Genomic DNA, 113108 nt, shown 5'->3' with positions numbered 1-113108 from the left:
CGACGTCCGCTACGCGGGCCTGCCGAAGGAACTCCGCCCCAAGACCGAGTGCCTCAAAGACGTCGTCGACCGCATGCTGCCCTACTGGTACGACTCGATCGTCCCGCAGCTCGCCGCGGGCAAGACCGTCCTGGTGGTCGCCCACGGCAACTCCCTGCGCGCCCTGGTCAAGCACCTCGACGGCATCAGCGACGCCGACATCGCCGGCCTGAACATCCCCACCGGCATCCCCCTGCGCTACGAACTCGACGCCGACTACAAGCCGGTCAGCTCGGGCTACCTCGACCCCGAGGCGGCGGCGGCAGCCATCGAAGCAGTAGCGAACCAGGGCAAGTAGCCCGGCCGAGTCCAGGTCTGGTCATGAAAGATCCCCGGCCCCCCGAGGGCCGGGGATCTTTGTTTTGTTACTCCTCGCCGTCGCGGGAGCCGGTGACCAGGTAGACCACGTCACGGGCGACGCGGACGGCGTGGTCGGCGTAACGCTCGTAGTAGCGGCCCGCCAGGGTGATGTCGATCGCGGCCTCGATGCCGTGGCTCCAGTTCGGCGACAGCAGGACGCGGAACAGGCGGCGGTGCAGGATGTCCATCGCGTCGTCGTCGGCTTCGAGCTCCTTGGAGAGTTCGACGTCGCGGGTGGCGATGCAGGTGCCGGTCTTGGTGATCAGGCGCTCGGCGATCTGGTCCATCTCGACGATGGTGTCGCGGAGCTCGGCCGGGATGGCCGACTCGGGGTGGCGCATCCGGGCGATCTTGGCGATGTGCTCGGCCAGGTCGCCCATGCGCTCAAGGTCGGCGGCCATGCGCAGCGCGGTGATGACCGTGCGGAGGTCGACCGCGACGGGCTGCTGGGTGGCCATCAGCTCGTAGATGGAGGTCTCGACCTCGGCGTACAGCCGGTTGACCTCCTCGTCCTGAGAGATCACACTCTCGGAGAGGTGAAGATCGGCGTCAAGCAGGGCCGTGGTGGCCCGGGACATGGCCGAGCGAACCAGGCGGGTCATCTCGACCAGCTTGATGGTGAGATTGTCCAGCTCGTCATGATAGGCGTCGCGCATGCCCGTCACGGTAATCGTCGCTTCGTGAACGATCTCCGACCAGAAAGTGAACTCTTTCGGAAAGGCCATGGTCAGTCGGCATACGGCCGTAAGGAACAGGGGCATTCCCACCTAGCATCGAAGCGTGAATGAGTTGCTGGCGAGTCTTGCCGCGATGGGTGGGTTCCTGGTGGGCACCCTCGTCATGCTGGCGATCCGGCGGCAGTCCGAACCCGCTTCGGTGCCCGATTCCCCGCCCGAGGAGACCCTGTCGCCGGGAGTGGCCTCGCTCCTGGCGGTGCTCCCGTCCTCGGCGGTCGTGCTCGACAGGGAAGACCGCGTCCTGCGGGCCAGTTCGGCCGCCCGCGCCTACGGCCTGGTCCGCGGCGACACCCTCATCTCGGCCGAACTGCTCGCGCTGGCCCGCAAGGTCCGCCGCGACGGGGAGATCCGCGAGGGCGAGATCGAGACCTCCGGCCGCAAGTTCGGCCAGGAGTCGACCTCCTTCGCGGTCCGCGTCGCCCCGCTGGGCTCGACCGGCCAGGTGCTGGTGCTGGCCGAAGACCAGACCGACCGGCTCCGCGTCGAGGCGGTCCGCCGCGACTTCGTCGCCAACGTCAGCCACGAGCTCAAGACCCCGGTGGGCGCGCTCAGCCTGCTCGCCGAGACGATCCAGGACGCCGCCGACGACCCCGAGGCGGTCACCCGCTTCGCCGGCCGCATGCAGCACGAGGCGGCCCGCCTCACCTACCTCATCCAGGACCTGATCACCCTGTCCCGCATCCAGGGCGCCGAGGAGATCCCGACCCCGGAGCCGGTCCCGGTCGACGAGGCGGTCCATGAGGCCATCGACCGTTGCAGCACCAAGGCGGCGTCGAAGGACATCACGCTGGTCGCCGGCGGCACCGGCGGCCTCAACATCTGGGGCGACGACGAACTGCTCGTCACCGCCCTGCGCAACCTGATCGACAACGCGGTCGCCTACAGCCCCGAGCACACCCGGGTCGTGGTCAGCGCCCGCCCGGCCGGCGACTCGGTCGAGATCAGCATCAGCGACCAGGGCATCGGCATCCCCGAGAGCGCCCAGGAACGCATCTTCGAGCGCTTCTTCCGGGTCGACGCGGCCCGCTCGCGCTCGACCGGCGGGACCGGCCTCGGCCTGGCCATCGTCAAACACGTCGCCGTCGCCCACGGCGGCGAGGTGTCGGTCTGGAGCAAGGAAGGCTCCGGCTCGACCTTCACTCTCCGCCTCCCCGCGTTCGGCGGGGTCGCGGTCGCCACACCCCGCACAACGTCAACTCCCCTGGAGGCGGCCACATGACCCGGGTACTCGTCGTGGAAGACGAGGAGTCGTTCTCCGACGCCCTTTCCTACATGCTGCGCAAAGAGGGCTTCGAGGTCGCGGTCGCGGCCACCGGCCCCGAGGCGCTGGAGACCTTCGACCGCAACGGCGCCGACCTCGTGCTGCTCGACCTGATGCTCCCGGGCCTGCCGGGCACCGAGGTCTGCCGTTCCCTCCGGCAGCGGTCCAAGGTCCCCGTCATCATGCTCACCGCCAAGGACAGCGAGATCGACAAGGTCGTCGGCCTGGAACTCGGCGCCGACGACTACGTCACCAAGCCCTTCAGCTCCCGCGAACTGGTCGCCCGCATCCGCGCCGTCCTGCGCCGCCAGGGCGACGTGGAGGAGGTCGAATCGGCCGTCCTGGCCGCCGGCCCGGTCCGCATGGACGTCGACCGCCACATCGTGGCCGTCCGCGGCCGCCAGGTGCAGCTCCCGCTGAAGGAGTTCGAACTCCTGGAGGTCCTGCTCCGCAACGCCGGCCGGGTCCTGACCCGCGGCCAGCTCATCGACCGCGTCTGGGGCGCCGACTACGTGGGCGACACCAAGACCCTCGACGTCCACGTGAAGCGCCTACGCGCCAAGGTCGAATCCGACCCGGCCAACCCGCGCTGCATCCTGACGGTCCGGGGGCTGGGCTACAAGTTCGACCCGGTGATCGAAGACTAGGACCCCCTCGGCTCCGCCGGCCCGTGCGAAGACGCGCGGGTCGGCCATGCGTCCGTATGAAGATCTTCCCTCCGTTACGGCTCCGCCCACCCGGACCCCGCCCGCCGCACCGGCGACGGCCGATCACCCGGCGCTCCTCGGCCGCCGTGCCCGGCGCCGCAACGCGCGGGTGCCTGTCGGAGTGGGTCGTGATGGGTCCGCGCGATGCCGACCGGCCGTGCGGAGACGGCCGGTCGGCGGGAGGCTCAGTGGCCCGACGACTCGCCGGTCGCGGTGGCCGTGGGGGACGGCTTGGGCGGGGCCGGGACGGCGCCGGGGACCGGGGGGAGGGTCGCGTATTCGCGGTTGCGGGTGATGACCGGGACGACCATGGTGATCTCGCCCGCGTTCTGGAACTTGAGCGTCAGCGGGATGCTCTCGCCGCCGCGCAGGGCCGCCTTCACACCCTGGATCTGGATCTGCGGGGTCGCGCCGGTGCCCGTGTGGACGAGGGTGCCCACGGGGAGCTGCACGCCGCCGCCCTGGGCCGCCGTGGCGGCGTTGGGGTCGGGGGTGACGGCGGTCAGGACGTCGGGCGCCGTGCCGTCGTTGGTGAGCGACAGGTAGAGCGGGACGGTGCCGCCGGCGGGGATCTGACCGCCCGGGTCGGGGCCGAGCATGTATGCCTGGCTGACCTTCATGCCGTTGACGCCGTACTGCCCGTCGCGGATGAGAACCTGGGACTCGGTCGGCGCGTAGGGCTTGTTGGTGTTCGCGTCGGTCCCGGCGCCACACGCGGCCAGCGCGGGGGCGGCGGCCAGAAACGCGGCGATGGCGATCACCCTGCGGCTGGTCGTGGTCACGGTCGAGAATCTCCTTGCTAACGCGCGCGATCGTATGCGGGGATCACCATATCGGCGTGGCAGGCCCGTCCGATAACCGCCCCGGGAACACTTCAGACGCAGGTCATCCCGCCTGTCGGACGGCCCGATTCACACAGTAGAGCTCTTGTCAAGTCCCAAAATGAGGCTTTGACCTGCAGTTATGGTGATTTCACTGTTCCGGGAGAGTGTTGGCGCGTGGTACCCTGGAGTACAGCGGAAGGGGTACTTGTCACATGACTTTCCAGGTCGGCGACACGGTCGTCTACCCCCATCACGGGGCTGCTCGGATCGAAGCCATCACCACTCGGACGATTAAGGGTGAGGAAAAGACCTACCTGGTACTGAAGGTCGACAAGGGCGACCTCACCGTCCAGGTGCCTGCGGAGAACGCGGAGCTCGTCGGCGTGCGCGATGTGGTCGGGCAGGAGGGCCTTGAAAGGGTCTTCGACGTCCTGCGCATGCCTCACACGGAAGAGCCCACCAACTGGTCGCGTCGTTACAAGGCGAACCTTGAGAAGCTCGCGTCCGGTGACGTCAACAAGGTGGCCGAAGTGGTTCGGGACCTCTGGCGCCGCGACCGCGAGCGTGGACTCTCCGCAGGTGAGAAGCGGATGCTTGCGAAGGCTCGGCAGATTCTGGTCAGCGAACTCGCCCTGGCTGAGAAGACCAACGAGGACAAAGCGGAAGCCCTGCTCGACGAGGTGCTGAACTCCTGAGCGCGAAACTTCCCAGGGTGGGCGTCGGTGTCGACGTCCACCCTTTCGCTTCTGGGCGTGAACTTCACCTGGCGGGGCTGTTCTGGCCCGGAGAGACCGGATTGGCCGGTCACTCCGACGGCGACGCGGCGGCTCACGCGTGCTGCGACGCGTTGTTGTCGGCCGCCGGGCTGGGAGACCTGGGAAAGGTCTTCGGCACGTCCGATCCCCGCTGGTCGGGGGCGTCCGGTGTGACGTTGCTGACGGAGACGGCCCGGCTGGTCCGTGCGGCCGGGTTCGAGATCGGCAACATCGCCGTGCAGATCATCGGGAACCGGCCCAAGTTGTCGCCTCGGCGTGGCGAGGCGGAGAAGGCGCTGGGCGCGGCGGTGGGGGCTGACGTGAGCGTCAGCGCGACCACGACCGACGGCCTGGGGCTGACGGGCCGCGGCGAGGGGATCGCGGCGATCGCGAACACGTTGATCGTCGGCTGTTAGGGTCCACGCGCCGGCGTCGTGGCGGGTCTCATCCGCCACATTCGGCTCGTAAAGCTTGCCTGGTCACAGGGGTGGATAACGCTTTGGTGCGGTCCAAAGTGCATGGCAACCGGTGTCCGGGATGCGGCGTCTCATATGCGGTTGGGGCGGCGATCCCGTAACCAGGCGCGGTGCGTGGATCGCCGTCCCTTTTTGGGTACTTCATCCCCTAGAGGTGCAGATGTCACCTCGTCGGGGGGAAAGTCATGATCGCTTCGATCCTTGGCGCCATCATCATCGGTGTCGTCATCGGCGCGCTGGCGCGTCTGATCCTGCCCGGGCGGCAGAACATCAGCATCGGGATGACCATCCTGGTCGGAATCGTCGCCGCGCTCATCGGGTCGCTCATCGCGGCGCTGTTCGGGTTCGCCAACACGCGCGGGTTCGACTGGTGGGAGCACATCCTCCAGCTCGTGCTGGCCGTGATCGGCGTCGGCTTCGTGGCAGGGCGGGGCATCACCACAGGTCGCGGGCGTGGGCACGGCGGGGCAACCGGCCGGCCGGGGCACAGCGGCATCTAAAAGATTCCGGCGCAAGGCATATTTTGTCGATGGAGGGTATTCGACCGCTTGAGCGTGAAGGTGTCACCCTCAAGGGGAGGTCGAATAATGACCATCGAGACCATTCTCGGCGCCATCGTGATCGGCGCCATCATCGGTGCGCTGGGCCGACTGGTTCTGCCTGGCCGTCAGCCGATCGGTTGGATCCTGACCATCGTCGTCGGTATCGTCGCCGCCCTCATCGGCACGGCGATCGCCCAGTCCCTGGGTGTCGCGACGACTGACGGGATCGACTGGATCGAACTGGTCATGCAGGTTGTCCTGGCCGTCATCGGAGTCGGCGCCGTCGCCGCGCTGCGAGGCCGAACCAGGGTGTGACCAGCCGCGAAGGTTGATGCCCGACGGCCACCGGCCGCCGGGCACCGGCCTTTTCGCAGGACGTCGCCGAACTCGACACCGAGACCCGCCTGAAGTGCCCGCCGCGGCTCCATCCCGGAGCCGCGGCGGGCTTTCTGCGTTCGGTCGTGCCGGGCTTCGACGCATGGGGCGACGGGCGGTCAGGAGTCGCTCGGTGGGGTGGGGGTGCTGCGGAGGTGGCCTGAGGGAGGGGCGGAAACCTCGTCCTCGTAGGGTTCGCGCCAGGCGGCGGCCTCCATCTCCTCCGGGTCGGCGGCCTCCGGGCCGTGTTCCGGGTCGGGGTCGGCCGGGAGGTTGCGCATCGGCTGGGTGTCCACGTCGGACTCGTCGCGGCGGCTCAGTTTCTCGGCGGCCTGGGCGGCGGCCTCGCCGTACTTCCTGTCGGTCTCGTCGTCGGGCTCGGGGAGGGGGTGGACGAGGACGTCGCCGGCGTTGGGGCGGATCAGGTCGCCCCAGCGGGCGGGGCGCGGGGGCGGGGTGGGGGTGAGCGGGGGCGCCAGCTCCGGGGGCGCGACCGTTTCGGTCACGGGGCTCACGGGGGTCGGCGGCGTGTAGTCGGAGGGCGCGGTCACGTGGGCGGTGCGGGTGAAGGGGACGACGTCGCCCTCGGGGTCGTCGTCGAGGTCGGCGTTCTTCGTCTGGGCGTACCGGACGATCAGAAGTAACAACCACAGGCCCACGACCAGCATGATCCAGGGCACCAGGGCCACCACCACGGCGGCGGGACGGACCGCGAGGACCACGCCGGACGCCATCGCGACGTCGGCCGCCGCCGCCGCGATCAGCAGCAGGATGAGGATCAGGGCGGCCTGCAGGCGGATGACCAGCCGTCCGGGGCGCACCACCGGCACGGCCAGCAGGGCCACCACCAGCAGGGCGTCGAAGCCGGCCGGGTAGAGGTAGGCGAACTCGGGGTCGGCCTGGCCCTGGAGCGCGAGGGCCCGCAGGTCGTCGAAGGAGAGCACGCAGGCGGCTCCGGCGAGCACCGCCACCGCGAGGCTCGCGACGATCACGGCCACGCGGCTCAGCAGGCGGGATCCGGAGGAAGACGGACGGGAGGCCGGGCCTGCCGTCGCGGGGGGAATCGCGTCCATGGCGTGTCGAGCCTAGCGACTCGGGTGCCCCCGGCCGTTTTATGACACGTACGAAATGGCATGATCGCTCCTATGGGAGAGCAGACCTTGCCTGACGGCGCACGTTCCTTGTTCGACGGGGCGAATTTCGCCACCGTCTCAAGCGTCAACCCCGACGGAAGCCCCCAGGCCTCGGTGGTGTGGGTGCGCACCGACGGGAACGAGATTGTCTTCTCGACGGTCAAAGGACGGCGAAAGCACCGCAACATGGAACGCGACCCGCGCGTCTCCATTCTGGTCGTCGACCCGGCCGATCCCTACGTGTACGCAGAGGTCCGGGGCCTGGTGACCCTGTTCGACGACCCCCACGGCGACCTGATCCAAGAGCTTTCGCACAAATACACCGGCAAACCGTTCGTGGAGGGCAGCCCCGACAACGAGCGCGTGATCGTGCGGATCGCCCCGGAGAAGGTGTATCTCCGAGGCTGACGCTCACGGTTTCTTAACTCGGCCTGTGCTGGCCGGGAAGGCGTTAGCCTTGCCTTTGTGAGCCTGAGACTCTATGACACCAGCACCCGAACGGTCCGTGAATTCGCCCCGGTTGAGCCCGGCCGGGTCACGATGTACCTGTGTGGTGCGACCGTCCAGGCTCCGCCCCACATCGGCCACATCCGGTCCGGCGTCAACTTCGACGTGCTGCGCCGCTGGCTGCTGCATTCGGGGTACGACGTCACGTTCTGCCGCAACGTGACCGACCTCGACGACAAGATCATCCGGGTCGCGGCCGGTGAGGGCGTGCCCTGGTTCGTGGTCGCCGAGCGGAACCAGCGGGCCTTCACGTGGGCCTACGACCAGTTGGGCTGCCTGCCCCCCACGGTCGAGCCCCGCGCGATGGGCCACGTGCCCGAGATGATCGAGCTGATGCACCGCCTGATCGACAAGGGTCACGCCTACGCCTCGGGCGGCGACGTCTACTTCGACGTGGTCTCCTATGCCGACAGGTACGGAAAACTGTCGAACCAGAAGCTCGAGAACATGCGGGCCGCCGGCGACACCGACACCGACTCCCTCAAGCGCGACCCGCGCGACTTCGCGTTGTGGAAGGGCGCCAAGGAGGGCGAGCCGACCTGGCCGACCCCGTGGGGCCGCGGCCGTCCGGGCTGGCACCTCGAGTGCTCGGCGATGGCGACCAAATACCTCGGCGGCACGTTCGACATCCACGGCGGCGGCGTCGACCTGATCTTCCCGCACCACGAGAACGAGATCGCCCAGTCGCAGGCGGCCGGAGACGGCTTCGCCCGGTTCTGGCTGCACAACGGCATGCTCCAGCTCGGCGGCACCAAGATGAGCAAGTCGCTGGGGAACTCGCTGCTGATCCCCGAGATGCTGACCAAGGTCCGGGCCGTCGAACTGCGCTACTACCTGGTCTCGGCCCACTACGGGTCGGCGATCGACTACTCCGAAGAGGCGCTGCAGGAGTCGGCCGCGGGCTACCGGCGGCTGGAGGGCTTCGTCTCCCGGGCCGCCGAGGTCATCCACGACGTCGACGCCACGGCGCCGCTGCCGCAGGCCTTCGTCGACGCGCTCAACGACGACCTGAACGTGTCGCAGGCGCTGGCCGTCGTCCACGAAGTGGTCCGTGAGGGGAACGTGGCCCTGTCGCAGGGCAACAAGGAGGCGGTGGCCAGGCTGCTCGCCGAGACGCAGACCATGCTGGGGGTGCTGGGGCTCGACCCCCGGTCCCCGCAGTGGCGGTCGTCCGGCGAGTCGGGGCTGCACGAGGTCGTCGACGCCCTGGTGGCCGTGGCCCTGGAGCAGCGTCAGGCCGCCCGGGCCCGGAAGGACTACGCGGCGGCCGACGCCATCCGCGAGTCCCTCGCGGCGGCCGGGGTCGTCGTCGAGGACACGCCGCAGGGGCCCCGCTGGGAGCTGGCCCGCTGATCTGGGCTGCTCGAATTCACGGATAGGCTTTTCAGTTATGGCAGCGGGACGTAAAAGGCAGGGCGCCACTCGGGGAACCGGGGGCAAGGTTCGGCGATCTCTTGAGGGCAAGGGGCCAACGCCGCCCGCTGAGGCTCGGCACTGGTTCAAGGACAAGGCCCGGGCCGAGCGCATCGCCCGCGAGGAGCGTGGAGGGGCCTCGCCTCGGAAGGCTCCTGTGCGGGCCCGGAAGTCCGAGGACGCCCCTGAGTACATCGGCGGGCGGAATCCCGTCGTCGAGGCTCTGCGGGCCGGGGTGCCCGCCTCTGCTCTCTACGTCGCGGCGCGGATCGAGAACGACGACCGGGTCCGGGAGTCGATCAAGATCGCGGCTGACAAGGGGATCGCGCTGCTGGAGGTCGACCGGGGAAAGCTTGACCGGTTGACCGAGGGCGGGGTGCACCAAGGGGTCGCGCTCCAGATTCCGGCCTACGAGTATGCGCATCCGATCGACCTGGTCCGGTTCGCTCAGGATGCCGCTGAGACGCCGTTGATCGTGGCTCTCGACGGGGTCACCGATCCTCGGAACCTGGGGGCCATCGCACGGTCGGCGGCCGCCTTCGGGGCTCACGGGTTGCTGGTGCCTGGGCGGCGGTCTGCCGGGGTCACCGCTGGGGCCTGGAAGACGTCCGCCGGCACGCTCGCCACGCTTCCGGTGGCTCGGGGGGCCAACCTCACGCAGGCGTTGCAGGGATACCGCGAGGAAGGGCTCTTCGTCGTCGGGCTTGACGGGGAGTCCCGCACGGACATCGGCGACATGACCCTTGCCGCCGAGCCACTGGTCGTTGTGGTGGGGTCTGAGGGGAAGGGGCTGTCCCGGTTGGTGCGGGAGGCCTGTGACCAGGTGGTTCGCATTCCGATGGGGGCTGCGGCGGAGTCGCTGAACGCGGGGGTCGCGGCCGGCATCGCTCTCTACGAGGTGAGTCGCCTGCGCAGAGGGTAGGTGTGTACTAGACTAGGCGAGGCTTGGTCCTAGCCGCCTTAGCTCAATCGGCAGAGCATCTGTCTTGTAAACAGAAGGTCTGGGGTTCGATTCCCCAAGGCGGCTCGAAAGCACCGGCCTCCGCGTTCACTCGCGGAGGCCTGTTTTATGCTGACTCCTCCTCCTTGAGAAAAATGTCGCATTTTTTGCGATAAGCGCATCCGAGTGTGCATTTAGGGGGATTCGATAATGGAGATTTGTCTTAGCAGAGCCAGCCCGGATGTTCATCCGTAGCTCGCTTGGGGGTACTTGTCGAAGCGCCTAATCTGGTCCTATTATGCCCACTCCGTCAGGCTTAGGAACATTTAGGCAGGGAGCCCCGCGGTGTCCCGGGTCCTGCTCTGCCTGCGATTCGAAGGGATCGCCTCGCGCATTCTGGTGGCCATCCGCGGGCTGAACCGAAGGGTGGTTAGCGCGGTGGATCCACGGTGGTCGATGCGGCGCTTTTGGGTGGGTCTCACTGGTACCACGGCCGTTGCGCGGACGATGAGCCTGACGTATCCGGTGCTCGCGTTCGACCACTCGGGTTCGGGCATGGCGGTCGGGTGGGCGAGCTTTATGCTGAGCCTGCCCGGTTTCCTGTTTTATCTTCCTTTTGGTGCGATGATCGACCGGCAGGACCCTTCTCAGCTTATGAGAAGGGTTGAGGTTGTTCGACTACTTACATTGCTTTTTGTGGGGTTCCTGCTCATAGCAGGTCAATTGACCCTTCCGATCATCCTGGCTGCGGCCTTCCTCGAAGGCACCATGTGGATCGCCTACTCCCTCGCCGAATCCGCGCTCATCCCCTCCCTGGTCCGGGGGCCTGCCAAGCTCACTCTCTTTCTGGCGTCGAGTGAGCGGAGCACGCAGATCGGCTCATTGATCGCCCGTCCTCTCGCAGGGTGCCTCTACGCGTGGCACAGTGCCGCCCCTTTCCTCATCGCGCCGGCTTTCGCGCTCGTATCGGCCTTGACCGTGCCACGGCCCCGGGTGGTCCGGCCCCGCAGGTCAGCGGAGCAGGAGTCGATGTGGGTCTCCATCGCCGAGGGATTGCGTGAACTCAACCGGCACCCGTTCCTGCTGGTCGCGGTCATTCTGACGACGACGACGAACTTCATGGTCAACGTTCTGATCGTTGTCTTCATCGCCGGGTACGTGCCGATTCTGGGGGTCACCGAGGTCGGGGTGTACCTGGCGTTCGGTGGTCTCGGGGGGACGCTCGGCACGATCGTCGCCCGTCGCATCCGGCCGGAGACCTGGGTGCTGCACACGCAGGTCGTGATGGTGGCGGTCGCGATGTTCGCCATCACCTGCTATCCCCATCCGGTCTCCTTCGCCCTGGGCCTGTTGTTGACCGGGTGGGGTACGGCCACCAATATCGCCATGCGGCGTTATGAGGGCGCCTTCGTCGTCCGTCAGAAACGGGCCCGGGTGGCCAGTGTGTCCCGGCTGCTGGGCCACACGGCGGTCACGGCGGCGGCGCCGCTGGGCGGTGTGCTGGTGACCGTTTACGGTGTCGAGGGCGCCGCGCACCTGCTCGCCTACGGGTTCGCCGTCATCGGCGGGCTCATCGTCATGTGGATCGTCTGGTTGAACAGCGAGATGACCGGCGATCACGGGATCCACGGTCTCCGCCATGCGCGGGGGCTGGGCGGACGCGGCCGTCTGCTCCGCGTGTTCGGTCAGAACGACCGTTCCGGGATGACTGCCCGGTTCCTCGATCCGCACCTCACCCAGGACCGCTGGCCCATGTACTGCCGAGACGGAGGTGACCGGCATGACTTCGTGTTCCGCTTCGCGGCGGCGGCCTATCGGGCCAAGGGCCCACGACTGGGCGACATCGGCCAGGAACGCACGTTTCGCACGGAACCGCTCGACGCCCCTCGACGCTTCCTGTGGCCTGCTGAGATAGGTGCGGATGTCCACGCGCTTCAAGGTGATTGGCGAGGCGCCGCACCGAGTGTCAAGCAGGCCGGAAGCGTGGCCGGCTAAGGGACGTCGGGTGGCGGAGCGCCCTCATCATCCCGTTCACGATGATCGTGTCCATGGTCTTCGGAGATCAGCCGGGCGGCGACATGGTCGAGGGCCGCGGGCATCAGCGGTGCCCTGGCCGCTCTCGCCGATGCGGCGAGGCGACCTGCCGGCGCGGCTCGTCCGGCCAGTTTCTCGATGAGGGCCGCATAGAGGAGAACGGGACCGTGTCCCGCCGTGGTCGCGCGCAGGGCGGTGATCTCCTCCATCGCTTCGGGCAGTTGGCCGTGCTGGGCCAGGGCATACGCGTAGGCGGCCCTGATCCATGGCTCTCTTATCGGTTGGATTCGGGCGAAGTCTCGCAGCGCCTCGGTGGGCTTGCCCGCGTGGAGGAGGATCTCCGCCCGGGCGCGCAGGGCGGGCCAGGAGTTGGCGTCGTCGTCGAGAACGGAGTCGAGCGTTTCGAGCGCGAAGTTGGCATGATCCGCGTCCCAATAGGTCCACGCGAGTTCGACCCGGATCCCCTGATCGTCGGGGACCCGATCGATGGCGGATTTCAGGTCGTGGATCGCGCGCCGTGTTTCGCCGAGGGCGCGGAGGGCTCTGCCGCTGGCCGCCAGCAAGCGGCCTACGCTCACCTTGCGGCCGTGGACGTCGAAGAGCGCGGCCGCCTCGCGGTAGTGGTCGATCGCTGTGTCGTATCGGGCGTCGGCGAAGGCGACGTTGCCGAGGAACGACTCGATCTCGGCCCTGAGCCGGGAGGAATCGGTCAGGGCGAGCGCGGCGTTGGCGTGACGGCGGGCACGTGGGAAATCGCCCTCACGCAGGGCGTGCTGGGCGGATTCGAGGAACTGCTCAGAAGACCGGTGGTCGGCGGGCACATCGTCGGCCTCTTCGCGGATGAGGCGGACGAGGCTCTCGTGTGACAGTTCGTACCACTGGGCCGCGTCGCCGGTGACGTCGGGCCGCGGGGTCAGGACGTGGTGGTCGACCAGGGCGGCGACCACCTCGTTCGGCATCCCGGCGGTCAGGGTCTCGCCCCGGTAGACCGGGGTCTTGGCGTTGCCCGCGACGAAGTTGGCGCGGAGCCAGGCGCGCAGGCGGGCGGTGTCGCCGTCGAGGTGGTCGAGGGCGACCTCGGCGATCGTCTGGTCGACGTATCGCTCCAGGGACCGGCGCACGTCGGCATACCGGACGATGTGGTGCGTGGTGATGCGGGTGACGTCCGGAGGCAGCGCCTTCCACAGGGCCGTGCACACGACCTGGAGCTGGACGGGATCGATCGCCTTCGACTCCGGCTGGGTGTCCCGGCTGCCGCTCAGGTCGTCGACCAACTGCTGCGCGGCGTCGTCGTCGAAGGAGTAGCCGGTGCCGGTCAACGGGCCCACGACGGCCTGGGTGGCGGCGGGGGGTTCGAGGGCGCCCAAGGCGAAGCGGCCCCGGGTCTGGACGTCCTGCAGGCGGTCGCTCCGCAGCACGGCGGCGACTTGGTCGTCTCTGATCGAGATCAGCACGCGCAGGTCCAGGTCCATGCGGAGGGCTTCGACGAGCTGGTCGACGAACCACTCGTGGTACGGCGCGCGGCGGTTGTTCCCCAGGAACAGTTCCTCGGCCTGGTCGATCGCCGCCAGACGGAGCACCGGGTCGCCATAAGGGTCCTGCCTCATCGGCCGGCGGCTGAAGAACCGCCTCAGGGTGAGTCCGGCCAGCAGCGACGGGCTCTCTCCCGGCGACCACGACGACAGCAGCGCATAGGTGTGCGGGTTGTGTTCGGGCAGCGCGGCGGAGGGCACCGCCGAGGTGTAGGAGACCCGCCCCACCGGCAGGATGTCGTTCTGCGACGGGTCGAGCAGGGGCATGACGCCCGCGTTGATCAAGGAGGTCTTGCCCGCGCCGGAGGGGCCGTACAGGACCGTGATCTGGTTCGATCGCCACAGGTCGCAGACCTCGTGGGCTTCGCGTTCCCGGCCGAAGAACTTGCCGCTGTCCTGGCGGAGGAAGGCGCGCGGGCCGACGTAGGGTTCGAGAGTCGGAACTGGCCCGGTCACGACATGGCTCCCATCCGATCACGCAATTCGGTGCAGAAGTCCTCGATGCCGCCCCAGTAGACCGTGATCTGCCATTCGCGGTAGTACCAGGACAGTTGACGCTCCAGGTCTTCGACCGTCCAGCCCGAGGCGTCACCGGGGGCGAGCTGAACGCTCACGTGGCGGCGCCTGCTGAGCGCGGGGATCGACCGGCCGAGTTCCGCGAACATGGCCCGGGTCGTCCAGTCCTGAAGGCTGTATCCGATGAAGAGCAACGGGCGGGTGGTCAGCGCCGCCAGGATCGACGGGGGGAACATGCGGTTGCCGCCGATCTTGCGTTCGATGGCGAGATTGCGCAGGAACATCATGTAGTCGTCCTCGGCCAGCACGAAGGTGGCCGGGTCGCGCATCGCGCCGTGGAGGTGGTAGACGAGCGGGGTCTGCGGGCTCGGGTTCCAGCCCTCCGCGTCCTTGAACAGCGGGTCGGGGGCGATGGCCTCGTTCCACGGGCAGACGGCCGCTCTGGCCGCCTTCCTGCGGGTCGCCAGCGCCTGGACGATGAAATCGTCGTAGTTGGTGGTGAGGTAGACCGGCAGGGGGAAATCGGCCAGCACCGCGTGGGGCTCGTTCTGGTCGCTGAAATCAGGGGTCCGGTCGTCTTTGGTCAGCTCATCGCGGACCAGGTATTTGACGTGGCTCAGATCGCCGTATTCGAAGCTGGCATATTGGGCGACACGCGGCAGTTCGCTCGTCTCCGGGCCGGGATAGTCACACTTGGCCGCGAGGGTCTTACTGAGCCGGCGGCCTGACGGGAGGACGCTCATCGAGGCGCCGGCGCCCACGAAAGGGGTGCAGTGGCCGGTCCTCAATTGGTAAATGAGCCGCTCCCAATCTTTTTTGCTCATTCCGCCCATGCACGGCTCCACCTCTTCGGCCCGATATCCGGTTCCGACTGTAGAGGCAGTCGCGCTGAGATGGCCGGTGTCGTTTTTTCGGTTTCTCCGGCAGGTGGCCGGGAGGGCGCGGATCATCATTGGCTCACGACCCTCCCGCCGTTTCGATCAGATGAAGTTCTGGAACCCCGAACTCGTCGTCGCGGGCTGTTCGACGAAGTGTTCCAGCAGCCCACGCAGGGTCGAGTAGGGAACTTCGCCGATCGAGTTCAGGAGCGGTTCGCCGGAACCGCGTTCAGCATCGATCATGAATCCTCGCCTTCAGCGTCAGCCGATAAGAGAATTATGGTTGGCCGCCTTTCACGGCCTGGGCGACATTGACGAGCGTTGCTGTTTAGATGAGTTTTGAACAGGGCGTGGCAAGAAGCAAGTCATCTCTTCATCGAAGCAGCGGAGGTCCGATGGGCACCGAATCCTCCTCGCTCGCCGCACATTCCCTGGGAGACAAACAGCCGGAGATCTTCGAGCGGGTTCCGCCCAGAAACGGCAGCTTCACCGGGCGGGAGAGCCTGCTGCACCAGCTGCGTGAGGGCACCCGGTCGGTGACCGCCGTCATCCCGTTGCCGCAGGCTCTGCAGGGTTACGGCGGCGTCGGCAAGACCCACCTGGCGATCGAGTACGCCCACCGCTATCGCTCTCACTATGACCTGGTCTGGTGGATTCCCGCGGACCAGTACTATCTGGTGCCCTCGGCGCTGGCCGCATTGGCGCCCCATCTCAAATTGACTCCTGCCTCTGTCGTGGGTGTGGAGGAGGCGGCCGAGTCCGTGCGGGAGGCGCTGGAGAACGGGGCGCCGTACAACAACTGGCTGTTGATTTTCGACAACGCGGAAGACGCCCGCATCGAGAGGTTCATTCCGCGCGGCCCCGGCCATGTGATCATCACGTCACGCAACCCGAATTGGGACGACCAATTCCGATCCCTCCAGGTGGACGTGTTCACCAGGGACGAGAGCATCGAGTTCCTGACGAAAAGGCTGGGCGCGCGGATCACCAAAGACGAGGCGTTCCGGCTGGCCGACAAATTGGGTGACCTGCCCCTGGCCCTGGAACAGGTCGGCGCGTTGCAGCGGCGCGGCACCATGACGGTCGACGACTACATCGAGCTGCTCGACAAACAGACGGCCCGGCTGCTGGGCGCGGAAAGAGCCAGAGACTATCCGCTGACGATGACCGCCGCCTGGCGAGTCTCGGTCTCGCTGCTGGAAGAACGGCTGGAGATCGCGCTCAACCTGCTGCGCTGTTGCGCTTTCTTCGGGCCCGATCCCATTCCGCTCGACGTTTTCCGGCGCGGGAACAAGGCCAACGCGCCGAGTCTCGAGAAACTGCTGGCCGACCCGATCATGTTCGACAAGTCCGTGAAAGAGCTCAGCCGATACGCTCTCATCCGGAGCGACCCCGACAACCGCACGATCCAGGTGCACCGGCTGATTCAGGCGCTGTTGCGCGACGACCTCGACGAGGCCCGCCAGGACCGGCAGCGCGAAGAGGTGCACCGCCTTCTCGCCGGCAGCGCGCCGCAACTTCCGGACGACAACTCCAAGTGGCCGGACTTCGCCGACCTGGTGCCCCATGTCCGCCCTTCACGGCTTCTCGAATCACGTGAGCCCAGCGTCCGCGAGTTCGCTCTGAACGTCGTGCGCTACCTCTACTCCTCGGGCAACTACCGGTCGGCGCTGGAGCTGGTCACCGCCTCCATCGACGAGTGGGGCAGAGCGCGGGAGAACCACCCCGACGTGCTCCGGGCCCGCCGCCACCAGGGGAACACGTTGCGCCGCATGGGCGAGTACGCCCAGGTGTACGACCTCGACCGCACCACCCTGGCGAATGTGATCAACGAATTCGGCCCGGAACACGAGGAGACGCTGATCGCGAGGAACGGTCTCGGCGGCAGCATGCGGGCCCGCGGTGACTTCCGGGAGGCACTCGAACTCGACGAGGAGTCGGTCAGACAGCATGAGCGGCTGCTCGGCGACGACCACGTCCTCACCCTGCGGGCCAAGAACAGCCTCGCCCTCGACTTCGGCCTCAACAGCCAGTACGAACGGGCCAGGCGGCTGCACACGGAGGTCTATCTGGCCCAGAGCGAGGCGGCCAACCCGGCCAGCTCGGAGATCGTGCTGCTCTCGCGCAACAGCATGGCCAGGGCCGTCCGGCTCACGAGCGGCTTCGAGGAGGCCTGCGACACCGGTGAGGACGCGCTGGCGTTCGGCGTCCTGAAGCTGGGCCGCGACCACTGGGCCACGCTGATCACCGCCAAGGACCTGTCGATCGCCCAGCGCCGGGCGGGCGCCCTCGACCAGGCCATCTCCATCGCCAGAGACACCCACGCCCGGCTGGCCCGGCTGTTCGGCCCCCGTCACCCCGACACGATCGCGGCGGCCGTGAACGTCTCCAACGCTCTGCGGGTCCGCGGCGATCTCGCTGAGGCGTACGAACTGGCGGAGGAGATGAACCGGGCCTACCCGTCGGTCTTCGGCGGCGACCATCCGTTCACGCTCGCCTGCCAGACCAACCTGGGCATTCTGCACCGCCTGCTCGGCGATCCCCGGAAGGCCCGCGACGTCAACGAGGCCGCCCGCGAGGGGCTGACCGCCCGGCTGGGCCCGGAACACCACTACGTGTTGTCGTGCATGGTGAACCTGGCCAGCGACCTGGCCGCCCTGGGTGAGTCCGAGCAGGCCAGAGCACTGGGTGAGGGCACACTCGAACACCTCACGGAGCGGTTCGGGCGCGACCACTTCCTGACCCTGTCGTGCGCGGCCAACCTGGTCCTGGACCGGATCGCGACAGAGGCTCCCGACGCGGACAAGCTGAGGATCGAAGTGGCGGACCTCTACCAGGAGCGGTTCGAGCAGGGCCAGCCCGACGCGGTGACCGCCGCATCGGGCGTCAGGATCGACTGCGACTTCGACCCGCTACCGATCTGAGATCCCGTTCCGCGCCTCCCACGCGGCCCGGTGGTCGGCCGCCGCCTTCTGGGCGGCGGCCAGGGCCTCCCCGTCGAGCGGCTCGGCCAGCACCGTTCCCAGCCGGGTGCGCATGCCGTCGACGAAGGTCATCCCCGCGTCGTTCAGGAGGTGCTCGTCCTCAAGAGTGTCGAGGACGCGCCGGACCCCCTCCCGCCAGCGGGCGAGCTCCACGCGGCCACGCAGGCCCTCATGCGGATGCTGGCGCTGCCAGAACTCGGTCACGCCCAGGTAGGCGTAGGCGCCCTGGAGCAGGCCGTGGGCGGGGCGGGGGTCGGGGCGCCACGGGGCGTAGTAGGTCTCGGTCTTCTCGTATCGGACCAGCGGGACCAGGTGCATGAGGGCGTCGAGTTTGGCGTGCTGGATCTCGTGGGCGAACGTCTCCGCGAGCCAGGACGGGGAGCCCGTCGGCGCGGACATGGCGATCGTGCCGAACGTCTCCCGCGCCGAGGCGCTGCTCACGCCCTCCGGCGGCGCCGTGATCGGAGTGAGGGCCCGCACGATCGTGACGATCTCGTCGGCGACGCCTGTGTGGTTCGCCCGCAGGACGTGCCAGGCCTCCGGGAGCAGGGATCGCCAGACGGGCAGCGCGCCAGGGGCGAGCCGGGGCGTCACCCGGCCGGGCTCCGGCCAGCGATGGGGGTCGAGGTCGTCCAGCACGACGGAGAAGCCGTCGCCGATCACGATCCGGTGCAGCACCTGCCAGCCGGGGGCGTCGGCCGTCAGGTCCAGCTCGGCACTCCAGTCTCCGGCCCGCAGGGAGTGTCCCTCGACCTCGATCTCTCCGCAGGTTCCGCCGGGGCTCAAGCGTCCGAGGCCGGGCAACATCAGCCCGCCGTCGTCGTCGAGCAGCGCTTTGACCCGGCAGGGCGTGCCCGATGCGACGGCTGCCGCCACGGCGATCGCACCAAGGCGGGCGGGGCGTTCGGGGCCGCGTACCCGAAGGGAACGGAAGGTCCGCCAGGCCCAGGCCCCGACGGCGGGGTGCTGGAGGACCGGGTTCACCGAGGCGGGGGCGGCGGCCTCCAGTTCGAGCAGCGCCGTGTAGGCCTCGCCGGCCAAATCGGCGTCGGGGTGGCCGGACACCCGGGATTCCTCGGCGACGCCCCGGAGCAGGCCCAGCCGGCGGCGGACCTGGAGACCGTTGAGCTCCTCGGCCGCTTCCGCGTTGGCGGGTTCCTCGGCCAGGGCGCGGAAGGCCTTGTCGGAGACCGTGTTCATACGCGTCCCTTCAATCGGGCGGTGTCACGGGCGTGCCGATCGCTGATGTACGAGATCAGCCGGTAGAGGTCGGGGCAGTACACCGAAGGGCTGCGGAACCCGGTGGCCGGGCGGTATCGGTGGGCGTACAGGCCGCCACCGCAGATCCGCATCAGGTCGCATCGGTGGCATTCGGGGCCGAGAGCCCGGTCACCCAGTTGCCTGGCCACGATGGCGGGGTGTCGCAGGGCGTCGTCGAAGGCGGCGGTCAGCACATGGAGGCCGGTGGCCGAGGCGCCCTCGAACGCCGATTTGAGGATGTCCGACTGTTCGATGGCGCCGTTGGTCTCGACCACGACCATCGACGACGGCGACAACCCGACCGATTCACTGCGCGACGGAGCTTTGAAAAGCAGCCGGTTGATCTCGTGGAAGAGCCTGATCTCGGTACGAAAGCTCGACGCCTCCCGCCACTCGTCGAAAACGCGGATGAGCCAATCGGCATAAGGCGTCGCGGCCGAATCGGGATCGCGCCAGGGCGGCGGCGCCGCCCAGTTGCCGTGCGGGAGCAGGAAATCGACGCCCGGCGGATCGAATTCCAGCAATGCGCGGTATGTCGAGACGGGGTCGTTGCGCAGGTCGATGGTGCACAGAAGCCCGGCGAACAAATGATGAAAGGGCCCTTCGAACAGGCGCAGCGCACGGCTGACGTGTTCATGACTGCCCCGGCCGTTCGCGAAGACGCGGGTCCGGTCATGGGCCACGGCGTCGCCGTCGAGGCTGACCCCGACGCGTATCTCCAGGTCGTTGAAGAGACGCAGGAAGGTCTCGTCGAGCCGGACGGCGTTGGTCTGCACGCTGACCCGCACGCGGGTGCCCACCTCGGCGCACGCCCCGCGAATCGTTCGCACGATGTGGCCGAGCGATTCCGGCCCGGCCAGAAGCGGTTCCCCTCCGTGCAGGATGACGTCGATATCGGCCAGCCGGTGGGCGCGGGCGTGTTCGGCTATACGGAGAGCGGTGCGCGCCACGATGGCCGGCGACATTTGGCGCGGCTGACTGCGCCAACCCTGGTCGGCCATTTCATACACGTAGCAACTCGGACACGCGAGATCGCATCGGCTGTGCACCTTCAAGATGAACTGCCGAAAAGCGGACGGCCGCCAGCCCGTGGCCAGCAATTCCGCGACGTCGAGGTTTGCCGGAAATACGTTTTCGGGCGGCGGAATCGTGGGTTCTTGGTTGTTCGACAACCGGCACACCCTTCTTTGCGCCAACCCCATTTCGCCCTATTTTCAACTGATAGTCAATATTCGCTTATCTGGGTGACGTACTGCGGTGCCAGTTCCGGGTGATCACATCCCTTGTGAAGGGTTGGCCGTAAAGAATCCCTCGTTGTCCCACGTCAAGACGGTCTTGCACAGGAAAGTTTCCTAATAAATACTCCGCATGACGACCCCATCCCCGGAGGTTCCCATGCTCCGCCGCGCCCTGACCCTCCTGGCCGCCGCCACCCTCACCGCGACGACCGTCCTCACCGCCCCAGCTCAAGCCGTCATCGTCAACCTCAACTTCGGCCCGCTCAGCATCGGCGAATACTGCACCGCGAAGATCCACCCCGAAGCCTGGCTGGGCCTCTACGAAGCCTCGGGCCTCAGGTGCTACACCCCCCAGGGCTCCGGCCTCATCTTCCGGGGCACCGGCGATCCCTACCTCGCCTGCAAACACCTCACGACCGACGTCATCGCGGGCGCGACCAGGATCGCCGGTGACGGCCTGAGCTGCCAGGCCGTCCGCTAGGCCACCGGCGTGATCTGGAACACCGCGGCCCGCCAGGCGCCGGAGGAGTCCAAGACCATCGTCGTGGTCGCGTAGACGACCATCGTCCCCCGCTCGGAGTCGATCTCCACCCGGGCGGTGTGGACCACGGAGGTGTCACTCAACCGGACCACCCGGTGCTCGGACTGATCGGTTCGTGTGTACGGGTTCTGGTTCTCCGCGAAGGTTCGCAGAATGGCGGCCCGGTCGGTCTCCACCCCCCACGGGGAGATGGCCACCGGGTCGTCCGTCAGGTAGGCGTCGTAGAAGGAGGCGTCCCCTTCGCGGTTGGCCTGCCACGCGCGTTCGCTGAGTTCGATGAAGTCCATGTCACATCCTCTGGCCCTGTGTCGTCCTTCTAAGCGTGGAACCGTATGTGGCAATCCGGCCAAGACTTGTCCGCTTGGCCTACGGCCTGCTGGGCGATCTGGCCGAGTCCGAGGACGTCGTCCAGGACGCCTGGCTGCGCCTGAACAGGGCCGAGGAGAAGCCCGAGGACGTCGAGGGCTGGCTCGTCGTCACCGTCTCCAGGCTGGCCCTCGACGTCCTGAAGTCGGCCAGGAAGAGGCGGGAGGAGTACGTCGGGCCCTGGCTCCCCGAGCCGGTCGTCGACGCCGATCCCGCCGATCGGGTGACGCTCGACGAGTCGCTCAGCCTGGCGATGTTCGTCGTGCTCGAAAGCCTCAGCCCGGCCGAGCGCACCGCCTTCGTCCTCCACGACGTCTTCGGCGTCCCCTTCGACGAGATCGGGCAGGCCGTGGGCCGCAGCCCGGCCGCCTGCCGTCAGCTCGCCGCCAGGGCCCGCAGGCACGTGCGGAAGAAGGCTCCGAGGTTCGACGTCAGCGCCGAGGACCACAGGCGGGTGGTGGACGCGTTCGCGGCGGCCTGCGCGGGGAGGGACATCGAGGGGCTGCTCGCGGTGCTCGATCCCGATGTGGTCCTGCGCACCGACGGGGGCGGGCTGGTCAAGGCGGCGCTGCGGCCGATCCTCGGGGCCGGGAAGGTCGCGCGGTTCCTGGTCGGGGTCCAGCAAGGCGGGTTCCGGCCGGTCATGGTCAACGGCTCGCCGGGGCTGGTCCGTGACGATCCGCCGGCGGTATACGGGCTGGCGGTCAGACAGGGACGAATCGTCGAGGTCGACATCGTCCGCAATCCAGAGAAACTGAGGAGTCTGCGATGAGGATCGACGTCGCCGCCGTGGCGCCCGAGGCGTACCAGGCGATGCTGGGGCTGGAGCGCTACCTGCGGTCGAGCGGGTTGCCCTCGCAGGTCGTCGAGCTGGTCAAGCTGCGGGCCAGCCAGATCAACGGGTGCTCCTACTGCGTGCACATGCACAGTTCCTACCTGAAGAAGGCCGGCGAGCCCGACGAACGCATCTGGGGTGTGGCGGCGTGGCGGGAGACGCCGTCGTTCACCCCGGCCGAGCGGGCGGCGCTCGCGCTGACCGAGGAGGCGACGCGGCTGGCCGACTCCACCGGCGTGAGCGACGAGGTCTGGGGGGAGGCGGCCAAGTACTTCGACGACGAGCAGCTCGCGGCGCTGGTGGTGGCCATCTCGACGATCAACGCCTGGAACCGGATCGCGGTCACGACCCACAAGGAACCAGAGGTCTGATCACCCACGTGGTGTGGCCCGGGACTAGACCTCGGGCCATATCGCCATGTCCTCCCCCCAGATGACGTGCGGCGCTCACATAATGTCCACCGATGAACGCGCAACGTCACCACCCTTTTGACGTCAGCGTCGTCGTTCCGGCCGCCGATTCCGTCCACCTGGACAGGTGGCTGACGCACGCGCTGGCTCTGCGGGCCTCCAAAGAGATCCTCGTGGCCGACTCGCGGCTCGCCCGGCTCTACGCGAGCCTTCACCGGAACGTCCGCCTCGTCGATCGCCCGGAGAACGCCCCCACCCGAGGCCGCTACACCTACTTCGCCGGCGACCACCCCACGCCGCCGATCGATCTCATGATCGAGACGGCCGACCGGACCGGCGCCGACCTGGTGGCGGTCGCGGCCGAGGTCAGTGACGACGCGCTGCTCGGCGACATCTACGACGACCTGTCGCTGGGCAAGCTGTTCCGGACCGCGTTCCGCGACCGCATCCCCTTCACCGACGCGGCCGACTTCGTCGTGCACGCCTACTGCCACGCCGGGCGGATCGCGACCGTGCGGGGGCCGCAGCAGAAGGGGCGGCACCACCCCGACCGGCTGGTGCGCAGGGTGCAGAGCCATCTGCCCAACGGGCTGCTGCGCGACCATCTGATCGCCCGGCACATCACCCGAGACGTCCTGCCCGATCTGGCCGAGCCCTTCCTGGAGGCCGACGACGAGGCCAGGGACGCGATCGTCAAAGCGGTCGCGCACCGGTGCGCCGCCTGGGTGACCCCGGGGGTGCGGGCCCAGCTCGACGCCGCCGACCAGGCGAGGCTGGCCTCCTTGCAGGATCACCGCAGGCTCGAAAGGCTCGCGCGCATCTCCGAGGCGACGCTGCACCGGGCGCTCACGAACGTCGCCTGGGAGGGCGACCGGCTGCGCATCGAGTTCACCGCGGCCCTCGAAGGGTTTCCCGAGGCCGAGATCGGGCTGATGCTGAAGGACGGCGACCCCCAGGACGTCTGGGACGTCTACGTCACCGCCGAGTGCGACGGGATCGTGCGGCAGGCCCGGCTCGAAGGCGACCGGGACATCGCGCTGCCGGCCCGGTTCACCGACGACCTGGTCGCGCTGCCCTACCTGACCCGGACGGGCACGCTCAGCCTGCGGAAAGAGCGTCGCCTGATGCACACCTCGTCTTAATGCGAACGACTCGCAACTGCTCTACTGTTGTGGAAAATTCGTACAAAAGTGGAGGAACGCCGTGCACGTCCCCGATGGCTTCTTCACCGCGCCGGTCGCCATGGGCGCCGGCGTCGTCTCGGCGGCGGCCATCGCCGTCTCCCTGAGGAAGGCCAAGACCGAACTCGACGACCGGACCGCGCCCATGGCGGGGCTGGTCGCGGCGTTCATCTTCGCCGTGCAGATGCTCAACTTCCCCGTCGCGGCGGGCACCTCGGGCCACCTGCTCGGCGGTGCGCTGGCGGCGATACTCGTCGGGCCCTACACGGCGGTGTTGTGCGTGTCGGTGGTGCTGGCCGTGCAGGGGTTCTTCTTCGCCGACGGCGGGCTGACCGCCCTGGGGCTGAACATCCTGCTGATCGCCATCGTGCCCGCCGCCGTCGGCTGGGGGATCTTCCGGCTGGTCACGCGCGTCGCCCGGAACCGGGCCTCGGTGATCGCCGGGTCGTTCGTGGCGGCGCTGATCTCGGTGCCGGTCGCCGCGCTGGTGTTCGCGGTGCTGTTCGTGATCGGTGGCACCGCGCCGATCGAGACCGGCGCCGTGTTCGCCGCCATGGGCGGCGTCCACGTGCTGGTGGGCATCGGTGAGGGGCTGATCACCGCGGTCACCGTCAGCAGCGTGCTGGCCGTGCGTCCCGATCTCGTGTACGGCGCCCGTTTCCTCACCAAGCCGCTGGTCCTGAAGACCGCCCAGGGCGAGCGGGTCGTCGAGCCGGCCCGGCCCGAGAGCGCGCCCCAGCCGGTCCGGCCCTTCCTCGTCGGCGGCGGGATCGTGGCCCTGCTGCTCGCGGGCGTCGTCAGCTTCTTCGCCTCCTCCTCGCCCGACGGCCTGGAGCGGGTCGCCGAGGACGAGGGCTTCATCGGCGCGGCCACCGACCACTCGTTCGGCGGGTTCTTCCTGGCCGACTACGGCGACGTCGGCGGCATCCCCGTCGGAGTCGCCGGGGTCGTCGGCGTGGTGATCACCCTGCTGGTCGGCGGGGCCATCCTCTGGTCCGTCCGGCAGAAGACCGCGGCGTGAAAGGCCTCTACCTGCCGGGCGACTCGCCGGTCCACCGGCTCGCGCCGCAGTGCAAACTGCTCGCCGTCGTGCTCTTCGCCGTGGTGGTGGTGGCGACGCCGCGGGAGCGGTTCCTGGCCTTCCTCCTGTACGCCCTGAGCCTCGCGGTCGTCGTCCTGCTCGCCCGGATCCCGCCGGGACACGTGCTCAGACGCCTGGCGGTGGAGCTTCCGTTCGTGCTGTTCGCGGTGGCCATCCCGTTCATCGGGGTGGGGGAGCGGGTCGACGTGCTGGGCGTGCCGCTCAGCGTCGCCGGGCTCTGGGCGAGCTGGAACATCCTGGCCAAGGCGACGCTGGGGGTGGCGGCCTCGATCCTGCTGGCCGCCACCACCGAGCCGCGTGCCCTGCTGCTGGGCGCGCAGCGGCTGAGGGTGCCCCAGTTGCTGATCCAGATCGCCACGTTCATGTTGCGCTACCTGGAGGTCATCCTCGACGAGATGCGCCGCATGCGGGTCGCCCGCGAGTCCCGGGGCTTCACCCCGCGCGACTTCCGGCAGGCCCCCGTGCTGGCCAAGTCGGCGGGGGCGATGTTCATCCGGTCGTACGAACGCGGCGAGCGGGTCCATCTGGCCATGCTGAGCAGGGGATACACGGGCGTCATGCCCGCCCTGGCCGACGGCCGGGCGCCGAAGGCGCAGTGGGCCATGGCCGCCGTGCTGCCCGTGGTGGCCTCGGCCGTACTGTTCGTGTCATGACCCTCGACGTCCGCGACCTGGCCTACGCCTACCCCGACGGCACCCAGGCCCTCTTCGGGGTCACCCTCTCGATCGCCAAGGGCGAGCGGGTGGCCCTGCTGGGGCCCAACGGCGCCGGCAAGACCACGCTGGTCATGCACCTGAACGGGATCCTGACCGCCGGGCACGGCGAGGTCAGCGTGGCCGGGCTGCCGGTCCGCAAGGAGAACCTCAAGGAGGTGCGCAGGCGGGTCGGCCTCGTCTTCCAGGACCCCGACGACCAGCTCTTCATGCCCACCGTGCGCGAGGACGTCGCCTTCGGCCCGGCCAACATGGGCCTGCGCGGCGCCGACCTCGACCACGCGGTCGTCACGGCCCTGGAGAAGGTCGGCATGGCCGACGTGATCGACCGGCCGCCCCACCACCTGTCGTTCGGCCAGCGCCGCCGGGTCGCGGTGGCGACCGTGCTGGCCATGGACCCCGAGATCCTGGTCCTGGACGAACCCTCGTCCAACCTCGACCCGGCCAGCCGCCGGGAGCTGGCCGAGATCCTGCGCGGGCTCGATGTCACCGTCCTCATGGTGACCCACGACCTGCCCTACGCCATGGAGCTCTGCGAGCGCTCGGTGATCCTGTCGGACGGGGTGATCGCGGCCGACGGGCCGACCCGCGAGATCCTGGCCGACGCCGGCCTGCTCGCCGGGCACCGCCTGGAACTGCCCTACGGCTTCGCCGTGCCTAGTCCTCCGGCACGTGGATGACGACCAGCCGGTCGGTCGACGACAACGTGGGGACCTTCGCGTAGGGGATGACCCTGCCGTCGCGGACGACCGCCACGACCATGCCCTCGGCCTGTTCACAGGTGCCGCCGACCTCGCCCGGCTTGACCGGGCGTTCGTAGAGGTCGAGGCCGGTGCCGTACATGAGGAAGTCGTCGATGATCGTGCTGACGGCGGGGCTCTGGGTGGCCACGCCGAGCATCCGCCCGGCCGCCTCCGACGAGGTGATCACGACGTCGGCGCCGCTGCCGCGCACGAGCGGGTCGTTCTCCGACTCCCTGACCGCCGCCACGATCGTGGCCTTCGGGTTGAGGCTGCGGGCGGTCAGCACGACCAGGGCGGTCGTGTCGTCGCGCTGGGTCGAGATGATCACCTCTTTGGCGGTCTCGATCTTGGCCCTTCTGAGCACGCTGCTGCGGGTGCCGTCGCCGACGACGCCGACGAAGCCGTCCTCGTTGGCCTCGTGGACCACGCCGCCGTTGGGGTCGATCACCACGATCGACTCGCGGGTGCGGTCGTTGTCGAGGAGGGTGCGCACGGCGGCCCGGCCCTTGGTGCCGTAGCCGACCACGACGGTGTGCCCGGTCAACTTGGACCTCCAGCGGTTGGTGAGGAAATCTTCCCTGGTCCGCCGGGTGAGCACTTCGAGCGTGGTCCCCACGAGGATGACCAGGAACACGATGCGGAGGGGCGTGATCAGCACGATGTTGATCAGCCGTGCCAGATCGGAGGTCGGGGTGATGTCGCCGTAGCCGGTCGTGGAGACGGTGACCGTGGCGTAGTAGAGCGCGTCGAGCAGCGACACCTTGCCGTCGTAGCTGTCCCTGTATCCGTCGAGGTCGGACGCGACCAGCAGAAACACGGCGCCGAGGGCGGCGAGGGCGTACCAGAGCCGGCGCAGGACGGCCCTCAGCGGGCTGACCTGTTCCTGGGGGAGCCGAATTCCGGCATCTGTCACAAGGCGATCTTACGGTTCAAGCACCTCACTCACGGTGATGCACCAGTAAAGTGGGCCTCGCGGAGGAGGTTCGACAATGAAACTGCGGCTTGCCCGGAGATCACTCTCCGGTGCCGTGGTGGTGGCCGTCGAGGGCGAACTCGACCTGTTCACCGCCCCCTTCCTGCGCGACGAGGTGCGTGACGCGATCAAACAGGACGGCGCCGTGCTGGTGCTCGACCTGACGTCGCTCTCGTTCATGGACTCCAGCGGCCTCAGCGTGCTCATCGAGGCGTGGCGGCTGGCCACCAGCGAGGGCGGCGGCGTGACGCTCGCCGCGCCGCAGGCGCCGGTGGCGCGAATCCTGCGGACGACCGGGCTTGACCGGCGGATCAAGGTCTATCCCGACGTCGACACCGCGATTTTGGGCCACCCCGAGTAGAACTTCATTCGGTTCGTTGGTTATGGTCCGCGTATGGACCTGAGGAACTGTGTAGCGATCATCTCCGGCGGGGCGAGCGGGCTCGGCGAGGGCACCGCCCGCGAGCTGGCCGGAATCGGCGCGACCGTCGTCATCGCCGACCTCAACGAAGAGCGCGGCAAGGCCCTGGCCGACGAGCTGGGCGGGATCTTCGTCCGCACCGACGTCGCCGACGAGGTCTCCGTGCAGGCCGCCGTCGACGCGGCGGTCGCCCTCGGCAAGCCGCTGCGCGCCGTGATCAACAGCGCCGGCATCGGCTGGGCCTCCCGCACGGTCAACCGTGACGGGTCGCCGCACGACCTGGCGTCGTACCAGAAGGTCATCGACGTCAACCTCGTCGGCACCTTCAACCTCATGCGCATCGGCGCCGCCGCGATGGCCAGGACCGAGCCCGCCGACGCCGACAACGCGCGCGGCGTGGTGATCAACACCGCCTCGGTGGCGGGCATCGAGGGGCAGACCGGTCAGGTGGCCTACTCGGCGTCCAAGGGCGGCATCATCGGCATGACCCTCCCGGCCGCCCGCGACCTGGCCGCCATCGGGGTACGGGTGCTGACGATCTGCCCCGGCATCATCGACACCCCGATCTACGGCTCCGGGCCCGAGTCCGAGGCGTTCAAGGCCCACCTGGCCGCGCCGGTGCCGTTCCCGAAGCGCATGGGCACCGCCGCCGAGTTCGCCCACCTCGTCCGCTCGCTGATCGAGAACGACTACATGAACGGCGAGGTCATCCGCTTCGACGGCGGCATCCGCTTCCAGCCCAAGTAGGAGTCAGACATGTCCGATGAGGTTCTGGTCGAGGTCGACGGCAACGTCGCCGTCCTGACGATCAACCGCCCGAAGGCGAAGAACGCGGTCAACGGCGCGGTCGCCCAGGGCATCGCGGCGGCCGTCGACGAGCTCGACGCCCGCCCCGACGTGTCGGTGCTGGTCCTGACCGGCGCGGGCGGCACCTTCTGCGCCGGCATGGACCTGAAGGGCTTCCTGACCGGCGACATGCCGTTCGTGCCCGACCGGGGGTTCGGCGGCCTGGCCGAGTCGCCGCCGAAGAAGCCGCTGATCGCCGCCGTCGAGGGCTACGCCCTGGCGGGCGGGTTCGAGCTCGCCCTGTCGTGCGACCTGATCGTGGCCGCCGAGTCGGCCAAGTTCGGGCTGCCCGAGCCCAAGCGCGGCCTGATCGCCGGCGCGGGCGGCGTGATGCGGCTGCCGCGCCGCATCCCCTACCACGTCGCCATGGAGATCGCCCTGACCGGCGACTTCTACCCGGCGCGGCGCCTCTACGAGCTGGGCCTGGTCAACCGGGTCGTCGCCGAGGGCGAGGCGGTCGCGGCGGCCAAGGAACTGGCCGGGAAGATCGCGCAGAACGCGCCGTTGTCGCTCGCGGGCACCAAGAGGATCGTCGTCGAGTCGGTCGACTGGTCGCTCGACGAGATGTTCGCCCGCCAGTCCGAGATCATGAACCCGATCTTCGGCTCCAAGGACGCCATGGAGGGCGCCGCCGCCTTCGCCGAGAAGAGAGCCCCGGTATGGCGGGGTGAATGATCGACCCCTTGGGGGGAACTCCGCGTTCATGACGAGAACTGCGTACCGTTATGGCATGAGCGACGGCATTCCCCCCACCTCCCGGCAGAAGGTGCGCGGCCTGCTCGCGGGGGCGATCGGCAGCGGCCTGCTGATCGTGTTCCTCGTGGGCGTGATGTGGGTCCTGGAGGTCGTCGACTACATCGGCGACGGCTATCTCGACCGCTACGGCATCATCGCCCACGAACCCGACGGCCTGCCCGGCATCTTCTTCGCGCCCTTCCTGCACGCCGGGTTCCCGCACCTCATGGCCAACTCGCTGCCCCTGCTGATCCTGGGTTTCCTGGCCGCCGTCAGGGGCCTCGGGAAGTTCCTGGGGGCCAGCCTGATCATCGTGGTGGTCAGTGGCGTCGGGGTGTGGGTGACCAGCCCGCCCGACTCGGTCACGCTGGGCGCCAGCGGCCTGGTGTTCGGCTACTTCGGCTACGTCGTGGCGCGTGGCCTGTTCGACCGGCGGCTGCTCGACATCGTGCTCGGCGTGATCGTCGCCGCGCTCTACTGGTCGATCCTGTGGGGCGCGCTGCCGGGCGAGACGGGCATCTCGTGGCAGGGCCACCTGTTCGGGTTGATCGGCGGCGTGGTGGCGGCGTGGGTGCTGCGGCGCAGGAAGCCACCCGTCACCCGAGTCTCGACCGCGAGCATCGAATGAGCACGATCAGATCACTGTTCGCATGGCGCGACCTGCGAAGAGCCTGACAGAATCGATTTCGTGAACCTGGGGCCCCTGGAGCGCGCGATCATGGACGTTCTGTGGGACGCCAAGGAGTCGCTGCTCATCCGCGAAATACAGGCGCTGCTGAACCAGCGGGCCGAGAAACCGTGGGCGTACACGACCATCCAGACGGTCGCCGAACGGCTGGTGCGAAAACGGCTGCTGTTCCGGACCGCCGAGCGCAAGGCGTTCCGCTACGGCGCCACGAAGTCGCGTGAGGAGCATCTGACCGAACTGATGCTGACGGCCCTCGCGGAGAGCCCTGACCGCTCTCCGGTGCTGTCCAGGTTCGCGCAGAGCGTCGACCTCGACGACGCCCTGCGGCTGCTCGACGAACTGGCACGCCGGGCCGGCCGGGCTCCGGTGGAGCAGCCGCCCGGCTGGGTTCCGCCGCCGTCGCCGGAATAGCCCGGCGCCGCGTGGGCGCCGGGCGCCCACGCGGCCTGGTTCCGGGCTAGAGACGCTCGACCACGTAGTCGACGCAGACCGTCAGGGCCTCGATGTCGGCCGGGTCGATCGCCGGGAACATCGCGATGCGAAGCTGGTTGCGGCCCAGCTTGCGGTAGGGCTCGGTGTCGACGATGCCGTTGGCGCGCAGCGTCGCCGCGACCTTGGCGGCGTCGACCGAGTCGTCGAAGTCGATCGTGCCGACGACGCTGGAGCGCTGCGCCGGGTCGGCCACGAACGGGCTCGTGTAGGACGTCTTCTCGGCCCACTGGTAGAGCCGGGCGGCCGAGTCGGCCGTGCGCGCGGTCGTCCAGGCCAGGCCGCCGTTGCCGTTCATCCAGTCGAGCTGGTCGGCCAGCAGGAACAGCGTCGCCACCGCGGGGGTGTTGTAGGTCTGGTCCTTGGACGAGTTGTCGATCGCCACCGGAAGGCTGAAGAACTCCGGCACGAACCGGTCGGTCGCCGCGATCTCCTCGACCCGGGCCAGCGCGGCCGGGGAGAACAGGCCGATCCACAGGCCGCCGTCGGAGGCGAAGCTCTTCTGCGGCGCGAAGTAGTAGACGTCGGTCTGCGACACGTCGACCGGCAGGCCGCCCGCGCCCGAGGTCGCGTCGACCAGCACGAGCTGGCCCTCGGAGCCCACCCGCTCGATCGGCATCGCGACGCCGGTCGAGGTCTCGTTGTGGGTGAGCGCGTAGACGTCGACGCCCTCTTCCGCGACCGGCAGCGGGTGGGTGCCCGGGTCGGACTTGATCACCGACGGATCGGCCAGCCACGGGGCCTTCTTGACGACGGCGCCGAACTTCGAGGAGAACTCACCGAAGTGCAGGTGCTGCGACTTCTCGCGGATCAGGCCGAAGGACGCGATGTCCCAGAACGCGGTGGTGCCGCCGTTGCCCAGGACGACCTGGTAGCCCTCCGGCAGCGAGAACAGCTCGGACAGGCCCGCGCGGACCCGGCCGACGAGGTTCTTGACCGGCTTCTGCCGGTGGGAGGTGCCCATGAGGCTCGCTCCGGAGGCCGCCAGGGCGGCGAGCTGCTCGGTGCGGACCTTGGAGGGCCCGCAGCCGAAGCGGCCGTCGGCGGGCTTGATGTCATTGGGGATCACGATGTCAGCCACGTGTCCCACATTAGTGAGGTCACGAAACGGTGTACGCGCCGGTCCAGCCTTTGAGATGGAAAATGAGACGCGAAACACCCTGTCCCGCCGGGGGCGCGGGGCCTCGGCAAAGAAACGAAAAGGCCCGCGTCCCGGACGGGACGCGAGCCTCACGAAAAGAAGGGTCAGACCGGGGTGATCTCCGAGGCGCCCGGCACCTCGTTGATCGAGCGGGAGGCCGGCCCGGTGTAGGTGGCGCTGGGGCGGACCAGCCTGCCCGTGCGCTTCTGCTCCAGGATGTGCGCCGCCCACCCGGCGGTGCGGGCGCAGGTGAACATCGAGGTGAACATCGACGCGGGCACCTCGGCGAAGTCGAGGATCACCGCGGCCCAGTATTCGACGTTGGTGGCGAGCACCCGGTCGGGCTTGCGGGCGTGCAGCTCCTCGAGCGCGGCCGTCTCAAGTGCGGCCGCGACCTCGTAGCGGGGCGCGCCCAGCTCCTTGGCGGTACGGCGGAGCACCCGCGCGCGCGGGTCTTCCGCCCGGTAGACACGGTGGCCGAAGCCCATCAGGCGCTGACCCGAGTCGAGCTCGTTCTGCACCCACTTGCGTGCGTCGCCGAGCTTCTCCACGCCTTCGATCATGTGCAGCACACGGGCCGGGGCGCCGCCGTGCAGCGGGCCCGACATGGCGCCGACGGCGCCCGACAGCGAGGCGGCCACGTCGGCGCCCGTGGAGGCGATGACGCGGGCGGTGAACGTCGAGGCGTTCATGCCGTGCTCGGCGGCCGAGGTCCAGTAGGCGTCGATGGCCTTGACGTGCTTGGGGTCGGGCTCACCGCGCCAACGGATCATGAACCGTTCGACGATGCTCTCGGCCTGGTCGACCTGTGCCTGCGGCACCATCGGCAGGCCGAGGCCGCGGGCCGACTGGGCCACGAACGACAGGGCGGTCACCGACGCGCGCGCGAGGTCGTCGCGGGCCTGCGTGTCGGAGATGTCGAGCAGCGGGCGGAAGCCGAGAGCCGGGGCCAGCATGGCCAGCGCGCTCTGGACGTCGACCCGGATGTCACCGCTGTGGACTGGAACGGGGTACGGCTCAGCCGGGGGCAGCCCCGGCAAAAACTCGTTGTCGACCAGCAGGCCCCACACGTTCCCAAAGGGGACGCGGCCCACGAGTTCTTCGATGTCGACGCCCCGATACCGCAGGGCGCCCCCTTCTTTGTCCGGTTCCGCGATCTCCGTCTCGAAAGCTACGACGCCTTCGAGCCCGGGTTTGAAGTCGGACATTCCCGGCCGCCTCCCTCTCTTGTGAAGTCCAAAGCCTTGATGTCGAGATACCGGCGGGTCAATTTAACCCCCAGGGTTGTGGCGGGTCGCCTCCGGTCCCTCCCAAACGCCGTCGTCCCTGGTTAGGGCTGGTGTGTCCGACGTCTGTCAAGCGCGCAAGAATACCGTTCCGTGGACAGCGCATCGCACCTCGCCGGGCTCCGGCGCAACTACCAGGGCGAACCTCTGCTCGACGTGGCCGACGATCCGATGACGCAGTTCGCCGTCTGGTTCGACGACGCGGTGAGCGCCGAAGTTCCGGAGCCCAATGCCATGGTGCTCGCCACGGCGTCGGCCGGGGGAAGACCCTCGGCCCGGACAGTTCTGCTGAAAGGCGCCGACGAGCAAGGTTTCACGTTCTTCACCAACTACGAGTCCCGCAAGGGCCGCGACCTCGCCGAGAACCCCCGCGCCGCCCTGGTGTTCCCCTGGCATGTCATCAGCCGCCAGGTTCGTGTGGAGGGCCGTGTCCGCCGCCTGTCCCGCGAGGACACCGCGGCCTATTTCCAGTCCCGCCCCTACGGCTCCCGCATCGGCGCCTGGGCCTCACGACAGTCGGCGGTCGTGGGCAGCAGGGAGGACCTGGAGAACCGCTACCGGGAACTCGCGGAGAGATGGCCGGAAGATCCGCCGGTGCCGGATTTCTGGGGCGGCTACGTGGTGGTGCCGAGCGAGATCGAGTTCTGGCAGGGAAGAGGCGACCGCATGCACGACCGGCTGCGCTACCGCCGCGCGGGCGACGGCTGGACGGTGGAACGCCTGGCGCCCTGACATCCGGATGAACCCGGAAAAATGTGATATTTCCCCCATGAGTAGGGTGTCCCCCCGTGAGCAAGGTGAGGGCGGCACTCGGACGGCACTTCGCGGACACCCGGCCGGTGGCCATCCCCGAATACCGCAGACTCCTGGCCGGGCAGGCCGTCGGGTTCATCGGGTTCCAGCTCACCGGGGTCGCCGTCGCGGCCGAGATCTACTCCATCACCGAGTCGTCGTTCTGGGTCGGCATGATGGGGCCGGTCGCCCTCGTCCCGCTGGTCGTCTTCGGCCTGTGGGGCGGCGCGGTCGCCGACGCGATGGACCGGCGCAGGCTGCTGCTGATCAGTTCGTTGTTCACCTGGGGCGCCACGATCGCCCTGCTCGTCAACGCGCTCACCGCCAAGAGCCTGTGGGTGATCATGGTGGCGGTGTTCGTGCAGTCGAGCGGCTTCGCGGTCAGCTCGCCCACCCGGCAGGCCATCGTGCCGAGGCTGGTGCCGACCGAGCTGGTGCCGGCCGCCAACACGCTGAGCTTCCTGTTCTCCAGCCTCGGTTCGGTGCTCGGGCCGCTGCTCGGCGGTGTGATCCTGGCCACCACCGACTTCTCGGCGGCCTACGCGATCGACGCCGTCCTCTTCACCGCGACCCTGTACGCCGCCTACCGCCTCCCCCGGCTGGCACCCCTCGGCGAGGTGACCGCCCCCGGCCCCAGGGCCGTGGTCGAGGGTCTGCGCTACATCATGACCAGCCCGATCGTGCTGATGAGCTTCGCCGTCGACATCGTGGCGATGGCCTTCGCCCTGCCGAGGGCGCTGTTCCCCCAGATGGCCGCCGAACGCTTCGACGGCTCGGAGTTCGCCTTCGGCGCCCTGTCGGCCTCGATCGCCCTCGGCTCGGTCGTCGGCGGCGTCTTCTCCGGCTGGGTGGGGCGGGTGCGCCGTCAGGGGGTGGCCCTCACCGTCGTGATCGCCCTGTGGGGCCTCAGCGTGGCTCTGGCGGGCCTGGCCGAACCCCTGTGGTTGTGCGTGGCCCTGCTCGCGGTCGGGGGTTTCGCGGATCTGGTCTCGGCGGTCTGGCGGCAGACGATCCTCCAGACGTACGCGCCGGACGAGATGCGGGGACGCCTCCAGGGCGTCTTCTTCGTCGTGGTGGCCGGCGGGCCGCGCCTGGGCGACCTGAGGGCGGGGGCCACCGCTTCGGCGTTCGGGCTGGTTCCGGCCTGGGTCGGGGGTGGCTTGTTGTGCGCCGTGAGCGTCTTCGCGGTCGGGCTTTCGGTCAAGTCGTTCCGGAACTACCGGGTCGGTTCCTAGCTCGGAAGGTTTTCGGCCGTCCGGCTGTTGCCCAAGGTGCCGTTCTGGACCAGTAAGGTCGGCGGGAACGCGCTTGCGGGTCGTAGCATCGAACAGGACCGGGAGGATGACCGTTGACCGCACACGGCCTGATCGACACCACGGAGATGTATCTCCGCACGATCTTCGAGCTCGAAGAGGAAGGGATCGTCCCGCTGCGCGCCCGGATCGCCGAGAGGCTGCAGCAGAGTGGTCCCACCGTGAGCCAGACCGTCGCCCGCATGGAGCGCGACGGGCTCGTCAAGGTGGAGGGCGACCGCCACCTCACCCTGAGCGAGGCGGGCCGCAAGCAGGCCATCCGGGTCATGCGCAAGCACCGCCTCGCCGAGTGCCTGCTGATCCAGGTGATCGGCATGCCGTGGGAAGACGTCCACGTCGAGGCGTGCCGCTGGGAACACGTCATGTCGGAACAGGTCGAGGTGCGGCTCGTCGCCCTCCTCGGAAACCCGACCGTCTGCCCTCACGGGAACCCCATCCCGGGGCTCGAAGAACTGGGCGCGTCCGGTTTGACGGAAATTGAGCAGGTCTCGCCTATGGCCGACGTCGCGGGGCCAAGAGATATACCCGTTGTCGTGCGCCGAATTAGCGAACAAGTGCAAAGCGATCCCGCTGTGATGCTTAAACTCAAGCAAGTTGGGATACAACCCGGACGCGAGGTGACGCTCGCGGCGAGCGACGACGGTGTGCGGGTGACTGGTGACGAACAGGCTGACAACAACCTCGCGGAGCTTCCGCGCGACGTCGCAGCACACGTTTTCGTCTCCAAGCGCTGATCCCAACGGGTCCAGCTCTGTTCTCCTAGGAGTGGTCGTCGGATGAAGCGCTGGGGGGACCTGTCGCAGGACACGACCGACCACCTCTCCGCGGGCGCGGTGCTCGACCAGGCGGAGTTGGCCGTCGTCGTCACCGACCGGTTCAGCAACGTTCTTTACTGGAACCCTTTCGCCGAGCAGTTGTTCGGCCGGCCGGGCTACGCCCACGGGCGCGATGACACGATCTCCATCAGCATCATGGAGCGTGACCACCCGCTGGGCGTCGAGCTCGCCAAACACGTGCTCAAGGGCAACGTGTGGGAGGGGACCTTCGACGTCGTCCGCCACGACGGCACGCTGATCTACGTCCGGGCGCAGGCGGTGCCCATGCGGCACACCTCCGGGTCGGTCACCGGCATCGTGATCACCGCGCGCGAGGCGATGAAGAGCAACGAGCGGGAGAAAGACCGCTTCGGCCTGCTCGAACGCATCGGCGAGCGGCTGGCCGGCTCGCTCTACGTCGAGGAGACGCTCAACCGGGTCGCCGAGATGCTGGTCCCGCAGTTCGCCGACCACTGCTTCATCGAGCTGATGGAGGGCGAGCGGCTGGTCCGCAAGGTCTCCACCCACGTCGGCGGCTTCCAGCCCCCGGCCGACAGCTGGAAGCCCGTCGGCGCCGAGGTCCGCTATCCCATCGGCCACTTCGCCGACAGCGCGCTGCGCCGCCAGGAGACCATCCTGGTCGAAGACTTCTCCCAGGTCAGCTACCCCTCCCTCAGCGAGGGCGCGGCCCGGGTCGACGGCGAGGTCGGGGTCACCTCGGCGATCGTGGCGCCGCTGTGCGCGCGCGGCGAGTCCCTCGGCCTGATGTACCTGTCGATGTCCAACCTGACCGACCGGCGCTCGCCCCACTACGACGCCTTCGACCGCGACTTCGTCGGGGCCATCGCCACCCGGGTCGCCATCGCCGTCGACAACGCCCTCCTGTTCGAGGAGGAACGCCACACCGCCGAGTCGTTCCAGAAGCACCTGCTGCCGCGCGAGCTGCCGAAGCTCGACGGGCTGGAGATCGCCGTCCGCTATCTCCCGGCCGCCCCGCTCTCCAGCCACGGCCAGGGCATCCAGACCCAGGTCGGCGGCGACTGGTACGACGTGATCCCGCTCTCCGCCGGTCGCGTCGGCATCGTGATCGGCGACGTCGAGGGCCGCGGCGCGAAGGCCGCCGCCGTGATGGGCCAGCTCCGCGCCGCCCTCCGCGCCTTCGCGCAGGACGACAAGCCCCCGGCCGACATCCTGGCCCGCCTCGACGAGTGGACCCGCATACTGGCCTCTCCCGAGGAAGACGACTACGGCGCCGACGTCACCAGCCCGCCGATCGTCACCTGCCAATACATGGTCTACGACGCCTGGTCGCGCGAGTTGTCGTTCGCCAACGCCGGTCACTCGCCGCCCCTGCTGATCGTCGACGGTTCGGTCACCGAGCTCGACATCGGCGACGTCGGCAAGCCCCTGGGCGTGCGGGCCACCGGCGTCCACGCCGACCTGGTCTACAAGGAGGAGACGCGGGTGCTGCCCCCGGGCGCCACCCTGCTCCTCTACACCGACGGCCTGGTCGACCGGCGTCCGCACCGCGAGTCGGGCACGCCCTCGCGCGATCTCGAAGCGGCCGTGCGGGTGTTGTGCGACGAGATCTCCAAGATCGCCGACGAGGACGTCGAGCGCATCGCCGACGCCGCGACGAAGGCGGTGCCCGGCGAGATCGACGACGACATGGCGATCCTGGTCGTCCGGTCGGGTGGTGGCGAGCTGGAGTTCGAGGAGTCCGACTACCCCGCTCAGCCGATCATGGTCGGTGAGGCGCGGCGGATGGCCCGCAACGCCTTCGCACGCTGGAACATCCCCGAGGAGAAGGGCGAGCTGGCCTGCCTGCTCGTCTCCGAGGTGGTCACCAACGTCGTGCTCCACGCCGCGTCGGCCAGCGCGCCGCGCCGCGAGCTCGTGCTCGACGGGCCGCCGCTGCCGTTCGACGAGTCATGGGACTTCCCCGATCTCGAGGTCGACCTCGATCTCGACCTCGGCCGTGAGGGCATCGCCGCGCTCAACGCCGCCGCCGACCCCGAGAAGAAGTTCACGCTCCGGCTCCGGCGCGGCGGCGAGTCGATCTGGGTCGAGGTGTTCGACCAGGACCTGCGGCTGCCCCGCATCCGCAGTGCCGGCGAGAACGACGAAGGCGGGCGAGGGCTTTACCTGGTCGACCAACTGGCCCGGCGCTGGGGTTCCCGGCCCACCCCCGACGGGAAGGCCGTCTGGTTCGAGATTCCGGTCGGCGGTCGCTGAGCTGGCTTTCCCCTGGTTTCGGTGTTTGACTCGAACCCATGGAGCTGGTCTACCGCCGCACGGGAGCCGGCCCGCCCCTGGTGCTGATGCACGGGATCGGGCACCACTGGCAGGCCTGGCAGCCGGTCATCGGCCTGCTCGCGCGGCACCATGACGTGATCGCCGTCGACCTGCCCGGGTTCGGCGCCTCCCCGCCCCTGCCGCCGGGCACGATCTCCACCGCCGAGTCGCTGGCCTACGCCGTCGAGGCCTTCTGGCACGACCTCGGCATCGAGGAACCCCACGTCGCGGGCAATTCCCTCGGCGGCTACCTCGCCCTCGACATGGCCTCGCGCGGGGTCTGCCGCACGGCCACCGCGATCTCCCCGGCCGGGTTCTGGTCACGTACCGAGCTGCTCTGGCTCCGCAGTGTCCTCAAGGTGATGCGGGCGGGGCCGATCAGCCGGAAGGGCCTGGGGCTGGTCGTCGCCCATCCCGAACGGGTGTCCGACGAGGTGCTCCACGCCGGATGGCAGGCGCTGAAGGAGGCGCCCGGCTTCTTCGAGACGCTCGACGCCTTCTACTGGATGCCGCCGCCCGCGCCGCCGAAGGTGCCGATCACGATCGCCTGGGGGGACAAAGACCGCCTGATGCCGAAGCGGCAGGCGGTCAGGGCCGGCCGGTGGGCGCAGAAGCGGGTGCACCTGCTGCCCGACTGCGGGCACGTCCCGATGACCGACGACCCCGAGCTGGTGGCGCAGATGCTCCTCATCGGAGCACGCGCAGCGAACTGACGACCGTCGAGATGTCGGGCCACAGGCGTTTGTGGGTCTCCGGGATGGTGATCCAGACGACCGAGGGGCGGTCGGCGCCGGTCTCCACCGCGATGGCGACGGCCAGCTCCAACTCGGCCTTGCGCCCGAGTTCGCTGGGGGGCATGCGCATCTCGCGGGCCACCAGCCAGCCGTCGCGCACCCGCTGCGAGGCGACGTCCTTGCCCTTGGTGCCGCGGGGGAAGTTGTTGGCCTGCTTGTAGTCGAGCATCGCGACGGCGGCGTCGTAAGGGCTGTCGCCGGCGTCGAGGTCGCTCCACAGGCGCTGGGCGTCGATGTCGGCGAACCACTCGTTGTCCAGGTCGGGGCCGTACTCCTCGGTGACGAAGGTCTGGCGGGTGGAGTAGCGGCCGTCGGAGAACGGGCCCTCCGGCCGGCCCTTGGCGGGTTTCCAGGGCTTGCCGAGTTCGGCGTAGCGGAGGCGGGCCTTGCGGTCGCGGACCTCGCCGACCACCTGCGAGGGGGTGCCGGAGTATGTCCTGAGGCGGACGACGGTGCCTTCGGGGATGCGGTCGACCGCCGGCGTGGGGGAGGGCGTCGGGGTCGGCGTCGGCGTCGGGGTGGGGGTCGGTTCGGCTGTGGCGGTGATCGCGGTGACCGGAGTCGGGGGTGGGGGCCGGTCGGGGAGCGCGGCAGGGGTGGCGCCCGAGTTCGCGGCCAGGGAGATGCCGGTGATCACCTGGGTGACCAGGAGGACGCCGCCGAGCGCGTTGGCCCACACCGGGACGCGGACGTAGAGGCGGCGGGCCCTGGGGGAGACCTTGGGCATGTCAGCCCGCCTTCGGCAGCAGGACCAGGCCGGCCTTGCGGGCGTCGCGCACGCTCTGGCGCAGCGCCGCCTCCACCTTGGCGGCCTTCTCGGTCAGCGCGTCGATCTCCTCGGTGGCCAGGCGGTCGCGGACGGTCCGGGCCAGGAGTTCGGTGTAGGCGTCGCCGTCGTCGGCCAGGTCCTGGAGGGTCTGCCACTCCTGGTAGGCGTCGTCGGCGGCCAGCACCCGCAGGGCGTAGTCCTCCAGCGCCTCGATCCGCTCGGTCAGCGAGTCGGTGGCCACCTGCATGGCGTTCTGGTGGGCGTCGAGCATGTCTCTGATGCGGTCGGTGACCCTGCCCTCGCGGGCCGCCCGCTGTTCGCGGCGCAGCCGGGTCATCTCGGCGAGGGTCTCGGCGATCTCCCACTCCTGGCGGGGGAGGGTGACGCTGTTGGCGATGTCGTCGAGCAGGCCGGCCCGGTTGACGCTCGATTCGAGCACGGCGGCGACCGCCTTCTGGGTGCGCTCCAGCAACTCGGCGTCGCGGAGGTGCAGGTCGGCGATGTAGCGGCCCTGGTGTTCGCGGGCCAGTCCGGCGACGGGCGATTCGCCCGACAGGGCGAGCAGGACGAGGAATGCCACCGCCTCGACCGCGAGGCTCATGGTGAAGGCGGGGGCGAAGCCGTAAAAGAACCAGATCATGAGCTGGACGACCTGGAGGGTCGCGCCGAGCGGGAACCACCACCGGCCGTGGAGGCGGCCGATCACGACGGGCAGGAACCCCCACAACGAGGCCGACAGCAGCGCGGCCCAGGCGTCGGCGCCGATCCGGCCGCCCCAGCGGGGGCGGCCGGGGACCGGGTGGAGGAACTCGGGTGAGGCGGCCATGAGCGCCCGGTCGGCGGGCGGCAGAGCCGGATCGAAGGCGGGTCTCATCGGATGGTCTGGCCCCAGATCAGGAGCATGGCGATGATGAAGACGATCATTACGCCGCCGTAGGCGACGGCGCCCAGCCGGAAGAACCGGCGCACCTTGTTCAGCAGCCACGCCGCCAGGAACGCCAGGAAGACCAGCAGGATCAGCCCGGTGATTTCCATGGGGCCAGTATGAAGCTTTACCGCCGCTTTTGATCGGTTCAGAACCCGAATGATCTGCCGATGATCTCCTTCATGATCTCGGTGGTGCCGCCGTAGATGGTCTGGACGCGGGCGTCGAGCCAGGCCTTGGCCACCGGGTACTCGGTCATGTAGCCGTAGCCGCCGTGGAGTTGCAGGCAGCGGTCGATGACCTTGTTCTGCAGTTCGGTGGTCCACCACTTGGCCTTGGCGGCGTCGACCGGGGTCAGCGTCCCGGCGTTGAGCGCGGTCACGCAGGTGTCGACGAACAGGCGGGCGATCTCGACCTCGGTGACCAGTTCGGCCAGCACGAACCGGGTGTTCTGGAAACTGCCCAGATTCCGGCCGAACGCCTGGCGGTTGCGGCAGTAGTCGATCGTCGTCTCCAGCACGGCCTCGGCGGCGGCGACCGCCACCACCGCGATCGACAGGCGTTCCTGCGGCAGGTTGCCCATGAGCTGGAAGAACCCCTGGCCGTCGGCGGGCCCGAGCCGGTTGGCGGCCGGGACCCGGACGTTCTCGAAGAACAACTCGGCGGTGTCCTGCGCCTTGAGGCCGACCTTGTCGAGGTTGCGGCCCCGCTCGAAACCGGGCATGCCGCGCTCGACCACGAACAGCGTGGTGCCGCGCGCCCCGGCCGCCGGGTCGGTCTTGGCCACCACGACCACCAGGTCGGAGTTGATGCCGTTGGTGATGAAGGTCTTCTGGCCGTTCAGGACGTAGTCGTCGCCGTCCTTCTCGGCGGTGGTCCGGATGCCCTGGAGGTCGCTGCCCGCGCCCGGTTCGGTCATCGCGATGGCGGTGATCAGCTCCCCGCTCACGAAGCCCGGCAGCCAGCGGGCCTTCTGCTCGTCGTTGGTCAGGTCGACGAAGTAGGGCGCCATCACGTCGTTGTGCAGGCCGAAGCCCAGGCCGCTGGCCCCGGCGCGGATGATCTCCTCGATGACCACCACGTTGAACCGGAAGTCGGTGATCCCGATGCCGCCGTGTTCCTCGGGGACCGACATGGCGAACATGCCCAGGTCGCCGGCCTTCTTCCAGATCTCGCGGGGGACGATGCCGTCCTTCTCCCATTGCGCGTGGTTCGGGATGACTTCGCGGCTCATGAAGTCGCGGACGGTGTCACGGAAGAGCTCGTGCTCCTCCTCGAAGAGGGTTCGCTCCATGACTAGCAGAATACTATTCTGTTACTTCTCGGAACATGCTGGGGGGCGCATCACAAGTGCGCCACGTTCCCACCAATCACCTTCCTTAACCCCATAAGATCTACCTTCGGTTTGGTATGCCGCGATATCGGAGTGTGTGCAATGCGGTGGGAACGGACGCGTCGGCGGTGGGCCGCCCTGGGAGCGGTGGGAATTGCCACTGCTGGCGCACTGATCGTCTTCCCCGGCACCAGCCAGGGTTCGGCAGAAGGTCCCTACTACTTCAAGTGTGTCGGCCCACTGGCCGACAACCAGACGATCGCGGCGTCGATCTCTCTGTCCTCCAAGGAACTGACGGTCGGGCAGCAGCTCGTCATCAACTGGCAACTCGGTGACGCGCAGCGCAGCGTGAAGGTCCCCGACCCGCTGAACCCCAACCACGACAAGGGCGGCCACCTCGCGGTCACCGCCCGCGTGAAGGCGCACGGCGTGTGGACCGGCCAGGGCGCGATCGACTCGACCGGCACCCGCCTGGTCCCGGCCGACGACCTGCGCACGGGCAAGCCGCTGTCGCTGGGGCTGGTCTCGCCGGGCCTGGCGACCGCCGAGCGGGCCGGCTCCGGGTCGATCGAGGTCGGGCCGATCATCCTCGACCTCGCCGACGTCGAGTCGACCTGGAACAACGACTTCCAGCCGGTCGGCGACTTCTCGCACTGGTACGGGCCGGGCTGGAACCACGTCAACGACCCGCTGGCCTACTTCGGCAAGACGCACTACGAGCAGGACCTCCGCGAGGCCAAGAACGAGGGCGACGAGGCGACCTTCACCTTCGTCGGCACCGGCGTCGACCTCTTCGGCGACAAGAAGAACGACATGAGCGAGTTCACGCTCGTCACCGACCAGGGCAACCCGCCCGACGAGGCCTCCGAGCGCTACAACGCCTACTGGCAGGTGGCCGGCGAGCGCCGGGTGCTGGAGAAGTTCACCGCGGCCACCGACCTGCCCTACGGCAAGTACACCGTGAAGATCAAGAACCAGACCCAGGACAAGTTCGCCCGCGTCGACGCCTGGAAGGTGTACGCCAACACGGCCGACAACCTCAACGCCTCGCCCTACCGCACGGTCTGCAGCCCCGAGCCGAAGTTCCCGCTCATCCCGCTGACGGTGACCGGCGGCGGCACCTCGCAGTCCCCGTCGCCCGACCCGTCCGGCGACCCGTCGCAGACCCCCTCGGGCACCCCGTCGACCACGCCGTCGACCACCCCGTCGACGACGCCCTCGACTTCACCGAGCGGCTCGCCGAGCCCTTCCGGCAACGTGAGCAGGCCGCCGACCCCGCAGGAGAACTTCACGCCGCTGGTGTCGGTGATCGTGCAGGGCACCCCGACCCCCACGGCCACCACGACCGTGACGCTGACCTCGACCCCGACCGTGGCGCAGGTGGCCATCACGCCGCTGGGCGGCGCGCAGACCGGTGAGGCGCCCGAACGGTCGAACCCCGGCGCCGCGGTGCTGGCGGTCGGTGCGCTGCTGCTGATGGGCGGCATGGTCAGCGGACTCAAGCTGCTGCGCAGGCGCGCGGCCCACGCCGGGGAGCGGTGATGACGGACAAGCGCAACCCCTATCCGACGCCCGACCCCGAGCCGGAGGACGAGCAGTCGAAGCCGGCCTCTCCCGGGGCGATCGTGCAGCACCCGTACGACCGGCTGCTGAAGGCGACCGGGCACAAGCTCGTGAAGGGCGACAGCGGCGACAAGCCGGCCATGCCCATCGAGCCCAAGACCTCGGCCGACGCCGATGGCTCGGCGGCTTCCGAGGCGCAGGCTTCGGACGCTCAGGCTTCGGGGGCTCAGGATGCCGCGGCTCCGGCCTCTGGGGCTCCGGTCTCCGGTGGTGACGTGCCCGGCGCGGTCGCGCCGGGTGGCGTGGTCATGGTCCCGAGCGGGTCGGTGCCTCCGGGCATGGTGCCCGTCGTGATGGTGCCGGTGAGCCAGGTTCCGGGCGCCGGTGTTCCCGGCGCTGGGGTTCCGGCTGCCGGTGTGCCCGGTGCTGCTCTTCCCGGCGGGCAGGCTGCTGGTGCTCAGGGTCCGGCTTCCGGCGCTGGTGCTCCGGGTGCCGGTGTTCCGGTGGGTGCGGTTCCGGTTGCCGGTACGCCCTCCGGTCAGGTCGTGCCCGTCGTCCAGGTCCCCGCGCAGGCGCCCCCGCCCGGCGGCATGTCCAAGCGCACCCTCACGGCGCTGCTGGTCGGCGGCTCCTTCAGCGGGATCGCGGCGATCATGGCCGGCCTGCTGATGGTGCTCTCGCCGACCCCGGCGATCGAGGAGCCGGCCGACGAGGTCAACATCCAGGCCGCCGGCAACTCCTACGTCATCCCGCCGACCGTGGGCCCGGGTGGCCCCGGGGTTCCGCTGACCGCGGCCGACCCGACGGCGCCGCCGCCCGGGCCGGCCACCCAGCCGGTCGCCCCGCTGACCCTGTCGCCGCAGGTCGTGGCGCAGGCGAACGGGGTGGGCGTCAACGTCGAGATCCCGAAGCCCGCCGCGAAGGCGAGTTCGGCGCCGAAGGTGACCGCGCCCAAGTCGTCGCGCCCGCTGAAGATCAGCATTCCGGCCGTCGGCGTCAACCGGGCCAAGATCGGCACCGTCGGCGTGACGAAGAAGGGCGAGATCGCGACCCCGTCGCTGGCCAAGCCCAAGGAGACCGCCTGGTACAGGTTCGGGCCCGCCCCCGGCGACCAGGGCCCGGCCGTCATCCTCGGTCACGTCAACACCCGGTCGGGCGCGGCGGTGTTCAGCAGGCTGCGGGACATCAAGCGCGGCAACAAGATCAGCATCCTGCGGGCGGACGGTAAACTGGCGGTCTTCACCGTCGACGGCGTCGAGCAGGTCAGCAAGAAGGCCTTCCCGACCAAGCGCGTCTACGGGAACACCATCACCTCAAGCCTTCGGTTGATCACCTGTGGTGGTGCCTACAATTCGAAGACCCATCACTACACCGACAACATCGTCGTCTACGCGACCCTGACCGAGGTCCGCTGATAGACGGCGTATCCGGGGGCAAGCGATGAGGATGCTGAAGACTCGTGCCCGTTTCGCCGCGCGCGGAGCGGGCGCCGGGGCCGCCGCCGCCCTGCTGTTACTCGGCCTCCCCGCGCTGGCCGGGAACAGCGACGGCACGACGACCTACGACTGCTTCAAGGGCGCCGAGACGTCGTCGGCGCCCTACCAGGTACGGGTGATCCTGGGCGCGCCCGACCAGCCGACCCCGAGCGCGCCCGTCTCGGTCGTCTGGAGCATGGTCCCCGGGACGCCGACGGCCAGCGGCGGGCCCGTCCTGAGCCTGCCGACCCCGCTGGCCGTGGGAGACCAGGTCGCCGCCCAGGGCGTGCTGCGCGCCACCGGCCCGGCCCTCGACGGCTCGACCCCCACACCGAGCACCACACCGAGCACCACCCCCAGCCAGACCCCGAGCGCGACGCCCAGCGGGTCGAGCAGCCAGACCCCCAGTACGACCCCCAGCGAGACTCCCAGCCAGACCCCGAGCCAAACGCCCAGCCAGACTCCAAGCCTGACGCCGAGCCAGACCCCCAGCGGGTCGGACGACGAGCCTTCGGTGTACGCCGGGGCGACCGCCAACGCCACGGTGACGGTCAACGCGGCCGTCACCCAGGGGGCGACCGTCTGGCCGATCCCGCCGCTCGTGGGGGTCGTCACGCCCACGGCGACCGGGGTGTTCGAGGTGTCCGCCCGTGAGTTCGCGGTGCGGGTCAGGCCCTCGGGAGCCACCACCGACTCCGTCCTCTACAACTGCGTCCTCCCCGACACGGCCACCCCGGTCGCGCTGAAGATCACTGTCGTTCCGTCCCCGACCCCCACGTCGTCCACGACCCCCAGTTCGACCCCGAGCCACACTCCGAGCAGCAGCGGCACGCCGACCCCCAGGGGCACGGTGACCGCCACCGCCACGGTGACCGCGCCCACGCCGGTCGACCGCTCCACCCGCACCGCGACCGCGACCGTCACCGCTCAGGTCGAGACCCCCGACGGGGGTGTCGCGACCGGTGGAGGAGGGTCTCTCGGGCCCGACGGACGGGTGTTGGTGCTGGCCGGAGGCACCGTCACGCTGGCCGCGATGGTGGGAGGCCTGATGCTCAGGAGACGCGTGGTGTCTTGACGAAATCTTTACTGATTATCGTCAGAGTTGGGGTTATCTCTGCCTTCTCCCAGGCTTTGTCCCTAGGATCTCCCCATCCGCCATGAAACGGTCATCGAATCTGAAACGGAGAGAGTCAGTGCTGAAGTACAAGGCACGGCGACGCATCGCTACCAAGGCCGCCGCCGCCGGTGTGGTCAGTGCTGGTCTTCTTCTTGGTCTCGGTCCCCTGCTCAGCAGCGCCACCGCCGACACGAAGACGGTGAACTACATCTGCAAGCCCTGGCTGGCCGGGGTCGAGGGAACCGACGTCGACTATGACGTGACCGTGGCCCTGAACTCCTCGGTGACGGCCGCGACCATCGCCACCGGGTTCAACGCGACCGTCGCGCTGAGCGGCACCGCGCTTCCCCCGGCGCCGGTGGCCCTGGAGACGACCCACTCGATCCAGGTGGCCGCCGAGATCGAGATCAAGGGCAACGGCAGCGCTGCGGCCATCGCCACGGTGACGCCCTCGGCCTCCGTGGCCCCGGCGGCACCGATCTCCGTCGGCGGCGCGCTCCCGGCACTGCCGACCCCCACGGCCACGATCACCCCCTCGACCGGGACGACACAGCTCGTCCTGACCGCCAAGAACTTCACGATCCGGCTGATGAACGGCACCACCGAGGCCGCCAAGTTCGTGTGCTCCCTGCCGACCACGGCCCCGCTGCCGACGCCGGCGAGCGCGACCCTGAGCGTCACGGGCACCAGCAGCAGCCCTTCGCCCAGCCCTTCGTCGAGCTCCTCCCCGAGTCCTTCCACCTCCACCTCCCCGACGCCCCGGACCACCAAGACGGTGACCGAGACCGCCACGGCCGACGTGCCCGACGACCAGGTCGAGACGCCCGACGGCGGCGTGGCGACCGGTGGCGGCGGCATGCTCGGCCCCGACGGGCGGCTGTTCGTGCTGACCGGCTCGGCGATCGTGCTCGCGGCCGGCGTCGGCGGACTGATGCTGCGCTCCCGGCGACGGCCGCAGCAGGGATGAGGCGCCGGTGACCGGCTACTACCCGCAGGATCCGAACCAGCCGCCGCAGGGCTACGTCTACTACCAGCAGGTTCCGGCTCCGCAGCCGGAGCCTGAGGGGAAGAACGGCACTCAGCTCGTACGGCTGGTGCTGATCATCGCCGCGGTCGCCGGTCTCCTGACGGTCGGGCTCGGCCTCGTGTTCATCCTGGGCAACCCGGAGGAGTACAGCGAGCCCGACCGGGTCAACCTCAAGGTCGCCGGCGGCATGCTGCCCGAGGTGGGCCGGGGTGGCGGTCCCGAGCTTCCGCAGGCCGTTCCGGAGGCGCCGGCGCCGCTGCCGCCGCTCACGCCCATCGCCCCCATGAGCCAGCCGTCGTCGCCCAAGCGACTGATCGTCAAGCGGCTGAACATCGACGCGCCGGTGCGTTCGGTGGGTCTCGACAAGACCGGTGCGATCGAGCCGCCGCCGCTGGCCAACACCAACCTGGTCGGCTGGTATCGGGGCGGACCGACCCCCGGTTCTGCCGGGCCGGCGACCCTGGTGGGGCACCGCGACACCGCGACCTCCCCGGCCGTTTTCAACCGGCTGGCCGAACTGCGTTACGGCGACACCATCGAAGTGATCCGGCAGGACGGCACCGTCGCGATCTACACCGTCGGCGGCATCGAGCAGGCCGACAAGACGACGTTCCCGACCGAGCGGGTCTACGGCGACAGCGACATGGCCGAACTCAGATTGATCACATGTGGCGGAACATACAACCGCACCACCCGTCACTACGTAGACAATGTCATCGTTTACGCGACGATGACAGGGACCGGCCTAGCCTCGTCCTGACTTCTACGTAAGGAGGGGCACATGGGTCTTCTCTCCAATCTGCTGCTGCCTGGCCGTCTTCGCACCGGCCCCACGGTCGTGGTGCCTGCCAAGACCAAGCCCGAGGCGATCCTGGAGATCGTCCGGCTGGCCGACCCGCAGGCCGAAATCGACGGCGCCGACGTGCTGGCCGCCGCGACCCGCATCCACGACGCCGTCGAGCTCACCCCCGACCTCCAGAAGAAGCTCGGCCTCGACGGCGAGGAGAAGCTCTGGGCGCACCGTGTGGTGGCGGAGCGCCCGCTGCCGGTCGACTACTACGACAAGCTGCTGGCGGCCGGGCTGGCCTACCGCCTGGGCGGCTACTGCCTGTGCGAGGGCTCGGCCGACGACCCGGCCGAGGACGTCGAGCTGGAGTACGTGGTCTACCTCCCGGCGGTCGAGGAGTCGGAGCTGACCCCGGCCCTGGAGAAGATCCTCGGCACGGAGGAGGACACCTCTCCGGAGACCGCCGACGGTCGCGCGGAAAGCGCCGCCGCTGACGACGTATCCGAAATCTCCGGGAGCGCCGCGGCGGAAGCCGGGGACACGACCGATGCCGCCGAGAGCGAGTCCGAAAAGGCCGCGACCGACGCCGGAGCCGAGCCGGGCGAGAGCGCGACCGACGCCGGAGCCGAGCCGGGCGAAGCCGTGGCCGGTGCGCAGGCGGACTCTGACGGCACCGACGCCGGAGCCGAGTCAGGCGAAGCCGTGACCGGTGGCGGGGACGAATCAGGCGAGGCCGTAGCCGGTGCGGACGCGGACGAAGCCGAGGCCGGTGCCGAATCAGACGAAGCGTCCGCCGCCGACACGCGGAAGTCGCGCTGGTCCTCCGACGGCGTCTATGAGGCCGCCGGCTTCCGGGTCTCGGTGACCCCGGTGCACCGTTTCCCCGCCGCCGTCGCCGGGCTCATGCCTTATGCCACCGAGGTCGTCAGGATCGCCGTCACCGCCACCGAGGAGCTCGACGGTGACGCCCGGATGCTCGATCCCGGCAATGTCGCCCTGGCCCTCGGGACCGCCCTTGACGGTCCTGTGGTCGACCATTGGGGATTCCAGGTCTTCGAGCCCGCCGATCTGCTGCCGCCCGGGAGCGTCTAGGAAGCGACTGTTGTAGCCTCCGAAGTAACGACCGAATGTTGCTCGGTTTCGTGACACAGGTGGAGGCCATCGTGGCAGAGGCGTACATCGTCGGTGCGGTTCGTACTCCCGTCGGCAGGAAGAAGGGCGGGTTGTCGGCCGTCCATCCGGTCGATCTGGCCGCGTATCCGCTGAAGGAGCTGATCGACCGGACCGGCGTCGACCCGTCCGCCGTCGACGACGTGATCATGGGCTGCGTCATGCAGTTCGGGCCGCAGTCCATGGACATCGCGCGGAACGCGTGGCTGAGCGCGGGGCTGCCCGAGAGCGTGGCGGGTGTCACGATCGACCGGCAGTGCGGGTCGTCGCAGCAGTCGATCCACTTCGCCGCCCAGGGTGTCATGTCCGGTACGCAGGACCTGGTGGTCGCGGCCGGGGTCGAGTCGATGTCGATCGTCCCGATGGGGTCCAGCATCACGGCGGCCCTGGAGAAGGGCATGCCGTTCCCGTTCGGCGAGAAGTGGGTCGAGCGCTACGGCATGCAGGAGATCTCCCAGTTCCGGGGCGCCGAGCTGATGGCCGAGAAGTGGGGCCTCTCCCGCGAGGACATGGACCGCTACGCCTACGAGAGCCACCAGCGCGCCGCCAAGGCCGTCGCCAACGGCTACTTCAGAGACCAGATCGTGCCGGTCAACGGCGTCGAGGACGACGAGGGCCCCCGCCCCGACACGACACTGGAGAAGATGGCCTCGCTGAAGCTGCTGCGCGAGGGCGGCCGGATCACGGCCGCGACCTCCTCGCAGATCTCCGACGGCGCCGGCGCGCTCCTGGTGGCCTCGGAGCAGGCCGTACGCGACCACGGCCTGACCCCCAGGGCCCGCGTCGTCACCCTGGCGCTCACCGGCGACGACCCGGTCTACATGCTGACCGCGCCGATCCCGGCGACGAAGAAGGCGCTGAAGCGGGCCGGGCTGAGCATCGGCGACATCGACGTGGTCGAGATCAACGAGGCGTTCGCGCCGGTCCCGATGGCGTGGATGAAGGAGCTCGACGCCGACCCCGACAAGACCAACCCGAACGGCGGCGCGATCGCCCTGGGTCACCCGCTGGGCGGCACCGGCGCGATCCTGATGACCAAGCTCCTGCACGAGCTGGAGCGCACCGGCGGTCGCTACGGCCTGCAGACGATGTGCGAGGGCGGCGGTCAGGCCAACGTCACCATCATCGAGCGGCTCTAACGTTCCGGGCAGACGTCGATCAGGTGCCCTTCGGGGTCGGCGATCACCGTCCAGTGGTCGCCGCCCGGCTGGAAGTCGGGCTTGGTGGCGCCCAGCGCGAGATACTCCTCGACCGCCTTGGCGACGTCGGGCACCCGGACGTCGAAGTGGAACTGCTTGCCCGGCCCCGGCCACGGGGCCGGGGTCCGCTCGGCGACCCGCTGGAAGTAGAGGGTCGTGGTGCCGTCGCCGATGGCGCTGTACTCGTCCTGGGAGTGCTGGACCTCGAAGCCGAAAATCTGGGCGTAGAACTCGGCGAGGGTCTTGGGTTCGGCGCAGTCGATGTTCACTGCGATCAGTTTCGCGATCGTGGTCATGCCTCAGATCCTCCTCGCGATACCTGCCAGGGCGTGTCAGGAATCCCGGGCGCGGTGGAGTCGCGGATGACCAGCCGGGTGGGCATGCTGTGCACGCCCGGGGTGGCCTTGCCGTCGATGGCGGCGAACAGGTGCTGGGCGGCGGTGTGGCCGAGGCGCTCCAGGTCGGGGTCGATCGTGGTGAGGGTGGGCCGGGTCTCCTCCGACAGCACCTCCCAGTTGTCGTAGCCGACGACCGCGATGTCGTCAGGCACCCGCCGGCCGCGTTCCCTGGCGGCCTCGATGAAGCCGGCGGCGATCTGGTCGTTGCCGCAGAACACGGCGTCGATCTGGGGGTCGTTCAGCAGCAGCATGTCGGCCGCGAGCCGGCCCCAGCGCTGGGACCAGGCGCCGGAGAGGGTCTCGCCGACCTGTTCCAGACCGGCCTCCGCCAGCGTCTCGCGCACGCCCTCGGCCCGGTCGGTGGCGGCCTTGTAAGTGGTGGGGCCGGTGATGTGGGCGATGCGGGTCCGCCCGGTCGCGATCAGGTGGCGGACGGCCAGCCGCGCGCCGCCTTCGTCGTCGGGGACGAACGACACGTCCGCGGGGTCGTCTGAGGGCGCGTAGGCGTACACCACCGGAACCGGCACGTCCTTGGTGATGGACGGGCGGGGGTCGGTGCTCTCGCCGACGACGATGAGGCCGTCGACCCGGCGGGATAGCAGGGTGCGGATGTAGTGCTGCTCCCGGATCGCGTCGCCCCGGGCGTCGCAGAGGAGCACCGCCATCTCCCCGGCTCCGAAAGCGTTTTCCGCTCCTAGGAGGACCGGGATGCCGAACCGGCCGACCATGTCGCTCGTGAGCAGCCCGACGGTGCGCGTCTGCCCGCTGAGCAGGCCTTGGGCCAGCACATTCGGTTGGAAGCTGAGCTGGGCGGCGGCGTCGATGACCAGTTGCCTGGTGGTGGCGCGGACGTCGTCGCGGCCGTTGAGCGCCTTGGACGCCGTCGCGACGGAGACGCCGGCAAGGGCGGCAACGTCGGTTATGGTCGCACGTCTCGTCGTCACTCCCGAAAACCCTTTCGCCTGACACTTCCTGGTCAATCGGCATCATACCCGGCAAACCGTTGACAGTGATGCAGGTTTCTTCTACGTTACGAAAACCTTTTAGGTGATTTCGGTCATTGGTTCGGGGGGTATCGGAAGGAGCAGGCCATGAAGCCACGTGTGCTGGTCAGCGCTGCAGTGGTCGCATTGGTGTCATTAGTGTCGGCGTGCGGCGGCTCGGATGGTGGCGAACAGCAGCCGCAGGCGGGCCAGTCGGCCGCCTCGGACGCGGGCGTCGAGGTCACGATGTGGACCCGCGCCGCCACCCAGGCGCAGAGTGAGCGGTTGGTCCAGGCCTACAACGCCAGCCATAAGAACCAGGTGAAACTGACCGTCATCCCGACGGACAACTACCAGCCGCGGGTCGCCGCGGCCGCGGGCGCGGGACAGTTGCCCGACATCTTCGCCTCCGACGTGGTGTTCGTGCCCAACTACACGTCGCAGGGCCTGTTCATGGACATCACCGACCGGGTCGCGTCGTTGCCGTTCAAGGACAGCCTCGCCCCCTCGCACATGAAGCTCGGCACGCTGGAGGGCAAGAACTACACCCTCCCGCACACGCTCGACCTGTCGGTCTGGTTCTGGAACAAGGACCTCTACGAGAAGGCCGGGCTCGACCCGGAGAAGGGCCCGACGTCCCTCAAGGAGTTCGCCGAGCAGGCCACCGCCGTCGACGAGAAGCTCGGCAAGGACGGCAAGGTCAGCGGCACCTTCTTCGGCGGCAACTGCGGCGGCTGCTTCGTCTTCACCTTCTGGCCCTCGGTCTGGGCGGCCGGCGGCCAGACGCTGAACCCCGAGGGCACCGAGTCCCTCAACGACAAGTCGCCGATGACCGACGTGTTCGCGATCTACCGCGGCCTGTTCGAGAAGGGCGTCACCGGCGCCACCACCAAGGAGGAGCAGGGCCCGACGTGGACCGGCTTCTTCCCCAAGGGTGAGATCGGCGTCATGCCGATGCCGTCGACCACGCTCGGCTCGATGCCCGCCGACATGAACATCGGCGTCGCGCCGATCGCCGGCCCCGACGGCGGCGAGTCGACCTTCGTCGGCGGCGACTCCGTCGGCATCTCGTCGACGAGCAAGAACGCCGACGCCGCCTGGGACTTCCTGGCCTGGTCGGTCTCCGACGAGGCCCAGGTCGAGGTCATGGCCAAGAACAAGGACGTGCTCGCCCGCGTCGACCTGGCCAACAACAAGTACTCGGCCGAGGACCCCCGGGTGGTCCTGATCAACTCCCTGGTCGGCAAGGGCCAGACCCCGATGGCGCTGAAGTTCGGCGAGAGCTTCAACGACCCGCAGGGACCGTTCCTCCGCCTGGCGCGTGAGGCGCTGTTCGGCGACGCGTCCAAGGTGACCGAACTCAACGCCGCGATCAACGCCTCGCTTCAGTCATGACCACCCTGACCCGCCCCCGTGGGCGGGCGGCGCGCGGCGGTTCCACCGCCGTCGCGCCCCCGCCCTGGTGGCGCCGTCAAGGAGCACAGGGCTGGCTGTACGCCGGCCCGACCGCCCTCATCGTGGTCGTGCTCTTCCTGGCGCCACTCGTCCTCGTCGGCTGGATGTCACTGAACCGGTGGCCGCTGCTGGGCGAGGCCACGCTCAACGCCCCGGCCAACTACACCAAGATCGCCGACAACCCGCTCTTCGCCGACGCCGTGTGGTTCACGCTGAAGTACACCGTGATCATCACGGTCGTGCTCTCGCTGTTCGCGCTCGGCCTGGCCCTGCTCGTCCAGGAGCGCAGGCCCGGCGTGGGGTTCTTCCGCACCGCGTTCTTCCTGCCGGGCGCGGTGGGCTTCGCGGCGGCGGCGCTGCTCTTCTACGGCATGCTCAACAGCGACTTCGGCCCGATCGACCCGATCCTGCGAACCCTGGGGATCATCGACGAGCCGGTGAGCTGGATCGGCACGCCGAACATGGCGCTGTTCTCCACGATCACGCTCGTGCTCTGGCGCTTCGCCGGGTTCAACATGCTCATCCTGCTCACCGGCCTGCAGGCCATCCCGGTCGCGGTGTACGAGGCGGCCAGGACCGACGGCGCGAGCCGTTGGGTGATCTTCCGAAGGATCACGCTGCCGCTGCTGCGCCCGACGATCGCGCTGATGCTGATCATGAGCATCACGGGCTCGCTGCTGGCCTTCGACCAGTTCTTCATCTTCACCAACGGCGGCCCGGACAACAGCACCGTCTCGATGGTCATGGTCATCTATCGCGACGCCTTCCTCCGGTTCGACCTCGGCGGCGCCGCGGCGTTGTCGGTCGTGCTGCTGATCGCCCTCGTCGCGCTCAACGCCCTGCAGATGCGGGTGCTCAGGAGGCCGGAGTGAGGTACTACACGACCATGTCGGCCCTGGCCGTCCTGTTCCTGTTCCCCCTGGTGTGGAGCGGGTGGGCGTCCATGGAGGAGCCGGGCAACTACGTGGAGATGGCCCAGTTCGGCGAAGGGCTGGGCACCTATCTGACCAACAGCGCCCTCGTCTCGGTGATGACCGTCGCGGGCACCCTGTTCGTCTCGGCGCTCGGCGGCTACGCCTTCGCCCGGTTCGCCTTCCCCGGCAAGAACCTGCTGTTCCTCGCCACCCTGGCGATCCTGATGGTGCCGTACGCGACGGTGCTGATCCCGCTGTACGTGCTGCTCGGCTACATCGGGCTGCAGAACTCGCTGGTCGGCGTGGCCCTGGTCTTCGTCATGTTCCAGCTCCCCTTCGCGCTGTTCATGATGCGCAACGCCTTCGAGGCGCTGCCGAAGGAACTGGAGGAGGCGGCGCTGGTCGACGGCTGCACCACGTTCCGCGCGTTCGTCCGCATCCTGCTCCGCGCGGTGCGGCCGGCCATGGTCACCGTCGGGCTGTTCGCCTTCCTGGCGTCGTGGAACGACTTCTTCGCCCCGCTGATCCTGCTCAACGACGGCGCCAGCTTCACGCTGCCGGTCGCGGTGGTCAGCATGACGCAGAACACGTTCGGCGCCATCGACTACGGCATGTTGCAGGCCGGCGTCATGGTCATGGCGATCCCGTGCCTGATCCTCTTCCTCGTCCTCCAGCGCCACTACGTGCGCGGATTCATGTCAGGAGCTCTGCGTGGCTAGTCCTGTGCTGCCCTCCTCCGGCGTGTTGTCCCCCCTCGGCCTGGACGCCGTGCGCCCCGCGCCCGGTTTCTGGGGCGACCGGATCGCCCTGAACCGCGAGGTCACCATGGCCCACTGCCAGGAGTGGATGGAGAAGGAGGGCTGGGTCGCCAACTTCCGGGGCGAGGTGCCACGTCGTGGCCGGGAGTTCAGCGACTCGGAGATCTACAAGTTGCTGGAGGGCATGGCCTGGGCCGGCCACCCGGCGCTGCCGGAACTGGCCGGGATCGTGGCCCGCGCCCAGGAGGCCGACGGCTACCTGAACACCCGCTGGAAGAACGCCCGCTACACCGACTTCGAGTGGGGCCACGAGCTCTATTGCTACGGGCACCTCATCCAGGCCGGGGTCGCCCGCTTACGGACCCACGGCGAGGACGAGCTGACCCAGGTCGTACGCCGGGTCGCCGACCACGTGTGCGACCGGTTCATGGAGACCACCGAGACCTGCGGGCACCCCGAGATCGAGATGGCCCTGGTCGAGCTCTACCGGGCGACCGGTGTGGAACGTTACCTGGAGATGGCCCGCCGGTTCGTCGACCGCCGGGGGCTGCCCGCGCTGGCCGACATCGAGTTCGGCCGGGGCTACTTCCAGGACGACGTCCCGGTCCGGCAGGCCAAGGTGTTCCACGGCCACGCCGTGCGGGCGCTCTACCTGGCCTCCGGGGTCGTCGACGTCGCGGTCGAGACCGGCGACGTCGACCTGCTGAAGACCGTCGAGGCGCAGTGGGAGTCGACGATCGCCCGGCGCACCTACCTGACCGGCGGGATGGGGTCGCGCCACTTCGGCGAGTCGTTCGGCGAGGACTTCGAGTTGCCGTCCGACCGGGCCTACTCGGAGACCTGCGCCGGCGTCGCCTCGTTCATGCTCTCGCACCGGCTGCTGCTGGCCACCGGCGACGTCCGCTACGCCGACCTGGCCGAACGCACTCTCTACAACGTGCTGGCCACCTCGCCCGCGCTGGACGGCAAGTCGTTCTTCTACGCCAACCCCCTCCAGGTCCGGGTGCCCGCCGAGCCGCTCGACGGGATCAACCTGGCCGCCGAGGGCGGGCTGCGCTCGCCGTGGTTCACGGTGTCGTGCTGCCCGAGCAACATCTCCCGGACGTTCGCCTCGCTGGCCGCCTACCTCGCGGCGGGCGAGGAGTCCGGCGTCCGGATCCACCACTACACGCCCTCGGAGATCCGGCACGACGGGCTCGTGCTGAACGTGGACACCGACTATCCGTGGTCGGGCCGGGTCGCCGTCACGGTGGCCGAGGGCGGGACCGGATCGATCTCTCTCCGGGTGCCCGCGTGGGCCGAGGGCGCGACCCTCTCCTACGGCGGGACGCGTCGCGCGGTCGCGCCCGGCTACGCCGTCGCGGAGGCCGAAGGCGGCTGGCGTCCGGGCGACGTCGTCACCCTCGACCTGCCCGTCATCTCCCGATGGACCGTGCCCGACTCCAGGATCGACGCGCTCAGGGGCAGCGTCGCCATCGAGCGGGGCCCGCTGGTCTACTGCGCCGAATCGGTGGGGGACCGGCCCCCGCTGGCCGAGGTCGTGGTCAGGCCGGAGGAGCCCGTGGAGCACGTGGTCGACGGTGCCGTCGAACTCGACGTCAAGGCGGCGCTCATCTCAGGGGCGCCGACCGGCTGGCCGTACACGGCCGAGAAGGAGTCCCCGGACGAGGAGCCGATCACCCTGCGGCTGGTGGCCTATCACCGCTGGGGCAACCACGGGCCCGCGACCATGCGGGTCTGGCTCCCCGTCGACACCGCCCGAACCGACCGATCCCGGTACCTGGAGGAAGTCTAAATGAGTGCCAGACGCACAGGCAGGGCGCCCACGTGGCTCGCTCTGGCTGCGCTCACCGTGGCGGGCCTGGTCAGCCTGCCTCCCGCCGCCCATGCCGCATCGCCGATTCTCCCCGGAAACGAAGGCGACGTCGGTGTCTACACCAATGGCCAGAACCACGTGATGGAGATCGGCGACCCGGTCTACAGCAACGTCGGTGACGTCGCCAACCAGGTCAAGCCGGGCGTTCCGTTCACCGCGTCCAGCATGCACCAGTCCATCTTCGACAAGGACCTCGCCGCCGGCGGGACGGACTACTACCTCGACCGCGTCCTGGGCGTCAGGGGCGCCATCGGTTCGGCCGTGCTGATGACGCGTGGCCGCTCGCTCTACATGCGCGGCGCCAGCAACGCCAACTTCACCACCATGGGCTTCGCCGGCAGCGCCTTCGTCGGCGGCCCGAACAACCTCGGCAACTTCTACACGGTCACCGTTCCCGGCCAGACCGTGACCGAGGTGAACGCCAACCGGTTCAACGCGCCCTCGCACGCCAAGACCCGGTACACGGTCGGCGGCGCCGGCGTCACCGCCGATCTGACGAAGTTCATCACGTACGAGAACGTCGCGGTCACCGCGATCACCTTCACCAACCCCGGCGAGTCGGCGGCCACCTTCACGGTCCGCGCGGCCTCCCCGCTCGCGACCCAGGCGGGCGAGGGCAACGCCGAGCTGACCGGCACGCGGACCATCACGAGTGGTTCCAACAACGGCACGATCGACACCCCGTGGAACCAGATCAGGGTCAACCTGACCGGTGACGGGTTCACCCGGACGGGCACCAACCTCGACCGGGAGATCACCGTCCCCGCGGGCGGTTCGGTCTCGCTGTCGGTCGTCGGCGCGGTCACGCAGGACTCGCTGCCGCAGGCGACGACCGAGTACAAGGCCTACGCCCAGAAGAGCCCGGCCGAGGCGGTCAAGGACGGCATCACCGCCTTCAACCGCCAGTGGGCCAAGGACGTGCCCTACATCGACGTGCCCGACCCGGCGCTGGAGAAGGCCATCGTCTACCGCTGGTGGGGCGAGCGCTACAACACGCTCGACGCCAACGCGACCGGCTACGTCTACCAGTACCCCACGACGATCGAGGGCGTGAACCTCTACCAGAACGCCGTGGCCCTGACGCAGCCGATGCACCTGCAGGACACCAAGTGGCTGCGGACGCCGTACCTGCCGTACGGCCAGATCCTCAACATCGGCGAGCTCTCGGGCTCCTCGGCGTTCCTGGACAGCCCGGGTCACACGAGCTGGAACAACCACTACTCGCAGTACATCGGCACCGCGGGCCTGGAGGCCTACGGGGTGCACGGCGGCGGCAAGGAGATCGCCCAGAAGTTCGCCCACTACTTCGAGGGCGACGGCAGGGGCCAGCTCGAACACTACGACGGCAACGGCGACAAGCTGATCGCGTACGACACCAACTACATGCCCGGCAACGACTCGGACGCCATCTCCTTCGGGTTCCCGAAGAGCGGCAGCGGCGCGCCCGGCGCCCGCACCATCGAGCGTCCGGAGTCGGCGTACGTGTGGGGCGCCTTCGACGCCGCCCGGCAGCTCTACTCGATCGCCGGCGCCGACCAGGCCAAGGTCGACGAGATGGCCACCAGCGCGAACGGGATCCGGGACGCGATCCTGACCAAGTTGTGGAGCCCGGACATGAGGATGTTCCTGGCCGCCACCTCGCACGGCGCCACCAGCGCGGCCAGCTCCAACGGCACGGCCAATCCGCTGCCGCCCGCCGCGCGCGGGCTGATCCCGGCCAAGGAGTCGAACCTCTACGACGTCTACGCCGAGAACCTGATCCCCGTCGACCAGGCCGCCAAGTACGTCGACGGCTTCCGCTTCCTGACCTACGGCGACAACTTCCCGATCTTCCCGTTCTACACGGCCAACCAGTACGACAAGACGGCCTACGGGGTCGGCGGCTCGAACAACTTCTCCAACATCAACTTCACCGTGCAGTACCGCGCGGTGCGGTCGGCCCTGCGGCACTACGACCCGACGGGCAAGTACATCACCCCGGCCTACGCCAAGCGCCTGCTCGACTGGATGGCGTGGAGCGTCTACCCGGCCGGTGACATGCGGGCGCCGAACCAGTCGGAGTACTACTCGAACTGGAACCCGACCACCAAGACGTACAACAGGAACAACCCGAACCACGTGATGCTCGGGAACATGAACTACATCTTCGTCGAGGACATGGGCGGCATCCAGCCGCGCACCGACGACAAGATCGAGCTCTGGCCGATCGACTTCGGCTACGAGCACTTCATGGTCAACAACCTGAAGTACCACGGCCAGGACGTCACCCTCGTCTGGGACCCCGACGGCACCGCCTACGGCCTGGGCTCGGGCTACAGCCTGTTCCTCAACGGTGAGCGCAAGTTCGCCGTCGACAAGCTGGGCAAGGTCACCTACGACCCCAAGACCAACACCGTCACCCCCGCGGCCGGCGTCACCGTCACCTTCACGGCCACCGAGGGCGACGACTTCCCGGCCTCGGTGAACACCCCCATCGAGGACGAGCGTGTCGTCTCCTACCTCAAGACGGCCGGTATCGACCTGACCGAGGACGCCGCCAACCTGGCCAAGGGCGCGACCCTCGCCTCGTCGTACACCCAGCAGGGCCCCCGCCCCGCCTCCTGGCGTCAGTTCCACACGCCCGGCTACAGCACCACCTCGATGAACTACACGCCCGGCGCCATCAAGGAGCTGGAGCGTCCGGTCGCGCTGGCGGCCGTCAACGACGGTGTGACCGCCAACGAGCCGTACTGGGGCAACCACGGCACCACCGACAAGAACGGCTACGTCGAGCTCAACTTCGGCTCGGCCAAGACCTTCGACAACATCAAGGCGTTCTTCGTCTCCGACCGTCAGGCCGGCGGCTACCACGAGCCCTCGCGCTGGTGGATCCAGGTGCCCGACGGCAACGGCGGCTGGAAGGAGGTGCCGGGCCAGTTCAAGAACCCGGCCGTTCCGACCGCGAAGTTCAACGAGGCGCTGTTCAACAAGGTGACCGCCGACAAGGTGCGCGTCGTCTTCACCAACAGCCCGACCTACTACACCGCGATCTCCGAGATCCAGGTGTTCGACTCGGGCCGCGAGGTCCCGGAGGTCACCAACCAGGCCCCGGCCGTCACCGCGGTCCGGGACGCCTCGCAGGACGGCAACCTGTCGACCCGCGTCGTCGGCACCGCCTCCGACGACGGCGTGCCCTACGACGACGAGCTCACCTACGGCTGGGAGACCGTCTCGGCGCCGGCCGGTGCGGGCGTCATCTTCACCGACTCGAAGGCGCTGGCCACCCGCGTGACCGGCACTGTCGAGGGTGACTACGTCCTGCGGTTCTTCGCCGACGACGGCGAGAAGCGGTCGACCGCCACCGTCTCGGTGACCCTCGCCAAGAAGGCCGTCTCCGCGGAGTTCGGCGCCACGGCGACCATCACCACCAGCGGCACCGCGTCGTGGGAGAACCACTCGCGGGTGAACGAGAACACCACCCCGGCCAGCTCCAACCCCGGCGCGGGCAACGGCTGGGGCAACTGGGGCCAGCCGCGCAACGGCACCAGCCCGGCCACCGAGGCCTACATCCAGTACACCTGGACCGCCCCGGTCCGGCTCTCCTCGACCGACGTCTACTGGTACGACGACAACGGCGGGACCCGCCGCCCGACGGCCACCACGTACGCCATCGAGACCTCGAACGACGGCACCACCTGGACGCCCGTCACGCTCACCGGAGGCTCCACCTACGCGGCCGGCCTGAACACCAACGCCTACAACAGGTTCAACTTCACCCCGGTCAGCACCAGCCGGATCCGCATCCGGATCTGGGGCCTGATGACCGGCGGCGCGGGCACCGGCGTGCTGCGCTGGCGGGCCAACGGCGAGACCGTCGACTCGGTGGCCTCCCCGGTGCTCATCCGGACCGGCGTCGGCCTCGTCCCGACCCTCCCGGCGACGCTGGACGCCACGTACACGAGCGGCGCACCCGGCCAGGTGGCGTTCACGTGGCAGCCCATCACCGCCGACATGGTCGCCGAGACCAACGTCGACCCGTTCGTGGTGTACGGCACCAACGACGCCTACGGCCTGATCGCCGAAGCGCGTGTCTACGTGCGTCCCGAGATGTCGCAGGGCGGCATCTCGATCCAGGGCGCCGAGTCGTTCGAGCGGCACGTCGAGGTCGGTGAGCAGCCGGTGCTGCCCACCAAGGTCTCGGTGTCGTACAACGACGGCTCGCGTGACAACCAGGCCATCGGCGTGAACTGGCGGTACAACCCCGAGGTGGTGAACACCGACGGGACGTACACGATCATCGGCGACCTGGTCCTGCCGTCCTACGTCAGCGAGGCGGGCACCACCCAGACCACGCTGAAGCTCGTCGTCGGCGAGGGCGGTCCGCAGTTCGCGACCACCGCCACGCCGAAGACGCAGTGCACGGGCACCAACGTCTACCTGTCGCTCAACGTCCGCAACGACTCTGATGGGCCGCTCACCATCGAGCTCATCACGCCGTACGGATCGAAGACCGTGGCCGACGTGGCGCCCGGCAAGAACGCCTTCCAGTCGTTCAACACCCGCGCCAAGTCGATCCCGGCCGGCTCCGCGACCGTGAAGGTCACCGGGACCGCCGGCGGCCAGTCGGTCACCGAGACGGCGACCGTGCCCTACAACGCGCACAACTGCGGCTAGCACCCCCTGGTGGCGGCGTCCCCCGCGGGGGCGCCGCCGCCCTTGCCGACGGTAAGGAAGAGCACCTTGAAGATCGCCATACGGGCGGCGGCCGCCGCCTCACTTGTGGCCACCTGCCTGGTCGGGCTCCCCGGTCCGGCCCATGCCGCCGACTCGTACACCTTCACCAGCACCGTCAACCCGATCCTGAAGGACGGCACGTACTACTCCGCCGACCCGGCCCCCCTGGTCGTCCCGGCGGGCGCCGAGGGCAACACCAGCGGCAAGGACGAGCTGTACATCTACACCGGCCACGACCAGGCCGGGCCCACCACCAACGACTTCATCATGAACGAGTGGGGGGCCTTCAAGACCACCGACGTCGCCGCCGGCGAGTGGACCCACTTCCCGTCGCTGATGCGGCCGGAGGCGGTCTTCTCCTGGGCGACCTCGGGCCGCGCCTACGCCGGCCAGGTGGTCCGCGGTCTCGACGGCCGTTACTACTGGTACGTCCCGATCAACGAGCGGGAGAGCACGGCGTCGGACAAGTTCGCCATCGGCGTCGCCGTGTCCACCTCGCCGACCGGTCCGTGGACCGACTACGCGGGCGGGCCGCTGGTCTCCCAGCGGGTCCCCACGCCCAACAACATCCACAACATCGACCCGACGATCCTGATCGACGGCCAGCGGGTGTTCCTGTGGTGGGGCTCGTTCAGCAACCTGAGAATGCTGGAATTGGCCTCCGACATGAAGACCCCGGTCACCACGACCCGGACCGTCACCGGCCTGACCGGCTTCTTCGAGGCCGCCTGGGCCTTCAAGCGCGGCAGCACCTACTACATGGCGTACGCCGGCAACAACGCCGGCCCGACCTCCGCGTGCACCCCGGCGAACTACCACGCCTGCATCGCCTACGCGACGGCCTCGGCCCCCGAGGGGCCCTGGACCTACCGTGGCACGATCCTGCGGCCGGTCTCCTCGACGACCAGCCACCCGGGCATCCTGGAGTTCGACGGCAAGTGGTACATCGCCTACCACACGGCCGACGCCGTGGGCGGCAACCACTTCCGCCGCTCGGTCGCCATCGACCCGGTCGAGTGGGACGACACCCAGACCCCGCCGAGGATCAAGCTCGTCACGCCGACCCCGGTCAAGGGACGTGACCTCACCCCGCGCGCCAACATCGCGCAGGAGGCGGTGGCCACGGTCTCCAACACGCCGGTGCCCACCCAGTACTGGATCAAGTCGCTCAACGACGAGATCGTGCGGCCCAACCCGCTGCCCCCGGACATGTGGGGCACCTGGACCGGCAACAACCCGCCGCAGCAGTGGGCCCAGTACACCTGGGACCAGCCGATGCGGATCTCCGGTTCGCAGATCGACTTCTGGAACGACTCGGCGCAGGGCACCGGCGTCGGCGTCGCGGCCCCGGCCAGCTGGAAGATCCAGTACTGGAACCTCGCGACGAACCAGTGGGCCGACGTGCCCAACCCGAGCGGCTACCCGACGAGCACGAGCGGGTTCCAGAACACCAACTTCGACCCCGTCACCACCACGCAGGTGCGCGCGACCTTCAACGCCTCCACCAACGGCAGCACCTACTCCGGCGTGGCCGTGGAGGAGTGGAAGATCCTGGCCGCGCAGCCGGACTCGGTCACCCCGCCGGCGATCAGGGTCGAGGTGGGCGAGCGTGACCTGCCCGCCACCGTCCCGGTCGTCTTCGGCGGCGAGACCCTGCAGATCCCGGTCTTCTGGGACGCGCTGACCGCCGAGCAGGTCGCCGCGCCCGGCACGTTCTCCATCCAGGGGACCGTGCTCGGCTACGCCGCCTCGCGGGTCACCGCCCAGGTCACCGTCCTGTCGCTGGAGGGCGGCGAAGGCGACGTGACCAAGCCCACGCTGACGCTCACCCCGAGCGGCAGCGCCGGCAGCAACGGCTGGTACCGCTCCGCGGTGCGGGTCAGGGTCAACGCCGTCGACGACAGCGGCGGCCGGATGACCATCGAGACCAAGGTCGACAGCGCGGCTCCGGTGGTCACCAACGACACCCGTGTGGCAGACGCCAACGTGACCGGCGAGGGCGAGCACACCGTCACCGCCAAGGCCACCGACCGGGCCGGCAACGTCTCCGACACCGCCGACCTGGCCGTGAAGATCGACTCCGTCTCGCCGACCAGCGTCGGCACGCTCAACGCCGACCGGACGGTGAAGGTCCTCTCGGCAGACGCCACCTCCGGCGTGGCGGGCATCGAGTACGCCGTCGGCACCGGCCCGTGGACCCCGCTCGCGGGCGGCGTGATCTCGGCGCCGGACGCGAACAAGCACACGGTGTCCTACCGGGCGACCGACAGGGCGGGCAACATCGAGACCGCCAAGACGATCGTCATCCCGGCCGACCTGTCGGCGCCGCTCAACGGCAACGTCGCGCCCATCGCGACCCCGACCGCCTCGTACACGGCGGGCTGGAACGCGGTCACCGCCCTCAACGACAACGCCGACCCGGCCAACCCGAGCCAGGCGCAGCTCTGGGGCACCTGGTCGGGCACCCGCCCGGCCACCCAGTGGACGCAGTACGAATGGTCCCGCCCGGTCCGGATCGTCAGCTCGGAGCTGAAGTTCTGGCGCGACTCCAACCAGGGCACCGGCGACGGCGTCGCCCAGCCCGACGGCTGGGTCCTCCAGTACTGGGACGAGGCCGCGTCGGCCTGGAAGGACGTCGCGAACCCGTCGGCCTACGGCACCAGCACGACCGCGTTCAACCCGGTCACCTTCACCCCGGTCACCACCTCCCGCGTGCGGGCCACGATCCGGGCCAACGGCAACGGCACCACCTACTCCGCGGTCGCGGTCACGGAGTGGCGGGTCTTCGCCCAGGAACCGGCTCCCGAGGAGCCCGCCGAGATCCCGGTGACCGTCACGGTCACCCCGCGCTGCCTGGCCGGCAAGGCGTACGTCGCGGTGCAGGCGCACAACGACCACGACGCGGCGGTGGACCTCACCGTCGAGACCGCCTTCGGCACGAAGTCGTTCGCGGGCGTCGCCCCGGGCGCCAACGCCTACCAGTCGTTCACCACACGCGTGGCGTCGATCGCGGCCGGCTCGGTCACCGTCACCGCCACCGAGGGGGAGACGACCTCCGAACACACGAAGGACTACGCCGCTCTCTCCTGTAACTGAAGCCACATTTCTCGCATAATCTCAGAAACCCCCCAAAGTGGAGCAACAAATGAAAATCAAGCACAAATGGCTGCTCGCGGCGGCCGTCGCCATGACCACCGCCGTGGCCTTCCCGGGGGCCGCCGCAGCCGACCCCGGTGACAGCACCGACGTCGCGGTGACCGTTGAGATCGCCCCGATCGAGGAGCCGGGCGTCCTGGCCATGTCGATCGCCGCCAACTCGGTCGCCCTGGCCGAGGAGGGCTCGACCCTGGAGGAGCGCCAATTCACCGGCACCCTCCCGACCGTGACCGTCACCGACACCCGCACCGGCGAGGAGATCCCCGAGGGCGCGGCGTGGGCCGTGCTCGGCAACGCCTCCGACTTCACCGGCGACGCCGGCCAGGCGCCCATCAGCGCCGGTCACCTGGGCTGGAAGCCGAACCTGATCGACGGCGGCGAGACCGGCCTGGTCGCCGAGGGCGAGGAGGTCGTGACCGTCCTCGACGAGCCGACCCAGCCCGGCAACAACGTCGGTCTGGTCGACCAGGAGCTGCTCGTCTCGACCTTCGACTCCGGCGAGGTCAGCGGGGGCTCCTACACCGTCAACGCCGACCTGTTCCTGAAGACCCCGGCCGACGTGGCCGCCGGTTCCTACAGCTCCACGCTGACCCTGTCCCTGTTCGAGTAGTCCACTGATGGGGGCCGCGGGCACCGCGGCCCCCATCACCCGTTTCCGCCGGAGGACCATGCCATGATCCGCGTTCTCGCCGTCCTCGCGGCGGTGCTTCTCACCGTGCCCCTGACGTCGACGGCCGCGCTGGCCGAACCGGCAAAGGACACCCTGACCTGGTCGGTCCAGCCCGCGAGCGCGGCGGGTCCCGACGGGCGCCGCTGGATCGAGCTCTCCCTCGACCCCGGCCAGACCGTGACCGAGCACCTGGCGGTGCGGAACTTCAGCGACGGCGAGGCGGTCTTCGCCCTCAAAGCGGCCGACGGCTACCTGACCGACAAGGGCCGCTTCAACATGCTCCAGTCCGACCAGACCTCCAAGGACGGCGGCACCTGGATCGACGTCCAGAAGGAGATCAGGGTCGGGGCCAACGCGACCACGGTCGTGCCGTTCACCATCACCGTGCCGGAGGACGCCGCCCCCGGCGACCACCCGGCCGGCATCGCCGCCACCGTCACCAGCGCCAGCGGCACCGTCGCCGTGGAGAGCCGGGTCGGCTTCCGCGTCATGATGCGCGCCACCGGCGCGATCAGGGCCGAAGTGGCGGTCACCGGCCTGTCGGCCACCTACGAGCAGCCGTGGAACCCCTTCTCCTCCGGCGTCGTCACGGTGAAGTACACGGCCACCAACAAGGGCAACGTCGCGGCGGGCGGCGCGGGCGCGGTGGCGGTCAGCGACCTGACCGGGCTGGCCCAACGCGACGGCCGGGCCGACGTGGCGGAGATCTTCCCCGGCGACAGCCGGACCGTGGAGACCAGGATCGGCGGCGTCTGGGCCCTGGGCCCCATGTCCGCGAACGTCACCGTGACCCCCTCGGTCGAGGGCGGCAGCCCCATGAGCGCCGACGTGACCCTCTGGACCGTCCCCTGGCCGCAACTGGCCCTGGTCGTGCTGGTCGTGGCCCTCTTCTTCGCCTACCGGGCGATCACCCGCCGCCGTCGCAGGCATCTGGAGAACCTGCTGGCCCGCGCCCGCGACGAGGGCCGCGCCGAAGCCCGCGGTTAGACCTCGCTCATGACGGCCGTGCGCGCGGTGGGCAACGCCACGTGCACGGTCGTGCCGTTCCCGGGGGCCGAGGTGATCCAGCAGCGCCCGCCGTGCGCGTCGGTGATGGCCTTCACGATGGCCAGCCCGAGCCCCGCGCCGCCGGTGGCGCGTTCCGACGAGCCCCGGGTGAACCGGTCGAACGCGCGGGCGACCTGCTCGGCGGGCATCCCCGGGCCCTGGTCGGTGATCTCCAGGAGCACCCGGGCCTCGTCCTGCGCCAGGTGGATCAGCGCGGCGGTGCCTTCGGGGGTGTGGGCGCGTACGTTGGCCAGCAGGTTCACCATGATCTGCCGGATCCTGGCCTCGTCGACCACCGCGACCAGCGAGTCGGGGGCGTCGACGACGAGAGGGGCGCCGGGGTTCAGCGCGCCCGCGTCGGCGGCGGCCTCCCTGACCACCTCGGCCAGGTCGGTGGCGGCCAGGCTGAGGGCCGCGCCCTTGTCGAGGCGGGCCAGCTCCAGCATCTCGGTGACCAGGTTGCCCATGCGGGTGGCCTCGTCCTCGATGCGGCCCATGATCTTGGGGAGCTCCTCGGGCGGGATCGCGCCGGCCCGGTAGAGCTCGGCGTAGCCGCGTACCGTCGACAGCGGGGTGCGCAACTCGTGGGAGGCGTCCGCGGCGAAGCGGCGGACCCGCTCCTCGGAGGTCCAGCGGTCGCGGAACGCCTCGGAGATGCGGTCGAGCATCAGGTTGATGGCGCTGCCGAGCCGGCCGACCTCGGTGGCGCCCTCGGGCATCCGGGCCGACAGGTCGCCGCCCTGCGCGATCCGCAGGGCCGTGCGCGACATCCGGTCGAGCGGCGACAGGCCCGACACGATCAGCAGCCGCCCGCCCAGCGCCAGCAGCGCGATCAGCAGCCCGCCGGTGACGAGCTCGGCCAGCAGCAGGTGGCGGACCGGGTCGCCGACGACGTCGAACGGCACCGCCACGACCGCGATGCTGGTTCCGGTACGGTCCTTGGCCGCGCTCGCGAGCAGGTCGTCGCCCAGTTGGAAGGTGCGGCCGGCCGCGGCGTGCCCGCCGAGCCGGTCGGCGCCCAGGTCGGCGAGCATGCCCGGCACCTTCGACGACTGCGGGACGTCGCCGTTGATCAGCACGGGCCGCCCGCTTTTGAGGTTGACCTGCGCGACCGCGAACGGCGAGCCGGCGAGCGCCTGCGTGACCGACTCCACGGCGTCGACCCGCCGGGTGGCGGTCGCCGTGGCGGCCAGCAACTGGCTCTCCAGCCGGCTGGTGAGGTGCTGTTCCAGCACCACCGCGCTCGTGACCGACAACACGACCAGCAGGATCGTGCTCACCACGAGCAGCCCGGCCAGCAGCCGGGAGCGGAGCGACATCGTCAACGCCATTTCGTCTGGCCCCGATCGTCAGGGCCGCAGAGCGTATCCCACGCCACGTTGCGTGTGGATCAGAGGTGGCCCGAGCGGGTCCAGCTTCCGCCGCAGATAGGAGATGTACGTCTCCAGCACCTGCGACGAACCGCCGTACCCCCAGACCTGGTCGAGCAGTTGCCGTTTGGTCAGCACCAGCCCGGGATGTTCCATCAGGAAGGCGAGCAGCCGGAACTCGGTCGGCGACAACTCCACCCTGACCCCGCCGCGGCGCACCTCCCACCGGGCCTCGTCGAGTTCGAGATCGGCGACCCGCAGCACGTCACGGCTGGGGCGCTCCGCGACGTCGGGCACGGTCGTCCGGCGCAGCACCGCCCGCACCCGGGCGACCAGCGCCTCCACCGAGAAGGGTTTGGTGACGTAGTCGTCGCCTCCCATGGTGAGCCCGCGCACGGTGTCGGAGACGGTGTCGCGCGCGGTCAGGAAGATGACCGGCGTGGTCGCGCCCTCGGCCCTGACCCGGCGGCAGATCTCGAACCCGTCGATGTCGGGGAGCATCACGTCGAGCACGATGAGGTCGGGCCTGCGGTCGGCGAACTCGCGCAGCGCGTCGCGCCCGTTGGCCACCGCTCTGACGGTGAACCCGTGAAAGCGGAGGGCCACCTCGATGATGTCGCGGATGTTCGGGTCGTCTTCGACGACGAGGATCCTGGTCTCACTCATGGCGAGCTCAAGTATGGTGCTTTTCTCCCACTAAAAGCCCCATATCGGTCACATCGTGGCGTCTCATGCGCCACACCTTCTCCTCCCCGTCTGTGGCGCCCGAAGGAGAAGGGTGGGAAAAGCCTGAGTTATTTCACCGTCGCGACGCAGAAGACGGTCTGGCCGAACGGCGGGGTGACGAACCGCTCGATGAACCGCGTGGCCGGCACGACCGTCCGGTCGTAGATCTTGACCAGCCGAGGGTCGGGGTAGCCGACGCCGCCCCGGCGCACGGCCGCCCACCAGGCGATGCCGCCCAGGAAGTTGATCGGCTTCAGCGTGTGGATGCCCAGCCCGGCCTCGCGGACCGTCGCGCCGAGCGTCTTCGGGGTGTAGCGGGTGACGTGGCCGACCTTCTTGTCGAAGTCGCCGTAGAGCTGCATGTAGCCGGGCACCCAGATGATGATCTTGCCGCCGGGCTGGGTGACGCGGGCCAGCGAACGCAGCGCCTCGACGTCCTCCTCGATGTGCTCCAGCACGTTCATCAGCACGACCGTGTCGACCTTGTCCTCAAGCGGGATGTCGGTCGGCAGCCCGAACTGCAGCACGCCCACGTCGGGGTTGTCGGCGAACCGCTTCTCCAGTTGCTCGACGCAGTAGGGGTCGAAGTCGCTCGTCACCAGACGGTCGAGGCGGGGCAGGAACTGCTCGGCGAAGTGGCCGAGACCGGAGCCGATCTCCAGCATCGACCGGCCGACGTGCGGGGCAACCATGTCGAACTCGTATTGCCGGTAGTTGCGCGCCTCGTCGCCGCCCAGATGGTTCTCCAGGGCTTCGTCTCCGGCCGCGGGCTGGACTACACGGTCGTACCCAGACATGGCTCCTCATTCGTCGGTGGCGGTCCGAGCGAGTCTAGTGCCCAGGAGAATGACGCCGATTCTCTTCTGCGGCATCTCCCACTAGAGAGTTACCATTCGTTAATGCGTGCCGAGGTGACCAGTTTCATCGGCCGGGAGCCGGAGATCACCGAGATCGCGCGCCTGCTCGAGGTCTCCCGCCTGGTGACGCTCACCGGTGTGGGCGGCGTCGGCAAGTCCCGGCTGGCGGGCCGGGTCGCGGCCGTGGCGCAGGCCGGTTTCCCCGACGGCGTGTTCGTCGCCGACCTGGCCAAAGTGGGCGAGCCCGACCTGCTCGGTCACGCCGTCGCCGACGCGATGCGGCTGACCGACCGCACCGCCCGACCGGCCGACGAGGTGCTGACCGCCCATCTGGCCGACCGGCGGGTGCTGCTGGTGCTCGACGGCGCCGACCGGCTCGTCGACGCGTGCGCCAAGCTGACCGAGCTGCTGCTGCGCGGCGCTCCTGGGTTGCGGGTGCTGGTCACCAGCAGGCAGCCGCTCGACGTGGCCGGAGAACATCTGTTCGCGGTGGCGCCGATGAACCGTACGGAGGCGCTGGAACTGCTGTCCGACCGGGCCGGGCGGGTGGTCGCCGACGACGCCGGGCTCTGCGACCGGCTCGACGGGATCCCGCTGGCGATCGAGCTGGCCGCCGTGCGGCTCGCCGAGTTCCCGGTCGAGGAACTGGTGCGCCGGCTCGACGACCGGTTCCGGCTGCTCGACGGGCTGCGGGCCGCGATCGGGCTGAGCCACGAGTTGTGCTCCCCGGCCGAACGCCTGTTGTGGGCGCGCCTGTCGGTGTTCGCCGGGTCGTTCGGGCTGGCCGCCGCCGAGGAGGTGTGCGCCGACCGCGCCCTCCCCGCCCACGCGCTGCTCGGGTTGATCAGTGGTCTGGTCGACCGGTCCATCGTGGTCCGCGCGGGAGGGCAGTACCGGCTGCTCGACACCGTGCGCGACTACGGCGAGGAGTGGCTCGACCGGCTCGGCCCCGAGGAGACCGACCGGCTGCGGCGCAAGCACAAGAACCACTACCTGCGGCTGGCCCGGCGCGGCGAGTCGCAGTGGTTCGGCCCCGGCCAGCAGAAGATCTACGACCGCACCCACGCCGAACACGGCAACTTCCGGGCCGCCCTGGAGTTCTGCGTCTCCACTCCCGGTGAGGAGCGCGACGGCCTCGACCTGGCCGCCACCCTGTGGTTCTACTGGGTCTGCTGCGGCCACCTCGGCGAGGGCCGCCACTGGCTGGAGCAGGTCCTCGACTCCGATCTCTCGCCCACGCCCGAGCGGGCCAAGGCCCTGTGGGTGGCGGGTTATGTCGCGATCATGATGGGCGACGCCGCCAGGGCCACGGCGCTGCTGGCCGAGTGCCGCGAGCGCGGCGACGACCGGTCGCGGGCCCGCGCGGTGCAGCGGCTGGGCGCGCTGGCGATGCTGGCCGACGAGCTCGACCGGGCGATCCCGCTGCTGCTCCACGCCCTGGCCGAATACGAGGACATGGGGCTGCTCGACACCCACGTGCTGATGGGCAAGATCGAGCTGGCCATGGCCCAGGCGTTCACCGGCCGGCTCGAACCGGCCCGGGTGATCTGCCGCGACGTCCGGCGGTTGTGCGAAGACCACGGCGAGAGGTGGGTGCTCGGCTACGTCTGTTACCTCGAGGCCTATCTCGCGTGGGGGGCGGGCGACCACGCCGGGGCCGAGCGGCTGGCGCGCGAGTCGCTGGCGTACAGCAGGATCTTCAACGACCTGATCGGCACGGTGCTCGACGTCGAGCTGCTCGCGCTGGTGCTCGTCGGCACCGGCGACGCCGCCGGCGGCGCGCTGCTGCAGGGCGCGGCGGCGGTCGTCTGGGAGTCGGTCGGCTCTCCTCTGTACGGCTCCCGCCACTTCACCGCCGCCCACGACGAATGCGCCAGGAGAGCGGTGCTCGAACTGGGCGAGGAGGCCTACCAGACGGCGCTGGCGCGCGGCCGGAGGATGGGACTCGACCGCGCATTAGAAATTTCCGCCCGAGGTAGAGAATTATCCACCGCAGCCCCTCAAACGTGATTGCGCCGTGAAACCCTGACGGCCGTGAACCTTCCGGCGGAAACCAGTACCTTCGTCGGGCGAGACGCGGAGTTGTCCGAGGTCGGCCGACTGATCACCGAGTCGTCGGTGGTGACGCTCGCCGGTCCGGGCGGCGTGGGGAAGACGCGTCTGGCATTCCGTGCGGCGGCACAACACGCCAGGGTTCACCTGGAGCCGGTCCGGGTGGCCGAATTGGCCGCCGAGCGCAACGGCGATCTGCTCGCCCACGCGGTCTCCGCTGCGCTCGGCCTTCCGGAACAGTCGGTCCGGCCCCAGGGCGAGGTGCTGGCCGCGCACCTCGCCGACAGCCGGATGCTGATCGTGCTCGACACCGTCGAACACCTCGTCGGGCCCGCCCGCGCCCTGGTCGGCCAGGTGCTGGCGAAGGCGCCCGGCGTCCGCTTCCTGGTCACCGGCCGCCAGCCGCTCGGCCATCCGGCCGAACGTGTCTACCGGGTCCGCCCGCTCGTCGAGACCGACGCCCTGCGCCTGTTCGCCGAACGCGCCGCCGCCGTCGTCCCCGGCTTCACCTCCACCGAGGAGGCCGCCCAGCTCTGCCATCAGATGGAGGGCCTGCCGCTGGCCATCGAACTGGCCGCCCGGCGGTTGCGCTCGATGACCCCCAAAGAGCTGGCCGACCGGCTCGACGACCGGTTCGCGCTGCTCTCCGGCCACCCGGGCCGCACCGGCCGGCACACCGCGCTGCGGACGTCGGTCGGCTGGAGCCACGAACTGTGCACCCCCGACGAACGGTTGCTCTGGGCCCGGTTGTCGGTGTTCGCCGGGTCGTTCGAGACCGAGGCGGCCCAGTACGTCTGCGGCGACGACCGGCTGCCCAACGTGCCCGGCACGCTGGCCAGACTGGCCGACAAGTCGGTCGTCTGCTCGATCGGCGACCGGTTCCACATGCTGGAGACGGTCCGCGTCTACGGCCGCGAGTGGCTGCGCGAACTCGGCGAGGAGGAGCACCTGATGCTCCGCCACCGCGACCACTACGTCTCCCTGGCCCGCCGTGCCGAGGCCGACTGGTGCGGCCCCAACCAGGCGTCGTGGTCTGACTGGGCACGCGGCGAGATGCCGAACCTGCGCCTGGCCCTCGACCGGAGCATCGCCAGCCCGATCGGCCTCGACCTGGTGGGCCGCCTGTGGTTCGTCTGGTACTGCCTCGGGCACGCCCGCGAGGGCCGCCACTACCTCGACCGGGCCTTGGAACGTAACACCGCGGACAGTCCGCAGCGCACCCGCGCCCTGTGGGCCGCCGCCTTCGTCGCCTTCGCCCAGGGCGACCGCGACCAGATGGCCATCCGCCTCACGCAGGCCCGCGAGGCCGCCCTCGCCCAGGACGACCCGGCCGCCATCGGCCACGCCTGCACCGGCGCGGCCGGCCTGGCGCTCTTCCAGGGCGACTTCGACGCCGTACGCCTGCTCGCCGAGGAGGCCATCGACCACCTCGACCGGGTGGGCGGCCGCTACGTCGCCCGCCTGTCGGCGATGGCGCTGCTCGCGCTGGCCCTGATCGGCCGGGGCGACCCCGACGAGGCGGTGATCGTCCTGGAGGGCCAGCGGGCCGCCTGCGAGGCGCTCGGCGAAGAGTGGTCGCGCTCGATGGGCGACCAGATCAGGGCCGCCGCCGAACTCGGCCGGGGCGACGCCGCCACCGCCGACCGTTACGCCCGCACCTCCCTGCGCACGATCTGGCGGCTGGGCGACGTGATGGGCGGCGCGATGGCCGTCGAACGCCTCGCCGCGTGCGCCGTCGCGATGGGCGACGCCGTCCGCGCGGCCCGCCTGCTGGGCGTGGGGGAGCGGTTGTGGGCCGAGCTGGGGTCGGCCCACTTCGCCCCGCCCGGCTTCGTCGAGTCACGCGGCCGCACCGAGCGGCGCGCCCGCCGGGTGCTCGGCGAACGCGACTACCTCGACGCCTACGCCGAAGGCCGGCGCCTGTCCCTCGACGGCGGCGTCGGCTACGCCTTGGGCGGTCTTCCCAATTCCGGAGCGATGCGGTGGAATCATCCCGCCGATGAATGCCGATGACCCTCCCCCTCTGACCGACGACGAAGCGGTCGGCCGTTCGCTCGCCGGTGACCTGACCGCCTACGAGGCGCTCGTCACCCGGTACACCGCGATAGCCCACCGCACCGCGTTCCTGCTCGGCGCGGGGAACGAGGCCGAGGACGTGGTTCAGGAGGCGTTCGTCAAGGCCTATCGTCATCTGAGGTCGTTCCGCCGCGATTCGGCCTTCCGGCCCTGGTTGCTGCGCATCGTGGCCAACGAGACCCACAACGCGACCCGGTCGCGCGGACGCCGGGCCGATCTGTCGGTCCGGCTGGAGGCGGTGCGGCAGGCCGACGGCCCGGCCGATCCACAGGACTCGGCGGTGGCGGGCGACCGGTCGGCGCGGTTGCTCGCGGCGGTCCGGGCGCTGCCTGATCGGGAACGCGAAGCGGTGGTCTGCCGGTATTTCCTGCAGTTGTCCGAAGCGGAGACGGCCGAGGTCCTCGACTGCCCGATCGGGTCGGTGAAGAGCCGCACCCACCGGGGGCTGCGGCGGCTGAGGGAGGAGGTGGACCGTGAACTCCTCTGACGACCCCTTCGAGGCCGAACTCCGCGCTCTGGGCGAGTCGCTCCACGTGCCGCCGCCGCCGACGGCGATGGCCGGTCGCGTGCTGGCCGCCTTCCACGAGCCCGCGCCCAAGCGCCGCTTCACCACGAAACGGCTGGTCGCGGTCGTGGCCGCCGTTCTGGTCGTGCTGGTCGCCGCGACCCCGCAGGGCCGCGCGGCGGTCGCCGGGGTGTTGCGCTTCGCCGGGGTCGAGATCGAGGTCGGCGGCTCCGCGCCGCTCCCGTCGGGCTCCCCCTCGCCGCTCCCGTCGGAGACGGGCGCCGCCCTGGCCGAGGCGCGCGCGGCGGTGGCCTTCCCGCTGGTGGTCCCGGCCGCGCTCGGCGAACCCGACCAGGTAAGGGTGGCCGACGGCGGTCAGGTCGTCAGCATGTACTGGGACGGGATCCGCCTCGACCAGTACGACGGGTCGTTGCGCGAGGTCTGGCACAAGGAACTCGGCGAGCCGTTCCCGCAGCAGGTCTGGCTCGGCGCCGGCCCGGGCGTCTGGATCCCGCAGCAGCACGGCGTCGAATATCTGCCCGTGGGAGGCGGGGCGCCGGTCTCGCTCCGCCTGGCCGGCCCCACCCTCATCTGGCAGCACGGCCGCGTCGGGCTCCGCCTGGAAGGCGCCCCGACGATGCAGGAGGCGGTCCGGATCGCCGGATCAGTTCGCTAGCCAGGCGTCGATGTCGGCGATGATCTCCTTCCGGACCGGCTCCGGGGCCGTCGACGACCGGATCGACTGGCGGGCCAGCTCCGCCAGCTCGGCGTCGGAGAAGCCGTAGACATCCCTGGCCAGCTCATACTGCGACAGCAGCCGGGCGCCGAACAGGAGCGGGTCGTCGGCGCCCAGCGCGATCGGCACCCCGGCCTCGAAAAGCCTTCTCAGCGGTACGTCCTCCGGACCCCGCGCCACCCCCAGACCCACGTTGGAGAGCGGGCAGACCTCGCAGGTGATCTGCCGGTCGGCCAGCCGCTCCATCAGCCGGGCACTCTCGGCGGCGCGCACCCCGTGACCGACCCGGTCGGCCCCGAGGTCGTCGACGCACTCGGCGACCGAGGCCGCGCCCAGCAACTCGCCGCCGTGCGGCACCGCCAGCAGCCCGGCGCGCTTCGCGATCCGGAACGCCGCGTCGAAGTCGCGCGCCCGGCCGCGCCGCTCGTCGTTGGACAACCCGAAACCGACCACGCCCTTCCCGGCGTACTGCGCGGCCAGCCGGGCGAGGGTGCGGGCGTCGAGCGGGTGGCGGGTGCGGTTGGCCGCCACGATCACCGCGACCCCGACCCCGGTCGCCTCGGACGCCAGCCGGGCCGCGTCGAGCGCCAGCTCCAGCGTCTCGGTCAGCCCGCCGAACTTCGAGGCGTAACCCGACGGGTCGACCTGGATCTCCAGCCACCGCGAGCCCTCACGGGCCTCGTCCTCGGCCGCCTCGCGGACCAGCCGGTAGACGTCGGAGGGCCGCCGCAGCACCGACCGGGCGATGTCGTAGAGCCGCTGGAACCGGAACCAGCCGCGCTCGTCGGTGGCGTGCAGTTGCGGCGGCCAGTCCTGCACCAGCGCGTCGGGCAGGTGGAGCCCCTGCTCGCGGGCGAGCTCGATGAGCGTCGAATGGCGCATCGATCCGGTGAAGTGCAGGTGGAGATGTGCCTTGGGGAGTCTGTCGAGTGGGCGCCGCATCTCCATATCCTGCCGCAACAGCACTCAACCCTTCACCCGCTTCGCGCGTTGTGGACGAGCGAAAGGGGAGCCCATGACCGATGAAGACGAAGCGGCCTTCGACGAGTTCGTGGCCGCGCGCAGCACGGCGCTGCTCCGCACCGCGATCCTCGTCTGCGGGGCCAGCGCCCACGACGCCGAGGATCTCGTGCAGGGCGCGCTGGAGAAGGTCTACCGCCACTGGTCGCGCATCCGGGCCGACAACCCGGAGGCCTACGCCAGGAAGGTGGTGGTCAACAGCGCCATCACCCGCTCGCGCCGCCGGCGCGTGATCCAGGAGATCACCTTCGCCGCGCCGCCCGACACCCCCGTCGACGGCCCCGACCTCGGTCTTCGCGAAGCGATGCTGGCCGAGCTGCGCAAACTGCCGGCCCGCATGCGGGCCGTCCTGGTGCTGCGCTACTGGGAGGACCAGTCGGAGGCCGAGACCGCCAGCCTGCTCGGCTGCTCGGTCGGCACGGTGAAGAGCCAGGCGGCGCGAGGGCTCGCCAGGATCCGAGAAGCGATGGTCGAAGGAGTGCCCGCATGAACGTCGAGGAAGCACTGAAAGAGGCGATGCGCGCCCAGGTGGGCGAGGTCTACGCCCCGCCGTCGATGGGCGGCGCCGTCCGGCGCCGCCGTCGCCGTTCCCTCGTCCGATTCCGTACGGCCGGGGCCGTGCTGGTGACCGCCGCCGTCGCGATCACCGTCCCCGTCGTGCTGACGAACACCACCCCGTCCGCCGGACCGGCGAGCGGCGCCTCGGCGCCCGCGATCGCGGTGCCCGGCATCGTGGTGCCCGACGTGGTCGGCATGAACGCCAAGCAGGCCTACCTGCTGCTGGAGCAGGCCGGCCTGACCCCGATGCTCATGACGCCGGGAGAGGGCAGCGAACAGGCCGGAGTGGTCGCGGGCGAGAAGGTGATCCAGACCAGCCCCGCCGCCGGAGAGGTCGCCGACCCGAAGGCGCTCGTCCAGATCAAGGTCCCGTGGGTGCCCGCCCCGACCGTCTCCCCGACGGCCCCTCCGGAGGACGAGGGCGGCAAGCCGGAGATCGAGACCCTGGGCGACCTCGGCGACGGCCTGACCTGGATGGGCATCCACGTCGGCTACCTCCCCGAGGGCGTGAAGTGGGGCGGCGACTCCTACGTGGGCGGCTTCGGCCCGAAGTCCGCCACCGTGCCCTACGTCACCGCAGGCCTGGAGGAGGGCATGTACTCCATCCAGGTGATCGTCGGCGTCGACCAGAACCTGCTGCGCCGCGACGGCGAGCAGATCGCCCCCGGCACCTGGGTCTCCAGCTACGGCGAAGGCGGCGAGAAGCTCGACTTCGGCGCCGGCTCGACCCTCACCGCCAGCCGTGACCTTCCCGGTGACCAGGTGGTCCAGGTCCTGTTCAGCCCCGACTACAGCGCCTCGCTCGGCGAGAAGACGGCTCTGGCCGAGATCGCCAAGGTGATCGAGCACATCCGCGTCGAGAAGTAGGGCAACCTCCCCGCCCGGTCTGGCGTATGTGAGGGCATGACGGGATTCGCGGAACTCGTCGCCGCCCGGGGCACCGCACTGCTCCGGACGGCGTACCTCACCTGCGGGTCCGTCCACGAGGCCGAAGACGTGCCGCAGGCCGCCCTGGAGAAGGCCTGCCGCAACTGGTCCCGGATCGACGATCGCGATCCGGAACCCTACGTCCGGCGCATCATCGTCAACACGGTCATCAGCCGGGCCAGACGGCCAAGGCCATGGCCCGCCTGCGCACCCTGCTGGGCGAGGAGGCGACCAGTGCTGGATGACCTCAAGGCGGCCATGACCGCCGAGACCGCCGACCTGGCCATCCCACCTGACCTGGCCGAACGCGTCGAACGCCGGGTCCGCCGCAGACGGTGGCGCAGCCGTCTCGCGGCCCTGCTGATCCCTCCGCTGGCCGCCGCCGGGGTCCGCGAGCCCGACCTCGCGATCACGGTCGCCGTCATGGGCGAGGTGCGCCTGGAGACCGTCGTGGCCGGGCTCGACTACTGGCGCGCCTCGCCGAAGAGCTTGCCCAGCCGGGTGACCCCTTCGGCGAGGTCGTCGTCGCCCAGGGCGTAGGAGAGCCGGAAGTATCCCGGCGTGCCGAACGCCTCGCCCGGGACCACCGCGACCTCGGCCTCCTCCAGCACGAGCTCGGCCAGCTCGACCGACGACGCCGCGCGGCGTCCGCGGATCTCCTTGCCGATCAGCTCCTTGACCGAGGGATAGACGTAGAAGGCCCCGAACGGCTCGGGGCAGACCACGCCCGGGATCTCGTTCAGCATCCGGACCATCGTCCGCCGCCGCCGGTCGAAGGCGGTCCGCATCTCGGCCACCGCCGACAGGTCGCCGGAGACGGCCGCCAGCGCCGCCGCCTGGGCCACGTTCGACACGTTCGACGTCGAGTGGGACTGGAGGTTGGTGGCCGCCTTCACCACGTCGGAGGGGCCGATCAGCCACCCGACCCGCCAGCCGGTCATCGCGTAGGTCTTCGCCACGCCGTTCAGCACCACGACCTTGTCGGCCAGCTCGGGGACGGCGGTCGCGATGCTGGTGAACGTGGCGGAGCCGTACACGAGATGCTCGTAGATCTCGTCGGTCACGACCCACAGGTCGTGCTCGACCGCCCAGCGGCCGATCGCCTCGACCTGCTCGGGGGAGTAGACGGCCCCGGTCGGGTTCGACGGCGACACGAACAGCAGCGCCTTGGTCCGCTCGGTCCGGGCCGCCTCAAGCTGCTCCACCGACGCCAGATAGCCGCTGCCCTCGTCGGTGACCACGTCGACCTGGACACCCCCGGCCAGCTTGATCGCCTCGGGGTAGGTGGTCCAGTAGGGCGCCACGACCAGCACCTCGTCACCCGGGTCGAGCAGGGTCGCGAAGGCCGCGTAGACGGCGTGCTTGCCGCCGTTGGTGACCAGCACCCGGCCCGCGTCGACCTCGAACCCGGAGTCGCGCAGCGTCTTGGCCGCGATGGCCTGCTTCAGCTCCGGCAGCCCGCCCGGCGGCGTGTACTTGTGGAACCGGTCCTCCGCGCAGGCCGCCACGGCCGCCTCGACGATGTAGCCGGGCGTCGGGAAGTCGGGCTCCCCGGCGCCGAAACCGATCACGGGCCGGCCGGCGGCCTTCATGGCCTTCGCCCGGGCGTCGACGGCGAGGGTGGCTGACTCGGAGATGGCGGCGACACGCGCGGAGATTCGGCTCATGCGCACATGTTTTCAGACCGGTATCCCGCCACCCGGCCATATCCACGATGCGGACGGTACCGTTGACCTGCGCGGCCGTACTGGTTCGACGAAGTGACCGATCCTGCGTACACTTCCACGTCTAGTGGCCCACAACGGCGGTGAACAGTTCGCCTGTTCTCCTGTAGTGTGGTGCACGGCTTAGGGCACTAGCGCAATTGGTAGCGCACCGGTCTCCAAAACCGGCGGTTGGGGGTTCGAGTCCCTCGTGCCCTGCGGAGTGCGGTCCGCGCACTAAGGGCGTATGAGCCGCCGGTTGCGATGGACACGACGGATCAGGTGAGGACTGTGGCGATCGACACGCGCGGCGAGGCCGCGGCTCAGCCGGAAAAGCCGAGTGGCGAGAAGAAGGCCAAGCGCACCACCCCTGCCCTTTTCTATCGGCAGGCAGTAGCGGAGCTCCGCAAGGTCATCTGGCCTACGCGCAAGGAGCTGATCAACTACACCATCGTGGTCCTCGTTTTCTGCCTGATCATGGTCGGAATCGTGTCCGCACTAGACTTCCTTTTGACGCAGGGTGTGCTGGCGGTCTTCGGTTCCTGACCCGCCCAGCACAGTAAAACCCGACGGAAAGAGGAATAGCCATCGTGTCCGAGTCCCCGCTGTCGGCCGACGACTCCCGCGACGAGTGGGACGACGAGGCCGTTGAAGAGGTCGACGCGGCCGCTGACGACGCTGCGGAAGCCGACGAGGCCACCGAGGCTGAGGCTTCCGTCGCCGACTCAGACGACGAGAACGTCGACGAAGACGGCGACATCCTCCCCGACGTCGACCCCGTCGAGGAGTTCAAGCGCCAGCTCCGCGGCCAGCTCGGCGAGTGGTATGTGATCCACTCCTACGCCGGCTACGAGAACCGCGTGAAGCAGAACATCGAGAGCCGCACCGGCAGCCTCAATATGGAGGACTACATCTTCCAGGTCGAGGTGCCGACCCACACGGTGACCGAGTTCAAGGGCGGCAAGAAGACCCCGATCAAGGAGCGCGTGCTGCCGGGCTACGTCCTGGTCCGCATGGAGCTCACCGACGAGTCGTGGGCCGCGGTCCGCAACACCCCGGGCGTCACCGGGTTCGTCGGCCTGTCCAACAAGCCCAGCCCGCTGAACCTCGACGAGGTCGCCAAGCTGCTGGCGCCTGAGCCGACCGAAGAGGTCAAGAAGGCCGCCACCAAGTCGGCCGCCTCGACCGTCGAGTTCGAGATCGGCGAATCGGTCACCGTCATGGACGGCCCGTTCGCGACGCTCCCGGCCTCGGTGAGCGAGATCAGCCCCGAGTCGCAGAAGCTCAAGGTGCTGGTGTCGATCTTCGGTCGCGAGACCCCCGTTGAGCTGTCGTTCAACCAGGTCTCGAAGATCTGAGGCGGTCGCCTACAATTAGACGTTCGGTCGAGCCGCTCCTTCGCGAAGGGCGGCTCGCCGACATGTTCCCCCTCCGATTCGCCGGGGGAACGCATCACCCAAACAGGACCCGGAGAGAGTCATGCCTCCCAAGAAGAAGATCGCGGCGTTGGTGAAGGTCCAGCTTCCCGCTGGCCAGGCCACCCCCGCCCCGCCGGTCGGTACCGCCCTCGGTCCCCACGGCGTCAACATCATGGAGTTCGTCAAGCAGTACAACGCTGCGACGGAGTCCCAGCGGGGCAACATCATCCCCGTCGAGATCACCATCTTCGAAGACCGCACCTTCCAGTTCGTCACCAAGACGCCCCCGGCGCCCGAGCTGATCAAGAAGGCCCTCGGTCTGAAGAGCGGCTCGAACAACCCGCTGAAGACCAAGGTCGGCCAGCTCTCCAAGGAGCAGCTCCGCGCCATCGCCGAGCAGAAGATGCCCGACCTGAACGCCAACGACATCGAGATGGCCGAGCGCATCATCGCCGGCACCGCCCGCTCCATGGGCATCACGATCGCCGAGTAGTACAGCCGGCCTCATGGCGGCTCATGACCGATCGAGCGACCGGTCACCATCGACAAACCAGTGGGAGGGCCGAGCGCGGCCCGCACCACGAACTCCCTCTCAGGAGAGATCGCAGTGAAGCGCAGCAAGAGCTGGAAGAACGCGGCCGCTCAGGTCGACCGCGACGCCCTGCTGGCCCCCCTCGACGGGGTCCGCCTGGCGAAGAAGACCGCGAGCACCAAGTTCGACGCCACTGTCGAGGTCGCCCTGCGTCTGGGCGTCGACCCGCGCAAGGCCGACCAGATGGTCCGCGGCACCGTCAACCTCCCGCACGGCACCGGTAAGACCGCCCGGGTCCTGGTCTTCGCGACCGGTGACCGTGCCGAGGAGGCGCGTGCCGCCGGCGCCGACATCGTGGGCGCCGACGAGCTGATCGACGAGGTCGCCAAGGGCCGCCTCGACTTCGACGCGGTCGTGGCCACCCCCGACCTCATGGGCAAGGTCGGCCGCCTGGGCCGCGTGCTCGGTCCCCGTGGCCTCATGCCCAACCCGAAGACCGGCACCGTCACCCCGGCCGTCGGCAAGGCCGTCACCGACATCAAGGGCGGCAAGATCGAGTTCCGCGTGGACCGTCACGCGAACCTCCACTTCATCATCGGCAAGGCGTCCTTCGACGAGCGTCAGCTCCTCGAGAACTACGCCGCCGCCCTCGACGAGGTGCTGCGTCTCAAGCCGTCGGCCGCCAAGGGCCGCTACCTCAAGAAGGTCACCTTCGCGACGTCGATGGGCCCCGGCATCCCGGTCGACCCCAACGTCACCCGCGGGGTGACCGCCGAACTCGACGCCTGATCCATTCAGGTCCGATCAGCCCTCGTCCGGTGTCCGGACGGGGGCTGTTTCTGTTGACCGAACGACCTGCGTCCTCCTCTCTCATGTGTGATCGTCATTGGGTGCAGGTTTCCGAATGACCGCAGTCCGGCAGGGGTATCGGATCGAACTCGCGCCAACTCCCGAACAGGGTGCCCGTCTTGCCCAGCACGCCGGGTTGTCGCGGGTCGTGGAGAATTTCTGCCTGGAGAAGGTCAAGGCCGCGCTCGCCCAGCGTGATGCAGAAAAGTCCTACGGGATCCCAGACGAACTTCAGACGCCGGTTCCATGGTCTGCTCCCGCCCTTGAGCGGCTGTGGCGTGCCGCCCACCCGCAACTGTTCCCGTGGTTCACAGACGAGGGATTGTCCTCTCGGGTGCCGAAGGAAGCGTGTCGGCTGCGGGCCGTCGGCTTCAAGAACTTCTTCGACTCCAGGGGCGGCAGGCGCAAAGGCAGGAAGCTGGGCTTTCCGAACGCCACGCCTGCTACCAGCGGAAACTCGTACACCACCTCCGTGGACGCAACCGAGTGGCGTGCGGTCTAGATCAGACGTCGCCGGGTAGTTCCCCGGAGCCGCCAAACGCCTGTGGAGGCGACTTAAGAGCTCGGCCTGCCGGGGCTGACGCCGGTGAATCAGGAAAGGGGATCACTGAGATCTTCTTTGAACGGTTGTGTCTTTTCTGTGCGGATCCTGAGGACAGGAACGCGCGCCAGAACGGCCCCACGTAGGCTCGGGCCGACGAAGGGATTGACAAGATGCGCAGATTCTTAGTGGCCGCCGGGGTCGTCGCCGCCCTGGCGGTGGCCGGTTGCGGGACCACGACTGCCCAGCCGCTGGGGGACGTCAAGCTCTCCGCCGCCGAGGCCATTCAGCAGACGGCGCAGAAGGCCGAGTCGATCGACTCCTACAGCGCCGACATCGTGCTCGACTTCGCCGACCCCAAGGGCCAGAAGGGCAACGTCCAGGGCAGCATGCTGTTCCAGCAGAAGCCCACCCTCGCCTCCGACGTGACCCTCAGCCAGGTGTCCTTCGGCGGTCAGACCGTTCCCGGCGGGCTGCGGGTGATCCTGGCCGACGAGGTCGCCTACGTGAAGATGGACATGCTGAAGACCCTCATCGGCACCGACAAGCCGTGGGTGAAGGTCGACCTGAAGCAGGTCGGCGGTGCGGAGGCCGCCGGGCAGTTCCTCGACCAGGCCCAGCAGATCGACCTGAAGACCAGCGTCACGCTGCTGACCGCGTCCAAGGACGTCAAGGCCGTCGGCACCGAGTCGGTGAACGGCGTCGACACCACCCACTACTCGGGCAGCTTCCCCGTCGACGCGGCCGTGCTGCTGCTGCCGAAGGAGACCCAGGAGCGGGTCAAGGGGCAGCTCTCGGCTCTGAAGAACGTGAAGTTCGACGCCTGGATCGACGCCGACGGGCTGCCGCGCAAGATCGGCATCAACGGCGCCGAGAGTGGTGCCAGCTTCTCGGCCACCCTGCTCTTCAAGTCGTTCAACGAGCAGCTCCAGATCGCCGCTCCGGCCGCCGACCAGGTCGGCGAGCTGCCCAAGAACATGCCCGTGGGCGGCTGATTTGGTGTTGCGGGCTTGACACCGTACTCTTAGTCCTGCCAAAGACCGCCGGTTGTCTCCGGGTGCCTATCCCGGTGACCGAAGGTCCCACGTTTGTGGGCGACCCGCGCAGGTGTGACTGAGAGCCTCTGACAAGCCTTCTGTGGAGCTTGCTGAGAGCCCCGTGCGCCCTGCGCCCGGGGCTCGTCCGTTTTCTTGGGGCCTTCATCCCTTCCGGCGGCGACATCTGGAAGGAGGCCCATGGCGAAGGCGGAGAAGGCCGGCGCGGTCGACGAACTCAAGGCTGAGTTCGATGGCAGCAGCGCCGCCGTTCTGACCGAATACCGCGGGCTCACCGTCGCCCAGCTCAAGCAGCTGCGCATCTCTCTCGGTGGGCATGCGAAGTTCGCCGTGGCGAAGAACACGCTGGCCAAGATCGCGGCGAACAACGCCGGGATCACTGCCCTCGACGACCTGCTCTACGGCCCGACCGCGATCGCGTTCGTCAAGGGCGACGTGGTGGAGGCCGCCAAGGGTCTGCGTGAGTTCGCCAAGGCCAACCCCCTTCTGGTGATCAAGGGTGGTGTCGTCGACGGCAAGTCGATGACGCCCGCCGAGATCTCCAAGCTCGCTGACCTCGAGTCCCGTGAGGTGCTCCTCGCGAAGCTGGCCGGCGCCCTGAAGGCCAAGCAGTCCACGGCTGCCGCCACCTTCGCCGCGCTGCCCACGCAGATGGCTCGTCTGGCCGAGGCTCTGCGCGCGAAGCGCGAGGAGTCCGGAGAGTAAGCAGGTCCGCGCGAGCGGGGGGAAACGCACACCGCGGTCCCTTTTCACGTTATTCAGCACGATCCTTATGGAGGAACCATCATGGCGAAGCTCAGCACCGACGAGCTGCTCGACGCTTTCAAGGAGATGACCCTCCTTGAGCTGTCCGACTTCGTGAAGCTGTTCGAGGAGACCTTCGACGTCAAGGCCGCCGCCCCGGTCGCGGCCGTGGCCGTCGCCGGCCCCGGCGGCGCCGCTCCGGCCGAAGAGGCCGAGGAGCAGGACGAGTTCGACGTCATCCTCGAGGCTGCCGGCGACAAGAAGATCCAGGTCATCAAGGAGATCCGCGCGCTTACCAGCCTGGGCCTGAAGGAGGCCAAGGACCTGGTCGACGGCGCTCCGAAGGCGGTCTTCGACGGCAAGGTCAACAAGGAGCAGGCGGAGAAGGCCAAGGCCGCCCTTGAGGGCGCCGGCGCCAAGGTCACCGTCAAGTAAGTGGCTTCACCCGCGAAGCGGTCTGCCCCAGGTGCCTGGGCGGGCCGCTTCCGGCGTTTCACAAGCACTTTTCGGTACGCCCGAAGGCCGGTTCCCAGATCCGTTTGATCCGTTCGAGCCGCCGCTCCGGTGAGGCCACGTACAATCCGCCCGTGGCCAGGATCCGCCGTGAGGCACCCCGCCGTCTCAACCTGGCCCTGCTGGCCCTGGTCCTGCTGCTCGGCGCGGCCGCCGGTTGGGTGTGGACGCTCAGGGCCTCGGCCCTGGCCCGCGAGGCCGACGAGGCCGCCGCCGTCGCGGCCGCCTCCACCCACGCCGTCAGCCTGATGTCGCTCGACCACCGCACCTTCGACACCGCCTTCCGCGGCGTGATGTCGACGTCGACGGGGGAGACCCGGGCCCGCTACGAGCGCGACCAGGCGGCCACCCGCGAGACCGTGATGAAGGACAAGGTGCTCCAGACGGGGGTGCTCAGGGGCGCCGGGCTGGCGTCCATGAACGCCGAGGGGACCCGCGCGCAGGTGCTCGTGGTGGCCGACGTCCTCGTCGACTTCACCGGCCGCAAGGACGACGAGCCCGAGGAGCGCTTCTACCGCTGGCGCATGGATCTGGCCAAGGAGAGCGGCCGCTGGCTGGTCGCGAACGCGGAGCTGGTGTCGTGATGGCCGTCGTCCAGCGTGCTCTGCGGCTGACCTCCCTGCTCGTCGTGCTGGCCGTGCTGGCGCTGGGCGGGCTCGGGCGGCTCTATCTGGACCTGAAACGGGTGCAGGACACCTCGTCGGCGGCTTCGGAGGCGGCGCAGGCGGCGCGCGCGTACGCCGCCGACATGCTCTCCTACGATCACCGGACCATCGAGGCCGATCTCGCGCGGGCGCGCGGCCACGCCACCGGCCCGCTGGCCGAGCACTACGCCAACCTGGCGGGCACGTTCGTCCCGGAGGTGCGCCGGCAGCAGAAGGTGCAGCAGGCGACGGTGGCCGCCGTGGCGGTCGAGGAGGCCAGTCCCGAACGGGTCAAAGTGCTGGTTTTCCTGAACACCACCACAAGTCGGACAGAGGGTCCGGCGGAGGTCGTACAGAACAGAGCGCGCCTGGTCATGGTGGTTACGGACGGTCGCTGGCTCGTGTCCGGGCTCTCGACGTTGATCGGCAACACGCCCATCCGCTGAGCCGCGAGACCCAATTGTTGGTCACGTTTGGGTTTTGGTTTGAGAGGCCTAGGGAATGTCCAGGGCGTTGGAAGGTCGATCAACGGTCATCGTTGGGCCTTCCGTGTGACAGAGCGTTAGCGGACTCGGGTCCAGGGTATCGACTGGGCTCGGCGGGTTGTCGATAGGGCTTCACAACCGGCGGTCGTCTCACGGAAGGGAAAAACCCAGCGTGCTGGCCATTGGTTAGCCGAAATGTCGTCTCTCGGGCTTGACGTTTGAGCCCAGACGGGTGATGCTGCCAGCAACGTGGAGCGCAGAGCGAGAGCGGAGTGGACAGGTGTATGCCCATCGGCTACACTGCCCCTTTGCGCTGCCCTTTGACGACCGTTTCTCTGAGTAACCTCGCTTTCCTTGGTCGTCTGGCGTGCGTGTAGTCAGTCCGCGAGCCCTCGGAAGGACATCTGTTGGCAGCCTCGCGCAACGCCTCCGCCGTACCCGCCGGTCCCCGCACCGTGTCGTTCGCACGTATCCAGGAGCCTCTGGAAGTTCCTGATCTACTAGCTCTGCAGACCGAGTCCTTCGACTGGTTGCTCGGCAACGAGAAGTGGAAGGCCCGGGTCGAGGCGGCCCGCCAGGCGGGCCGCCGCGATGTGCCGGCCCAGTCGGGTCTCGAGGAGATCTTCGAGGAGATCAGTCCCATCGAGGACTTCTCCGGCACCATGTCCCTCTCGTTCCGCGATCACCGGTTCGAGCCGCCCAAGTACTCGGTCGACGAGTGCAAGGACAAGGACATGACCTACTCCGCCCCGATGTTCGTCACGGCGGAGTTCATCAACAACACCACCGGTGAGATCAAGAGCCAGACCGTGTTCATGGGCGACTTCCCGCTCATGACCTCGAAGGGCACCTTCATCATCAACGGCACCGAGCGTGTCGTGGTGTCCCAGCTCGTCCGTTCGCCCGGTGTCTACTTCGAGCGCACCGTCGACAAGACGTCCGACAAGGACCTCTACGGCGCCAAGGTCATCCCGTCGCGGGGCGCCTGGCTCGAGTTCGAGATCGACAAGCGTGACAGCGTCGGCGTCCGCATCGACCGCAAGCGCAAGCAGGCCGTCACGGTCCTGCTCAAGGCGCTCGGCTGGACGACCGACCAGATCCTGGAGCGCTTCGGCCAGTACGAGTCGATGCGCGCCACCCTGGAGAAGGACCACACCTCCGGCCAGGACGACGCGCTGCTCGACATCTACCGCAAGCTGCGTCCGGGCGAGCCCCCGACCAAGGAGTCCGCGCAGGCGCTGCTCGAGAACCTCTACTTCAACCCCAAGCGGTACGACCTCGCGAAGGTCGGCCGTTACAAGATCAATAAGAAGCTCGGCTGCGACTCCGAGATCACGCAGGGCACCCTCACCGAAGACGACGTCGTCGCCGCCATCGAATACATCGTCCGGCTCCACGCCGGCGAGGAGTCGATGGGCGAGAACGGCTCGGTCATCGTCGAGATCGACGACATCGACCACTTCGGCAACCGCCGCCTGCGCACCGTCGGCGAGCTGATCCAGAACCAGGTCCGCCTGGGCCTGGCCCGCATGGAGCGCGTCGTGCGCGAGCGCATGACGACCCAGGACGTCGAGGCGATCACGCCGCAGACCCTGATCAACATCCGCCCGGTCGTGGCGTCGATCAAGGAGTTCTTCGGCACCTCGCAGCTCTCGCAGTTCATGGACCAGACCAACCCCCTCGCGGGGCTGACCCACAAGCGCCGTCTGTCGGCGCTCGGTCCCGGTGGTCTGTCGCGTGAGCGGGCCGGCTTCGAGGTCCGTGACGTGCACCCGTCCCACTACGGCCGCATGTGCCCGATCGAGACGCCCGAAGGCCCCAACATCGGTCTGATCGGCTCGCTCGCGTCGTTCGGCCGGATCAACTCCTTCGGGTTCGTCGAGACGCCCTACCGGAAGGTCGTCGACGGCAAGGTCAGCGACCAGGTCGACTACCTGACGGCAGACGTCGAAGACCGCCACGTCGTGGCCCAGGCCAACACGCGCCTGAACACCGACGGCAGCTTCGCCGAAGACCGCGTGCTCGCCCGTCGTAAGGGCGGCGAGTTCGAGGCCGTGCACCCGTCCGAGGTCGACTACATGGACGTCTCGCCGCGCCAGATGGTGTCGGTCGCGACCGCCATGATCCCCTTCCTGGAGCACGACGACGCCAACCGCGCGCTCATGGGTTCGAACATGCAGCGCCAGTCGGTGCCCCTGCTGAAGAGCGAGGCTCCGCTCGTCGGCACCGGCATGGAATACCGCGCGGCGACCGACGCCGGCGACGTCATCAGCGCCGAGAAGGCCGGTGTCGTCGAGGAGGTCTCCGCCGACTACGTCACCGTGATGAACGACGACGGCACCCGCACCACCTACCGTGTCGCCAAGTTCAAGCGGTCCAACCAGGGCACCTGCTTCAACCAGAAGCCCATCGTCGCCGAGGGCGACCGGGTGGAGTCGGGTCAGGTCATCGCCGACGGCCCCTGCACCGACACCGGTGAGATGGCGCTCGGCAAGAACCTGCTCGTGGCGTTCATGCCGTGGGAGGGCCACAACTACGAGGACGCGATCATCCTGTCGCAGCGCCTCGTGCAGGACGACGTCCTGTCCTCGATCCACATCGAGGAGCACGAGGTCGACGCCCGCGACACCAAGCTCGGCCCGGAGGAGATCACTCGGGACATCCCGAACGTCTCCGAGGAGGTCCTGGCCGACCTCGACGAGCGGGGCATCATCCGGATCGGCGCCGAAGTGGTCACGGGTGACATCCTCGTCGGAAAGGTCACCCCCAAGGGCGAGACCGAGCTGACCCCCGAGGAGCGCCTGCTGCGCGCGATCTTCGGTGAGAAGGCGCGCGAAGTGCGCGACACCTCGCTGAAGGTTCCCCACGGTGAGTCGGGCAAGGTCATCGGCGTCCGCGTGTTCAGCCGCGAGGAGGGCGACGAGCTCCCCCCCGGCGTCAACGAGCTGGTCCGCGTCTACGTGGCCCAGAAGCGTAAGATCACCGACGGCGACAAGCTGGCCGGCCGCCACGGCAACAAGGGCGTCATCTCCAAGATCCTTCCGGTCGAGGACATGCCGTTCCTGGAAGACGGCACCCCGGTCGACATCGTCCTCAACCCGCTGGGCGTGCCCGGCCGAATGAACGTCGGCCAGGTGCTGGAGACACACCTCGGGTGGATCGCCGCCAGAGGCTGGGACGTCTCCGGCATCGAGGAGGCGTGGGCCGAGCGGCTGCGCGAGAAGGAGATGGGCGAGGTCAAGCCCTGGACCAAGGTCGCGACGCCGGTGTTCGACGGCGCCCACGAGGAGGAGATCGTCGGCCTCCTCAACAGCACCCTGAAGAACCGTGACGGTTCGCGGATGGTCCAGGAGAACGGCAAGGCCCGGCTCTTCGACGGCCGCTCCGGCGAGCCGTTCCCGCACCCGATCTCGGTCGGCTACATCTACATCCTGAAGCTGCTCCACCTGGTCGACGACAAGATCCACGCTCGGTCGACCGGCCCCTACTCCATGATCACGCAGCAGCCGCTGGGTGGTAAGGCGCAGTTCGGTGGCCAGCGCTTCGGTGAGATGGAGGTGTGGGCGCTGGAGGCCTACGGCGCCGCCTACGCCCTCCAGGAACTGCTGACCATCAAGTCCGACGACGTCCTCGGCCGAGTCAAGGTCTACGAGGCCATCGTCAAGGGCGAGAACATCCCCGAGCCCGGCATCCCCGAGTCCTTCAAGGTCCTCATCAAGGAAATGCAGTCGCTGTGCCTGAACGTCGAGGTGCTCTCCAGCGACGGCATGTCCATCGAGATGCGGGACACCGACGAGGACGTCTTCCGCGCGGCGGAGGAGCTCGGTATCGATCTGTCCCGGCGCGAGCCGAGCAGCGTGGAAGAAGTCTGAGGGGGAGATAGCACATGCTGGACGTCAACTTCTTCGACGAGCTCCGAATCGGCCTCGCGACCGCCGACGACATCCGTCAGTGGTCTCACGGCGAGGTCAAGAAGCCGGAGACGATCAACTACCGGACCCTCAAGCCCGAAAAGGACGGACTCTTCTGCGAGAAGATCTTCGGTCCGACCCGGGACTGGGAGTGCTACTGCGGCAAGTACAAGCGCGTGCGCTTCAAGGGCATCATCTGTGAGCGCTGCGGCGTCGAGGTGACCCGTGCCAAGGTGCGTCGTGAGCGGATGGGCCACATCGAGCTGGCCGCCCCGGTCACCCACATCTGGTACTTCAAGGGTGTTCCCTCGCGGCTGGGCTACCTGCTCGACCTCGCCCCGAAGGACCTGGAGAAGGTCATCTACTTCGCGGCGTACATGATCACGCATGTCGACACCGAGATGCGCGACCGCGACCTGTCCTCGCTCGAGGCCAAGATCTCGGTCGAGCGTCAGCACGTCGAGCAGCGCCGTGACGCCGACATCGAGGCCCGGCAGAAGAAGCTCGAAGCCGACCTGGCCGAGCTGGAGGCCGCCGGGGCCAAGGGCGACCAGCGCCGCAAGGTGCGCGAGGGCGCCGACCGCGAGATGCGTCAGCTCCGCGACCGGGCGCAGCGTGAGCTCGATCGGCTTGAGGAGGTCTGGAGCCGCTTCAAGAACCTCAAGGTCCAGGACCTCGAGGGCGACGAGCTGCTCTACCGCGAGATGCGCGACCGGTTCGGCCGCTACTTCCGCGGCGGCATGGGCGCGCAGGCGATCCAGGAGCGGCTGCAGAGCTTCGACCTCGACCAGGAGGCAGAGAACCTCCGCGAGACGATCCGCAGCGGCAAGGGCCAGAAGAAGGCCCGCGCCCTCAAGCGGCTCAAGGTCGTGGCGGCGTTCCTGAACACCCGCAACTCGCCCGCGGGCATGGTGCTCGACTGCATCCCGGTGATCCCGCCGGACCTGCGGCCGATGGTCCAGCTCGACGGTGGCCGCTTCGCCACCTCCGACCTGAACGACCTCTACCGGCGAGTGATCAACCGGAACAACCGCCTCAAGCGGCTTCTCGACCTCGGCGCGCCCGAGATCATCGTCAACAACGAGAAGCGCATGCTCCAGGAGGCCGTCGACGCGCTGTTCGACAACGGCCGTCGCGGTCGCCCGGTCACGGGCCCCGGCAACCGTCCGCTGAAGTCCCTCAGCGACATGCTGAAGGGCAAGCAGGGCCGGTTCCGCCAGAACCTGCTGGGCAAGCGAGTCGACTACTCCGGCCGTTCGGTCATCGTCGTCGGCCCGCAGCTCAAGCTGCACCAGTGCGGTCTGCCCAAGCAGATGGCGCTGGAGCTGTTCAAGCCGTTCGTGATGAAGCGCCTGGTCGACCTGAACCACGCGCAGAACATCAAGAGCGCCAAGCGCATGGTCGAGCGGGCCCGCCCGGTCGTGTGGGACGTGCTCGAAGAGGTCATCACCGAGCACCCCGTGCTGCTGAACCGCGCTCCGACGCTCCACCGCCTGGGCATCCAGGCCTTCGAGCCGCAGCTCGTCGAGGGCAAGGCCATCCAGATCCACCCGCTCGTCTGCACGGCGTTCAACGCCGACTTCGACGGCGACCAGATGGCCGTGCACCTGCCGCTGTCGGCCGAGGCCCAGGCCGAGGCGCGCATCCTGATGTTGTCGACCAACAACATCCTGAAGCCCGCCGACGGCAAGCCCGTGACGATGCCCACCCAGGACATGGTCATCGGCCTCTACTCGCTCACCACCCAGGCCGACGAGGCCGAGGGTGAGGGCCGGGTGTTCGCGTCGGTCTCCGAGGCCCTCATGGCCTTCGACCGCCACGAGCTCGACCTGCAGGCGAAGATCCAGGTCCGGCTCAAGGACGTCGCCCCGCCGCGTGGCTGGGAGGCGCCCGAGGGCTGGGAGGCCGGCGACCCGCTGCGCCTGGAGACCACGCTCGGCCGCTGCCTGTTCAACAACACGCTGCCCGCGAACTACCCGTTCGTGAACTACCAGGTCGGCAAGAAGCAGTTGTCCGCGATCGTGAACGAGCTGGCCGAGACCTACCCCAAGGTCGAGGTCGCCAACGCGCTCGACGCGCTCAAGGACGCCGGCTTCTACTGGGCCACCCGCGCCGGTGTGACCATCTCGATCGACGACGTCATCGCGCCCCCGAACAAGGGCACGATCATGGAGTCGTACGAGAAGCAGGCCGACAAGGTCCAGCGCGAGTACGACCGCGGTCTGATCACCGACGAGGAGCGCCGTCAGGAGCTCATCGAGATCTGGACCAAGGCCACGAGCGACGTGACCCAGGACATGCAGGACGCCTTCGGCAAGACCAACCCCATCTGGATGATGGTCCAGTCGGGCGCCCGAGGAAACCTCATGCAGGTCCGTCAGATCGCCGGCATCCGCGGCCTGGTGTCCAACACCAAGGGTGAGACGATCCCGCGTCCGATCAAGTCCTCCTTCCGCGAGGGCCTGTCGGTGCTGGAGTACTTCATCTCCACCCACGGTCAGCGGAAGGGTCTGGCCGACACCGCGCTGCGTACCGCCGACTCGGGTTACCTGACCCGTCGTCTGGTGGACGTCGCGCAGGACGTCATCGTGCGCGAGATCGACTGCGGCACCGACCGTGCGGTCCCGCTGCACGTCGGTGAGCGCGACGCGTCGGGCAACCTGGTCAAGGCGGAGAACGCCGAGTCCAACGTGCACGGCCGGATCCTCGCCGAGGACGTCGAGGTCGACGGCAAGCTCGTCGCCGCGGTCGGCACCGACATCAACGACATCACCGTCACCGCGCTGGTCGAGGCGGGCATCGAGACGGTCCGCACCCGCAGCACGCTGGTGTGCGAGGCCAAGATCGGTGTCTGCGCCACCTGCTACGGCCGGTCGCTGGCCACCGGCAAGCTCGTCGACGTCGGCGAGGCGGTCGGCATCATCGCCGCCCAGTCGATCGGTGAGCCCGGCACCCAGCTGACGATGCGGACCTTCCACACCGGTGGTGTGGCGGGCGCCGACATCACCCACGGTCTGCCGCGTGTCCAGGAGCTCTTCGAGGCCCGCATCCCCAAGGGTGTGGCGCCGATCTCCGAGGTCACCGGCCGGGTTCGCATCGACGAGACCGACAAGACCCGCAAGATCGTCATCACGCCCGACGACGGCGCCGAGGAGATCGCCTACCCGGTCTCCATGCGGTCGCGGCTGCAGGTCTCCGAGGGGCAGCACATCGAGGTGGGCCACCAGCTCATCGCCGGTGCCCGCAACCCCAACGAGGTGCTGCGCATCCTGGGCCCGCGCCAGGTCCAGCTCCACCTCGTCGAAGAGGTGCAGCAGGTCTACCGGTCGCAGGGTGTGTCGATCCACGACAAGCACATCGAGGTCATCGTCCGGCAGATGCTCAAGCGCGTGAACGTGCTGGAGTCGGGCGACACCGAGATGCTGCCCGGTGAGCTGGTCGAGCGTCCTCGGTTCGAGCGCATGAACCGTGAGTGCGTCGCCGAGGGCGGGCAGCCGGCCTCCGGCCGTCCGGTCCTGATGGGCATCACCAAGGCCTCGCTCGCCACCGAGTCGTGGTTGTCGGCGGCGTCCTTCCAGGAGACGACCCGGGTGCTGACCGACGCGGCGATCCACGCCAAGTCCGACAGCCTGCTCGGCCTCAAGGAGAACGTCATCATCGGTAAGCTCATCCCGGCCGGTACGGGCATGCCCCAGTACCGCAACATCCGGGTCGAGCCGACCGAGGAGGCCAAGGCCGCGATGTACACGGTCGGCGGCTACGACGGCTCCGCGGCCGACTACACCTTCGGTTCGGGCAGCGGCGAGGCCGTCCCGCTGGAGGAGTACGACTTCGGCCAGTACGGCCGCTAGTCACCAGAGGTTCATCACGGAAGCCCGGCCCCGGCCGGGCTTCCGGCTTTTTCACCTCTGTTCGCGCGGTATAGTTGACACGGACTCAATCACGGCCTGCGTTTGAAGGCGGGCCGCGGGACTCAAGGTGCGAATCCCGACGACCCGTACTCGCGACCGTTTTGACGTGTCGCTACCGGCTGGGTAGTCTTCTCTTTCGTGCCCATGGGTTCATGGGCCCAACACGCGTGCGCGCAGCTTGCCAGCGAAGCGCGCCGTGTGCCCCTGGTTCCCGATTTCCAGGTCCGGGGTGTTGCGCCACCAGAGCGCGACACGCCCGACCGCGTGGGTCGGCGGAGAGGGAAAACCAGCAGGTCATGACACCGGCAGTACCTGCGAATAAGCATGTTCACGATTCACCGGCCAAGGCACGAAACGGAGTTGTTGTAGTGCCCACGATTCAGCAGTTGGTCCGAAAGGGCCGGCAGGACAAGGTCTCCAAGACCAAGACTCCTGCGCTCAAGGGCAGCCCTCAGCGGCGCGGCGTCTGCACCCGCGTCTACACCACCACCCCGAAGAAGCCGAACTCGGCGCTTCGTAAGGTCGCGCGTGTTCGCCTGACCAACGGCATCGAGGTCACCGCATACATCCCCGGCGTCGGCCACAACCTCCAGGAGCACAGCATCGTGCTGGTTCGTGGTGGTCGTGTGAAGGACCTCCCCGGCGTTCGCTACAAGATCATCCGCGGCTCGCTCGACACCCAGGGCGTCCGCAACCGCAAGCAGGCTCGTTCCCGCTACGGCGCCAAGAAGGAGAAGAAGTAATGCCTCGCAAGGGTTCTCCTGGCCGCCGCCAGCTCATGGCCGACCCGGTGTACAACTCGCCGCTGGTCACCGCCCTGATCAACAAGGTGCTCCTCGACGGCAAGCGCTCGATCGCCCAGTCGATCGTGTACGGCGCCCTCGAGGGCTGCAAGGACAAGACCGGCAACGACCCGGTCGTCACGCTGAAGCGCGCCCTGGACAACGTGAAGCCGACCCTCGAGGTCCGCAGCCGCCGTGTCGGTGGCGCGACCTACCAGGTCCCGGTCGAGGTCCGCGCCGCGCGCAGCACCACGCTGGCCCTCCGCTGGCTGGTGCAGTACTCGCGTGCACGCCGCGAGAAGACCATGACCGAGCGCCTCATGAACGAGCTCCTCGACGCCAGCAACGGCCTCGGGGCGAGCGTGAAGAAGCGCGAGGACACCCACAAGATGGCCGAGTCCAACAAGGCCTTCGCCCACTACCGCTGGTAGTCGGCGGAATTTCGACGAGACGACGAGGACGCGAGAGCAGTGGCGACCACGCTTGACCTGGCCAAGGTCCGCAACATCGGGATCATGGCCCACATCGACGCGGGCAAGACCACCACGACCGAGCGCATCCTGTTCTACACCGGGATCAACTACAAGATCGGTGAAGTCCACGAGGGCGCTGCCACGATGGACTGGATGGAGCAGGAGCAGGAGCGCGGCATCACGATCACGTCTGCCGCGACGACCTGTGAGTGGCTCGGCCACACCATCAACATCATCGACACGCCGGGCCACGTCGACTTCACCATCGAGGTGGAGCGCTCGCTCCGGGTCCTCGACGGTGCCGTCGCGGTGTTCGACGGTGTCGCCGGGGTGGAGCCGCAGTCGGAGACGGTCTGGCGGCAGGCCGACCGCTACGACGTTCCCCGTATCTGCTTCGTCAACAAGATGGACCGGGTCGGCGCGGAGTTCCACCGGTGCGTCGACATGATGATCAGCCGGCTGGGCGCGACCCCCGCGGTCATCCAGCTTCCCTGGGGCGTCGAGGCCGACTTCAAGGGCGTCATCGACCTGGTGAAGATGAAGGGCCTGATCTGGAGCGCCGAGGCGGCCAAGGGCGAGATGTACGACACCGTCGACATCCCCGCCGACCACGCCGAGACCGCCCGTGAGTGGCGCGACCGTCTGGTCGAGACCGTGGCCGAGAACGACGACGAGCTGATGGAGCTCTTCCTCGAGGGTGTCGAGCCCTCCGAGGAGCAGCTGGTCGCGGCCATCCGCCGCGCCACGCTGACGAGCTCGATCAACCCGGTCCTGTGCGGCACCGCGTTCAAGAACAAGGGCGTGCAGCCCCTGCTCGACGCGATCGTCGCCTACCTCCCGGCGCCGACCGACATCCCGGCCTTCAAGGGCCACGCGGTCAACGACGAGGAGAAGGTGATCGAGCGTCGCCCCGACGTGACCGAGCCGTTCTCCGCGCTGGCCTTCAAGATCATGAGCGACCCCCACCTGGGCAAGCTCACCTACATCCGCCTCTACTCCGGCACCCTTGAATCCGGCACGACCGTGATCAACTCGGTGAAGGGGAAGAAGGAGCGGATCGGCAAGATCTACCAGATGCACGCCAACAAGCGTGAGGAGCGGCCGTCCGCGGTCGCCGGTCAGATCGTCGCCGTGATGGGACTGAAGGACACCACCACCGGTGACACCCTGTCCGACATCCAGAACCAGGTCGTCCTCGAGTCGATGACGTTCCCGGCGCCGGTCATCAGCGTCGCGATCGAGCCCAAGACCAAGGGCGACCAGGAGAAGCTCGGCACCGCGATCCAGCGTCTGGCGGAGGAGGACCCGTCCTTCCAGGTCCGCCGCGACGAGGAGACCGGCCAGACCGTCATCCACGGCATGGGCGAGCTTCACCTGGAGATCCTGGTCGACCGCATGCGCCGCGAGTTCAAGGTCGAGGCGAACGTCGGTCGTCCCCAGGTCGCGTACCGTGAGACGATCCGCCGCAAGGTGGAGAAGATCGACTACACGCACAAGAAGCAGACCGGTGGTTCCGGCCAGTTCGCCAAGGTCCTCATCGACCTTGAGCCGCTGGGCGAGGGCAACGACGGTTACGAGTTCGAGAACAAGGTCACCGGTGGCCGCATCCCGCGGGAGTACATCCCGTCGGTCGACGCGGGCGCCCAGCAGGCCGCCGAGTTCGGCGTGCTGGCCGGTTACCCGATGGTCGGCGTCAAGGTCACCCTGCAGGACGGCGCCTACCACGAGGTCGACTCGTCCGAAATGGCCTTCAAGATGGCCGGCTCGATGGTCTTCAAGGAGGCCGCGCGCCGTGCCGACCCCGTTCTCCTCGAACCGATGATGGCCGTCGAGGTCACCACGCCCGAGGACTACATGGGTGACGTCATCGGCGACCTCAACGGTCGTCGCGGGCAGATCCAGGCCATGGACGAGCGGGCCGGTGCCCGTGTCGTCAAGGCGCTTGTTCCGCTCTCCGAGATGTTCGGCTACGTGGGCGACCTGCGTAGCAAGACGCAGGGGCGCGCGAGCTACAGCATGCAGTTCGACTCCTACGCGGAGGTGCCCCCGGGCATCGCCAAGGAGATCGTCGCGAAGGTCCGCGGCGAGTAATTCCGTCGCTAACCACCGGCCGCTCTCGCGGCCGGTGGGACCTGGCGAATGAAGTCAGTCAGAAATCTCTAAGGAGACAGACCAGTGGCCAAGGCCAAGTTCGAGCGGAACAAGCCGCACGTGAACATCGGCACCATTGGGCACATCGACCACGGCAAGACGACTCTGACCGCGGCGATCACCAAGGTGCTTCACGACCGTTTCCCGCAGATCAACGAGGCGACCCCGTTCGACAAGATCGACAAGGCGCCCGAGGAGAAGGCCCGCGGGATCACCATCTCGATCGCCCACGTCGAGTACCAGACGGAGAAGCGCCACTACGCGCACGTCGACTGCCCTGGTCACGCCGACTACGTCAAGAACATGATCACCGGTGCGGCGCAGATGGACGGCGCCATCCTGGTGGTCGCCGCTACTGACGGCCCCATGCCGCAGACGAAGGAGCACGTCCTCCTGGCCCGCCAGGTCGGCGTCCCCTACATCGTCGTCGCCCTGAACAAGGCCGACATGGTGGACGACGAGGAGATCCTGGAGCTCGTCGAGCTCGAGGTTCGCGAGCTCCTCTCGGCTCAGGAGTTCCCCGGTGACGACCTGCCCGTCGTCCGCGTCTCGGCGCTCAAGGCGCTCGAGGGCGACGAGAAGTGGGGCGACTCGATCATCGAGCTCATGACCGCCGTCGACGAGAACGTGCCGGAGCCCACCCGCGCGATCGACAAGCCGTTCCTGATGCCGATCGAGGACGTCTTCTCGATCACCGGCCGCGGCACCGTCGTGACCGGCCGTATCGAGCGTGGTGTCGTCAAGGTCAACGAGACCGTCGACATCATCGGCATCAAGGAGAAGAGCACCACGACCACCGTCACCGGTGTCGAGATGTTCCGCAAGCTCCTCGACGAGGGCCAGGCCGGTGACAACGTCGGTCTGCTCCTCCGTGGCATCAAGCGTGAGGACGTCGAGCGCGGCCAGTGCATCATCAAGCCGGGCACGACCACCCCGCACACCGAGTTCGAGGCCCAGGTCTACATCCTGAGCAAGGACGAGGGCGGCCGCCACACGCCGTTCTTCAACAACTACCGTCCGCAGTTCTACTTCCGTACGACTGACGTGACCGGTGTTGTGAACCTGCCCGAGGGCACCGAGATGGTCATGCCCGGTGACAACACCGAGATGACCGTCCAGCTGATCCAGCCCATCGCCATGGAGGACGGCCTCAAGTTCGCCATCCGTGAGGGTGGCCGTACGGTCGGCGCCGGCAACGTGGTCAAGATCATCAAGTAGTACCCGATGGCCGGGTCCACACGGACCCGGCCATCACATTGCTCCACCTGCCGTGATCCCGCAGCCGCTTCGGGTCTCCGAAGTGACTGCCGGATCACGGACACATAGCGGCAACCTGCCGCACGTTACTTGTTCAGACGACAGCGAAGGACACCGAGGCCATTATGGCGGGACAGAAGATCCGCATTCGGCTCAAGGCCTATGACCACGAGGTCATCGACAGCTCGGCCAAGAAGATCGTCGAGACGGTGACGCGTACGGGCGCCAAGGTCGCGGGCCCGGTGCCCCTGCCGACCGAGAAGAACGTGTACTGCGTGATCCGTTCGCCGCACAAGTACAAGGACAGCCGCGAGCACTTTGAGATGCGTACGCACAAGCGGCTGATTGACATCATCGACCCGACGCCCAAGACCGTCGACTCGCTCATGCGTCTCGACCTGCCTGCCGGCGTCGACATCTCGATCAAGCTCTGAGGGAACGCACTGACATGGCTAACCAGATCAAGGGCGTCCTGGGCAAGAAGCTCGGCATGACCCAGGTCTTCGACGACGGCAACCGGATCGTCCCGGTCACCGTCGTGGAGGCCGGTCCGTGCGTGGTGACCCGGGTCCGCACTCCCGAGCGTGACGGCTACTCCGCCATCCAGCTCGGCTTCGGTCAGATCGACCCGCGCAAGGTGAACAAGCCGCTGGGCGACTACCTGCGCAAGCACGACATCACCCCGCGCCGCTACTTCGTCGAGGTCCGCACCGACGACGCCTCCGAGTACACCCTCGGCCAGGAAGTCACCGCCGGCACCTTCGAGGCCGGCCAGTTCGTCGACGTCACCGGCAAGAGCAAGGGCAAGGGCTTCGCGGGCGTCATGAAGCGTCACGGCTTCAAGGGCCTGGGCGCCTCGCACGGTACCCAGCGCAAGCACCGCTCGCCCGGCTCCATCGGTGGCTGCGCCACCCCGGGCCGCGTCTTCAAGGGCCTGCGCATGGCCGGTCGGATGGGCAACGTCCGCACCACCATCCAGAGCCTGAAGGTGCACGCCGTCGACGCCGAGAAGGGCCTCATCCTGATCAAGGGTGCGATCCCCGGCGCGAACGGCAGCCTGGTCCTCATCCGCACCGCTGCCAAGAAGGGGGCTGCCAAGTGAGCACCATTGACGTCCTCGACGCGAGCGGCGCCAAGACCGGCGACACCGTCGACCTGCCCGAGAGCATCTTCGGCGCCAAGGTCAACGTGCCGCTGATCCACCAGGTCGTCGTGGCCCAGCTCGCGGCTCGCCGCCAGGGCACCCACGCCACCAAGACCCGTGGCGAGGTGTCCGGCGGTGGCAAGAAGCCGTACCGCCAGAAGGGCACCGGCCGGGCCCGTCAGGGTTCGACCCGCGCGCCGCAGTTCACCGGCGGTGGCACCGTCCACGGCCCGCAGCCGCGCTCGTACGTCCAGCGCACGCCCAAGAAGATGAAGGCCGCGGCCCTGCGCCAGGCCCTGTCCGACCGGGCCGGCGGCAACCTCGTGCACGTCGTCAGCTCTCTGGTCACCGGCGACACGCCCAAGACCAAGACCGCGCTCGAGGCGCTCCGTAAGATCACCGGCTCGCGCAGCGTGCTCGTGGTCGTCACCGAGCACGACGAGCTCACCTGGCTGAGCCTGCGCAACGCCCCGGAGGTCCACCTCCTGGACGCCGGCCAGCTCAACACGTACGACGTGCTGTGCAGCGACGCCGTCGTCTTCACCAAGGAGGCCTACGACGACGTCGTGGCCCGCCTGGAGAACAGCGGGAAGGAAGACGCCTGATGGACAAGATCACCGACCCGCGCGACATCATCATCAAGCCGATCGTCTCCGAGAAGAGCTACGGCCTGATCGACGAGCACAACAAGTACACGTTCCTGGTCAAGCAGGGTGTGAACAAGACGCAGGTGAAGATCGCCATCGAGCAGATCTTCGGTGTCAAGGTCACCGGCGTCAACACCATCAACCGCCAGGGCAAGCGCAAGCGCACCCGCTTCGGCTACGGCCAGCGCCCGGGCACCAAGCGGGCGATCGTCAGCCTGGCTGAGGGCGAGCGCATCGACATCTTCGGCCAGATCGGCTGATAGAAGGCAAACCGCACTCGTAGCGGTAGGCCAAAGACGAGTAGGTGGTTTGGCCGCGCGGCTGTCTGGACTGAGGAGCGCAGGGGAGCGAAGCGACCCGAAGCGACGAGGGAAGACAGCCGCTGAAAGCGGCCAAACCCGCCGCGCCGGAGGCGCGGCAATTAGACAGGGATGAACGAAAAAGATGGGCATCCGTAAATACAAGCCGACGACCCCGGGTCGCCGCGGCGCGAGCGTCTCGGACTTCTCCGAGATCACGCGCAGCACGCCCGAGAAGTCGCTGCTTGCCCCCCTGCACAGCAAGGGCGGCCGTAACGTCCACGGGCGGGTCACCGCCCGGCACCAGGGTGGCGGCCACAAGCGGGCGTACCGGATCATCGACTTCCGACGCCATGACAAGGACGGGATCCCGGCCAAGGTCGCTCACATCGAGTACGACCCGAACCGCACCTCCCGTATCGCCCTGCTGCACTACGCCGACGGCGAGAAGCGCTACATCCTCGCGCCGACCGGCATCAAGCAGGGCGACCGCATCGAGAACGGCCCCGGCGCCGACATCAAGCCGGGCAACTGCCTGCCGCTCCGCAACATTCCGACCGGTACCTTCATCCACGCGGTGGAGCTCCGTCCGGGTGGTGGCGCCAAGCTCGGCCGCAGCGCCGGCGCGCAGATCCAGCTCCTCGCCAAGGAGGGCATGTACGCCACGCTGCGTATGCCGTCCGGCGAGATGCGCCAGGTCGACATCCGCTGCCGGGCGTCGATCGGCCAGGTCGGCAACGCCGAGCAGGCCAACATCAACTGGGGTAAGGCCGGCCGTATGCGGTGGAAGGGCAAGCGCCCGACCGTCCGTGGTGTCGCCATGAACCCGGTCGACCACCCGCACGGCGGTGGTGAGGGCAAGACCTCCGGTGGTCGCCACCCGGTGAACCCGAAGGGCAAGCCCGAGGGCCGCACCCGCCAGGCCAACAAGGCCAGCGACCGCCTGATCATCCGGCGTCGGAGCAAGAGGAAGAAGCGGTAGGAGCAGCCGATATGCCACGTAGCCTTAAGAAGGGTCCCTTCGTGGACGACCACCTTCAGAAGAAGGTGGACGTCCAGAACGAGAAGGGCACCAAGAACGTCATCAAGACGTGGTCGCGGCGCTCCATGATCGTGCCCGACATGCTCGGCCACACGATCGCCGTCCACGACGGCCGCAAGCACGTCCCGGTGTTCGTCACCGAGTCGATGATCGGCCACAAGCTCGGCGAGTTCGCGCCCACGCGGACCTTCCGCAGCCACGTCAAGGAAGACCGCCGCAGCCGGCGGTAAGCGTCCTTCGAAAAGCAATAGGAGACAGCGATGGAAGCCAGGGCACAGGCGCGGTACGCGCGCCACACGCCCCGGAAGGCCCGCCGCGTGGTGGACCTCATTCGCGGCCTGGGCGCTTCGGAGGCGCAGGCCGTGCTGCAGTTCGCGCCGCAGGCGGCGAGCGAGACCGTTTACAAGGTCCTCTCGTCCGCGATCGCGAACGCTGAGCACAACTTCAAGCTCGACCGCGAAACGCTGGTCGTGAGCCGCGCGTGGGTCGACGAGGGCCCGACGCTCAAGCGGTTCCGCCCCCGCGCCCAGGGTCGCGCCTATCGGATCAACAAGCGGACCAGCCACATCACCGTGATCGTGGAGTCCCGCGAGCCGAAGGGGAGGGCCCGCTAGTGGGTCAGAAGGTTAACCCGCACGGGTTCCGCCTCGGCATCACGACCGACTTCAAGAGCCGGTGGTACGCCGACAAGCTCTACAAGTCGTACGTCGCCGAGGACGTGGCGATCCGCCGCATGCTGCAGAAGGGCATGGAGCGGGCCGGCATTTCCAAGGTCGAGATCGAGCGCACGACCGACCGCGTCCAGGTCGACATCCACACCGCCCGGCCGGGCATTGTCATCGGCCGTCGTGGTGCGGAGGCCGACCGCATCCGCGGCGACCTGGAGAAGCTGACCAAGAAGCAGGTTCAGCTCAACATCCTCGAGGTCAAGAACCCCGAGATCGACGCGCAGCTCGTCGCGCAGGGCGTGGCCGAGCAGCTCTCCAGCCGTGTCTCGTTCCGCCGCGCGATGCGCAAGGCGATGCAGTCGGCGATGAAGAGCGGCGCCAAGGGCATCCGGGTCGCGTGCTCGGGTCGTCTGGGCGGCGCGGAGATGTCGCGTTCGGAGTTCTACCGCGAGGGCCGCGTGCCCCTGCACACGCTCCGCGCCGACATCGACTACGGCTTCTACGAGGCCAAGACGACCTTCGGCCGCATCGGCGTGAAGGTCTGGATCTACAAGGGCGAGGCCCCGACCAGCCGCGCCGAGCGTGAGGCCGCCGCTGCCGGCGCCCGCGCCGGTGGCCAGCGTCGCGACAACGACCGTCGTGGCGGCGGCGCCGAGCGTCCCCGTCGTGGCGGTGGCGACCGTCCGCGCCGTGGCGCCGGTGCCGGTCGTGGCGACCGCGCCCCCCGCAATGAGGCGGCCGCCCAGGCCGCCCCCGAGACCGGCCCGGCGGAGCAGCCGGGTGCTGAAGGGAGCTGACCATGCTGATCCCGCGCAGGGTCAAGCACCGCAAGCAGCACCGGCCTGACCGCAGCGGAGCCGCCAAGGGCGGCACCCGGGTCGTGTTCGGCGAGTTCGGCATTCAGGCGCTTGAGCACTCCTACGTGACCAACCGTCAGATCGAGTCGGCTCGTATCGCCATGACCCGGCACATCCGCCGTGGCGGCAAGGTGTGGATCAACATCTACCCCGACCGTCCCCTCACCAAGAAGCCCGCGGAAACGCGAATGGGTTCCGGTAAGGGTTCGCCCGAGTGGTGGATCGCCAACGTCAAGCCCGGTCGCGTCATGTTCGAGCTGTCGGGTGTCGCCGAGCCCATCGCCCGCGAGGCGATGCGCCGTGCGATGCACAAGCTGCCCATGAAGTGCCGGTTCGTCAAGCGTGAAGTGGGTGAGGCGTGATGGCTAAGGGCCTGACCGCCGGTGAGCTGCGCGTGGAGGACGGGGAGGTGCTCGTCCAGAAGCTCAAGGAGGCCAAGGAGGAGCTGTTCAACCTCCGCTTCCAGGCGGCGACCGGACAGTTGGAGAGCCACGGGCGGCTGCGCGCCGTCCGCCGCGAGATCGCCCGTATCTACACCGTGATGCGCGAGCGCGAGCTTGGAATCGTCACGGTCGAGAAGGAGCCGAGCGATGGCTGAAACAACTGAGAACGTCGAGACCGTTTCGAGCACGGACGAGAAGACCACGCGGAACTACCGCAAGACCCGTGAGGGCCTGGTCGTCAGCGACAAGATGGACAAGACCGTCGTCGTCGCCGTCGAAGACCGTGTGAAGCACCCGCTGTACGGCAAGGTCATCCGCCGTACGACCAAGTACAAGGCTCACGACGAGGAGAACACCGCCGGCGTCGGCGACCGTGTCCTCCTCATGGAGACCCGTCCGCTGTCGGCGACCAAGCGCTGGCGTGTGGTCGAGATCCTCGAGCGGGCCAAGTAATATAACGCGATCGCGCCTCGTGGGGGCCGTGCTTCGGCCCGGCCCCCATGACGGTGTCCAAGGAGCCTCTCGCGTACGGGAGGTTCGCCCGCGGCGGCGGTTCGTCTGGCGCCGAGGGACAAGACATGTAGGTTCGGCCAGGCTCGGGGCCCGCCCCGAGAACCGGCACGACACATCAGGAGTTCAGCTGTGATTCAGCAGGAGTCGCGACTCAAGGTCGCCGACAACACGGGTGCCAAGGAGATCCTCTGCATCCGCGTTCTCGGTGGCTCTGGGCGTCGCTACGCCGGGATCGGCGACATCATCGTCGCCACCGTCAAGGACGCGATCCCCGGCGGCGGTGTGAAGAAGGGTGACGTCGTCAAGGCCGTCATCGTCCGCACCGTCAAGGAGCGCCGCCGTCAGGACGGGTCGTACATCAAGTTCGACGAGAACGCCGCGGTCATCATCAAGGACAGTGGCGACCCCCGGGGCACGCGTATTTTCGGCCCGGTCGGCCGCGAGCTGCGTGACAAGAAGTTCATGCGCATCATCTCGCTGGCGCCGGAGGTGCTCTAAATGGGGAAGCTGCACGTGAAGAAGGGTGACCTGGTTCAGGTCATCGCGGGCAAGGACAAGGGCGCCAAGGGCCGGGTCATCGCCGCGCTGCCGACCGAGGATCGCGTGATCGTCGCCGGCGTGAACATGATCAAGAAGCACTCGAAGGAGACCAACCAGGGTCCCCGCGGCGCCAAGGAAGGCGGCGTCACCACCCTGGAGGCCCCCATCCACGTGAGCAACGTCAAGAAGCTCAAGGATGACGAGAAGCCGAAGGACGAGGACGCCAAGTGACTGCCCAGACCGCTGAGCGGGTGACCCCCCGTCTCAAGCAGAAGTACCGCGAGGAGATCGCGGCCCAGCTGCGCGAGCAGTTCGGCATCGAGAACGTCATGCTGACCCCCGGGCTCACCAAGATCAAGGTGAACATGGGCGTCGGCGAGGCCGCTCGCGACTCCAAGCTGATCGAGGGCGCGGTTCGCGACCTCACCGCCATCACCGGCCAGAAGCCGGCCGTCGTCCGCGCCCGCAAGTCCATCGCGCAGTTCAAACTGCGTGAGGGCATGCCGATCGGCGCGCACGTCACGCTGCGCGGCGACCGCATGTGGGAGTTCCTCGACCGCCTGCTGTCGCTGGCCCTGCCGCGTATCCGCGACTTCCGTGGTCTGTCGCCCAAGCAGTTCGACGGGCACGGCAACTACACCTTCGGTCTCACCGAGCAGGTCATGTTCCACGAGATCGACCAGGACAAGGTCGACCGGCAGCGCGGTATGGACATCACGGTCGTCACGACCGCCCGCACAGACGACGAGGGCCGCGCGCTGCTGAAGCTGCTCGGTTTCCCGTTCAAGGAGGCCTGATCTAAATGGCGAAGACGTCACTGAAGGTCAAGGCGGCCCGCAAGCAGAAGTTCGAGGTCCGGGCGTACACTCGTTGTTCGCGCTGCGGCCGCCCGCGCGCCGTCTACCGTAAGTTCGGCCTGTGCCGCGTGTGCTTCCGCGAGATGGCGCACCGGGGCGAGCTGCCCGGCATCACCAAGTCCAGCTGGTAATTCCAGAGCATCACTACGCCGTAGGTCCCCTTCATTTTTGGGAAACCGCGGCGAGGAGGGCCATCGATCATGACGATGACCGACCCGATCGCAGACATGCTGACGCGTCTGCGTAACGCGAACTCGGCGTATCACGACACCGTGACCATGCCGTACTCGAAGATCAAGGCGCACATCGCCGAGATCCTCCAGCAGGAGGGCTACATCCAGTCCTGGAGCGTCGAAGACGCCAAGGTCGGAAAGAACCTCGTGGTGGAGCTGAAGTTCGGCCCGAGCCGTGAGCGTTCGCTCGCCGGCATCCGCCGGGTTTCCAAGCCCGGCCTGCGGGTTTACGCCAAGAAGGACAACCTGCCCCGAGTCCTGGGCGGGCTGGGCGTCGCGATCATCTCGACGTCCGGCGGCCTGATGACCGACAAGCAGGCCGGCAAGCGCGGAGTGGGCGGGGAAGTCCTCGCCTACGTCTGGTAAGAGGGGAGGAACCACAGCATGTCGCGAATCGGACGGCTGCCCATCCCTGTACCGAGCGGTGTCGACATCACGATCGACGGCCGGAGTGTCCAGGTCAAGGGCCCGAAGGGCACGCTTTCTCACACCGTCGCCGAGCCCATCGAGGTTTCGCGCGGTGACGACGGCAATCTCGCCGTCACCCGTCCCAACGACGAGAACAAGGTCCGTGCGCTGCACGGCCTGTCCCGCACCCTGATCGCCAACATGGTGACCGGTGTGACCGCGGGTTACTCGAAGACGTTGGAGATCGTCGGCGTCGGCTACCGCGTTCAGGCCAAGGGCCCGACGCAGCTCGAGTTCTCGCTCGGCTTCAGCCACCCGGTGATCGTCGACGCGCCGGAGGGCATCTCCTTCCGCGTCGAGAAGCCGACCCTGTTCCACGTGGACGGGATCGACAAGCAGAAGGTCGGCGAGGTCTCGGCCAACATCCGCAAGCTGCGCAAGCCCGACCCGTACAAGGGCAAGGGCGTGCGCTACCAGGGCGAAGTCGTCCGCAAGAAGGTCGGAAAGGCTGGTAAGTAGTCATGGCTGCGAAGTACGGCAAGCACAGCGCCGCTCGCGCCATTTCGCGAGCCCGCCGCCACCGCCGTGTGCGGAAGAACGTCGTCGGCACGCTGGAGCGTCCGCGCCTGGTCGTGAACCGGTCCGCGCGGCACCTGTTCGTGCAGATCGTCGACGACGGCAAGGGTCACACGATCGTGAGCGCGTCCACCATGGACTCCTCGCTGCGTTCCCTTGAGGCCGACAAGACCGAGAAGGCGAAGAAGGTCGGCGAGCTTCTCGCTCAGCGGGCCAAGGACGCCGGGATCACTTCGGTCGTCTTCGACCGCGGTGGCAACCGCTACGCGGGCCGCATCGCGGCCCTGGCGGACAGCGCCCGTGAAGGCGGGTTGAGTTTCTGATGACCCGTCCTATGAGCAATGAGAAGAGGAACCACTGATGGCTGGAGCTCCGCGTCGGGGTGCCGGCGGCGGTGGCGAGCGGCGGGAACGTCGTGACGATCGCCGCGGTGGCGCCCAGGAGAAGGGCGTCTCGTACATCGAGCGCGTCGTGAAGATCAACCGCGTGGCCAAGGTCGTCAAGGGTGGTCGGCGCTTCAGCTTCACCGCGCTGGTCATCGTCGGCGACGGCAACGGCCTCGTCGGGGTCGGCTACGGCAAGGCCAAGGAGGTGCCCGCGGCGATCGCCAAGGGTGTCGAGGAGGCCAAGAAGCACTTCTTCAAGGTGCCGCGCATCCAGGGCACCATCCCGCACACCGTGCAGGGGGAGGACGCCGCCGGCGTCGTCCTGCTGCGTCCGGCCTCGCCCGGTACCGGTGTCATCGCGGGTGGCCCGGTGCGCGCGGTCCTGGAGTGCGCCGGGATCCACGACGTGCTGTCCAAGTCGCTCGGCTCGGACAACCCGATCAACATCGTGCACGCCACCGTGGCGGCTCTGAAGGGCCTCTCGCGCCCCGAGGAGATCGCCGCCCGCCGTGGTCTGCCGATCGAGGACGTCGCCCCCAAGGCGATGCTCAAGGCGCGCGCCGAGGGTCTCGCCGAGGCCGCCGCCGCTGCGAAGGCGGGGAGCTGAACATGGCCCGCCTGAAGATCACGCAGACCCGGTCCAAGATCGGCGGCAAGCAGAACCAGCGTGACTCGCTGCGTTCGCTTGGCCTGAAGCGAATCGGCGACGTCGTCGTGAAGGAGGACCGTCCCGAGATCCGCGGGATGGTCGCCGTCGTGACGCACCTCGTCGAGGTTGAAGAGGTCGACTAGTCATGACTGAGAACGCACCGCTGAAGATTCATGACCTGCGTCCCGCTCCGGGTGCCAACAAGGCCAAGGTCCGCAAGGGCCGCGGCGAGGGCTCCAAGGGCAAGACGTCCGGTCGTGGTACGAAGGGTTCCCACTCCCGTACCACCGTGCCTCTCGGCTTCGAAGGTGGCCAGGTTCCGCTCCAGCGGCGGCTGCCGAAGCTGAAGGGCTTCTCCAACTCCCTGTTCAAGACGACCTACCAGGTCGTCAACCTTGACAAGCTGGGCGAGGTCTTCTCCTCCGGTGGCGACGTGACCGTCGCCGACCTGGTGGCGAACGGTCTGGTCCGGAAGAACGAACTGGTCAAGGTTCTCGGAACCGGCGAGATCTCCGTGGCGTTGAACGTGCAGGCGCACGCCTTCTCCGCCAGTGCCAAGGAGAAGATCGCCGCGGCCGGCGGCTCCACCACGGAGCTGTAGGCCTCACGCATCACGAGGCGCGGGGGCTCGTTATGAGCCTCCGCGCCCGTAGTGCGTTAGAGTTCGCTGGACAGTGAGCCGAGTCTCACTGTCAAACCGCTCGTTTGTCATTTGTAAGACCTGTTGTTTTGGTAAGACCCGCAAGAAGACCTGCCGATGGACGACCCCCGCACCATCGCTCACCGTTACCGCGTCTCTGGCGCGCAGGAGGGACCGTGCTAACCGCTCTTACCCGGGCATTCCGGACGCCGGACCTGCGCAAGAAGCTGCTTTTCACCCTGGGTATCATTGTGATCTTCCGCCTGGGCTCGGTGCTGCCGACGCCCGGTGTGAACACGGAGAACGCCCGTAAGGCTCTGGAAGCGGCTCAATCTAGCGAACTCAGCAGCATCTACGGGATGGTCCAGCTCTTCAGTGGCGGCGCGTTGCTGAAGCTTTCAGTGTTCGCGCTGGGCATCATGCCCTACATCACGGCCAGCATCATCCTGCAGCTGCTGACTGTCGTGATCCCTCGCCTCGAAGCCCTCAAGAAGGAGGGCCAGGCGGGCACTGCGAAGATCACACAGTACACCCGGTATCTCACCATCGGCCTGGCGGTTCTCCAGTCGACGGCCTTCGTCGCGCTGGCCCGGTCCGGACAGTTGTTCGGCACCTCCGCCAACGATCTCCCGATCCTGCTCAACGACGACATCTTCACCGTCGTCGTGATGGTCATCACGATGACCGCGGGTACCGCCGTCATCATGTGGCTCGGTGAGCTCATCACCGACCGCGGCGTCGGCAACGGCATGTCGATCCTGATCTTCACTCAGATCATCGCGGTCTTCCCGTCGGAACTGATGAACATCTTCCGGCAGAAGGGCGCCTTCACCTTCACGATCGTCATGATCGTCGGCATCTTCATGATCGCCGCGGTCGTCTTCGTGGAGCAGGCCCAGCGCCGCATCCCGGTGCAGTACGCCAAGCGCATGGTCGGCCGCCGGATGTACGGCGGCACCTCGACCTACATCCCGCTGAAGGTCAACCAGGCCGGCATCATCCCGGTCATCTTCGCCTCCTCGCTGCTCTACCTGCCTCAGCTGCTGGTGACGCTGTTCGCCAACAGCCAGGAGAGCAACGTCGTGGTCGAGTGGATCGCCCAGAACTTCGGTTCCGGCGACACCCCGATCTACATGGCGACCTTCTTCCTCCTGATCGTGTTCTTCACGTACTTCTACGTGTCCATCACCTTCAACCCCGTTGAAGTCGCCGACAACATGAAGAAGTACGGTGGGTTCATTCCGGGCATCCGTCCGGGCCGGCCGACCGCCGAGTACCTGAACTACGTGCTCACCCGGTTGACCGCACCGGGGTCGCTGTATCTGGGCCTTATCTCCATGGTCCCGATCTTCGCCCTCACGCTGGCCGGCGCTACCCAGAACTTCCCGTTCGGAGGAACGAGCATTCTGATCATGGTGGGTGTCGGTCTCGACACGGTGAAGCAGATCGAGAGCCAGCTCCAGCAGCGCAACTACGAGGGCTTCCTGAGATAGTGCGTCTCGTCCTGGTCGGGCCCCCCGGAGCGGGCAAGGGGACGCAGGCCCAGTTCATCGCATCACATCTGTCGATCCCGAAAATCTCGACAGGTGACATTTTCCGCGCCAACGTGTCGGGTGGCACGGAGCTCGGAAAGCTGGCCAAGACCTACATGGACCGCGGGGACCTGGTTCCCGACGAGGTCACGATCGCGATGGTCCGCGGTCGCCTCGCGGAAGACGACGCGCAGGACGGTTTCCTGCTCGACGGATTCCCGCGGAACGTGGCGCAGGCCGAGGTCCTCAAGAAGATGCTGGCTGACCTGGGCTCCGGGCTCGACCTGGTGCTGGAACTCGTGGTCGACGACGACGAGGTGGTCCGCCGCCTCGCGGGTCGTCGCACCTGCCGTTCGTGTGGCAAGGTCTGGCACGTCGACTTCGACCCGCCCAAGAAGGAGGGCGTCTGCGACGCCTGCGGCGGCGAGTTGTTCCAGCGTGACGACGACCGCGAGGAGACCATCAGGCACCGCCTGGAGGTCTACCAGGAGCAGACGTCGCCGCTGATCAACTTCTACGCCGACGAGGGCATCCTGCGCGGCGTCGACGCGACCGGCCCCGTCGAAGAGGTGACCGCCCGCGCGATGGGCGAACTGCGCAAGTTCACGCGCGGTCACACCGAAGACGAAGGCTGACCCGCAAGATCCACTCGGAACGCCACCTCACGGATGACGTGGGGTGGCGTTCCGCATGTAGTGGACAATGTATTAATCGGGCATATGCCCCTGAAAGTTGATCCACCCAAGGGGTGCCTAAGGAATGTTTCGGAAGAACAAGCACGGGATCCAGATCAAGTCGCCCGAGCAGATCCTGAAGATGCGCGCGGCCGGCCTCGTCGTCGGGCGCACGCTCGACCTGCTGAGGCGGTCGGTCGAGCCGGGCATGACGCCGCTCGACCTCGACGCCATCGCCGAGAAGGCGATCAGGGACGAGGGCGCGATCCCGTCGTTCAAGGGTTACCAGGGCTTCCCCGCGACGATCTGCGCGTCGGTCAACCAGGAGGTCGTGCACGGGATCCCCACCGACGCGCGGCCGCTCCGCGAGGGCGACATCATCTCGATCGACTGCGGCGCGATCCTCGACGGCTGGCACGGCGACTCGGCCGTCACCGTCCCGGTGGGAGAGGTCGACCCGAAGCTGCTGGAGCTGATCCGGGTCACCGAGGACTCGATGTGGGCCGGCATCCGGGCCCTGAAGGTCGGCGCCCACCTGTCGGACGTCGGGCACCAGGTCGAGCGCTACGTGCGCTCCCAGGGCCGCTACGGCATCCCCCAGGAGTACGGCGGCCACGGCATCGGCACCGAGATGCACATGGACCCGTGGGTGGCCAACCACGGCAAGCCCGGCCGGGGCCCGAAGCTGGAGGCCGGCATGTGCCTGGCGATCGAGCCGATGGTCAACCTGGGCACCGACCAGACCCGCGTGCTGGCCGACGACTGGACGGTCGTCACCCAGGACGGCAAGGCGTCGGCGCATTTCGAGCACAGCGTCGCGGTCACCGCGGAAGGCCCGCTCGTTCTGACGGCGCTCGACGGCGGCAAAGAGCGGCTCGCCACTACATAATTGGTAAAAAGACGCATTTGGAGGTTCGGCCATGGCATTCAGTCCGGAGATGCGCGCCTCTGACGCCGACCGGGAGAAGGTCGCGGCCGCCCTTCGGGAGCACATGGTCGAAGGGCGCCTGAACGCCGAGGAGTTCGGCGAGCGACTGGAGGCGGCCTATGCCGCCAAGACGTTCGGCGAGCTCCGGGTGCTCACCCGCGACCTGCCGGACATCGACCTGCGGAACCTCCCCGCGCGTCCCGAGCCGATGAAGCCGCAGGCCAAGCCAGTGTCGGAGAACCTGAAACGGGCCTGGAGCGCCTGGGCCCTCGTCTCCCTGATCAACTGGGCCGTCTGGGTGGTCGTCGCGATGACGAGCGGGGGACCGGTCTACCCCTGGCCGTTGTGGGTGATGGGGCCGTGGGGGATCGGCCTGCTCATCTCCACGCTCGCCCAAAGTCAGAATGGCGATAAAAAGCGGGAATTGGGGTCCTGAATGTGCCGTTGTGCACGCTCGCGAGTGAGTGTGCATTCGTCCACAGAACAGCGGGTTGTGCCTTCCTAATGTGAGCGGTGTCCGGAGATGAGCAGCATCTCCGGACGGTCTCCCTGGAGGACAGACACATGCGCAAGCTCCCCCGCGTTCTCGCCGGCACCGCCCTCGCCGCCGGTCTCATGGCCGGCGCCATGGCCGCCCCCGCGACCGCCGGCGCCACCGCTTCGGCCGGCTCCGCCGCGGCCTCGTCCAAGCACTTCTTCGGCCCTTACTACTCGCACTGGGGCGACAAGTTCGAGAAGAGCCACCGCTCCTACTTCAAGGGCTACTGGACCAAGACCGGCAACCAGTACTGGTTCTACGGCGACCTCTTCGACACCGACCGCGACCGTCAGTGGTCGTACGTCTGGTACCGCTACACCGACCGCTTCGGCAAGAGCCACACGAAGTGGTTCAAGAACACGTCCTTCGGCCACGGCGACTTCGACAAGTTCTTCGGCTTCAAGAAGGGCTTCGTGAAGGACGTGGACTTCCGGGTCTGCGAGGGCACCAACCGGTTCGACGACTGCGGTGGCTGGAACGACGCCTTCTGAGTCGTGCCGCACCTGAAAAAGCGGGGCCCGTCCTGACAAGGACGGGCCCTATTCGTTTTCATGCGGACTCTTTGCCCTACGGGCTCGTTGACCGGGTTGTCTCCGGGTAGGTGATCTTTGTCGGCCGGGTGGGAGTCCCCCGGCCACCGGGCGTCCCGGCTGAGCGGGCCGCCCGGGCGCGAAGCCACCGGGCCCACCCGATCCGGCATGTCGGCGGTGCCGGACGGGTGGGCCCGGTTTTGCGCTATCCTGGAATGCGGTTGTGTACGAGGGCCCGTTCTGCGTGATCGTTTCGCGTTCCGCACCGGGTTGCCGTACACTCCTTTGTCGGTTCACTATGACCTTTTGCGTGGCGGCCTTGCCGCCGCCGCTCTCTGTACGCCTGAAGGTCGCGGCTGATTAGTGTTCCGAAGCCTCAGACGACCGAGCATCAGTGAAACGTGAGGAACTTTTGGCCAAGAAAGACGGCGCCATCGAGATCGAGGGCACTGTGGTCGAGTCGCTCCCGAACGCCATGTTCCGGGTGCAGCTCGACAACGGCCATAAGGTCCTGGCCCACATCAGCGGCAGGATGCGCATGCACTACATCCGCATCCTCCCGGACGACCGGGTCGTCGTGGAGCTTAGCCCCTACGACCTCACTCGCGGCCGGATCGTCTACCGGTACAAGTAGGAACGATTAAGGACTATGAAGGTCAAGCCGAGCGTCAAGAAGATCTGTGACAAGTGCAAGGTGATCCGCCGGCACGGTCGAGTCATGGTGATCTGCGACAACCTGCGCCACAAGCAGCGTCAGGGCTAGTCGCCACCGGCCCCTGCTGAGTCCGTCCACGGTGACGGACTCGACGCATGTGCGGGGCCGGGTCTGTAATCGCGCGCCACACTCGCGAAGGCGCCCCTTTCCGGGGTGAACCACGCGGGA

At 68.6% G+C, this 113108-nt stretch carries 118 protein-coding genes and 2 tRNA genes (1 of these 120 running past the window's edge); 97 read left to right on the top strand and 23 right to left on the bottom strand.

Translation table 11 applies throughout. From position 1 onward, the window contains the following. Window positions 1-337, top strand: the 3' end of a protein-coding gene (locus tag AW273_RS04045) for a phosphoglyceromutase (RefSeq protein WP_030451590.1). 401 nt of this gene lie to the left of the window's left edge; only the last 337 of its 738 coding nucleotides appear in the window; the start codon falls outside the window, past its left edge; its stop codon occupies window positions 335-337. Between the two features lie 67 nt (window positions 338-404). Here AW273_RS04045 and phoU read toward each other — a convergent pair whose 3' ends face one another. Next, complete coding sequence (gene phoU / locus AW273_RS04040; RefSeq protein ID WP_062345195.1) at window positions 405-1055, bottom strand: phosphate signaling complex protein PhoU; 651 nt, start codon at window positions 1053-1055, stop codon at window positions 405-407. A 154-nt stretch (window positions 1056-1209) separates the two neighbouring features. Here phoU and AW273_RS04035 point away from each other — a divergent pair, with 154 nt between their 5' ends. Together AW273_RS04035 and AW273_RS04030 are read left to right on the top strand one after the other, a co-directional pair. Next, window positions 1210-2355 (top strand): sensor histidine kinase, encoded by a 1146-nt coding sequence (locus AW273_RS04035; protein WP_062345193.1) that lies wholly within the window; start codon window positions 1210-1212, stop codon window positions 2353-2355. Then, a complete protein-coding gene (locus AW273_RS04030) occupies window positions 2352-3044 on the top strand; it encodes a response regulator (protein ID WP_030451587.1) in 693 nt (230 codons plus the stop codon). The genes AW273_RS04035 and AW273_RS04030 overlap by 4 nt, the downstream gene beginning before the upstream one ends. 245 nt (window positions 3045-3289) lie before the next feature. On the opposite strand, the gene AW273_RS04025 is transcribed toward AW273_RS04030, so the two are convergent. Further along, window positions 3290-3886 (bottom strand): copper chaperone PCu(A)C domain-containing protein, encoded by a 597-nt coding sequence (locus AW273_RS04025; RefSeq protein WP_062345191.1) that lies wholly within the window; start codon window positions 3884-3886, stop codon window positions 3290-3292. Between the two features lie 254 nt (window positions 3887-4140). On the opposite strand from AW273_RS04025, the gene AW273_RS04020 reads away from it, so the two are divergent. The 4 genes from AW273_RS04020 (at window position 4141) to AW273_RS04005 (ending at window position 6016) form a co-directional block, all read left to right on the top strand. Beyond that, window positions 4141-4623 carry a CarD family transcriptional regulator gene (locus AW273_RS04020; RefSeq protein WP_030451583.1) on the top strand — a complete coding sequence of 161 codons (483 nt, stop codon included), beginning with the start codon at window positions 4141-4143 and terminating at the stop codon, window positions 4621-4623. A 17-nt stretch (window positions 4624-4640) separates the two neighbouring features. Continuing rightward, window positions 4641-5099, top strand: a complete 459-nt coding sequence (gene ispF, locus AW273_RS04015) for a 2-C-methyl-D-erythritol 2,4-cyclodiphosphate synthase (protein WP_062345189.1) — start codon at window positions 4641-4643, stop codon at window positions 5097-5099. Window positions 5100-5344: 245 nt separating this feature from the next. Next, window positions 5345-5659 (top strand): GlsB/YeaQ/YmgE family stress response membrane protein, encoded by a 315-nt coding sequence (locus AW273_RS04010; RefSeq protein WP_062337923.1) that lies wholly within the window; start codon window positions 5345-5347, stop codon window positions 5657-5659. A gap of 87 nt (window positions 5660-5746) precedes the next feature. Beyond that, complete coding sequence (locus tag AW273_RS04005) at window positions 5747-6016, top strand: GlsB/YeaQ/YmgE family stress response membrane protein (protein WP_062345187.1); 270 nt, start codon at window positions 5747-5749, stop codon at window positions 6014-6016. A gap of 179 nt (window positions 6017-6195) precedes the next feature. Here the strand turns inward: AW273_RS04005 and AW273_RS04000 are convergent, their stop codons facing one another. Next, window positions 6196-7074, bottom strand: coding sequence for a DUF2637 domain-containing protein (locus AW273_RS04000; protein ID WP_062345185.1), 879 nt, complete (start codon window positions 7072-7074; stop codon window positions 6196-6198). Window positions 7075-7221: 147 nt separating this feature from the next. On the opposite strand from AW273_RS04000, the gene AW273_RS03995 reads away from it, so the two are divergent. The 5 genes from AW273_RS03995 to AW273_RS03975 all read left to right on the top strand — a co-directional run bounded on the left by AW273_RS03995 (window position 7222) and on the right by AW273_RS03975 (window position 12064). After that, the gene (locus AW273_RS03995) at window positions 7222-7617 is read left to right on the top strand and encodes a PPOX class F420-dependent oxidoreductase (protein WP_062345183.1); all 396 of its coding nucleotides are present in this window, start codon (window positions 7222-7224) and stop codon (window positions 7615-7617) included. A 57-nt stretch (window positions 7618-7674) separates the two neighbouring features. Further along, window positions 7675-9069: a cysteine--tRNA ligase gene (gene cysS, locus AW273_RS03990; protein WP_062345180.1), complete on the top strand. Its 1395-nt coding sequence runs from the start codon at window positions 7675-7677 to the stop codon at window positions 9067-9069. Window positions 9070-9106: 37 nt separating this feature from the next. Further along, window positions 9107-10051: a 23S rRNA (guanosine(2251)-2'-O)-methyltransferase RlmB gene (gene rlmB / locus AW273_RS03985; protein ID WP_062345178.1), complete on the top strand. Its 945-nt coding sequence runs from the start codon at window positions 9107-9109 to the stop codon at window positions 10049-10051. Window positions 10052-10083: 32 nt separating this feature from the next. Next, window positions 10084-10156, top strand: a tRNA-Thr gene (locus AW273_RS03980). Window positions 10157-10414: 258 nt separating this feature from the next. After that, entirely contained in the window at window positions 10415-12064 is a 1650-nt protein-coding gene (locus AW273_RS03975; protein ID WP_062345176.1) for an MFS transporter, read from the top strand. Here the strand turns inward: AW273_RS03975 and AW273_RS03970 are convergent. The 3 genes from AW273_RS03970 to AW273_RS36940 all read right to left on the bottom strand — a co-directional run bounded on the left by AW273_RS03970 (window position 12061) and on the right by AW273_RS36940 (window position 15272). Then, window positions 12061-14091, bottom strand: coding sequence for a tetratricopeptide repeat protein (locus tag AW273_RS03970; protein ID WP_062345173.1), 2031 nt, complete (start codon window positions 14089-14091; stop codon window positions 12061-12063). The genes AW273_RS03975 and AW273_RS03970 overlap by 4 nt on opposite strands. Further along, a complete protein-coding gene (locus AW273_RS03965) occupies window positions 14088-14975 on the bottom strand; it encodes an SIR2 family NAD-dependent protein deacylase (protein ID WP_198167982.1) in 888 nt (295 codons plus the stop codon). The genes AW273_RS03970 and AW273_RS03965 overlap by 4 nt, the downstream gene beginning before the upstream one ends. A 156-nt stretch (window positions 14976-15131) precedes the next feature. Beyond that, window positions 15132-15272 carry a hypothetical protein gene (locus tag AW273_RS36940; RefSeq protein ID WP_157555543.1) on the bottom strand — a complete coding sequence of 47 codons (141 nt, stop codon included), beginning with the start codon at window positions 15270-15272 and terminating at the stop codon, window positions 15132-15134. 152 nt (window positions 15273-15424) lie between these two features. On the opposite strand from AW273_RS36940, the gene fxsT reads away from it, so the two are divergent. After that, window positions 15425-17953, top strand: coding sequence for an FxSxx-COOH system tetratricopeptide repeat protein (gene fxsT / locus AW273_RS03960; RefSeq protein ID WP_062345169.1), 2529 nt, complete (start codon window positions 15425-15427; stop codon window positions 17951-17953). On the opposite strand, the gene AW273_RS03955 is transcribed toward fxsT, so the two are convergent. Next, a complete protein-coding gene (locus AW273_RS03955) occupies window positions 17942-19213 on the bottom strand; it encodes an HEXXH motif domain-containing protein (protein WP_062345167.1) in 1272 nt (423 codons plus the stop codon). The genes fxsT and AW273_RS03955 overlap by 12 nt on opposite strands. Beyond that, entirely contained in the window at window positions 19210-20454 is a 1245-nt protein-coding gene (locus AW273_RS03950; RefSeq protein ID WP_439648615.1) for an FxsB family cyclophane-forming radical SAM/SPASM peptide maturase, read from the bottom strand. Before AW273_RS03950 ends, AW273_RS03955 begins: the two co-directional genes overlap by 4 nt. A 187-nt stretch (window positions 20455-20641) precedes the next feature. On the opposite strand from AW273_RS03950, the gene AW273_RS03945 reads away from it, so the two are divergent. Then, on the top strand, window positions 20642-20992 hold the full coding sequence (locus AW273_RS03945; RefSeq protein WP_157555542.1) for a hypothetical protein: 351 nt from the start codon (window positions 20642-20644) through the stop codon (window positions 20990-20992). On the opposite strand, the gene AW273_RS03940 is transcribed toward AW273_RS03945, so the two are convergent. Further along, window positions 20989-21339: a nuclear transport factor 2 family protein gene (locus AW273_RS03940; RefSeq protein WP_062345163.1), complete on the bottom strand. Its 351-nt coding sequence runs from the start codon at window positions 21337-21339 to the stop codon at window positions 20989-20991. The two genes, AW273_RS03945 and AW273_RS03940, sit on opposite strands and share 4 nt — an antisense overlap. Before the next feature lie 35 nt (window positions 21340-21374). Between AW273_RS03940 and sigJ the strand changes: the two genes are divergently transcribed. The 6 genes from sigJ to AW273_RS03910 all read left to right on the top strand — a co-directional run bounded on the left by sigJ (window position 21375) and on the right by AW273_RS03910 (window position 26339). Beyond that, on the top strand, window positions 21375-22190 hold the full coding sequence (gene sigJ, locus AW273_RS03935; RefSeq protein WP_198167981.1) for an RNA polymerase sigma factor SigJ: 816 nt from the start codon (window positions 21375-21377) through the stop codon (window positions 22188-22190). Beyond that, complete coding sequence (locus AW273_RS03930; protein WP_062345159.1) at window positions 22187-22624, top strand: carboxymuconolactone decarboxylase family protein; 438 nt, start codon at window positions 22187-22189, stop codon at window positions 22622-22624. The genes sigJ and AW273_RS03930 overlap by 4 nt, the downstream gene beginning before the upstream one ends. A gap of 92 nt (window positions 22625-22716) precedes the next feature. Beyond that, window positions 22717-23805, top strand: a complete 1089-nt coding sequence (locus AW273_RS03925) for a hypothetical protein (RefSeq protein WP_062345157.1) — start codon at window positions 22717-22719, stop codon at window positions 23803-23805. A 61-nt stretch (window positions 23806-23866) separates the two neighbouring features. Continuing rightward, the gene (locus tag AW273_RS03920) at window positions 23867-24865 is read left to right on the top strand and encodes an energy-coupling factor ABC transporter permease (RefSeq protein ID WP_062345155.1); all 999 of its coding nucleotides are present in this window, start codon (window positions 23867-23869) and stop codon (window positions 24863-24865) included. Beyond that, window positions 24862-25599 (top strand): cobalt ECF transporter T component CbiQ, encoded by a 738-nt coding sequence (gene cbiQ, locus AW273_RS03915; protein WP_062345153.1) that lies wholly within the window; start codon window positions 24862-24864, stop codon window positions 25597-25599. The genes AW273_RS03920 and cbiQ overlap by 4 nt, the downstream gene beginning before the upstream one ends. Continuing rightward, window positions 25596-26339: an energy-coupling factor ABC transporter ATP-binding protein gene (locus tag AW273_RS03910; protein WP_062345151.1), complete on the top strand. Its 744-nt coding sequence runs from the start codon at window positions 25596-25598 to the stop codon at window positions 26337-26339. Before cbiQ ends, AW273_RS03910 begins: the two co-directional genes overlap by 4 nt. Here AW273_RS03910 and AW273_RS03905 read toward each other — a convergent pair. Further along, a complete protein-coding gene (locus AW273_RS03905; protein ID WP_062345149.1) occupies window positions 26317-27315 on the bottom strand; it encodes a potassium channel family protein in 999 nt (332 codons plus the stop codon). The two genes, AW273_RS03910 and AW273_RS03905, sit on opposite strands and share 23 nt — an antisense overlap. Before the next feature lie 76 nt (window positions 27316-27391). Here AW273_RS03905 and AW273_RS03900 point away from each other — a divergent pair, with 76 nt between their 5' ends. Genes AW273_RS03900 through AW273_RS03880 form a run of 5 tightly spaced genes read left to right on the top strand, consistent with a single transcriptional unit; the run spans window position 27392 to window position 30476 of the window. Beyond that, window positions 27392-27736: an STAS domain-containing protein gene (locus AW273_RS03900; protein WP_030451563.1), complete on the top strand. Its 345-nt coding sequence runs from the start codon at window positions 27392-27394 to the stop codon at window positions 27734-27736. A gap of 33 nt (window positions 27737-27769) precedes the next feature. Then, window positions 27770-28543 (top strand): SDR family NAD(P)-dependent oxidoreductase, encoded by a 774-nt coding sequence (locus AW273_RS03895; protein ID WP_062345146.1) that lies wholly within the window; start codon window positions 27770-27772, stop codon window positions 28541-28543. Window positions 28544-28552: 9 nt separating this feature from the next. Continuing rightward, window positions 28553-29317 carry a crotonase/enoyl-CoA hydratase family protein gene (locus tag AW273_RS03890; RefSeq protein ID WP_062345144.1) on the top strand — a complete coding sequence of 255 codons (765 nt, stop codon included), beginning with the start codon at window positions 28553-28555 and terminating at the stop codon, window positions 29315-29317. 55 nt (window positions 29318-29372) lie between these two features. Next, window positions 29373-30005 carry a rhomboid family protein gene (locus AW273_RS03885; RefSeq protein ID WP_062345142.1) on the top strand — a complete coding sequence of 211 codons (633 nt, stop codon included), beginning with the start codon at window positions 29373-29375 and terminating at the stop codon, window positions 30003-30005. 60 nt (window positions 30006-30065) lie between these two features. Beyond that, on the top strand, window positions 30066-30476 hold the full coding sequence (locus AW273_RS03880) for a BlaI/MecI/CopY family transcriptional regulator (RefSeq protein ID WP_062345140.1): 411 nt from the start codon (window positions 30066-30068) through the stop codon (window positions 30474-30476). 46 nt (window positions 30477-30522) lie between these two features. Here AW273_RS03880 and serC read toward each other — a convergent pair whose 3' ends face one another. Beyond that, a complete protein-coding gene (gene serC / locus AW273_RS03875; RefSeq protein ID WP_062345137.1) occupies window positions 30523-31635 on the bottom strand; it encodes a phosphoserine transaminase in 1113 nt (370 codons plus the stop codon). A 164-nt stretch (window positions 31636-31799) separates the two neighbouring features. Then, a complete protein-coding gene (locus tag AW273_RS03870; RefSeq protein WP_062345135.1) occupies window positions 31800-32903 on the bottom strand; it encodes a citrate synthase 2 in 1104 nt (367 codons plus the stop codon). Between the two features lie 171 nt (window positions 32904-33074). Here AW273_RS03870 and pdxH point away from each other — a divergent pair, with 171 nt between their 5' ends. The 5 genes from pdxH (at window position 33075) to AW273_RS03845 (ending at window position 38909) form a co-directional block, all read left to right on the top strand. Next, the gene (gene pdxH / locus AW273_RS03865) at window positions 33075-33713 is read left to right on the top strand and encodes a pyridoxamine 5'-phosphate oxidase (RefSeq protein ID WP_062345133.1); all 639 of its coding nucleotides are present in this window, start codon (window positions 33075-33077) and stop codon (window positions 33711-33713) included. A 56-nt stretch (window positions 33714-33769) separates the two neighbouring features. Continuing rightward, on the top strand, window positions 33770-35008 hold the full coding sequence (locus AW273_RS03860) for an MFS transporter (RefSeq protein ID WP_062345131.1): 1239 nt from the start codon (window positions 33770-33772) through the stop codon (window positions 35006-35008). Window positions 35009-35121: 113 nt separating this feature from the next. Continuing rightward, window positions 35122-35820 (top strand): iron-dependent transcriptional repressor DtxR, encoded by a 699-nt coding sequence (locus AW273_RS03855; RefSeq protein ID WP_030451552.1) that lies wholly within the window; start codon window positions 35122-35124, stop codon window positions 35818-35820. A gap of 42 nt (window positions 35821-35862) precedes the next feature. After that, window positions 35863-38136, top strand: a complete 2274-nt coding sequence (locus tag AW273_RS03850) for an ATP-binding SpoIIE family protein phosphatase (RefSeq protein WP_062345129.1) — start codon at window positions 35863-35865, stop codon at window positions 38134-38136. Window positions 38137-38174: 38 nt separating this feature from the next. Beyond that, a complete protein-coding gene (locus AW273_RS03845; RefSeq protein WP_062345127.1) occupies window positions 38175-38909 on the top strand; it encodes an alpha/beta fold hydrolase in 735 nt (244 codons plus the stop codon). On the opposite strand, the gene AW273_RS03840 is transcribed toward AW273_RS03845, so the two are convergent. From AW273_RS03840 to AW273_RS03830, 4 genes are read right to left on the bottom strand one after another with little or no spacing between them, the layout of a single operon-like run. Next, a complete protein-coding gene (locus tag AW273_RS03840; RefSeq protein ID WP_062345125.1) occupies window positions 38884-39717 on the bottom strand; it encodes a hypothetical protein in 834 nt (277 codons plus the stop codon). The genes AW273_RS03845 and AW273_RS03840 overlap by 26 nt on opposite strands. 1 nt (window position 39718) lies before the next feature. Further along, the gene (locus AW273_RS03835; RefSeq protein ID WP_062345123.1) at window positions 39719-40633 is read right to left on the bottom strand and encodes a hypothetical protein; all 915 of its coding nucleotides are present in this window, start codon (window positions 40631-40633) and stop codon (window positions 39719-39721) included. Further along, window positions 40630-40794, bottom strand: a complete 165-nt coding sequence (locus tag AW273_RS37745; protein ID WP_169806356.1) for a hypothetical protein — start codon at window positions 40792-40794, stop codon at window positions 40630-40632. The genes AW273_RS03835 and AW273_RS37745 overlap by 4 nt, the downstream gene beginning before the upstream one ends. A 38-nt stretch (window positions 40795-40832) precedes the next feature. Continuing rightward, entirely contained in the window at window positions 40833-41978 is a 1146-nt protein-coding gene (locus AW273_RS03830; protein WP_062345121.1) for an acyl-CoA dehydrogenase family protein, read from the bottom strand. 186 nt (window positions 41979-42164) lie between these two features. On the opposite strand from AW273_RS03830, the gene AW273_RS03825 reads away from it, so the two are divergent. From AW273_RS03825 to AW273_RS03790, 7 genes are all read left to right on the top strand, one after another. Continuing rightward, on the top strand, window positions 42165-43559 hold the full coding sequence (locus AW273_RS03825; RefSeq protein WP_062345118.1) for a hypothetical protein: 1395 nt from the start codon (window positions 42165-42167) through the stop codon (window positions 43557-43559). Beyond that, complete coding sequence (locus AW273_RS36935; protein ID WP_157555541.1) at window positions 43559-44995, top strand: class F sortase; 1437 nt, start codon at window positions 43559-43561, stop codon at window positions 44993-44995. The genes AW273_RS03825 and AW273_RS36935 overlap by 1 nt, the downstream gene beginning before the upstream one ends. Before the next feature lie 31 nt (window positions 44996-45026). After that, window positions 45027-46130, top strand: a complete 1104-nt coding sequence (locus tag AW273_RS36930; protein ID WP_157555540.1) for a RodZ family helix-turn-helix domain-containing protein — start codon at window positions 45027-45029, stop codon at window positions 46128-46130. Window positions 46131-46248: 118 nt separating this feature from the next. Then, a complete protein-coding gene (locus AW273_RS03805; RefSeq protein WP_157555539.1) occupies window positions 46249-47139 on the top strand; it encodes a hypothetical protein in 891 nt (296 codons plus the stop codon). 7 nt (window positions 47140-47146) lie between these two features. Continuing rightward, the gene (locus AW273_RS03800; protein ID WP_083949471.1) at window positions 47147-47959 is read left to right on the top strand and encodes a class F sortase; all 813 of its coding nucleotides are present in this window, start codon (window positions 47147-47149) and stop codon (window positions 47957-47959) included. A gap of 21 nt (window positions 47960-47980) precedes the next feature. Next, window positions 47981-49078, top strand: a complete 1098-nt coding sequence (locus AW273_RS03795; protein ID WP_062345108.1) for a prolipoprotein diacylglyceryl transferase — start codon at window positions 47981-47983, stop codon at window positions 49076-49078. A 71-nt stretch (window positions 49079-49149) separates the two neighbouring features. Continuing rightward, a complete protein-coding gene (locus tag AW273_RS03790; protein WP_062345462.1) occupies window positions 49150-50295 on the top strand; it encodes an acetyl-CoA C-acetyltransferase in 1146 nt (381 codons plus the stop codon). Here AW273_RS03790 and AW273_RS03785 read toward each other — a convergent pair. Both AW273_RS03785 and AW273_RS03780 read right to left on the bottom strand, forming a co-directional pair. Continuing rightward, on the bottom strand, window positions 50292-50651 hold the full coding sequence (locus tag AW273_RS03785; protein WP_062345106.1) for a VOC family protein: 360 nt from the start codon (window positions 50649-50651) through the stop codon (window positions 50292-50294). The two genes, AW273_RS03790 and AW273_RS03785, sit on opposite strands and share 4 nt — an antisense overlap. Beyond that, window positions 50648-51697: a LacI family DNA-binding transcriptional regulator gene (locus tag AW273_RS03780; protein ID WP_062345104.1), complete on the bottom strand. Its 1050-nt coding sequence runs from the start codon at window positions 51695-51697 to the stop codon at window positions 50648-50650. The genes AW273_RS03785 and AW273_RS03780 overlap by 4 nt, the downstream gene beginning before the upstream one ends. Window positions 51698-51844: 147 nt before the next feature. Between AW273_RS03780 and AW273_RS03775 the strand changes: the two genes are divergently transcribed. The 8 genes from AW273_RS03775 to AW273_RS03740 all read left to right on the top strand — a co-directional run bounded on the left by AW273_RS03775 (window position 51845) and on the right by AW273_RS03740 (window position 66265). Beyond that, the gene (locus tag AW273_RS03775; RefSeq protein WP_062345102.1) at window positions 51845-53131 is read left to right on the top strand and encodes an ABC transporter substrate-binding protein; all 1287 of its coding nucleotides are present in this window, start codon (window positions 51845-51847) and stop codon (window positions 53129-53131) included. Continuing rightward, a complete protein-coding gene (locus tag AW273_RS03770; protein WP_062345100.1) occupies window positions 53128-54063 on the top strand; it encodes a carbohydrate ABC transporter permease in 936 nt (311 codons plus the stop codon). Before AW273_RS03775 ends, AW273_RS03770 begins: the two co-directional genes overlap by 4 nt. Next, window positions 54060-54824, top strand: coding sequence for a carbohydrate ABC transporter permease (locus AW273_RS03765; protein WP_198167980.1), 765 nt, complete (start codon window positions 54060-54062; stop codon window positions 54822-54824). The genes AW273_RS03770 and AW273_RS03765 overlap by 4 nt, the downstream gene beginning before the upstream one ends. Then, a complete protein-coding gene (locus AW273_RS03760; protein WP_062345099.1) occupies window positions 54817-56658 on the top strand; it encodes a glycoside hydrolase family 127 protein in 1842 nt (613 codons plus the stop codon). The genes AW273_RS03765 and AW273_RS03760 overlap by 8 nt, the downstream gene beginning before the upstream one ends. Further along, entirely contained in the window at window positions 56659-61392 is a 4734-nt protein-coding gene (locus AW273_RS03755) for a discoidin domain-containing protein (RefSeq protein WP_198167979.1), read from the top strand. Between the two features lie 66 nt (window positions 61393-61458). Further along, entirely contained in the window at window positions 61459-64548 is a 3090-nt protein-coding gene (locus tag AW273_RS03750) for a family 43 glycosylhydrolase (RefSeq protein WP_083949470.1), read from the top strand. A 49-nt stretch (window positions 64549-64597) separates the two neighbouring features. Continuing rightward, window positions 64598-65218 (top strand): hypothetical protein, encoded by a 621-nt coding sequence (locus AW273_RS03745; RefSeq protein ID WP_062345097.1) that lies wholly within the window; start codon window positions 64598-64600, stop codon window positions 65216-65218. 63 nt (window positions 65219-65281) lie between these two features. After that, window positions 65282-66265: a WxL protein peptidoglycan domain-containing protein gene (locus AW273_RS03740; RefSeq protein WP_062345095.1), complete on the top strand. Its 984-nt coding sequence runs from the start codon at window positions 65282-65284 to the stop codon at window positions 66263-66265. On the opposite strand, the gene AW273_RS03735 is transcribed toward AW273_RS03740, so the two are convergent. From AW273_RS03735 to AW273_RS03725, 3 genes are all read right to left on the bottom strand, one after another. After that, window positions 66262-67644, bottom strand: coding sequence for a sensor histidine kinase (locus tag AW273_RS03735; RefSeq protein WP_062345454.1), 1383 nt, complete (start codon window positions 67642-67644; stop codon window positions 66262-66264). The two genes, AW273_RS03740 and AW273_RS03735, sit on opposite strands and share 4 nt — an antisense overlap. Before the next feature lie 30 nt (window positions 67645-67674). Next, entirely contained in the window at window positions 67675-68361 is a 687-nt protein-coding gene (locus AW273_RS03730; protein ID WP_062337823.1) for a response regulator transcription factor, read from the bottom strand. A 128-nt stretch (window positions 68362-68489) separates the two neighbouring features. Beyond that, window positions 68490-69218, bottom strand: coding sequence for a class I SAM-dependent methyltransferase (locus AW273_RS03725; protein WP_061295212.1), 729 nt, complete (start codon window positions 69216-69218; stop codon window positions 68490-68492). 102 nt (window positions 69219-69320) lie between these two features. On the opposite strand from AW273_RS03725, the gene AW273_RS03720 reads away from it, so the two are divergent. From AW273_RS03720 to AW273_RS03705, 4 genes are read left to right on the top strand one after another with little or no spacing between them, the layout of a single operon-like run. Next, on the top strand, window positions 69321-71288 hold the full coding sequence (locus AW273_RS03720; RefSeq protein ID WP_062345093.1) for an ATP-binding protein: 1968 nt from the start codon (window positions 69321-69323) through the stop codon (window positions 71286-71288). Window positions 71289-71312: 24 nt separating this feature from the next. After that, window positions 71313-73343, top strand: coding sequence for an ATP-binding protein (locus AW273_RS03715; RefSeq protein WP_157555538.1), 2031 nt, complete (start codon window positions 71313-71315; stop codon window positions 73341-73343). Continuing rightward, entirely contained in the window at window positions 73330-73893 is a 564-nt protein-coding gene (locus tag AW273_RS03710; RefSeq protein WP_062345088.1) for an RNA polymerase sigma factor, read from the top strand. The genes AW273_RS03715 and AW273_RS03710 overlap by 14 nt, the downstream gene beginning before the upstream one ends. Continuing rightward, on the top strand, window positions 73880-74587 hold the full coding sequence (locus tag AW273_RS03705; RefSeq protein ID WP_062345086.1) for a hypothetical protein: 708 nt from the start codon (window positions 73880-73882) through the stop codon (window positions 74585-74587). The genes AW273_RS03710 and AW273_RS03705 overlap by 14 nt, the downstream gene beginning before the upstream one ends. Here AW273_RS03705 and AW273_RS03700 read toward each other — a convergent pair. Next, the gene (locus AW273_RS03700) at window positions 74576-75589 is read right to left on the bottom strand and encodes an adenosine deaminase (RefSeq protein ID WP_062345452.1); all 1014 of its coding nucleotides are present in this window, start codon (window positions 75587-75589) and stop codon (window positions 74576-74578) included. The genes AW273_RS03705 and AW273_RS03700 overlap by 12 nt on opposite strands. A gap of 73 nt (window positions 75590-75662) precedes the next feature. Here AW273_RS03700 and AW273_RS03695 point away from each other — a divergent pair, with 73 nt between their 5' ends. Genes AW273_RS03695 through AW273_RS03685 form a run of 3 tightly spaced genes read left to right on the top strand, consistent with a single transcriptional unit; the run spans window position 75663 to window position 77692 of the window. Continuing rightward, the gene (locus AW273_RS03695) at window positions 75663-76157 is read left to right on the top strand and encodes a SigE family RNA polymerase sigma factor (RefSeq protein WP_062345084.1); all 495 of its coding nucleotides are present in this window, start codon (window positions 75663-75665) and stop codon (window positions 76155-76157) included. Then, entirely contained in the window at window positions 76154-77092 is a 939-nt protein-coding gene (locus AW273_RS03690; RefSeq protein ID WP_062345082.1) for a PASTA domain-containing protein, read from the top strand. Before AW273_RS03695 ends, AW273_RS03690 begins: the two co-directional genes overlap by 4 nt. 36 nt (window positions 77093-77128) lie before the next feature. Further along, the gene (locus tag AW273_RS03685; RefSeq protein WP_062345080.1) at window positions 77129-77692 is read left to right on the top strand and encodes a sigma factor; all 564 of its coding nucleotides are present in this window, start codon (window positions 77129-77131) and stop codon (window positions 77690-77692) included. On the opposite strand, the gene AW273_RS03680 is transcribed toward AW273_RS03685, so the two are convergent. Then, window positions 77617-78819 (bottom strand): pyridoxal phosphate-dependent aminotransferase, encoded by a 1203-nt coding sequence (locus AW273_RS03680; protein ID WP_062345078.1) that lies wholly within the window; start codon window positions 78817-78819, stop codon window positions 77617-77619. The genes AW273_RS03685 and AW273_RS03680 overlap by 76 nt on opposite strands. A gap of 182 nt (window positions 78820-79001) precedes the next feature. On the opposite strand from AW273_RS03680, the gene AW273_RS03675 reads away from it, so the two are divergent. From AW273_RS03675 to rpmJ, 45 genes are all read left to right on the top strand, one after another. Continuing rightward, a tRNA-Trp gene (locus tag AW273_RS03675) sits at window positions 79002-79074 on the top strand. A gap of 72 nt (window positions 79075-79146) precedes the next feature. Further along, the gene (gene secE / locus AW273_RS03670; protein ID WP_030451517.1) at window positions 79147-79401 is read left to right on the top strand and encodes a preprotein translocase subunit SecE; all 255 of its coding nucleotides are present in this window, start codon (window positions 79147-79149) and stop codon (window positions 79399-79401) included. Window positions 79402-79445: 44 nt separating this feature from the next. After that, a complete protein-coding gene (nusG, locus tag AW273_RS03665) occupies window positions 79446-80213 on the top strand; it encodes a transcription termination/antitermination protein NusG (protein ID WP_062345076.1) in 768 nt (255 codons plus the stop codon). Window positions 80214-80334: 121 nt separating this feature from the next. Then, window positions 80335-80766: a 50S ribosomal protein L11 gene (gene rplK / locus AW273_RS03660; RefSeq protein ID WP_030451515.1), complete on the top strand. Its 432-nt coding sequence runs from the start codon at window positions 80335-80337 to the stop codon at window positions 80764-80766. A gap of 114 nt (window positions 80767-80880) precedes the next feature. Continuing rightward, a complete protein-coding gene (gene rplA / locus AW273_RS03655; RefSeq protein WP_062345074.1) occupies window positions 80881-81594 on the top strand; it encodes a 50S ribosomal protein L1 in 714 nt (237 codons plus the stop codon). 115 nt (window positions 81595-81709) lie between these two features. Next, window positions 81710-82156 carry a helix-turn-helix domain-containing protein gene (locus AW273_RS35965; protein WP_232327048.1) on the top strand — a complete coding sequence of 149 codons (447 nt, stop codon included), beginning with the start codon at window positions 81710-81712 and terminating at the stop codon, window positions 82154-82156. A 212-nt stretch (window positions 82157-82368) separates the two neighbouring features. Further along, on the top strand, window positions 82369-83190 hold the full coding sequence (locus AW273_RS03650) for an SCO4651 family lipoprotein (protein ID WP_062345072.1): 822 nt from the start codon (window positions 82369-82371) through the stop codon (window positions 83188-83190). A gap of 240 nt (window positions 83191-83430) precedes the next feature. Further along, a complete protein-coding gene (gene rplJ / locus AW273_RS03645) occupies window positions 83431-83955 on the top strand; it encodes a 50S ribosomal protein L10 (RefSeq protein ID WP_062345070.1) in 525 nt (174 codons plus the stop codon). 81 nt (window positions 83956-84036) lie between these two features. Further along, the gene (rplL, locus tag AW273_RS03640; protein WP_062345068.1) at window positions 84037-84429 is read left to right on the top strand and encodes a 50S ribosomal protein L7/L12; all 393 of its coding nucleotides are present in this window, start codon (window positions 84037-84039) and stop codon (window positions 84427-84429) included. Between the two features lie 152 nt (window positions 84430-84581). Next, complete coding sequence (locus tag AW273_RS03635; protein ID WP_062345066.1) at window positions 84582-85091, top strand: Rv1363c family protein; 510 nt, start codon at window positions 84582-84584, stop codon at window positions 85089-85091. Beyond that, window positions 85091-85597 carry an Rv1363c family protein gene (locus AW273_RS03630; RefSeq protein ID WP_062345058.1) on the top strand — a complete coding sequence of 169 codons (507 nt, stop codon included), beginning with the start codon at window positions 85091-85093 and terminating at the stop codon, window positions 85595-85597. Before AW273_RS03635 ends, AW273_RS03630 begins: the two co-directional genes overlap by 1 nt. Before the next feature lie 446 nt (window positions 85598-86043). Beyond that, complete coding sequence (gene rpoB, locus AW273_RS03625) at window positions 86044-89508, top strand: DNA-directed RNA polymerase subunit beta (protein WP_062345056.1); 3465 nt, start codon at window positions 86044-86046, stop codon at window positions 89506-89508. Between the two features lie 14 nt (window positions 89509-89522). Then, window positions 89523-93398 carry a DNA-directed RNA polymerase subunit beta' gene (locus tag AW273_RS03620; protein WP_062345054.1) on the top strand — a complete coding sequence of 1292 codons (3876 nt, stop codon included), beginning with the start codon at window positions 89523-89525 and terminating at the stop codon, window positions 93396-93398. Window positions 93399-93826: 428 nt separating this feature from the next. After that, window positions 93827-94201 carry a 30S ribosomal protein S12 gene (rpsL, locus tag AW273_RS03615; protein WP_030451506.1) on the top strand — a complete coding sequence of 125 codons (375 nt, stop codon included), beginning with the start codon at window positions 93827-93829 and terminating at the stop codon, window positions 94199-94201. Continuing rightward, a complete protein-coding gene (gene rpsG / locus AW273_RS03610; RefSeq protein ID WP_030451505.1) occupies window positions 94201-94671 on the top strand; it encodes a 30S ribosomal protein S7 in 471 nt (156 codons plus the stop codon). The genes rpsL and rpsG overlap by 1 nt, the downstream gene beginning before the upstream one ends. A gap of 39 nt (window positions 94672-94710) precedes the next feature. After that, window positions 94711-96804, top strand: a complete 2094-nt coding sequence (fusA, locus tag AW273_RS03605) for an elongation factor G (RefSeq protein WP_083949469.1) — start codon at window positions 94711-94713, stop codon at window positions 96802-96804. 84 nt (window positions 96805-96888) lie between these two features. Next, the gene (gene tuf, locus AW273_RS03600) at window positions 96889-98082 is read left to right on the top strand and encodes an elongation factor Tu (protein ID WP_062345052.1); all 1194 of its coding nucleotides are present in this window, start codon (window positions 96889-96891) and stop codon (window positions 98080-98082) included. Between the two features lie 164 nt (window positions 98083-98246). Further along, window positions 98247-98555, top strand: a complete 309-nt coding sequence (rpsJ, locus tag AW273_RS03595; protein WP_012887830.1) for a 30S ribosomal protein S10 — start codon at window positions 98247-98249, stop codon at window positions 98553-98555. 14 nt (window positions 98556-98569) lie between these two features. After that, window positions 98570-99223: a 50S ribosomal protein L3 gene (gene rplC, locus AW273_RS03590; RefSeq protein ID WP_062337781.1), complete on the top strand. Its 654-nt coding sequence runs from the start codon at window positions 98570-98572 to the stop codon at window positions 99221-99223. Further along, complete coding sequence (gene rplD, locus AW273_RS03585) at window positions 99220-99870, top strand: 50S ribosomal protein L4 (protein WP_030451501.1); 651 nt, start codon at window positions 99220-99222, stop codon at window positions 99868-99870. Before rplC ends, rplD begins: the two co-directional genes overlap by 4 nt. After that, on the top strand, window positions 99870-100172 hold the full coding sequence (rplW, locus tag AW273_RS03580; RefSeq protein WP_062337777.1) for a 50S ribosomal protein L23: 303 nt from the start codon (window positions 99870-99872) through the stop codon (window positions 100170-100172). Before rplD ends, rplW begins: the two co-directional genes overlap by 1 nt. 184 nt (window positions 100173-100356) lie before the next feature. Next, a complete protein-coding gene (gene rplB / locus AW273_RS03575; RefSeq protein ID WP_030451499.1) occupies window positions 100357-101193 on the top strand; it encodes a 50S ribosomal protein L2 in 837 nt (278 codons plus the stop codon). An 11-nt stretch (window positions 101194-101204) separates the two neighbouring features. Next, on the top strand, window positions 101205-101483 hold the full coding sequence (gene rpsS, locus AW273_RS03570; RefSeq protein WP_012887835.1) for a 30S ribosomal protein S19: 279 nt from the start codon (window positions 101205-101207) through the stop codon (window positions 101481-101483). A gap of 30 nt (window positions 101484-101513) precedes the next feature. Beyond that, window positions 101514-101867 carry a 50S ribosomal protein L22 gene (gene rplV, locus AW273_RS03565; protein ID WP_030451497.1) on the top strand — a complete coding sequence of 118 codons (354 nt, stop codon included), beginning with the start codon at window positions 101514-101516 and terminating at the stop codon, window positions 101865-101867. Continuing rightward, on the top strand, window positions 101867-102718 hold the full coding sequence (gene rpsC / locus AW273_RS03560) for a 30S ribosomal protein S3 (protein ID WP_030451496.1): 852 nt from the start codon (window positions 101867-101869) through the stop codon (window positions 102716-102718). Before rplV ends, rpsC begins: the two co-directional genes overlap by 1 nt. A gap of 2 nt (window positions 102719-102720) precedes the next feature. Next, the gene (rplP, locus tag AW273_RS03555; RefSeq protein WP_030451495.1) at window positions 102721-103140 is read left to right on the top strand and encodes a 50S ribosomal protein L16; all 420 of its coding nucleotides are present in this window, start codon (window positions 102721-102723) and stop codon (window positions 103138-103140) included. Further along, a complete protein-coding gene (gene rpmC / locus AW273_RS03550; protein WP_030451494.1) occupies window positions 103140-103376 on the top strand; it encodes a 50S ribosomal protein L29 in 237 nt (78 codons plus the stop codon). Before rplP ends, rpmC begins: the two co-directional genes overlap by 1 nt. Then, window positions 103369-103674 carry a 30S ribosomal protein S17 gene (gene rpsQ / locus AW273_RS03545; protein WP_062345050.1) on the top strand — a complete coding sequence of 102 codons (306 nt, stop codon included), beginning with the start codon at window positions 103369-103371 and terminating at the stop codon, window positions 103672-103674. Before rpmC ends, rpsQ begins: the two co-directional genes overlap by 8 nt. A gap of 189 nt (window positions 103675-103863) precedes the next feature. Continuing rightward, window positions 103864-104232 (top strand): 50S ribosomal protein L14, encoded by a 369-nt coding sequence (rplN, locus tag AW273_RS03540; protein ID WP_030451492.1) that lies wholly within the window; start codon window positions 103864-103866, stop codon window positions 104230-104232. A 9-nt stretch (window positions 104233-104241) separates the two neighbouring features. Then, window positions 104242-104505 (top strand): 50S ribosomal protein L24, encoded by a 264-nt coding sequence (gene rplX, locus AW273_RS03535; RefSeq protein ID WP_202610623.1) that lies wholly within the window; start codon window positions 104242-104244, stop codon window positions 104503-104505. Continuing rightward, on the top strand, window positions 104502-105071 hold the full coding sequence (gene rplE, locus AW273_RS03530) for a 50S ribosomal protein L5 (RefSeq protein ID WP_030451490.1): 570 nt from the start codon (window positions 104502-104504) through the stop codon (window positions 105069-105071). Before rplX ends, rplE begins: the two co-directional genes overlap by 4 nt. A 5-nt stretch (window positions 105072-105076) precedes the next feature. After that, on the top strand, window positions 105077-105262 hold the full coding sequence (locus tag AW273_RS03525; RefSeq protein WP_030451489.1) for a type Z 30S ribosomal protein S14: 186 nt from the start codon (window positions 105077-105079) through the stop codon (window positions 105260-105262). A 69-nt stretch (window positions 105263-105331) separates the two neighbouring features. Then, entirely contained in the window at window positions 105332-105730 is a 399-nt protein-coding gene (gene rpsH / locus AW273_RS03520; RefSeq protein WP_030451488.1) for a 30S ribosomal protein S8, read from the top strand. Window positions 105731-105748: 18 nt separating this feature from the next. Continuing rightward, on the top strand, window positions 105749-106291 hold the full coding sequence (rplF, locus tag AW273_RS03515; protein ID WP_030451487.1) for a 50S ribosomal protein L6: 543 nt from the start codon (window positions 105749-105751) through the stop codon (window positions 106289-106291). A 2-nt stretch (window positions 106292-106293) separates the two neighbouring features. Continuing rightward, a complete protein-coding gene (gene rplR / locus AW273_RS03510) occupies window positions 106294-106671 on the top strand; it encodes a 50S ribosomal protein L18 (protein ID WP_062345048.1) in 378 nt (125 codons plus the stop codon). A 37-nt stretch (window positions 106672-106708) separates the two neighbouring features. Continuing rightward, window positions 106709-107341: a 30S ribosomal protein S5 gene (rpsE, locus tag AW273_RS03505; RefSeq protein ID WP_030451485.1), complete on the top strand. Its 633-nt coding sequence runs from the start codon at window positions 106709-106711 to the stop codon at window positions 107339-107341. 2 nt (window positions 107342-107343) lie between these two features. After that, entirely contained in the window at window positions 107344-107526 is a 183-nt protein-coding gene (gene rpmD, locus AW273_RS03500; protein WP_030451484.1) for a 50S ribosomal protein L30, read from the top strand. A 2-nt stretch (window positions 107527-107528) separates the two neighbouring features. Beyond that, window positions 107529-107984: a 50S ribosomal protein L15 gene (rplO, locus tag AW273_RS03495; RefSeq protein WP_030451483.1), complete on the top strand. Its 456-nt coding sequence runs from the start codon at window positions 107529-107531 to the stop codon at window positions 107982-107984. 215 nt (window positions 107985-108199) lie between these two features. Then, the gene (gene secY, locus AW273_RS03490) at window positions 108200-109516 is read left to right on the top strand and encodes a preprotein translocase subunit SecY (protein ID WP_030451482.1); all 1317 of its coding nucleotides are present in this window, start codon (window positions 108200-108202) and stop codon (window positions 109514-109516) included. Beyond that, entirely contained in the window at window positions 109516-110190 is a 675-nt protein-coding gene (locus AW273_RS03485; protein ID WP_062345046.1) for an adenylate kinase, read from the top strand. The genes secY and AW273_RS03485 overlap by 1 nt, the downstream gene beginning before the upstream one ends. A gap of 124 nt (window positions 110191-110314) precedes the next feature. Beyond that, window positions 110315-111118: a type I methionyl aminopeptidase gene (map, locus tag AW273_RS03480; protein ID WP_062345044.1), complete on the top strand. Its 804-nt coding sequence runs from the start codon at window positions 110315-110317 to the stop codon at window positions 111116-111118. Window positions 111119-111149: 31 nt separating this feature from the next. Next, window positions 111150-111593 (top strand): DUF1707 SHOCT-like domain-containing protein, encoded by a 444-nt coding sequence (locus AW273_RS03475; protein ID WP_062345042.1) that lies wholly within the window; start codon window positions 111150-111152, stop codon window positions 111591-111593. Between the two features lie 128 nt (window positions 111594-111721). Next, the gene (locus AW273_RS03470; RefSeq protein WP_062345040.1) at window positions 111722-112186 is read left to right on the top strand and encodes a hypothetical protein; all 465 of its coding nucleotides are present in this window, start codon (window positions 111722-111724) and stop codon (window positions 112184-112186) included. A 451-nt stretch (window positions 112187-112637) separates the two neighbouring features. Beyond that, entirely contained in the window at window positions 112638-112859 is a 222-nt protein-coding gene (gene infA, locus AW273_RS03465) for a translation initiation factor IF-1 (protein ID WP_030451477.1), read from the top strand. A gap of 15 nt (window positions 112860-112874) precedes the next feature. After that, complete coding sequence (gene rpmJ / locus AW273_RS03460; RefSeq protein WP_003956441.1) at window positions 112875-112988, top strand: 50S ribosomal protein L36; 114 nt, start codon at window positions 112875-112877, stop codon at window positions 112986-112988. Window positions 112989-113108 lie beyond the last annotated feature (120 nt).

Source organism: Herbidospora yilanensis (genome assembly GCF_001570565.1).
Lineage (GTDB): Bacteria > Actinomycetota > Actinomycetes > Streptosporangiales > Streptosporangiaceae > Herbidospora > Herbidospora yilanensis.
The sequence above is the reverse complement of the archived record's forward strand: the minus strand, read 5'-3'. Positions and strand labels throughout refer to the sequence as shown.

Excerpts from the sequence above, each read along its gene's own strand:
- rplV (WP_030451497.1), top strand. The coding sequence starts at position 101,514 with ATGGAAGCCAGGGCACAGGCGCGGTACGCGCGCCACACGCCCCGGAAG.
- AW273_RS03525 (WP_030451489.1), top strand. The coding sequence starts at position 105,077 with ATGGCGAAGACGTCACTGAAGGTCAAGGCGGCCCGCAAGCAGAAGTTC.
- AW273_RS03720 (WP_062345093.1), top strand. The coding sequence starts at position 69,321 with ATGCGTGCCGAGGTGACCAGTTTCATCGGCCGGGAGCCGGAGATCACC.
- rplR (WP_062345048.1), top strand. The coding sequence starts at position 106,294 with ATGGCTGCGAAGTACGGCAAGCACAGCGCCGCTCGCGCCATTTCGCGA.
- AW273_RS03995 (WP_062345183.1), top strand. The coding sequence starts at position 7,222 with ATGGGAGAGCAGACCTTGCCTGACGGCGCACGTTCCTTGTTCGACGGG.
- AW273_RS03735 (WP_062345454.1), bottom strand. The coding sequence starts at position 67,644 with ATGTCGCTCCGCTCCCGGCTGCTGGCCGGGCTGCTCGTGGTGAGCACG.
- rpmJ (WP_003956441.1), top strand. The coding sequence starts at position 112,875 with ATGAAGGTCAAGCCGAGCGTCAAGAAGATCTGTGACAAGTGCAAGGTG.
- AW273_RS03840 (WP_062345125.1), bottom strand. The coding sequence starts at position 39,717 with ATGCCCAAGGTCTCCCCCAGGGCCCGCCGCCTCTACGTCCGCGTCCCG.
- AW273_RS03845 (WP_062345127.1), top strand. The coding sequence starts at position 38,175 with ATGGAGCTGGTCTACCGCCGCACGGGAGCCGGCCCGCCCCTGGTGCTG.
- AW273_RS03885 (WP_062345142.1), top strand. The coding sequence starts at position 29,373 with ATGAGCGACGGCATTCCCCCCACCTCCCGGCAGAAGGTGCGCGGCCTG.
- AW273_RS03630 (WP_062345058.1), top strand. The coding sequence starts at position 85,091 with ATGGCCGTCGTCCAGCGTGCTCTGCGGCTGACCTCCCTGCTCGTCGTG.
- AW273_RS03890 (WP_062345144.1), top strand. The coding sequence starts at position 28,553 with ATGTCCGATGAGGTTCTGGTCGAGGTCGACGGCAACGTCGCCGTCCTG.
- AW273_RS36935 (WP_157555541.1), top strand. The coding sequence starts at position 43,559 with ATGACGGACAAGCGCAACCCCTATCCGACGCCCGACCCCGAGCCGGAG.
- AW273_RS03895 (WP_062345146.1), top strand. The coding sequence starts at position 27,770 with ATGGACCTGAGGAACTGTGTAGCGATCATCTCCGGCGGGGCGAGCGGG.
- AW273_RS03775 (WP_062345102.1), top strand. The coding sequence starts at position 51,845 with ATGAAGCCACGTGTGCTGGTCAGCGCTGCAGTGGTCGCATTGGTGTCA.
- rpsH (WP_030451488.1), top strand. The coding sequence starts at position 105,332 with ATGACGATGACCGACCCGATCGCAGACATGCTGACGCGTCTGCGTAAC.
- AW273_RS03795 (WP_062345108.1), top strand. The coding sequence starts at position 47,981 with ATGGGTCTTCTCTCCAATCTGCTGCTGCCTGGCCGTCTTCGCACCGGC.
- AW273_RS36930 (WP_157555540.1), top strand. The coding sequence starts at position 45,027 with ATGCTGAAGACTCGTGCCCGTTTCGCCGCGCGCGGAGCGGGCGCCGGG.
- AW273_RS03850 (WP_062345129.1), top strand. The coding sequence starts at position 35,863 with ATGAAGCGCTGGGGGGACCTGTCGCAGGACACGACCGACCACCTCTCC.
- AW273_RS03925 (WP_062345157.1), top strand. The coding sequence starts at position 22,717 with ATGAACGCGCAACGTCACCACCCTTTTGACGTCAGCGTCGTCGTTCCG.
- AW273_RS03770 (WP_062345100.1), top strand. The coding sequence starts at position 53,128 with ATGACCACCCTGACCCGCCCCCGTGGGCGGGCGGCGCGCGGCGGTTCC.
- AW273_RS03475 (WP_062345042.1), top strand. The coding sequence starts at position 111,150 with ATGGCATTCAGTCCGGAGATGCGCGCCTCTGACGCCGACCGGGAGAAG.
- AW273_RS04005 (WP_062345187.1), top strand. The coding sequence starts at position 5,747 with ATGACCATCGAGACCATTCTCGGCGCCATCGTGATCGGCGCCATCATC.
- AW273_RS03955 (WP_062345167.1), bottom strand. The coding sequence starts at position 19,213 with ATGAACACGGTCTCCGACAAGGCCTTCCGCGCCCTGGCCGAGGAACCC.
- AW273_RS03695 (WP_062345084.1), top strand. The coding sequence starts at position 75,663 with ATGACCGATGAAGACGAAGCGGCCTTCGACGAGTTCGTGGCCGCGCGC.
- AW273_RS03740 (WP_062345095.1), top strand. The coding sequence starts at position 65,282 with ATGATCCGCGTTCTCGCCGTCCTCGCGGCGGTGCTTCTCACCGTGCCC.
- AW273_RS37745 (WP_169806356.1), bottom strand. The coding sequence starts at position 40,794 with ATGGAAATCACCGGGCTGATCCTGCTGGTCTTCCTGGCGTTCCTGGCG.
- AW273_RS03745 (WP_062345097.1), top strand. The coding sequence starts at position 64,598 with ATGAAAATCAAGCACAAATGGCTGCTCGCGGCGGCCGTCGCCATGACC.
- rpsG (WP_030451505.1), top strand. The coding sequence starts at position 94,201 with ATGCCTCGCAAGGGTTCTCCTGGCCGCCGCCAGCTCATGGCCGACCCG.
- AW273_RS03870 (WP_062345135.1), bottom strand. The coding sequence starts at position 32,903 with ATGTCCGACTTCAAACCCGGGCTCGAAGGCGTCGTAGCTTTCGAGACG.
- rplL (WP_062345068.1), top strand. The coding sequence starts at position 84,037 with ATGGCGAAGCTCAGCACCGACGAGCTGCTCGACGCTTTCAAGGAGATG.
- AW273_RS35965 (WP_232327048.1), top strand. The coding sequence starts at position 81,710 with ATGACCGCAGTCCGGCAGGGGTATCGGATCGAACTCGCGCCAACTCCC.
- rpsQ (WP_062345050.1), top strand. The coding sequence starts at position 103,369 with ATGGCTGAAACAACTGAGAACGTCGAGACCGTTTCGAGCACGGACGAG.
- AW273_RS03945 (WP_157555542.1), top strand. The coding sequence starts at position 20,642 with ATGACGACCCCATCCCCGGAGGTTCCCATGCTCCGCCGCGCCCTGACC.
- fxsT (WP_062345169.1), top strand. The coding sequence starts at position 15,425 with ATGGGCACCGAATCCTCCTCGCTCGCCGCACATTCCCTGGGAGACAAA.
- rpsS (WP_012887835.1), top strand. The coding sequence starts at position 101,205 with ATGCCACGTAGCCTTAAGAAGGGTCCCTTCGTGGACGACCACCTTCAG.
- AW273_RS03910 (WP_062345151.1), top strand. The coding sequence starts at position 25,596 with ATGACCCTCGACGTCCGCGACCTGGCCTACGCCTACCCCGACGGCACC.
- rplB (WP_030451499.1), top strand. The coding sequence starts at position 100,357 with ATGGGCATCCGTAAATACAAGCCGACGACCCCGGGTCGCCGCGGCGCG.
- AW273_RS03710 (WP_062345088.1), top strand. The coding sequence starts at position 73,330 with ATGAATGCCGATGACCCTCCCCCTCTGACCGACGACGAAGCGGTCGGC.
- rplW (WP_062337777.1), top strand. The coding sequence starts at position 99,870 with ATGGACAAGATCACCGACCCGCGCGACATCATCATCAAGCCGATCGTC.
- AW273_RS04020 (WP_030451583.1), top strand. The coding sequence starts at position 4,141 with ATGACTTTCCAGGTCGGCGACACGGTCGTCTACCCCCATCACGGGGCT.
- AW273_RS03725 (WP_061295212.1), bottom strand. The coding sequence starts at position 69,218 with ATGTCTGGGTACGACCGTGTAGTCCAGCCCGCGGCCGGAGACGAAGCC.
- rpmD (WP_030451484.1), top strand. The coding sequence starts at position 107,344 with ATGGCCCGCCTGAAGATCACGCAGACCCGGTCCAAGATCGGCGGCAAG.
- AW273_RS03965 (WP_198167982.1), bottom strand. The coding sequence starts at position 14,975 with ATGAGCAAAAAAGATTGGGAGCGGCTCATTTACCAATTGAGGACCGGC.
- AW273_RS03940 (WP_062345163.1), bottom strand. The coding sequence starts at position 21,339 with ATGGACTTCATCGAACTCAGCGAACGCGCGTGGCAGGCCAACCGCGAA.
- AW273_RS03650 (WP_062345072.1), top strand. The coding sequence starts at position 82,369 with ATGCGCAGATTCTTAGTGGCCGCCGGGGTCGTCGCCGCCCTGGCGGTG.
- AW273_RS04035 (WP_062345193.1), top strand. The coding sequence starts at position 1,210 with ATGGGTGGGTTCCTGGTGGGCACCCTCGTCATGCTGGCGATCCGGCGG.
- rplJ (WP_062345070.1), top strand. The coding sequence starts at position 83,431 with ATGGCGAAGGCGGAGAAGGCCGGCGCGGTCGACGAACTCAAGGCTGAG.
- rplP (WP_030451495.1), top strand. The coding sequence starts at position 102,721 with ATGCTGATCCCGCGCAGGGTCAAGCACCGCAAGCAGCACCGGCCTGAC.
- map (WP_062345044.1), top strand. The coding sequence starts at position 110,315 with ATGTTTCGGAAGAACAAGCACGGGATCCAGATCAAGTCGCCCGAGCAG.
- AW273_RS03900 (WP_030451563.1), top strand. The coding sequence starts at position 27,392 with ATGAAACTGCGGCTTGCCCGGAGATCACTCTCCGGTGCCGTGGTGGTG.
- rplK (WP_030451515.1), top strand. The coding sequence starts at position 80,335 with ATGCCTCCCAAGAAGAAGATCGCGGCGTTGGTGAAGGTCCAGCTTCCC.
- AW273_RS03930 (WP_062345159.1), top strand. The coding sequence starts at position 22,187 with ATGAGGATCGACGTCGCCGCCGTGGCGCCCGAGGCGTACCAGGCGATG.
- AW273_RS03685 (WP_062345080.1), top strand. The coding sequence starts at position 77,129 with ATGACGGGATTCGCGGAACTCGTCGCCGCCCGGGGCACCGCACTGCTC.
- rpsE (WP_030451485.1), top strand. The coding sequence starts at position 106,709 with ATGGCTGGAGCTCCGCGTCGGGGTGCCGGCGGCGGTGGCGAGCGGCGG.
- AW273_RS03620 (WP_062345054.1), top strand. The coding sequence starts at position 89,523 with ATGCTGGACGTCAACTTCTTCGACGAGCTCCGAATCGGCCTCGCGACC.
- AW273_RS03835 (WP_062345123.1), bottom strand. The coding sequence starts at position 40,633 with ATGAGACCCGCCTTCGATCCGGCTCTGCCGCCCGCCGACCGGGCGCTC.
- rplF (WP_030451487.1), top strand. The coding sequence starts at position 105,749 with ATGTCGCGAATCGGACGGCTGCCCATCCCTGTACCGAGCGGTGTCGAC.
- AW273_RS36940 (WP_157555543.1), bottom strand. The coding sequence starts at position 15,272 with ATGATCGATGCTGAACGCGGTTCCGGCGAACCGCTCCTGAACTCGATC.
- rplO (WP_030451483.1), top strand. The coding sequence starts at position 107,529 with ATGACTGAGAACGCACCGCTGAAGATTCATGACCTGCGTCCCGCTCCG.
- AW273_RS04030 (WP_030451587.1), top strand. The coding sequence starts at position 2,352 with ATGACCCGGGTACTCGTCGTGGAAGACGAGGAGTCGTTCTCCGACGCC.
- rpsJ (WP_012887830.1), top strand. The coding sequence starts at position 98,247 with ATGGCGGGACAGAAGATCCGCATTCGGCTCAAGGCCTATGACCACGAG.
- rplC (WP_062337781.1), top strand. The coding sequence starts at position 98,570 with ATGGCTAACCAGATCAAGGGCGTCCTGGGCAAGAAGCTCGGCATGACC.
- AW273_RS03785 (WP_062345106.1), bottom strand. The coding sequence starts at position 50,651 with ATGACCACGATCGCGAAACTGATCGCAGTGAACATCGACTGCGCCGAA.
- AW273_RS03755 (WP_198167979.1), top strand. The coding sequence starts at position 56,659 with ATGAGTGCCAGACGCACAGGCAGGGCGCCCACGTGGCTCGCTCTGGCT.
- AW273_RS03680 (WP_062345078.1), bottom strand. The coding sequence starts at position 78,819 with ATGAGCCGAATCTCCGCGCGTGTCGCCGCCATCTCCGAGTCAGCCACC.
- AW273_RS03470 (WP_062345040.1), top strand. The coding sequence starts at position 111,722 with ATGCGCAAGCTCCCCCGCGTTCTCGCCGGCACCGCCCTCGCCGCCGGT.
- AW273_RS03690 (WP_062345082.1), top strand. The coding sequence starts at position 76,154 with ATGAACGTCGAGGAAGCACTGAAAGAGGCGATGCGCGCCCAGGTGGGC.
- AW273_RS03830 (WP_062345121.1), bottom strand. The coding sequence starts at position 41,978 with ATGGAGCGAACCCTCTTCGAGGAGGAGCACGAGCTCTTCCGTGACACC.
- AW273_RS03730 (WP_062337823.1), bottom strand. The coding sequence starts at position 68,361 with ATGAGTGAGACCAGGATCCTCGTCGTCGAAGACGACCCGAACATCCGC.
- phoU (WP_062345195.1), bottom strand. The coding sequence starts at position 1,055 with ATGCGCGACGCCTATCATGACGAGCTGGACAATCTCACCATCAAGCTG.
- AW273_RS04010 (WP_062337923.1), top strand. The coding sequence starts at position 5,345 with ATGATCGCTTCGATCCTTGGCGCCATCATCATCGGTGTCGTCATCGGC.
- rpmC (WP_030451494.1), top strand. The coding sequence starts at position 103,140 with ATGGCTAAGGGCCTGACCGCCGGTGAGCTGCGCGTGGAGGACGGGGAG.
- AW273_RS03700 (WP_062345452.1), bottom strand. The coding sequence starts at position 75,589 with ATGCGGCGCCCACTCGACAGACTCCCCAAGGCACATCTCCACCTGCAC.
- rlmB (WP_062345178.1), top strand. The coding sequence starts at position 9,107 with ATGGCAGCGGGACGTAAAAGGCAGGGCGCCACTCGGGGAACCGGGGGC.